Origin of the sequence: Rhodococcus qingshengii JCM 15477 (assembly GCF_023221595.1) — a bacterium.
GTDB lineage: Bacteria > Actinomycetota > Actinomycetes > Mycobacteriales > Mycobacteriaceae > Rhodococcus_F > Rhodococcus_F qingshengii.
Genome location: NZ_CP096563.1, coordinates 1809310 through 1924652, shown reverse-complemented (window position 1 = coordinate 1924652; position 115343 = coordinate 1809310). Strand labels below are relative to the sequence as shown.

At 62.8% G+C, this 115343-nt stretch carries 113 protein-coding genes and 4 tRNA genes (2 of these 117 only partly in view); 25 read left to right on the top strand and 92 right to left on the bottom strand.

Annotated elements, in window-relative coordinates:
- The 21 genes from M0639_RS09015 to mftA form a co-directional block, all read right to left on the bottom strand.
- On the bottom strand, positions 1–700 hold the start of the coding sequence (locus tag M0639_RS09015; protein ID WP_003941942.1) for an AMP-binding protein. 938 nt of this gene lie to the left of the window's left edge; the window shows 700 of its 1638 coding nt (coding positions 1–700); its start codon is at positions 698–700; its stop codon lies beyond the left edge, outside the window.
- A gap of 207 nt (positions 701–907) precedes the next feature.
- Positions 908–2185 carry an MFS transporter gene (locus M0639_RS09010; RefSeq protein WP_085998903.1) on the bottom strand — a complete coding sequence of 426 codons (1278 nt, stop codon included), beginning with the start codon at positions 2183–2185 and terminating at the stop codon, positions 908–910.
- Between the two features lie 331 nt (positions 2186–2516).
- Positions 2517–3056: a hypothetical protein gene (locus M0639_RS09005; RefSeq protein WP_007730168.1), complete on the bottom strand. Its 540-nt coding sequence runs from the start codon at positions 3054–3056 to the stop codon at positions 2517–2519.
- 142 nt (positions 3057–3198) lie between these two features.
- Positions 3199–4497: an HAD family hydrolase gene (locus M0639_RS09000; RefSeq protein WP_064074170.1), complete on the bottom strand. Its 1299-nt coding sequence runs from the start codon at positions 4495–4497 to the stop codon at positions 3199–3201.
- Positions 4498–4577: 80 nt separating this feature from the next.
- On the bottom strand, positions 4578–5351 hold the full coding sequence (gene eutC / locus M0639_RS08995; protein ID WP_054827682.1) for an ethanolamine ammonia-lyase subunit EutC: 774 nt from the start codon (positions 5349–5351) through the stop codon (positions 4578–4580).
- Positions 5348–6772 carry an ethanolamine ammonia-lyase subunit EutB gene (locus M0639_RS08990; protein WP_156525023.1) on the bottom strand — a complete coding sequence of 475 codons (1425 nt, stop codon included), beginning with the start codon at positions 6770–6772 and terminating at the stop codon, positions 5348–5350. Before M0639_RS08990 ends, eutC begins: the two co-directional genes overlap by 4 nt.
- Positions 6769–8241 carry an ethanolamine permease gene (gene eat, locus M0639_RS08985; protein ID WP_003941913.1) on the bottom strand — a complete coding sequence of 491 codons (1473 nt, stop codon included), beginning with the start codon at positions 8239–8241 and terminating at the stop codon, positions 6769–6771. The genes M0639_RS08990 and eat overlap by 4 nt, the downstream gene beginning before the upstream one ends.
- A 165-nt stretch (positions 8242–8406) precedes the next feature.
- Positions 8407–8967, bottom strand: coding sequence for a DUF779 domain-containing protein (locus M0639_RS08980; protein ID WP_003942021.1), 561 nt, complete (start codon positions 8965–8967; stop codon positions 8407–8409).
- Between the two features lie 91 nt (positions 8968–9058).
- On the bottom strand, positions 9059–10582 hold the full coding sequence (adh, locus tag M0639_RS08975) for an aldehyde dehydrogenase (RefSeq protein ID WP_007730158.1): 1524 nt from the start codon (positions 10580–10582) through the stop codon (positions 9059–9061).
- 143 nt (positions 10583–10725) lie between these two features.
- On the bottom strand, positions 10726–12039 hold the full coding sequence (locus M0639_RS08970; RefSeq protein WP_003941954.1) for a sigma-54-dependent transcriptional regulator family protein: 1314 nt from the start codon (positions 12037–12039) through the stop codon (positions 10726–10728).
- A 105-nt stretch (positions 12040–12144) separates the two neighbouring features.
- The gene (gene mftG / locus M0639_RS08965) at positions 12145–13626 is read right to left on the bottom strand and encodes a mycofactocin dehydrogenase MftG (protein ID WP_064074172.1); all 1482 of its coding nucleotides are present in this window, start codon (positions 13624–13626) and stop codon (positions 12145–12147) included.
- Positions 13623–15020, bottom strand: coding sequence for a mycofactocin biosynthesis glycosyltransferase MftF (gene mftF / locus M0639_RS08960; protein WP_064074225.1), 1398 nt, complete (start codon positions 15018–15020; stop codon positions 13623–13625). Before mftF ends, mftG begins: the two co-directional genes overlap by 4 nt.
- Before the next feature lie 97 nt (positions 15021–15117).
- Entirely contained in the window at positions 15118–15810 is a 693-nt protein-coding gene (gene mftE, locus M0639_RS08955) for a mycofactocin biosynthesis peptidyl-dipeptidase MftE (RefSeq protein WP_054186896.1), read from the bottom strand.
- A 100-nt stretch (positions 15811–15910) separates the two neighbouring features.
- Positions 15911–17149, bottom strand: a complete 1239-nt coding sequence (locus tag M0639_RS08950) for an HNH endonuclease signature motif containing protein (RefSeq protein WP_064074173.1) — start codon at positions 17147–17149, stop codon at positions 15911–15913.
- 41 nt (positions 17150–17190) lie between these two features.
- The gene (locus M0639_RS08945) at positions 17191–19140 is read right to left on the bottom strand and encodes a mycofactocin system FadH/OYE family oxidoreductase 2 (protein WP_064074174.1); all 1950 of its coding nucleotides are present in this window, start codon (positions 19138–19140) and stop codon (positions 17191–17193) included.
- Positions 19140–19967, bottom strand: a complete 828-nt coding sequence (locus M0639_RS08940) for a mycofactocin-coupled SDR family oxidoreductase (protein ID WP_003941966.1) — start codon at positions 19965–19967, stop codon at positions 19140–19142. Before M0639_RS08940 ends, M0639_RS08945 begins: the two co-directional genes overlap by 1 nt.
- Complete coding sequence (locus tag M0639_RS08935; RefSeq protein WP_064074175.1) at positions 19964–21895, bottom strand: mycofactocin system FadH/OYE family oxidoreductase 1; 1932 nt, start codon at positions 21893–21895, stop codon at positions 19964–19966. The genes M0639_RS08940 and M0639_RS08935 overlap by 4 nt, the downstream gene beginning before the upstream one ends.
- A gap of 26 nt (positions 21896–21921) precedes the next feature.
- A complete protein-coding gene (mftD, locus tag M0639_RS08930) occupies positions 21922–23100 on the bottom strand; it encodes a pre-mycofactocin synthase MftD (protein WP_003942047.1) in 1179 nt (392 codons plus the stop codon).
- A 55-nt stretch (positions 23101–23155) separates the two neighbouring features.
- A complete protein-coding gene (gene mftC / locus M0639_RS08925; RefSeq protein WP_003942089.1) occupies positions 23156–24373 on the bottom strand; it encodes a mycofactocin radical SAM maturase in 1218 nt (405 codons plus the stop codon).
- Between the two features lie 76 nt (positions 24374–24449).
- Positions 24450–24737, bottom strand: a complete 288-nt coding sequence (gene mftB, locus M0639_RS08920; RefSeq protein WP_007728309.1) for a mycofactocin biosynthesis chaperone MftB — start codon at positions 24735–24737, stop codon at positions 24450–24452.
- Entirely contained in the window at positions 24722–24817 is a 96-nt protein-coding gene (gene mftA, locus M0639_RS08915) for a mycofactocin precursor MftA (RefSeq protein ID WP_063836238.1), read from the bottom strand. The genes mftB and mftA overlap by 16 nt, the downstream gene beginning before the upstream one ends.
- Positions 24818–24967: 150 nt before the next feature.
- On the opposite strand from mftA, the gene mftR reads away from it, so the two are divergent.
- Complete coding sequence (gene mftR, locus M0639_RS08910; RefSeq protein WP_007728311.1) at positions 24968–25567, top strand: mycofactocin system transcriptional regulator; 600 nt, start codon at positions 24968–24970, stop codon at positions 25565–25567.
- A gap of 29 nt (positions 25568–25596) precedes the next feature.
- Entirely contained in the window at positions 25597–26430 is an 834-nt protein-coding gene (mftM, locus tag M0639_RS08905) for a mycofactocin oligosaccharide methyltransferase MftM (protein WP_042453167.1), read from the top strand.
- Positions 26431–26436: 6 nt separating this feature from the next.
- On the opposite strand, the gene M0639_RS08900 is transcribed toward mftM, so the two are convergent.
- Positions 26437–26640 carry a DUF4287 domain-containing protein gene (locus tag M0639_RS08900; protein WP_007728313.1) on the bottom strand — a complete coding sequence of 68 codons (204 nt, stop codon included), beginning with the start codon at positions 26638–26640 and terminating at the stop codon, positions 26437–26439.
- Between the two features lie 141 nt (positions 26641–26781).
- Here M0639_RS08900 and M0639_RS08895 point away from each other — a divergent pair, with 141 nt between their 5' ends.
- Complete coding sequence (locus M0639_RS08895) at positions 26782–26994, top strand: TOBE domain-containing protein (RefSeq protein ID WP_003942061.1); 213 nt, start codon at positions 26782–26784, stop codon at positions 26992–26994.
- Positions 26995–27010: 16 nt separating this feature from the next.
- On the opposite strand, the gene M0639_RS08890 is transcribed toward M0639_RS08895, so the two are convergent.
- Complete coding sequence (locus M0639_RS08890) at positions 27011–27436, bottom strand: DUF6314 family protein (RefSeq protein WP_064074176.1); 426 nt, start codon at positions 27434–27436, stop codon at positions 27011–27013.
- 110 nt (positions 27437–27546) lie between these two features.
- On the opposite strand from M0639_RS08890, the gene M0639_RS08885 reads away from it, so the two are divergent.
- Positions 27547–28023, top strand: a complete 477-nt coding sequence (locus tag M0639_RS08885) for a MaoC/PaaZ C-terminal domain-containing protein (protein WP_007728315.1) — start codon at positions 27547–27549, stop codon at positions 28021–28023.
- Between the two features lie 233 nt (positions 28024–28256).
- Positions 28257–29045 carry a thioesterase family protein gene (locus M0639_RS08880; protein ID WP_042920993.1) on the top strand — a complete coding sequence of 263 codons (789 nt, stop codon included), beginning with the start codon at positions 28257–28259 and terminating at the stop codon, positions 29043–29045.
- A gap of 11 nt (positions 29046–29056) precedes the next feature.
- Here the strand turns inward: M0639_RS08880 and M0639_RS08875 are convergent, their stop codons facing one another.
- Together M0639_RS08875 and M0639_RS08870 are read right to left on the bottom strand one after the other, a co-directional pair.
- Positions 29057–30727 carry an ABC transporter permease gene (locus tag M0639_RS08875; RefSeq protein ID WP_064074177.1) on the bottom strand — a complete coding sequence of 557 codons (1671 nt, stop codon included), beginning with the start codon at positions 30725–30727 and terminating at the stop codon, positions 29057–29059.
- Complete coding sequence (locus M0639_RS08870) at positions 30724–31659, bottom strand: ABC transporter ATP-binding protein (protein WP_003942009.1); 936 nt, start codon at positions 31657–31659, stop codon at positions 30724–30726. The genes M0639_RS08875 and M0639_RS08870 overlap by 4 nt, the downstream gene beginning before the upstream one ends.
- A gap of 68 nt (positions 31660–31727) precedes the next feature.
- On the opposite strand from M0639_RS08870, the gene M0639_RS08865 reads away from it, so the two are divergent.
- Positions 31728–32222 (top strand): GbsR/MarR family transcriptional regulator, encoded by a 495-nt coding sequence (locus M0639_RS08865; RefSeq protein ID WP_007728322.1) that lies wholly within the window; start codon positions 31728–31730, stop codon positions 32220–32222.
- 83 nt (positions 32223–32305) lie between these two features.
- Complete coding sequence (locus tag M0639_RS08860) at positions 32306–32845, top strand: RNA polymerase subunit sigma (protein WP_042921062.1); 540 nt, start codon at positions 32306–32308, stop codon at positions 32843–32845.
- On the opposite strand, the gene M0639_RS08855 is transcribed toward M0639_RS08860, so the two are convergent.
- From M0639_RS08855 to M0639_RS08845, 3 genes are read right to left on the bottom strand one after another with little or no spacing between them, the layout of a single operon-like run.
- Positions 32842–33525, bottom strand: a complete 684-nt coding sequence (locus M0639_RS08855; RefSeq protein ID WP_003942005.1) for a MadR family response regulator transcription factor — start codon at positions 33523–33525, stop codon at positions 32842–32844. The genes M0639_RS08860 and M0639_RS08855 overlap by 4 nt on opposite strands.
- Complete coding sequence (locus M0639_RS08850; protein WP_003941844.1) at positions 33522–34895, bottom strand: MadS family sensor histidine kinase; 1374 nt, start codon at positions 34893–34895, stop codon at positions 33522–33524. The genes M0639_RS08855 and M0639_RS08850 overlap by 4 nt, the downstream gene beginning before the upstream one ends.
- Before the next feature lie 58 nt (positions 34896–34953).
- A complete protein-coding gene (locus tag M0639_RS08845) occupies positions 34954–36159 on the bottom strand; it encodes an iron-containing alcohol dehydrogenase (RefSeq protein WP_003942060.1) in 1206 nt (401 codons plus the stop codon).
- 435 nt (positions 36160–36594) lie between these two features.
- On the opposite strand from M0639_RS08845, the gene M0639_RS08840 reads away from it, so the two are divergent.
- Both M0639_RS08840 and M0639_RS08835 read left to right on the top strand, forming a co-directional pair.
- The gene (locus tag M0639_RS08840) at positions 36595–36957 is read left to right on the top strand and encodes an RNHCP domain-containing protein (RefSeq protein WP_003941922.1); all 363 of its coding nucleotides are present in this window, start codon (positions 36595–36597) and stop codon (positions 36955–36957) included.
- 11 nt (positions 36958–36968) lie between these two features.
- On the top strand, positions 36969–37388 hold the full coding sequence (locus tag M0639_RS08835) for an RNHCP domain-containing protein (protein WP_054187804.1): 420 nt from the start codon (positions 36969–36971) through the stop codon (positions 37386–37388).
- Here M0639_RS08835 and M0639_RS08830 read toward each other — a convergent pair.
- From M0639_RS08830 to mdo, 4 genes are all read right to left on the bottom strand, one after another.
- On the bottom strand, positions 37377–37724 hold the full coding sequence (locus M0639_RS08830) for a hypothetical protein (RefSeq protein ID WP_054187805.1): 348 nt from the start codon (positions 37722–37724) through the stop codon (positions 37377–37379). The two genes, M0639_RS08835 and M0639_RS08830, sit on opposite strands and share 12 nt — an antisense overlap.
- Positions 37725–37780: 56 nt before the next feature.
- A complete protein-coding gene (madC, locus tag M0639_RS08825; RefSeq protein ID WP_064074178.1) occupies positions 37781–39304 on the bottom strand; it encodes a MadC family VWA domain-containing protein in 1524 nt (507 codons plus the stop codon).
- On the bottom strand, positions 39301–40383 hold the full coding sequence (locus M0639_RS08820) for a MadB family AAA-type ATPase (RefSeq protein WP_042453145.1): 1083 nt from the start codon (positions 40381–40383) through the stop codon (positions 39301–39303). The genes madC and M0639_RS08820 overlap by 4 nt, the downstream gene beginning before the upstream one ends.
- Positions 40384–40468: 85 nt before the next feature.
- Positions 40469–41743, bottom strand: a complete 1275-nt coding sequence (gene mdo / locus M0639_RS08815; RefSeq protein WP_003942095.1) for an NDMA-dependent methanol dehydrogenase — start codon at positions 41741–41743, stop codon at positions 40469–40471.
- Between the two features lie 361 nt (positions 41744–42104).
- On the opposite strand from mdo, the gene M0639_RS08810 reads away from it, so the two are divergent.
- A complete protein-coding gene (locus M0639_RS08810; protein ID WP_054827751.1) occupies positions 42105–43160 on the top strand; it encodes a ferredoxin--NADP reductase in 1056 nt (351 codons plus the stop codon).
- Here the strand turns inward: M0639_RS08810 and M0639_RS08805 are convergent.
- On the bottom strand, positions 43132–44460 hold the full coding sequence (locus M0639_RS08805; RefSeq protein ID WP_064074179.1) for a glycosyltransferase 87 family protein: 1329 nt from the start codon (positions 44458–44460) through the stop codon (positions 43132–43134). The genes M0639_RS08810 and M0639_RS08805 overlap by 29 nt on opposite strands.
- 38 nt (positions 44461–44498) lie before the next feature.
- Positions 44499–45236, bottom strand: coding sequence for a DNA alkylation repair protein (locus M0639_RS08800; protein ID WP_064074180.1), 738 nt, complete (start codon positions 45234–45236; stop codon positions 44499–44501).
- A gap of 361 nt (positions 45237–45597) precedes the next feature.
- Between M0639_RS08800 and M0639_RS08795 the strand changes: the two genes are divergently transcribed.
- Positions 45598–45966: an SPW repeat domain-containing protein gene (locus M0639_RS08795; protein ID WP_003941901.1), complete on the top strand. Its 369-nt coding sequence runs from the start codon at positions 45598–45600 to the stop codon at positions 45964–45966.
- Between the two features lie 71 nt (positions 45967–46037).
- Here the strand turns inward: M0639_RS08795 and M0639_RS08790 are convergent, their stop codons facing one another.
- The gene (locus M0639_RS08790) at positions 46038–46802 is read right to left on the bottom strand and encodes a glutamate racemase (RefSeq protein WP_042921015.1); all 765 of its coding nucleotides are present in this window, start codon (positions 46800–46802) and stop codon (positions 46038–46040) included.
- 42 nt (positions 46803–46844) lie between these two features.
- The gene (locus tag M0639_RS08785) at positions 46845–48080 is read right to left on the bottom strand and encodes an NAD(P)/FAD-dependent oxidoreductase (RefSeq protein WP_231783095.1); all 1236 of its coding nucleotides are present in this window, start codon (positions 48078–48080) and stop codon (positions 46845–46847) included.
- Between the two features lie 127 nt (positions 48081–48207).
- On the opposite strand from M0639_RS08785, the gene M0639_RS08780 reads away from it, so the two are divergent.
- From M0639_RS08780 to M0639_RS08760, 5 genes are read left to right on the top strand one after another with little or no spacing between them, the layout of a single operon-like run.
- The gene (locus M0639_RS08780; RefSeq protein ID WP_003941912.1) at positions 48208–48675 is read left to right on the top strand and encodes an Asp23/Gls24 family envelope stress response protein; all 468 of its coding nucleotides are present in this window, start codon (positions 48208–48210) and stop codon (positions 48673–48675) included.
- On the top strand, positions 48672–49049 hold the full coding sequence (locus tag M0639_RS08775) for a hypothetical protein (protein ID WP_042453130.1): 378 nt from the start codon (positions 48672–48674) through the stop codon (positions 49047–49049). The genes M0639_RS08780 and M0639_RS08775 overlap by 4 nt, the downstream gene beginning before the upstream one ends.
- A 1-nt stretch (position 49050) precedes the next feature.
- Positions 49051–49230: a hypothetical protein gene (locus tag M0639_RS08770; protein ID WP_003942043.1), complete on the top strand. Its 180-nt coding sequence runs from the start codon at positions 49051–49053 to the stop codon at positions 49228–49230.
- The gene (locus M0639_RS08765; RefSeq protein ID WP_007728390.1) at positions 49217–50191 is read left to right on the top strand and encodes an Asp23/Gls24 family envelope stress response protein; all 975 of its coding nucleotides are present in this window, start codon (positions 49217–49219) and stop codon (positions 50189–50191) included. Before M0639_RS08770 ends, M0639_RS08765 begins: the two co-directional genes overlap by 14 nt.
- On the top strand, positions 50188–50751 hold the full coding sequence (locus M0639_RS08760) for a hypothetical protein (protein WP_054187810.1): 564 nt from the start codon (positions 50188–50190) through the stop codon (positions 50749–50751). Before M0639_RS08765 ends, M0639_RS08760 begins: the two co-directional genes overlap by 4 nt.
- 137 nt (positions 50752–50888) lie before the next feature.
- Here M0639_RS08760 and tuf read toward each other — a convergent pair whose 3' ends face one another.
- The 14 genes from tuf to M0639_RS08690 form a co-directional block, all read right to left on the bottom strand.
- Positions 50889–52079 carry an elongation factor Tu gene (gene tuf, locus M0639_RS08755; protein WP_003941926.1) on the bottom strand — a complete coding sequence of 397 codons (1191 nt, stop codon included), beginning with the start codon at positions 52077–52079 and terminating at the stop codon, positions 50889–50891.
- 125 nt (positions 52080–52204) lie between these two features.
- Positions 52205–54307, bottom strand: coding sequence for an elongation factor G (fusA, locus tag M0639_RS08750; RefSeq protein ID WP_007728394.1), 2103 nt, complete (start codon positions 54305–54307; stop codon positions 52205–52207).
- Positions 54308–54507: 200 nt separating this feature from the next.
- Positions 54508–54978, bottom strand: coding sequence for a 30S ribosomal protein S7 (rpsG, locus tag M0639_RS08745; RefSeq protein WP_003941856.1), 471 nt, complete (start codon positions 54976–54978; stop codon positions 54508–54510).
- Positions 54978–55352 (bottom strand): 30S ribosomal protein S12, encoded by a 375-nt coding sequence (gene rpsL / locus M0639_RS08740; RefSeq protein WP_003941908.1) that lies wholly within the window; start codon positions 55350–55352, stop codon positions 54978–54980. Before rpsL ends, rpsG begins: the two co-directional genes overlap by 1 nt.
- A 409-nt stretch (positions 55353–55761) precedes the next feature.
- Entirely contained in the window at positions 55762–56307 is a 546-nt protein-coding gene (locus M0639_RS08735) for a DUF3558 domain-containing protein (protein ID WP_064074181.1), read from the bottom strand.
- On the bottom strand, positions 56304–56852 hold the full coding sequence (locus M0639_RS08730; protein ID WP_047268916.1) for a DUF3558 domain-containing protein: 549 nt from the start codon (positions 56850–56852) through the stop codon (positions 56304–56306). Before M0639_RS08730 ends, M0639_RS08735 begins: the two co-directional genes overlap by 4 nt.
- 83 nt (positions 56853–56935) lie before the next feature.
- Complete coding sequence (locus tag M0639_RS08725; RefSeq protein ID WP_003942008.1) at positions 56936–57547, bottom strand: TetR/AcrR family transcriptional regulator; 612 nt, start codon at positions 57545–57547, stop codon at positions 56936–56938.
- Between the two features lie 60 nt (positions 57548–57607).
- Entirely contained in the window at positions 57608–58393 is a 786-nt protein-coding gene (locus tag M0639_RS08720) for an enoyl-CoA hydratase family protein (RefSeq protein ID WP_007728400.1), read from the bottom strand.
- A 13-nt stretch (positions 58394–58406) separates the two neighbouring features.
- Positions 58407–59567, bottom strand: coding sequence for an acyl-CoA dehydrogenase family protein (locus tag M0639_RS08715; RefSeq protein WP_003942033.1), 1161 nt, complete (start codon positions 59565–59567; stop codon positions 58407–58409).
- A complete protein-coding gene (locus M0639_RS08710) occupies positions 59567–61552 on the bottom strand; it encodes an acetyl/propionyl/methylcrotonyl-CoA carboxylase subunit alpha (RefSeq protein ID WP_050656406.1) in 1986 nt (661 codons plus the stop codon). Before M0639_RS08710 ends, M0639_RS08715 begins: the two co-directional genes overlap by 1 nt.
- An 8-nt stretch (positions 61553–61560) precedes the next feature.
- A complete protein-coding gene (locus M0639_RS08705) occupies positions 61561–63159 on the bottom strand; it encodes an acyl-CoA carboxylase subunit beta (RefSeq protein WP_064074182.1) in 1599 nt (532 codons plus the stop codon).
- Positions 63156–64304, bottom strand: coding sequence for an acyl-CoA dehydrogenase family protein (locus M0639_RS08700; RefSeq protein WP_007728404.1), 1149 nt, complete (start codon positions 64302–64304; stop codon positions 63156–63158). The genes M0639_RS08705 and M0639_RS08700 overlap by 4 nt, the downstream gene beginning before the upstream one ends.
- Entirely contained in the window at positions 64301–66022 is a 1722-nt protein-coding gene (locus tag M0639_RS08695; protein ID WP_064074183.1) for an acyclic terpene utilization AtuA family protein, read from the bottom strand. Before M0639_RS08695 ends, M0639_RS08700 begins: the two co-directional genes overlap by 4 nt.
- A complete protein-coding gene (locus M0639_RS08690) occupies positions 66019–66840 on the bottom strand; it encodes a TIGR03084 family metal-binding protein (RefSeq protein WP_003941918.1) in 822 nt (273 codons plus the stop codon). The genes M0639_RS08695 and M0639_RS08690 overlap by 4 nt, the downstream gene beginning before the upstream one ends.
- Before the next feature lie 109 nt (positions 66841–66949).
- Here M0639_RS08690 and M0639_RS08685 point away from each other — a divergent pair, with 109 nt between their 5' ends.
- From M0639_RS08685 to M0639_RS08675, 3 genes are read left to right on the top strand one after another with little or no spacing between them, the layout of a single operon-like run.
- Positions 66950–67750: a crotonase/enoyl-CoA hydratase family protein gene (locus M0639_RS08685; RefSeq protein ID WP_047268912.1), complete on the top strand. Its 801-nt coding sequence runs from the start codon at positions 66950–66952 to the stop codon at positions 67748–67750.
- Positions 67747–68607: an EamA family transporter gene (locus tag M0639_RS08680; protein WP_042453112.1), complete on the top strand. Its 861-nt coding sequence runs from the start codon at positions 67747–67749 to the stop codon at positions 68605–68607. The genes M0639_RS08685 and M0639_RS08680 overlap by 4 nt, the downstream gene beginning before the upstream one ends.
- A 44-nt stretch (positions 68608–68651) precedes the next feature.
- The gene (locus M0639_RS08675; protein ID WP_003941993.1) at positions 68652–69179 is read left to right on the top strand and encodes a gamma carbonic anhydrase family protein; all 528 of its coding nucleotides are present in this window, start codon (positions 68652–68654) and stop codon (positions 69177–69179) included.
- A gap of 40 nt (positions 69180–69219) precedes the next feature.
- Here the strand turns inward: M0639_RS08675 and M0639_RS08670 are convergent, their stop codons facing one another.
- From M0639_RS08670 to M0639_RS08640, 7 genes are all read right to left on the bottom strand, one after another.
- On the bottom strand, positions 69220–70206 hold the full coding sequence (locus M0639_RS08670; protein ID WP_058038176.1) for a pirin family protein: 987 nt from the start codon (positions 70204–70206) through the stop codon (positions 69220–69222).
- Between the two features lie 20 nt (positions 70207–70226).
- Positions 70227–70700: a MarR family winged helix-turn-helix transcriptional regulator gene (locus tag M0639_RS08665; protein ID WP_007728410.1), complete on the bottom strand. Its 474-nt coding sequence runs from the start codon at positions 70698–70700 to the stop codon at positions 70227–70229.
- Positions 70687–71781: an LLM class flavin-dependent oxidoreductase gene (locus M0639_RS08660; protein ID WP_007728412.1), complete on the bottom strand. Its 1095-nt coding sequence runs from the start codon at positions 71779–71781 to the stop codon at positions 70687–70689. Before M0639_RS08660 ends, M0639_RS08665 begins: the two co-directional genes overlap by 14 nt.
- 147 nt (positions 71782–71928) lie before the next feature.
- Positions 71929–73461, bottom strand: a complete 1533-nt coding sequence (locus M0639_RS08655; RefSeq protein WP_003942006.1) for a DHA2 family efflux MFS transporter permease subunit — start codon at positions 73459–73461, stop codon at positions 71929–71931.
- Positions 73458–73928, bottom strand: a complete 471-nt coding sequence (locus M0639_RS08650) for a MarR family winged helix-turn-helix transcriptional regulator (RefSeq protein WP_003941890.1) — start codon at positions 73926–73928, stop codon at positions 73458–73460. Before M0639_RS08650 ends, M0639_RS08655 begins: the two co-directional genes overlap by 4 nt.
- 89 nt (positions 73929–74017) lie before the next feature.
- The gene (locus M0639_RS08645; RefSeq protein ID WP_064074184.1) at positions 74018–74983 is read right to left on the bottom strand and encodes an NADPH:quinone oxidoreductase family protein; all 966 of its coding nucleotides are present in this window, start codon (positions 74981–74983) and stop codon (positions 74018–74020) included.
- Positions 74984–75062: 79 nt separating this feature from the next.
- Complete coding sequence (locus tag M0639_RS08640; RefSeq protein WP_003941871.1) at positions 75063–75719, bottom strand: TetR/AcrR family transcriptional regulator; 657 nt, start codon at positions 75717–75719, stop codon at positions 75063–75065.
- Positions 75720–75784: 65 nt separating this feature from the next.
- Here M0639_RS08640 and M0639_RS08635 point away from each other — a divergent pair, with 65 nt between their 5' ends.
- The gene (locus M0639_RS08635; protein WP_007728421.1) at positions 75785–76774 is read left to right on the top strand and encodes an NAD(P)-dependent alcohol dehydrogenase; all 990 of its coding nucleotides are present in this window, start codon (positions 75785–75787) and stop codon (positions 76772–76774) included.
- A 44-nt stretch (positions 76775–76818) separates the two neighbouring features.
- Positions 76819–77577: an acyl-[acyl-carrier-protein] thioesterase gene (locus M0639_RS08630; RefSeq protein ID WP_007728423.1), complete on the top strand. Its 759-nt coding sequence runs from the start codon at positions 76819–76821 to the stop codon at positions 77575–77577.
- Here M0639_RS08630 and M0639_RS08625 read toward each other — a convergent pair.
- Positions 77574–77774 carry a hypothetical protein gene (locus tag M0639_RS08625; protein WP_003941897.1) on the bottom strand — a complete coding sequence of 67 codons (201 nt, stop codon included), beginning with the start codon at positions 77772–77774 and terminating at the stop codon, positions 77574–77576. The two genes, M0639_RS08630 and M0639_RS08625, sit on opposite strands and share 4 nt — an antisense overlap.
- Before the next feature lie 73 nt (positions 77775–77847).
- Between M0639_RS08625 and M0639_RS08620 the strand changes: the two genes are divergently transcribed.
- Positions 77848–78345 carry a SixA phosphatase family protein gene (locus M0639_RS08620; protein WP_064074185.1) on the top strand — a complete coding sequence of 166 codons (498 nt, stop codon included), beginning with the start codon at positions 77848–77850 and terminating at the stop codon, positions 78343–78345.
- Between the two features lie 13 nt (positions 78346–78358).
- Here M0639_RS08620 and M0639_RS08615 read toward each other — a convergent pair whose 3' ends face one another.
- The gene (locus M0639_RS08615) at positions 78359–79366 is read right to left on the bottom strand and encodes an LLM class flavin-dependent oxidoreductase (protein ID WP_054827492.1); all 1008 of its coding nucleotides are present in this window, start codon (positions 79364–79366) and stop codon (positions 78359–78361) included.
- A gap of 88 nt (positions 79367–79454) precedes the next feature.
- On the opposite strand from M0639_RS08615, the gene M0639_RS08610 reads away from it, so the two are divergent.
- Positions 79455–79841 (top strand): glyoxalase superfamily protein, encoded by a 387-nt coding sequence (locus M0639_RS08610; RefSeq protein ID WP_003942070.1) that lies wholly within the window; start codon positions 79455–79457, stop codon positions 79839–79841.
- Between the two features lie 71 nt (positions 79842–79912).
- On the opposite strand, the gene M0639_RS08605 is transcribed toward M0639_RS08610, so the two are convergent.
- The 27 genes from M0639_RS08605 to M0639_RS08475 form a co-directional block, all read right to left on the bottom strand.
- A complete protein-coding gene (locus M0639_RS08605; protein ID WP_003941914.1) occupies positions 79913–83869 on the bottom strand; it encodes a DNA-directed RNA polymerase subunit beta' in 3957 nt (1318 codons plus the stop codon).
- Between the two features lie 117 nt (positions 83870–83986).
- On the bottom strand, positions 83987–87493 hold the full coding sequence (rpoB, locus tag M0639_RS08600; RefSeq protein ID WP_003942068.1) for a DNA-directed RNA polymerase subunit beta: 3507 nt from the start codon (positions 87491–87493) through the stop codon (positions 83987–83989).
- Between the two features lie 461 nt (positions 87494–87954).
- A complete protein-coding gene (locus M0639_RS08595; RefSeq protein ID WP_003941846.1) occupies positions 87955–88803 on the bottom strand; it encodes a superantigen-like protein SSL4 in 849 nt (282 codons plus the stop codon).
- A 45-nt stretch (positions 88804–88848) separates the two neighbouring features.
- The gene (locus tag M0639_RS08590; protein ID WP_007728440.1) at positions 88849–89577 is read right to left on the bottom strand and encodes a hypothetical protein; all 729 of its coding nucleotides are present in this window, start codon (positions 89575–89577) and stop codon (positions 88849–88851) included.
- Positions 89578–89676: 99 nt separating this feature from the next.
- Positions 89677–90924: an MCE family protein gene (locus M0639_RS08585; protein ID WP_003942085.1), complete on the bottom strand. Its 1248-nt coding sequence runs from the start codon at positions 90922–90924 to the stop codon at positions 89677–89679.
- Positions 90921–92198 (bottom strand): MCE family protein, encoded by a 1278-nt coding sequence (locus tag M0639_RS08580; RefSeq protein ID WP_003941859.1) that lies wholly within the window; start codon positions 92196–92198, stop codon positions 90921–90923. The genes M0639_RS08585 and M0639_RS08580 overlap by 4 nt, the downstream gene beginning before the upstream one ends.
- On the bottom strand, positions 92195–93448 hold the full coding sequence (locus M0639_RS08575; RefSeq protein WP_003941941.1) for an MCE family protein: 1254 nt from the start codon (positions 93446–93448) through the stop codon (positions 92195–92197). Before M0639_RS08575 ends, M0639_RS08580 begins: the two co-directional genes overlap by 4 nt.
- Positions 93448–94443 carry an MCE family protein gene (locus tag M0639_RS08570; RefSeq protein ID WP_003942053.1) on the bottom strand — a complete coding sequence of 332 codons (996 nt, stop codon included), beginning with the start codon at positions 94441–94443 and terminating at the stop codon, positions 93448–93450. Before M0639_RS08570 ends, M0639_RS08575 begins: the two co-directional genes overlap by 1 nt.
- Entirely contained in the window at positions 94440–95519 is a 1080-nt protein-coding gene (locus tag M0639_RS08565; protein ID WP_003941932.1) for an MCE family protein, read from the bottom strand. The genes M0639_RS08570 and M0639_RS08565 overlap by 4 nt, the downstream gene beginning before the upstream one ends.
- Entirely contained in the window at positions 95516–96877 is a 1362-nt protein-coding gene (locus M0639_RS08560; RefSeq protein ID WP_003942007.1) for an MCE family protein, read from the bottom strand. Before M0639_RS08560 ends, M0639_RS08565 begins: the two co-directional genes overlap by 4 nt.
- Complete coding sequence (locus M0639_RS08555) at positions 96874–97734, bottom strand: MlaE family ABC transporter permease (protein ID WP_047268907.1); 861 nt, start codon at positions 97732–97734, stop codon at positions 96874–96876. Before M0639_RS08555 ends, M0639_RS08560 begins: the two co-directional genes overlap by 4 nt.
- A gap of 5 nt (positions 97735–97739) precedes the next feature.
- The gene (locus tag M0639_RS08550) at positions 97740–98534 is read right to left on the bottom strand and encodes an MlaE family ABC transporter permease (RefSeq protein ID WP_003942038.1); all 795 of its coding nucleotides are present in this window, start codon (positions 98532–98534) and stop codon (positions 97740–97742) included.
- 9 nt (positions 98535–98543) lie between these two features.
- Complete coding sequence (locus M0639_RS08545) at positions 98544–99665, bottom strand: ABC transporter ATP-binding protein (RefSeq protein ID WP_007728450.1); 1122 nt, start codon at positions 99663–99665, stop codon at positions 98544–98546.
- 259 nt (positions 99666–99924) lie between these two features.
- Positions 99925–100311: a 50S ribosomal protein L7/L12 gene (rplL, locus tag M0639_RS08540; RefSeq protein WP_003941857.1), complete on the bottom strand. Its 387-nt coding sequence runs from the start codon at positions 100309–100311 to the stop codon at positions 99925–99927.
- A 78-nt stretch (positions 100312–100389) separates the two neighbouring features.
- On the bottom strand, positions 100390–100974 hold the full coding sequence (rplJ, locus tag M0639_RS08535) for a 50S ribosomal protein L10 (RefSeq protein WP_003942074.1): 585 nt from the start codon (positions 100972–100974) through the stop codon (positions 100390–100392).
- 419 nt (positions 100975–101393) lie between these two features.
- Positions 101394–102086, bottom strand: coding sequence for a hypothetical protein (locus M0639_RS08530; protein WP_042453090.1), 693 nt, complete (start codon positions 102084–102086; stop codon positions 101394–101396).
- Between the two features lie 151 nt (positions 102087–102237).
- Positions 102238–102957, bottom strand: a complete 720-nt coding sequence (rplA, locus tag M0639_RS08525; RefSeq protein WP_003941982.1) for a 50S ribosomal protein L1 — start codon at positions 102955–102957, stop codon at positions 102238–102240.
- A 109-nt stretch (positions 102958–103066) separates the two neighbouring features.
- Positions 103067–103501 (bottom strand): 50S ribosomal protein L11, encoded by a 435-nt coding sequence (gene rplK / locus M0639_RS08520; protein WP_003941896.1) that lies wholly within the window; start codon positions 103499–103501, stop codon positions 103067–103069.
- Between the two features lie 66 nt (positions 103502–103567).
- Entirely contained in the window at positions 103568–104404 is an 837-nt protein-coding gene (nusG, locus tag M0639_RS08515) for a transcription termination/antitermination protein NusG (RefSeq protein ID WP_003942049.1), read from the bottom strand.
- A gap of 84 nt (positions 104405–104488) precedes the next feature.
- A complete protein-coding gene (gene secE / locus M0639_RS08510; protein ID WP_003942030.1) occupies positions 104489–104992 on the bottom strand; it encodes a preprotein translocase subunit SecE in 504 nt (167 codons plus the stop codon).
- Positions 104993–105023: 31 nt separating this feature from the next.
- Positions 105024–105096 (bottom strand) — tRNA-Trp (locus M0639_RS08505).
- A gap of 173 nt (positions 105097–105269) precedes the next feature.
- Positions 105270–105695: a (3R)-hydroxyacyl-ACP dehydratase subunit HadB gene (hadB, locus tag M0639_RS08500; RefSeq protein ID WP_047268906.1), complete on the bottom strand. Its 426-nt coding sequence runs from the start codon at positions 105693–105695 to the stop codon at positions 105270–105272.
- Positions 105682–106236: a (3R)-hydroxyacyl-ACP dehydratase subunit HadA gene (gene hadA, locus M0639_RS08495; protein ID WP_019744315.1), complete on the bottom strand. Its 555-nt coding sequence runs from the start codon at positions 106234–106236 to the stop codon at positions 105682–105684. The genes hadB and hadA overlap by 14 nt, the downstream gene beginning before the upstream one ends.
- 86 nt (positions 106237–106322) lie before the next feature.
- Positions 106323–106490: a 50S ribosomal protein L33 gene (gene rpmG, locus M0639_RS08490; protein WP_003941903.1), complete on the bottom strand. Its 168-nt coding sequence runs from the start codon at positions 106488–106490 to the stop codon at positions 106323–106325.
- A 61-nt stretch (positions 106491–106551) separates the two neighbouring features.
- Positions 106552–106624, bottom strand: a tRNA-Met gene (locus M0639_RS08485).
- A gap of 45 nt (positions 106625–106669) precedes the next feature.
- Positions 106670–106742 (bottom strand) — tRNA-Thr (locus M0639_RS08480).
- Between the two features lie 311 nt (positions 106743–107053).
- A tRNA-Tyr gene (locus tag M0639_RS08475) sits at positions 107054–107136 on the bottom strand.
- A gap of 224 nt (positions 107137–107360) precedes the next feature.
- Here M0639_RS08475 and M0639_RS08470 point away from each other — a divergent pair.
- A complete protein-coding gene (locus M0639_RS08470) occupies positions 107361–107852 on the top strand; it encodes a YajQ family cyclic di-GMP-binding protein (protein WP_003941854.1) in 492 nt (163 codons plus the stop codon).
- Between the two features lie 71 nt (positions 107853–107923).
- On the opposite strand, the gene htpX is transcribed toward M0639_RS08470, so the two are convergent.
- Positions 107924–108787 carry a zinc metalloprotease HtpX gene (htpX, locus tag M0639_RS08465; RefSeq protein ID WP_029254860.1) on the bottom strand — a complete coding sequence of 288 codons (864 nt, stop codon included), beginning with the start codon at positions 108785–108787 and terminating at the stop codon, positions 107924–107926.
- A 153-nt stretch (positions 108788–108940) separates the two neighbouring features.
- A complete protein-coding gene (locus tag M0639_RS08460) occupies positions 108941–109990 on the bottom strand; it encodes a polyprenyl synthetase family protein (RefSeq protein WP_037129929.1) in 1050 nt (349 codons plus the stop codon).
- A gap of 104 nt (positions 109991–110094) precedes the next feature.
- Between M0639_RS08460 and M0639_RS08455 the strand changes: the two genes are divergently transcribed.
- On the top strand, positions 110095–111357 hold the full coding sequence (locus tag M0639_RS08455; RefSeq protein WP_371714619.1) for a geranylgeranyl reductase family protein: 1263 nt from the start codon (positions 110095–110097) through the stop codon (positions 111355–111357).
- 55 nt (positions 111358–111412) lie between these two features.
- On the opposite strand, the gene M0639_RS08450 is transcribed toward M0639_RS08455, so the two are convergent.
- The 4 genes from M0639_RS08450 to menD form a co-directional block, all read right to left on the bottom strand.
- Positions 111413–112111 (bottom strand): demethylmenaquinone methyltransferase, encoded by a 699-nt coding sequence (locus tag M0639_RS08450; protein WP_003941879.1) that lies wholly within the window; start codon positions 112109–112111, stop codon positions 111413–111415.
- Between the two features lie 37 nt (positions 112112–112148).
- The gene (locus tag M0639_RS08445) at positions 112149–113294 is read right to left on the bottom strand and encodes a glycosyltransferase family 4 protein (RefSeq protein WP_197486158.1); all 1146 of its coding nucleotides are present in this window, start codon (positions 113292–113294) and stop codon (positions 112149–112151) included.
- Between the two features lie 68 nt (positions 113295–113362).
- A complete protein-coding gene (locus M0639_RS08440) occupies positions 113363–113806 on the bottom strand; it encodes a DUF3592 domain-containing protein (protein WP_007728471.1) in 444 nt (147 codons plus the stop codon).
- On the bottom strand, positions 113803–115343 hold the 3' portion of the coding sequence (gene menD, locus M0639_RS08435) for a 2-succinyl-5-enolpyruvyl-6-hydroxy-3-cyclohexene-1-carboxylic-acid synthase (protein ID WP_058038142.1). It continues 73 nt past the right edge of the window; the window shows 1541 of its 1614 coding nt (coding positions 74–1614); its start codon lies off the right edge, out of view — the gene reads right to left on this strand; it ends in the stop codon at positions 113803–113805. Before menD ends, M0639_RS08440 begins: the two co-directional genes overlap by 4 nt.

The window sequence follows — 115343 nt, the reverse complement described above, 5'->3', positions numbered from 1 at the left end:
GGATGCACACCCGATCGACCTCGCTGTAGTGGCACAACTCGCCGACGAAATAGCCGTTGTTGAGGATGTTGTGGTGACTGAGCGTCGCGCCCTTCGGGAAACCGGTAGTACCCGAGGTGTATTGGATGTTGATCGCGTCGTCGGCCGACAACGCGGCCTGGGCTGCGGCGAGCGGAGCCGGATCGCTTGCCTGCGCCGCCAAGCCGTCTGCAAGCACCGCGTCCCACTCGGGTGAACCGAGCAGGAGCACCGACGTCAGATCCGGGCACTGCGGCCGCACCGTCTCGATCATCGACGCGTAGTCCGAGGTCTTGAAGCTGGCCGCAGACACCAGCGTCGAGATCCCGGCCTGCTCGAGTACGTACTGCAACTCGTGCGAGCGGTACGCCGGATTGATGTTGACCAGGATCGCGCCGATCTTTGCCGTCGCGTATTGAGTGAACGTCCATTCCGGACAGTTGGGAGCCCAGATTCCTACCCGATCACCCTTCCCCACACCACGGGAAAGTAGTCCGGCAGCGAGCCCGTTCACCTGCTCGGCGAACTCCCGGTACGTCCATCGTCGACCGCTGGCGTGGTCGATCAACGCATCGCGGTCGCCGTGTGCGGCAACCGTGCGATCGAGGTTGTCTCCGATGGTGTCGCCCAGCATCGGACCGTCCCATACTCCGGACGTATAGCTGGGCAGCGGCGTACTCATGTGTTCTGTCCTCTCCGGTTACCTGTTCAGGCACCTATGAGAGGGGCCGCCGCAGCGGACCCTCTCATCTACGAATTTACTCGATTCGGTGTGATGCACGACATACTTCCCGGTGCGGGGTGGCCGTAACTGTTCAGAGTCCGGACACCCCACCCGCCTGCTGTGCGCCTTTATTAACCGCCGGCGGTTAATAAAGGCGCACAGTGGTTACAGCGCGTGGTCCTTGGTCTCGACGAGTGCCCAGGTGCAGATCAGGCTCAACACACCCAGGATCGCCAGCATGACTCCGATGGCCATACTCCCGTAGGCCGAGGCCAGCGGTGCGGCGATCAGCGGCGGCACTGCCCCACCGAGCACTCCGGCGAGGTTGTAGCCGAGGCCGGCACCGGTGTAGCGGTAGCGGGTCTGGAACATTTCCGGAAGCAGCGCACCGCAGGGGCCGTAGGCGATTCCGAAGATCATGAGCGTGCCGAACATCCCGATGATGAACGCGATCGGCGATCCCGTGTCGAGGAGCGGGAACAGCACCAGCGCCCAGACGACGGCCAGACCACACGAGATCATGATGACCTTGCGGCGCCCGATGCGGTCCGAGTACAGAGCGGAAACGACGATCGCCGCACCGAAGACAACCGCGGAAGCGATACCGACCGACAGGACGAACGGACGGGAGAAGCCGAGGGTCTTTGTTCCGTAGCTCGTCAGGAAAGCCGTGCCCATGTAGAAAAACGCGAACAGGCAAGCCAGGGCGCCTGCCGAGAGCAGGATCTCCTTGGTCTGGAACCGCCAAGCATCCAGGAACGGAAGGGTGCGCGGTGCTTCGTTCTTCTGCTCCGCGACGCGCTCTGCCTGCTCCGCCTTGAAGACGGGAGTCTCCTCGATAGCGAGTCGCATGTAGAGGCCGATGCCGACCAACACGATGGAGAACAGGAACGGGATACGCCAGCCGTAATCGAGGAAAGCCTGGTTGGTGTCGCCGAGAACTGCGCCGGTGATGAGGAAGGTACTACTCGAGAGAACGAAGGCGATTGCAGGGCCGAGCTGCGGGAACATCGCATACAGACCACGTTTGCCCGGTGGAGCGTATTCCGCGGTGAGCAAGGTTGCGCCTGCCCACTCACCACCGACCGCGAAACCTTGGCCGAATCGCAAGAGCACCAAGATGATCGGGGCCGCGACACCGATGGTTGCAGCACCCGGCAGCAAGCCGATCAGGAGCGTCGAGATACCCATGAGCAGGAGCGTCGAGATCAGCGTCTTCTTGCGACCGATGCGATCACCGAAGTGTCCGAACAACATTGCGCCGACGGGCCGGGCGATGAATGCGACTGCGAAAGTCGCAAACGATGCGACAGTTCCCGCAGTGGCACCGAGCGCGGGGAAGAACACCGTCGGAAAGACAAGTGCCGCAGCGGTTCCGTAGATAAAGAAGTCGTAGAACTCGATAGTCGTGCCGATACAACTCGCGATTGCAACGCGCCGCACACTGGTGGTGTTCTGCGGGGGCTGCGTCGCACCTGCGGCACTCGCACCCCCGGCGCCGGCGGCACTGGTGCCGCCTGTGGGAGAGACTGTGGTCACTCGATTCCTCCGTGGTCCCGTGGTGTCGCCCTGTGGGCATCACCGTCGATAGGAAGAAAGGTAGTGATGTGGCTCACCCCCGCACTACCCCCGAAAGGGGGTAGGAGTGATCTCGGTCACCACTTGTATGCAATGGTAACGAGTTTCACGACCCTCGACATGCCGCAGGCCGTCCGATTCGTTCTCACGAATCGGACGGCCCTCGAGAAACGGCGTCACGGTGCAACGCTACGGATCAAGCCTTACCGGCAGCCCCGAACAGTTCCTGACGGATCTCGCCCCACACCGTGGCGTAGGAGTCGATGATCGGTTCGGAAATCCACTTGGACTCCCCCGCTTGCACTTTCGCGAGAGCATCCGAGAAGAGATCCTGGTAACGAGACAACCGCGGAACGAATGCCGACAGATCGTCGAACAGGTTTGCAGCCCGGCGATCCAACTCTGCAAGGGAATCCGCATCTGCGTCGTCGATGAGCGCGGCGAACTCCTCGTCCAAGGGAAGGAACGCCTCGTACACCTCACCGATGGAGTCCTCGTCGATCGAGACGCGCTCGGCGTCCAACTGATCTTCGAGTTCTGCCAAACCTTTCTCGGTCAGGCTGATGGCGTTTTCCGCTTCGACCGCTTTGCCCTGCGCGACAAGTGCGTCGTACGCAGCTTGACCGGAAGCCGAGCTGACGCCCAGGTGCTCGGCCAGGACGACCGCTCCGACCCGCTCCTTGAGACGTACTGCCTGGAGCAGTGCCAACTCGTCCACATTGCCAGCGAAGGCCATCGATTTCTCCTACTCACGTGCCGCCTCTGCGGCTCCAGCATCACAGCGGACACCCGTGGGTTTCCGCAGCCCGACAAAGGGCTCGACAGAATCAGATCACACCCCGATCGATCGTTGTGAAGTCACCGCGACAAGTCGACCGTCACGCGACGGTATCGGCCTGATCGGGGATCACGCTGCCGTCTGCGCGAGTCACGGCACCTTTTGCCCCGGCCGCGTCGGTGTAAGCATCGGTCGAGCAGCGATAGGGAGCGTCCGCCCGGGACTTCGGTTCGATGAACATGGGGTTGACCAGCCATTTCCCGTCACTGTTGTCGTAGGCATTGCACATCAGTTCGGGATTGTTGCGGTTGATCACCAGGCGCGCGCCGGTCGCATCTCCGAGGAACGTCACGTCGGTGACAGAATCACCGGCAGCAAATACCTGACGTCGATCGGCGGCCAACTGCTCGAACGCCGTAGGCCCTTGAACCCCGTAGACAACCTCGTTGACCTGGCACCGTTTGCCGTCGATGTACGGAATGACAGAGTCGTCGCCGTCCGCAACGCCACCACACCCACGCAGGCGCCCGGTGAGAACCCCGCCCTCGACGATGGGCCGAACTCCCATCACGTGATCGGCGTCCAATCCCAGCTGTTCCGCCCAGACTCGAACGACCGGTTCGGCCGACGCGGAGATGATCCGCACGTCGAATCCATGAGCGCCGAGGGATTTCACCAAATCTTCGATTTGCGCGTAGTACCGCACCGAGCCGTCGACTTCCGTCGTACCGACGGTCTGATCGGATCCTTCTGCAGCAGCGAGATTCTCGGCACGGGCTGCGCGAGCGTACTCGGTGATCTCGTCCTCGGTGTGCCCTGCCATCAACTGCACGGCCCACGCGTATGCGGCTTTTGTCCGGCGGTGATCGTAACCGTCGAATGCGGCCTGCCCGTCGCGAGTCTTCTCTTCGAGTACCGCAACGATCTCGTCCGCGCAGTCCAAGTCGGTGCTGGTTGCCAACGGTTGCCCCGGCGCGGTCTCGGAGCCGCACGCGGCGGAAAGTGCGGCAGCGCCGGCTGGCGTCATGAAGCGGCTGGTGGTTGCCCAGTCCCCTCCGGCAGGCTGTAACACCTTGTTGTTCTTGATCATCCAGAATGCGGTGGCGCTTCCGATGTCGTTCTTGACAACTGTGTTGTCCCAGTCGAAGAGCGCCAACGGAGCTCCGTCATCGACATCACCTGCAGCTCCACACGTTCCGAACTCCGTCATCATGGCATCCAACGTCACACGGTTGTCGCCGTACCACGCAAGACTGGGATCCAACGCAGCACAGGATGAACCCCTTTGCGCCACATCTTCTTTCGGGGCACTCTCGGCCGAACTACATGCAGTTGCACTCAACAGGACACTACCTACCGCCAACGCGCACAGGGCGCGGGAATGCAGCGAACGGAACATCGATTCCCTCGTTTTCGTCGTGATTCGGGTACGACGGCATACCCGGGTCGATCGACCCGGGTATGCCGTGCAGTTGTCAATTAATCGAGCGTCAGCACTTCTCCCGACGCAACGGCGTCGGCGCGAGAGGTGTCCTTGAGGTCGACGCCGGAGCGGCCCAACTGGCGCGCTCCCGTCACCAATCCCAGGACGACACGAGCAGCCTGCTCGTATCCGAGTCCCTCGGGTGGGTGGACATTGGAAATGCAGTTTCGATCCGCGTCGGTACGACCGACGCGGGGAAGGTGAGTCAGATAGATCCCGACACTGTCCGCAACGGAGAGCCCTGGACGTTCGCCGATCAGGACGATCGCCGTCTGCACTCCCATCGCGGCAGCGATGTGATCACCCAGTGCCACACGGGCATTCGTGGCGATCACGGGCGGCGCGATCGAGTACCGCTCCCCCAACACCGTGACCAACGCGGACAGTAATTGCTCGCCGTGGTCCATCAGTGCTCGCGGCGAGAGTCCGTCGGCGAGGATGAACCCGATTTCCTTGTCGGAACTCGCGATCGCACCCAGGTCAGCCGGTTGGCGCCCCAGGTCGGGTCTCCGGAGATACTCACTGCGGGTGGAGACGCTGCTCGCGACCACCACCGGCGCCCCGATGCCAACCCCTTCGACCCGACTGGCAAGCGTCTCGGAGTCGAGTGGCTCGTGGACCGCGTCGCGGGCTGCGGCGTGAGCTGCCTTGAATTCGAGAACCCGCTTGGTGGGCAACGAATCTCCGGCACGCCCCAGCCCGATACGCGATTGTGTGGTCTTGCGCAGTGGACCCCAGAAATCGAGGATCGGTGCCTGATCTTCGGTCATGAGTTCACCGTCAAAGCCCGCAACGGCGACATTTCGGCATCGATCGGAAGAACCCGACCGTTTGCGTCGGTCATCCCCAAGTTGTGGAGCCAGGTCTCGAACTCCGGGGCGGGCTGCAAACCGAGAACCTTACGCACATACAGCGCGTCGTGGAACGCCAGACTTTGATAGCCGAGCATCACGTCGTCGGCGCCGGGCACCGCGATCACGAACGCCGCGCCGGCGACGCCCAGCAAGGTGAGCAGGTTGTCCATGTCGTCTTGATCGGCTTCGGCGTGGTTGGTGTAGCAGACGTCCACTCCCATCGGCAGCCCGAGGAGTTTTCCGCAGAAGTGATCCTCCAAGCCCGCGCGAATGATCTGCTTGCCGTCGTAGAGATACTCGGGACCGATGAAGCCGACCACGGTGTTGACCAGCAGCGGTTCGAGATCACGTGCCACTGCGTATGCCCTGGTCTCGAGTGTCTGCTGATCGACCGGGGCTCCGCCGGTGCCGTAGTGGGCACCTGAGCTGAGGGCGGACCCCTGCCCCGTCTCCAGGTACATGACGTTGTTGCCGACCGTTCCGCGGTTCAAGGAGCGCCCGGCCTCGTTGCCCTCACGCAGGAGCGGAATGTTCACTCCGAAACCGGAATTGGCGCCTTCGGTACCGGCAATCGACTGGAAGACGAGATCGACCGGCACCCCCGATTCGATCAGTCCGATCGTGGTGGTCACGTGCGAGAGCACGCACGACTGAGTCGGGATCTCGAATCGCTGACGGATGTCGTCGAGCAGGTGGAGCAGATCCGAGGTGGCCTGGGGTGAATCCGTCGCGGGGTTGATACCGATGACGGCGTCGCCACATCCCATCAGGAGACCGTCCAATGTGGCCGCCGCGATGCCGCGTGGATCGTCTGTCGGGTGGTTTGGCTGGAGTCGGGTGCTCAGCCGGCCGGGCAGTCCGATGGTCGTACGGAACCCCGCGGTCACGGTGATGGCCTTCGCGACGGCGATCAGGTCCTGATTGCGCATGATCTTGCTGACCGCCGCAACCATCTCGGGGGTGAGCCCGGGACTTACGGCGGACAACCGTGCGGAAGCTTCCGGCGCCGACGCGGTCTCGAGCAACCAGTCTCGTAGTCCGCCGACAGTCAGGTGTGCCACCGGCGCAAAGGCCAGGCGATCGTGGCTGTCGATGATGAGCCTGGTTACCTCGTCGTCCTCGTACTGAACCACCAGATCTTCGAGGAACACCGTCAACGGAAGATCAGCCAGAACCCATTGAGCAGCAGCACGTTCGGCGTCGGAGCTTGCCGCACAACCGGCTAGTTCATCACCCGACCGCAGTGGTGTCGCTTTTGCCATCAGATCGACGAGACCGTCGAACGAGTAGTTGGTTCCGGATACCTGCTGGTGATACTTGGCCATCCCGCGACTCATCCCAATTCTTCTTCCGCCTGTGCAAGTACAGCAAACTCCTCGTCCGGCGAGTTGGCAACAAGGTGGTGGCGACTGTAGAGACCGAAGTACGCCATGAGAACTCCGAAGGCAACCAACGTCAGCAATGCCGCAACGGGATCGACCAGGAAGGTGGCCACCACCGACACTGCCGCGATCACGAGCGCAAACGAGGTGGTGGCGATACCGCCGGGCGTGCGGTACGGGCGCGGCATGTTCGGCTCACGCTTACGAAGAACGATGTGACTCACCATCATCAGGACGTAGCTTACTGCCGCGCCGAACACCGCCATGTTGAGCAACATTGCACCTTCACCGGTGAGTGAGAGCGCGAAGCCGATGATTCCGGGTACGACGAGCGCGAGAGTGGGGGCCTTGCGCTTGTTGGTCACCGACAGGTTCTTCGGCAGGTAGCCGGCGCGGGAGAGCGCAAACGTCTGGCGTGAGTAGGCGTACATGATCGAGAAGAAGCTCGCGACCAGACCGGCAAGTCCGATGTAGTTGACGGCCTTTGCCGCTCCGCTGTCCCCCAGAGCCTCGACGAGCGGATTTCCGGAGGTGGACAGGGCGTCTGCGCCGAGCGCACCGGTGGCGAGGAAGAGAACCGTTGCGCCTGTGACGATCAGGATCAACATGCTGATGATGATGCCGCGGGGGACGTTCTTCTCCGGCTCACGTGCTTCCTCGGCGGCCAGCGGTACACCTTCGACCGCAAGGAAGAACCAGATCGCGAAGGGCACGGCGGCCCAGATTCCGAGCAGACCGAATGGCAGGAACGACGACGATCCGACTGCGCTGGTGTCGACGGCGATATCGGTGAGGTTGGACGAATCGAAAAGGCCGACAGCCGAAACCGCGAACACGACCAGGCCGACGAGTGCAATGGCGGTGATGATGAACATCGCCTTGAGTGCCTCACCGGCGCCGGTGAGGTGAATGCCGATGAAGATCGCGTACACCGCGAGGTACACCCACCAGCCGTCGGTGATCCCGAACAGGTTCAGGGACTCGACGTACGCACCGATGAAGGTCGCGATCGCTGCGGGTGCTATCGAGTACTCGATGAGAATTGCTGTGCCGGTGGCAAATCCGCCCCAGGGCCCCATGGCCCGTCTGGCAAACGTGTATCCACCACCAGCGGCAGGAAGTGCCGACGACATCTCGGCCATACCGAGCACCATCGCCAGGTACATACCCGCGATGACGACGGCCGCGATGAGAAGGCCACCGAAACCACCTTCGGCCAGACCGTTGTTCCAGCCGGCGTAGTCACCGGAAATCACATAGCTGACACCCAACCCCGCAAGCAGCACCCACCCTGCTGTTCCCTTTCGGAGTGTTCGTTTCTCCAGATACGAATTGTCTTCCGCATGGAAGTCTGCGCCGTCGTGGTGTGCACCCGCGGCACCGGCGTTTTTGCCGGTTGCGTGGTCGGAAAGAGACATGTCCATCCTCTGAATCGGTCAAGAATGAGACGACGCACGGTGGATGCGTCGCGTGAAATGAACGGTATGTGGGCGATGTACGGAGAAGGTCGCCTGGAGATGACCGTGCTGTTAACTGGCTGTCATGTGAGCGGCCCCGAGTCTGTTCAGATCTTCTTCAGGCTGCCGTTCTCAGGATCGGGCGGCCGCGCCCGGCACCGGGCAGGCGTCGACGGCCTCGGCGACCACCTGGGGAACCGTCGGGGGCAAAGGACGCACGCCCGCTTCCCAATCAGCGCCCACGAGAATGCTCGACGCGCCGAGTGCTTCGTTTTCGTCCGGTGTGAATGCCCTTGCTCGACTGAGGAATCTGAATCCTTCAGGAGACTCCAGGCTGAATCCACTGCCGCGGCCGGGCACGACGTCCAGTACCAACTGGGTGTGCTTCCAGGCTTCGAACTGTGATCCGGAAATCCAGACCTGTACAGCGTCGGTTCCGGTGGGAAGATCTTCGGGAGTCTCTCCGACAGCAAGTCGGAGATCGACGATTCCGAGTAGTACGTCACGGTCCCCGACGATGAATTCGCCTGAGGGATAACACATCGGGGCCGAGCCGTCGCAGCATCCGCCGGATTGATGCATCATCAGTTCGCCGTGAGTCCCGCTGAGGCGGCGCAGGAGGTCAGCCGCCCCAGCGGTGGTCACCAACCGGGGTGGAACGGCGCCGGTATCGGGTGTGTCCGTGGCGCTCATTCCAACCTCCGTGTGTTTGTGCAGGTTTCGCGTGTTGCAGTCTTGCTCACCGGCACCCGCAGCGAGGGGCTCACGGGTGCCGGTGGGTAGATCAGAAGAAGCCCTGAGCCTTCTGGGCGTAGCTGACCAGGAGGTTCTTGGTCTGCTGGTAGTGCGAGAGCATCATCAGGTGGTTCTCGCGGCCGATGCCGGACTGCTTATATCCACCGAAAGCGGCGTGTGCCGGGTACTGGTGGTACGTGTTGGTCCAGACGCGACCGGCTTGGATGTCGCGGCCTGCGCGGTAAGCAACTCCGCCGTCGCGGGACCAGACACCGGCGCCCAAACCGTAGAGCGTGTCGTTGGCGATTTCGATGGCCTCGTCGTAGTCCTTGAACGAGGTGACCGAGACGACGGGTCCGAAGATCTCTTCCTGGAAGATGCGCATCTTGTTGTTGCCGGTGAACACCGTCGGCTGGACGTAGTAACCGCCGGACAGGTCTCCGCCGAGTTCGGCTCGCTCACCACCGGTGATGACCTTGGCGCCTTCGGCCTTGCCGATCTCGATGTACGAGAGGATCTTCTCGAGCTGATCGTTGCTGGCCTGGGCACCGATCATGGTGTCGGTGTCGAGCGGATCCCCTTGGCGCACAGCCTTGGTGCGGATGGCTGCCATCGCCAGGAACTCGTCGAAGATGTCTTCCTGGATCAGCGAACGTGACGGGCAGGTGCAGACCTCGCCCTGATTGAGGGCGAACATCGTGAAGCCCTCGAGTGCCTTGTCCTGGTAGTCGTCGTTGGAGGCAAGGACGTCGGAGAAGAAGATGTTGGGGCTCTTGCCACCGAGTTCGAGGGTGACGGGGATAAGGTTCTGCGACGCGTACTGCATGATCAGGCGACCGGTGGTGGTCTCACCGGTGAACGCGATCTTCTTGATACGCGGGCTGGACGCGAGCGGCTTTCCGGCCTCGACGCCGAAGCCGTTGACGATGTTGAGAACACCGGCAGGCAGCAGGTCACCGATGATGCCGATGAGGTGCAGGATCGAGACTGGCGTCTGCTCGGCAGGCTTGAGCACGATGGCATTACCGGCAGCGAGGGCGGGGGCAAGCTTCCACACGGCCATGAGGATCGGGAAGTTCCACGGAATGATCTGGCCGACTACGCCGAGCGGCTCGTGAAAGTGGTACGCCACGGTGTCGGAGTTGATCTCCGAGAGCGAACCTTCCTGTGCGCGAATAGCTCCCGCGAAGTATCGGAAGTGATCGATGGCGAGCGGAATGTCGGCGTTGAGGGTCTCGCGGATCGGCTTGCCGTTGTCCCACGACTCGGCGAGTGCGATGGATTCGAGGTTCTCCTCCATACGATCAGCGATCTTGTTCAAGATGATCGCGCGCTCGGCGACCGAGGTCTTGCCCCAGGCCGGAGCTGCTGCGTGCGCTGCGTCGAGAGCGAGTTCGATGTCTTCTGCGGTGGAACGAGCCACATCACAGAAATTCTGTCCGGTCACCGGTGTCGGGTTCTCGAAGTACTGACCCTTGACCGGAGCAACCCATTCGTTGCCGATCCAGTTGTCGTATCGAGACTGGAAGGACATGATCGCGTCGGCGGTACCTGGGCGGGCGTACACGGTCATTGCAAGCTCCTATGTAAACGTGTTCTTCCTGGGCGCACCCACCAAATCGGTGACTGCAATCCCACCCCCCGGTGGGGTGTGATTCACAACACTAGGAGTTGCAACGTTGCAAGTACGTTGCGTGCGAGAAACGCGGATGATTCTCAGATGCCCAATTGGCGGTCGAGGAGATCAATTCTTGCCTGGACCTGCGAATACAACGGAGATTGAGGATCCAACGTGGACAGGTAGGCCTCCCACACGACTGAGTCTTCGCGGCCGTGCACCGACGTGGTCCACCGGGCCAGAAGGTTGGCGTCACCTCCACGCAGCAGAGCTGCCTGGACCCTGGTGCGTAGTTCTTCCCGCACCTCTTCGATTCCCGGGGAGGCAGAGCCCGCCAGCACCGGGCCCGAATACAGTTTCATCGCCGTCGCTGCGTCGCCTCGGTCCAACGCTGCCCGCACATCGCCGACATCTGTCGTGAACTCCGTGATGATCCGATAGGGGCGCGAAGCCAGCCGGTCGGCACCGAAAACCTTACGAAGCCGCGACATTTCCGCGCGAATGGTCACTGCGTCGAGCTCCCCCTCGTCGAGCAGGACCGCAAGGTGGTCGGAGCTGAGACCCTCCGGGTGTTCGGAAAGCAGAAGGAGAATCTCGGCGTGACGCTGCGAAATCGGGATGCGGTCACCGCCGCGAACCAGCATCGGCCGGCCGGCACCGAATGTTTCGAGGCGCGGAGCCGTGGCACTGAGCGGGATGGGCGAGTTCAAGAGATGGAATCGCAATTCCGATTCGGCGGCCGCGACAGTTGCACGGATCAGTGACAGCACTTCGGGAACCGCAACCCTGGGACCACCGGTGATGTCGATGGCACCAAGGATTTGACCAGTGGTGGGATCGTGGACGGGTGCGGCCGAACAACTCCAGTCGTGCACGGTTCGGTTGAAATGCTCGGATCCGAAAATCTGTACGGAGTGATCGAGAGCAAGCGCCGTTCCCGGCGCATTGGTGCCGACACGATCTTCGCTCCAATCGGCGCCTTCGACGAAGTTCATGGACAACGCCTTGTCCTTGGCCGAGTTGTCACCCTCCACCCAGAGCAATCGACCGTGTGCGTCACTGATCGCGATCAGTAGTCCGGTCTCGGCAGCATCTTCCACCAGGAGTTTCCGAATCACCGGACGGATCAGTGACATGGGATGCGCGGAGCGATATTTTTCGAGCTCCAACCCTTCGAGCATCTCAGGGTTGCCGACCACATCGGGATTTACCCCCTTGTTGCGGCTACGCATCCAGGACTCGAGTACGACCGAGCGGACATGGGAGTCGTCGGTCAGCCCCTGGCCGGGCACGCCGCGAGCATCGATGAACGACTGATGGGCAGACGAAAGTCGCCGCGCGAGTAACGCGACGTCATCGCCTGGCCTGACCGCCACCCACGGGTTGCCGGGCACAGCCTGTTCACGTGCCATATTTTGCGTTCCTCCGCTCCGTGGACCACTGTAACGCCGATCACAGCCCATAGGCGAGAACGACCATTCGGTATGACTGCCGACCCAGCCTGCTGCCCCTCGCGGTCACTCGTCACCGAGCAGAATGGCGCTTGCTCGTTCCGCAACCATCACCGCGGTCGCATGCGGGCCGCGGGTCGGGATCGTCGGCAGGATTGACGTGTCAACAATACTGAGTCCTTGCGCGCCGATCACACGGCACCGACCGTCGACGACTGCGAACGGGTCCGCCTCGGCACCCATCACGCAACTACCGGACATATGCAGCGACGTTCCCAGGCGGGATTCGACCCACTCATCGGTGTACTCCACGACGGGGCGATCGATCAACCCCGTCTCGGCGATCGACTCGAGAAGATTCTCGGCGATCCGCATCCCTTCCCGAATGGCAGCTCGATCGTGCGCCGACGCGACGTAGTTGTACCGAATACGCGGCGCCCCAGCGGGATCCCGCGATGCCAGTTCGATGCTTCCCCGGCTGTGCGGCGCCATGAGGACCACTCCGACGCCGTGGTCCATGCGAGGCACACCGGGAACCAGTTCGGTGAAAGATGCGGTGTACGGACGAATTTCGATCTCAGCGAGGTTGAGGGCTGTCTCCAGCACCGGAGTCTGCGATCGAATCGTGCGGGGCTTCGAAAAATGGTACGGCAGCAGCACTTCCGGGTGGTCGACGAAGTTCTGTCCGACGCCCGGTCGATCGAGAACGACGGAAACTCCTTGCTCTACAAGTTGTTCCGCTGGACCAACACCGGAATTGAGGAGAATGTGCGGTGTCGCCACCGCGCCCGAACACACGACCACATGGTCGGCACGAATGCGTCGGACATTGCCGTCGTCGAGAACGTCGACGCCGATCGCACGGGTACCCGAGAACGCGATGCGAATGACGTTCACTCCGGATTCCACCCGCAAATTCGGCCGGTGCAACGCCGGCATCAGATAGCCGATCGACGTACTGATCCGACGATGATCCGAGACGTTCAGTGGCACTCGGCCCACCCCGAACGAGTCCGGCGCATTCTTGTCGACGTCGTCGGGAAAGCCTGCTCCGAGCGCTGCCGCATGAAACTCGCCGCTCAGTGGATGTAGTTGGTCCCACGCTCGACGCTCGACCGGGATCGGTCCGGCGGTCCCGTGGAACTCGCCCTCGAAATCACGATCCGTTTCGGACTTCTTGAAGTACGGCAAGACGTCGTCGTATCGCCATGAACTCGGCCAATTCTCGAAATCAGCACGGGTCGCGCGGGTGAAGTACGCACCGTTGACGGCTCCGGATCCACCGAGTGTCCGCCCCCGCGCAATTGTGGACGCCCGACGCGGCGTCAGTTCGACCGGATAGGTCCACGTGTATTCGCTCGCAGGTCCGACCGGCAGTCGGTACGGATCACCCAGGACGTCCGGGAGTTCGAGCGCCGATCGATATCCGCTTCCCGATTCGAGGAGCATCACCGTGGCGGATGGATCTTCACTGAGCCTGGCTGCGACCACGCAACCACACGTGCCACCACCGACAACCAGGAAATCTGCGTAGTCGGCTTCTGTCACTTGGTGATTCGAGGTTTCAGCGCCGCCCAGTCGCGGGCGTCGAATGCGCCACGCCAGAGTCCGGCTCCATACGCGATGTCGTCGGCTCGTTTGAAGAAGACGTACCGAACCGGTCCCAGCCCGCCTGGCTCACGGTGGCGATACCAGTCCACCAAACCTTCGGTGACTGCTGCAGCGACGGCCAGCCGCCGAATTCGCCTGGAGGCGATCACCGCCAGGAGCGTCACGGGCCAGTAGTGACGACACATTGCCGAGGCGAGTTGCCAGAATCCGCCGACAACTCCCTGCGCGGTGAGGATCGCCGCGATCCGGGTGGGTTGACTCAGGCCGGTGAACATCTTTCGCAGCCGGTAAACGGTAAACAGCAAAGCGCCGAGTGCGCCGGCAAGACCGGAACGGGTCAGTGTTGCGGCGACGATGCACGCGAAGAGCGTCGAGAACGACATCGCCATCGGCGGAACCGAACCCTCGTGTCTTGCAGCCAACGGCGCCGCACCCGTGCCGTAGAACGCTCTCCTGGCGAACCACTTGTCGAACTGAACTCGATGATCGTGGGCGACATGCGCAACCGGTTCGTACCTCAGTCGCCAACCCGCAGCCTGCAGTCGCCAGCAGAAATCGACGTCCTCGGCTACTTCGAGACTCTCGTCGAAACCGTTGCATTCGAGTGCCACGTCGCGCCGGACGATCACGGCGGCGCTGGGGACATAGGCGACCGGACTGCCCGACTTCACCGCAGCTTCCTTGCGTCCGAGGTCGAGAGACGATCGCATGTTCTCGTACCGCGCCAGCGCCGTCCCGTACGGATCGAGGGCGACGATGCGGGGTGCAACAAGGGCAACCCCCGGATCGCTGAAGTGGCCCAACATCAACTCGAGCCAACCGGCACGCGGTATGACGTCGGAGTCCAGGAAAGCTACGAAACGTGTTTGGGCCGAACGCAATCCCGAGTTTCTCGCTGCCGAGGGTCCGCGGGCACTCTCGTGCCGGACCACTGTGATGGTGCCGGTGCCCGGGCAGGCGCGACGGGGCTCCACCGGCACTTCCGAACCGTCGTCGACAACGATGACGGTCAGATCCTTGAGGACGGGCAATAGGCGTTCGACGCCGGCCTGGTTGTCCTTGACCGGAATCACGACCGTGACATCGGCAGCGGACGGCGTCGACATCGGACGAGGATTCGCGACACCTGAATCGAGAAGGTGTCGCGCAACCGCAGCGCTCTGCTGATCGACCACCTCGAGGAAGCCGTCACCGATCATCGCCGCAGCCGTCGGCGCCAGCTTGAGCATCCGCGTCGGAGATCCGCCGATGAGTACCCGGCCACCCGAGTACGTGCGCACCTTGGGGTCCAACCGAATGCCGAAGCCGTCGGGGAGTCTTGCTGGTCGCATCAGATGATCGTAAGGGACGTAGCCCGTCGTGCTGCAACTCGTCGCAGCCTCGAAAGCCGTCGCAGGTGGACCGTCCGCCCCCACTCGGTCGTGGTCGTCACCGAAGCCTCCCATCTGGACCAGGCTCCCACCGGGCCAGTCCATCCGTCACGCGTCCTACCAACTCACCGAAGATGTATGCGCCGTCTTCGGCGGTAGCCCCGACTGGATTGCCGAGAACGCCGTTTTGCGACACAGCGACCATACCGCCCGAACGCATTCCTGGCATCAGGTCCGCGATAGGAGACAAATTTCCTGTCTCAGCAAGGCTCATGTGCACCAAATCGGGCGAAAGGTGCAGCAATAGGCTCGTTTCAGTGTGTCCGGCATGCGCGTCGGCACCCGGAACAGCGCACGGCGCCCAAGCAGCATCACGCCCCTCATACCGCAGAAGTGCCACCGCTTTGGCCAATGCGGGACCATTTCCGCCGTGGCCGTTGACGAACAGCACCCGCTTCGTCCATCTGAACGCCGACCTTCCGTATTCGACGACGACGGTTTCCATAGCCTCGGCACCGATCGAAATCGTGCCGGCAAACCCTTCGTGTTCGCCGCTCGCCCCGTATTCGATGGCCGGGGCCACGACGACGTCGGGCAGAGCCTGTGCGACTGCTCTCGCGATCCGAGTGTCGGTATCGAGAGGCAGGTGCGGTCCGTGTTGTTCGAAAGAACCGACCGGGACCACGACGGTGAGCGCAGTGCCCTCGAGCGCAGGACTCGGGATGGCAGCAAGGTCACGCGGAGAACTCATCCCCCGATCGTATTGGTGCGGGCCCCTCCCACCGCAACACTGCATGCGGATACACCGGGGCATTTTGTTGTGCCCCGGCGTATTCGTCAGTTGTCGCGGTTCACGCCGCTGTGGGTGGGCTGTTCCCGCCGATCGGCTGCTGATGCGGATCAACAGACATCGGTGGGTAGAACACCGACCTCCGATCCGGCCCGATCTCCACCCGCCACTCCGTGTGGTGCATCGTCCGGTGGTGATGACCGCACAACAAGATCAGATTGTCGAGACCCGTTGGGCCGCCATCGTTCCAGTGAACAATATGATGGGCATCGCACCACCCCGGCGGTGTCCCACATCCCGGAAACGCGCACCCACCATCACGAACCGCAAGAGCCCGCCGCTGCGGCACCGTTGCTGTTCTCGCTTCCTTACCGCAGTCGAGCGGAACACCATTCTCGTCCAACAAGATCCGCGTCACGGTGCAGTCGCACGCCAACATCCGCGCAGTGTCGATACTGATCGGGCCCACCCAATCGGTCCACGCAAATCCGAGTTCTTCGGTGGACGGCAGGAGGTCTTTCAACGCCTTGAGGTCGGTCATGTCTTTCGCGGACGCGGTAACGGTGATGTGCGGTTTCACTCCGCCTTCGATCGGACCCAACCCCGCCCGCTCGTACCGGCGCAACAGTTCGCAGAACCCGTCCGCACGTCGTAATGCCGGGGTGCGGGTGTCTTTGGCGCCGTCCTTCTCCGGTGTCGGAGCCGACAGGCTCGACAACAATGTGATCAACCGGGCCCCGTTCACAGCATCTAGGTCGCCCTTCACAGTTACTCTGCCGTACAGGCCTTTCGACGCGTAGAACTCGTTCCGCTCCGAATCTTCCCCGACCGGAACCCCGTCCTCGCGTTTGCCGTACTGCTTCTCGATCCGCCGGATCGCCGCCCGCACCGCATCACAATCCGCAATGTTCTTCGACGCCAGGCCCAACAAGATCCCGCGGGCCTTGTCCACATCCGCCGGCGTCATGTTCTTCGGCGGATGCTGACAAAACGACGCCACCTGCCGCGCCTTCAACGCATCCACGTCACCGCGATGAAACGCATCGCCCACCACGGGTTCGAGCATCAACAACCGCGCCAACCCGACCAGCAGACTGCACTCACCGATCTCCAGATTCGTCGACCCATGCAACCACTGCGCGATCGCCCGAAAACCCTTCCCGCCAAGAACCTCACGGGAAAACATCTCCACGATCAGCAACACCATCCGCGACTGCAACTCGTGCCGGGCGCGCACCAGATCCAGAACCTCACTCTTGAGGCCCACGCCATCCAGTTGCCACGCTTCCCGACTGTCCATGCTCAAAACATACTTTCGAGAACCAGGGACAAAACGGACGACTATATCGCCAACGCGGCCCGATGCCCCTCGATGACGGCCGCGTGCGAACGCCTCGGAGACAAGGCGTCACCGATGCGAAATTTCTCGAAACAGCTTCCCTGCAAGGTGTTCCACAACTCGTCGACAGGTTCCTGCTGTGTCGCGAAGACCACCCAGTCGACTGCAACTTCCTCGGTCACACCCGTCGGAAGGTGAACCAAGCTCACGAGCGGCGAGGCCCCAGCGCTCACCGAAGTCACCATCAGATCTGTCCGTTGACCGATCGACTTCTCGAACGCCCGGCGGTTCCACCCCTCGAAATCCAGGGTGATGCTCAGGTCCTGCGCGACCACCATGCCGTTGGTCGCGATCGTGACGGCACAGCCTCGATCAGCGAGGAACTCCGCCACCGACGTACCTTGATGGAATCCCAGTTCGTCGTAGACGAGCACCGTTCCACTCGGCAGAATCTTGCCGTCGAGAACGTCTCGAACACCCACCACACGCTCTGATCCACCCGCCCACGCCGGTCGCACAGGCCGCGCTCCGGTTGCAATCACGACCACCTCGGGCGCGCGCTCCTCCACGATCGCGAGATCAGCTCCAGCATCCAACTCGATCGTCACACCGCTTCGGCGACACTCAGATTCGAGATTCCGGACGAGGTCGGCGAGCTCACGGCGAGCCGGTACCACCGAGGCGGTAAGAATCTGTCCCCCAAGTCTTCGTTCACGCTCGAACAGCGTCACCGCATGACCTCGCTGGGCCGCTGTAGCCGCAGCTTGCAGGCCGGCCGGGCCACCACCGACCACCACCACCGTGCGGCCCCGTCGCCGCGGCATCGGCAGCGGTACCGATTCCCGACCGGCGCGCGGATTTTCGGTGCACCCCAACCAACGTCCCAGACCCATCCGCCCGACGCATTCCTGGTTGCAGGACAGGCAGGTTCGCACCTGTACCGATTGACCAGCACGCGCCTTGTTCACAAAATCCGGATCGGCGATCTGCCCGCGAACTACTCCCACCAGATCGCATACACCGTCCTCGAGTGCGGCTTCGGCTTGCTCCGGCGTCTTGAAACGGCCGACTCCGACGACTGGAAGATCGACGACCTCCCTGATCGCAGACGGGACGAAGTTGGCGTAGCCGGTGGGTACAGCCATCGATGCTTCGACCAGATGCAGTGTTTCCGTGGCCATTCCGACGGTGGTGTTGATGTAGTCGACGTAACCGTCAGCTTCGATGAGTTGAGCGGTGGCTACTGCGTCGGACAGTTCGATGCCACCCCGCGTTCCTTCGTATCCACTCAGGCGCACACCGAGGGCACGATCCGGGCCGATGGCCTTACGCAGTACCCCGAGCACTTCGAGAAGGAACCGTGCACGATGTGCCACGCCCCCGCCGTAGCGATCAGTGCGCAGGTTGGTCGAGGGTGCGAGAAACGCGCGCACGATGGACGACTGCGACGCCTGCAATTCCACCCCGTCGAAGCCACCGGCAACGCAGTTGCGCGCAACAAGGGCGAACCCTGCGAGAATCTCGGCGATGTCCGCGTCGTCGACAGCCTTGGGCACCTCGCGGAACAACGGATCCGCAACGGCGCTCGGCGCCAACAGCGGCGATCGCGAATAGGTTCCAGCGCCCTGACCCCCATTGTGGTTGATCTGCGCGAGAATCGACGAACCATGCGCATGAACGGCGTCGGTGATCCGCCGGTATCCCTCGATCGCTTCGGGCCGATAGCCCGCAATCATCTTCTCGTACGGTCGATCCGAAGGATGCGTCGAGTGTTCCTCGGTGATGATCAGACCCGCACCGCCGCGTGCCCGCGCCTCGTAATAGCTCGCGTGCTGCTCCGTCGGCAACCCGTTCTCCGCGTAATTGGTCAGGTGTGCGGAGAACACCACCCGATTGCGGAGTGTCAGGTTGCCCAGGCGCAGTGGCGCGAAGAGGCGCGGGTACGGCGTCATCAGACCTTGGAGTTTCCTTGATCGAGCGCGATATGACTTGCCGTGACGGTGCGGGAACCGTCACCGGCGAGCCACAGGACGGTATCGGCGATCTCGTCAGGTTCGGCGAAAGCGATGTCGGAGAGGATCGGAGTGAAGTTGGGAAGGTACTGCGGAAACTTTGCAAATACCTCGAGCGCGCCCTGGTCGACCCCCATCGGCGTATTCACTCCGTAAGGATGGATCGAGTTGACCCTGATCTTGTACTCCCCCAGTTCCTTTGCCGCGGCCTGCGTCAGACCGACGAGACCGAACTTGGCGCTCGCGTAGTGCGCCTGTCCGGGCAGCGCCTTGAGCCCGGCCACCGAACTGACCACGATGATCGATCCACCGCGCCCACCCTCGATGATCGCCGGCACCGAGGCCTTGAGGGTTTTCCAGACTCCGGTCAGGTTGATGTCGATCAGAGTTTCCCACTGCTCGTCCGACATTTCCCAGAATCGATTCCAGTTGCAGACCCCGGCGTTGGCGACCACGATGTCGAGACGTCCGAACTGTTCGACGCCGTCCTTGACCACCGCGGTGAGCGCTGCGCCGTCACGGACATCGACCTCGCGGGCGAGGATCTTCCCGCCCTCCGCTTCCACCAGACGTATCGTCTCGGCAAAGTCCTCGGAAGTTGCTGCGTCGTAGGAATTGTCCGACGCCACCGACGCGCATACGTCGACCGCGATGATCGCTGCTCCCTCGCGCGCCATCTTGACCGCGTGCGCACGTCCTTGACCGCGCGCTGCGCCGGTGATGAAAGCAACGCGACCTTCGAGCGAACGAACTGAACCCTGTGTCATGAGATAGCCCTCTCTGCAGAATTGAAACTCGTTCTAGTAGTAAACCCTGCAAAGCGCCCTTCGCGGATGGATTCGAGAACAGTTCTCGGGGCAACCGAGTCGCCCACCTGAATGTCGGCCTCTTCCTTCAGCGTTTCGTTCGGCAGACGAGGCGAGCAGTCGATCACCACTTCGCACTCGAGCTGCGACCGCTCGCCGGTATGGACGTGTTCGACGCAGACGGCCCCTCGAGCGATTTCGGTGACACGTGACGCGAGCACCCTGGTGACCCCGGCCTGCTGGATGCGCGTGTTGGCACCGACCAGATCCCCACTCGCACCGAGCCTCGAACCGACGATGCTGTCGGGAGTCACAATCGAGACGGAGATGCCATGGGCCGCGAGTGCTTCTGCGAGCGCCACCGCGATCGGTCCACCGAGGGGATCGATCAGCGCGACCGGACCCGGCCCCACGGTGCTCAACTTCTCGAAGGCTTCCGACGCATCCAACCACCGAACCGAATCGTCGACCGGATACGTCGGCGGCCTCGCAGCACTACCGGTGGCAACGACAACAAACTCGCCCCGGCTGCGTGCGTCACCCAGGTCTTGGGCGTCGAGCGCCGCCCCGGTCCGCATCGTCACGCCGCTACGACGGCATTCGTCCTCCAACCACTGCGCGAGGAGTGCGAACCGGCTACGGCCGTCACCTCGCGCAAAAGTTCGGATCATGCCGCCGAACTGCGATGAACTCTCGACGAGTGTGACCGAGTGCCCCGCCACCGCCGAGATCCGTGCGGCTTCCATCCCAGCGGGGCCACCCCCCACGACCAGCACGGCTCCCGGTGTCGAAATCTGCTCTCGCTCATCGGGGTCCACCGTCTCGAAACCCGCGCTCGGATTCCCGACGCACGTCACGACAGGATTGCGAGGATCACGCACGAGGCACGTCTGATTGCAGAGCACACACGGCCGGGGACGATCGCCGCGCGCGGCTTTCACGACCAGGTCCGGGTCTGCGATCTGGGCCCGGGTCATCTCGACGAACTCACCTACTTCCAGCGCCGCGTGAGCGTCGGCGATGTCCACGACGCTCCCCTGCACGACAACAGGAATCGACAGAGCGGCCTTGATCACACGGCACAGATCGAGGTTGAAGTTCGGCGGGCAGTGAAAATCGGGGCGGTACCGGTCAGACGAATAGAGTCCGCCACGAACGACGACAAGGAGATCGAGGAACGGAGACACTTCACGCGCGATACCGAAGGCAAGATCGGGCGTCAGGCCCGCCCATGGAGCTTCCTCGTCACAGGACAACCGCAGGGAGACAACGTGATCCGACCCGACTTCCTCGCGCACTGCCGAGATGACCTCGCGAACAAGAGCAACGCGATCGCTACCGTATCGGTCTTGCCGAGTGTTGGTCAGACCCGAAAGGAATTGTCGCAGAATGCTTCGAGGACCGGCATCGAGTTCCACTCCGTCCATTCCCGAAGCGACGGCCAGCGCCGACGCCTCACGGAAGCCGGCTATCAACTGGTCGATTTGCGCCTGCCCCATTGCCATCGGCAACTCACGCGTCGCCGGGTCGGCCACTCTGGACGGTCCCCACAGCACCGACTGGGAGTATGCGCTCGATCCCTGCATCCCGGTATGACCGAGCCCGGCCAGAACCAGCGTTCCGTACGGAGCACATGCAGCCGCGATCGACTGCCACCCCGGGCCACATTGCGACGCCAACGGCGCCCGCTCGTACGGCCAGTCGTTCTCCGATACCGAGGCCACTTCGGTGACGACGATCCCGGTTCCGCCCTCGGCGCGGCGCTGGTAGTACGCACGGTGCCGATCGGAAAGCGAGCGTCCCACAGCAAGATTGGTCTCGTGCGGACCGAAAACAACCCTGGACCGGACGAGGCGTCCGGCCAGGGTCGTGTGTTCGTCGAGTGTCAACTCACAGCTCTATCGGAGCCGTAATCTCAGCTGGCACCCAATGTGCGTGTGAAGCCTTCCGGTATCACCAGGTCCGCCGGGCTCAGTTCGGTGATGGACGAGTGGCCGAGGCCCATCAGCCCCGAGTCGATGCCCATCCGCATGAGGTCGAGCACGTTCTCGACACCGGCCTGGCCGTTGGCCGAGAGGCCCCACAGGTAGGCGCGCCCGAGCATGACGGCCTTGGCTCCGAGTGCGAGCGCCTTGACGACGTCGCCGCCGCGTCGAATGCCGCCGTCGAGAACAACTTCCACCTGATCGCCCACGGCCTCGGCAATGCCCGGGAGCACACGGATCGGCGCCGGGGTGCCGTCGAGGTTGTTACCACCGTGGTTGGAGACCGAGATAGCGGAGACACCGGCGTCGACAGCTCGCTTGGCGTCGTCGATGCGCATGATGCCCTTGAGCATGAACGGTCCACCCCACTGCTCACGAAGCCAGGCGATGTCTTCCCACGTCGGAAGCGGAGTCTGCATCCACTCGCCGTATGCGCCGAAGAACGTCGGTGCAGGCTGGCCGGGAGCCGCGAGGTTGGGGGTGGTCAGGTCCGGGATCTTGCCGGTCTTGGCGAACTCGAGCAACCACTTCGGGCGCATGATTCCCTCGGGTGCGAACTGGAACATCGCCTTGAGGTCCATCTTTTCGGGGATGGACGGGCTGCCCCAGTCGCGACCGTACGAGAAGGACCAGTCGGTGGTGATGATCAGGCCCTTGGCACCGGCAGCGCGAGCGCGCTCCATACGCTGCAGGAGCACGTCGCGGCTGCCGACCCAATACATCTGGAAGAAGACCTGCGGGTTGGCCGCGGCAACTTCTTCGATGGACTTGCTGGCAAAAGAACTCAGTCCGATGGCTGTTCCCCGTGCTGCAGCCGCACGGGCTACCGCTACTTCACCGTCGGGGTGCACTGCCTGCACACCGGTCGGTGAAATCATGACGGGCAACGAAATGTCCTGGCCCATAATGGTGGTGGACATCTCGCGCTTGTCCGACAGCCCGGCAGCGTGGGGAGCGAAACCCAATTCGCTGAATGCCGCGACGTTGTCGTCGACCGTCAGCCCTTTCTCGGATCCCGCCACCAACGCCGCGTACACGGACTTGGGCAACCTCTTCTTCGCACGGCGCTGTGCTTCTGCCACCGTCTCGAAGAAAGCATTCTTAGCCATTGAACTGACCTCTCTGGGGTGCAGCTTTCGCCGCACTGTCGGTATCGCGCAGTAGTTACTGCATTCCCGCAAGCGGGTTTTCGTCACAAATCTTGGCGGGCGGACGCATCATCAGTGTCAGTGGCACCGATGCGCGTGGGGTCTTACGTTGACCGGAACGGGAGTGGTCGACACTGGACTTCGGGACCTCGCCCGCCGACGCCAGTGCCATTTCACCGTTACCGATGACGCACTCGGGGTCAGGTCCGTCCATCGGCAGTCCGGTGAAGAACTTGGCCGCCATGCAGCCGCCGCGGCAGGAGTCGTAGTGGTTGCACTTGCTGCAGGCGCCACCGGTTTGGGGCGAGCGCAGCTCCTCGAACAGGTCCGAGTGCTGCCAGACTTCCTGGAATCCACCGTCTTTCACGATGTTTCCGGCGAGGAACTGCTCGTGAATCGCGAAGGGGCATGCGTACACGTCACCGACCGGGTCGATCAGGCACACGACGCGGCCCGCGCCACAGAGATTGAGACCGGGCAGTGCATCGCCGAAGGCGGAGAGGTGGAAGAACGAGTCGCCGGTCAGGACGCCTTCGCCATTGGCGACCAGCCAGTTGTAGAGCTCACGCTGCTGCTCCGGACGCGGGTGCAGGTCGTCCCACACGTCGGCGCCGCGGCCCGAAGGACGCAGTCGAGTGATGCGCAGGGTCGCGTCGTACTTGTCCGCGAGAGCCTTGAACTCGTCGAGCTGACTGACGTTGTGCCGCGTGACGACCACCGAAATCTTGGCGTCCTTGAAGCCGGCTTCCTTCAGGTTCGCGAGAGCGCGCTCGGCCATCGCGAACGAACCAGGCCCGCGCACAGCGTCATTGACCTCAGCGGTGGCACCGTCGATGGAAATCTGCACGTCGACGTAGTCACTGGCTGCGAGGCGCGCCGCGACCTTCTTGTCGATCTTCACGCCGTTGGTGGAGAACTTCACACCAACCTGGTGGTCGGTCGCGTAGTCGACGAGCTCCCAGAAGTCGGAGCGTACCGTCGGCTCGCCGCCACCGATGTTGACGTAGAAAACCTGCATACGCTGCAGCTCGTCGATGATGGACTTGCACTGTTCGGTGCTCAGCTCGTTGGGGTCACGACGACCCGACGACGAAAGGCAGTGCACGCAGGACAGGTTGCAGGCGTAGGTGAGTTCCCACGTCAGGCAGATGGGGGCGTCGAGTCCGAGTTCGAACTGATCGACGAGGCGACCCACCTTGGCGGGCGGGGAGGGCTGTTCAAGAACTGAGGTCATGGCTGTGTCCTCGCGAAGAAATGAAGCGGGCGAACGTGCGGAAGGGCTGTTCCGCACGTGGGGGCGAGCGTCTGGCTCAGACAGGCACGATCATGTGCGAGTCGGCGAGAGTGCTCAGCGCGCGGGCATATTGGGGAGCCGCGTCATCTTCGATGCCTTGCGCACGTAGTGCGGACCGGACATCAGGATGGTCTGGCAACGCCTTGACCACCGCAACGATGGTCGTGTTCTTCAGGAACGACAGCTTGCGTGTTCCGAAGTGGTAGAGCAACGCCCCGAAAGGTTCGGGGCGAAGCGCTACCTGCGGGTGGAGTTTCCACCCCGCATCGAGATCCAAAGCAGACACGGTCAGTACACGCCGCACATGCCGTCGATGGAAACTTCCTCCACGAGGGACTCCTCGACGAGGTCGTTCTCGAGCGCCTTGTTGTCACGATCTGACATGGATTCCTCCTGCGGTCGCACTCCGTCTGGAAGTCTGTAGATCAGACTTCCAACCTGGGAGTTGGTGGTCACTAGTGGGACTTCACTGTGACTCGGTTCACCACTGTAATGGCATCGAGTGCAGAATGACACACATGGAGCGAAAAAAGTATGCGTAGCCGCAAGAAACCGTCCGCTCGGATAGGTCGTCGCCCCTCCACAACGAAGGAGGGAATCAGCACGATCGGGATCGAACTGTTCTCGACAGTCGGCTTCAACGAGGTGAGCGTCGACCAGATAGCCGATGCCGCCGGAATCGCGCGTCGGACCTTCTTTCGCTACTTCCCGTCCAAGAACGCCGTCCCCTGGGGAGACTTCGACGGACATCTCGACGAGATGCGCGAGCACCTGGATTCACTGCCCGCTGATATTCCGTTGGTCGACGCACTCGAATCCGCATTGTTGACGTTCAACACCTTCCCACCGGAAGAGACTGCGGTACATCGCAAACGGATGGAATTGATCCTCGAAGTTCCGACGCTTCAGGCATACTCTGTGGTGATGTACGAAGGTTGGCGGCAGGTGGTCGCCGACTACGTCGCACGCCGAATGAATCTCGAGCCGACCGATCACGGCCCGCGCACGGTCGGCTATCTTCTGCTCGGGGTCGCGATGTCGGCGTACGAGCAGTGGCTCACCGACGATTCACTCGAGCTACCGGAACTCTTGAAAACAGGTACGCAGTCCCTGCGGACCGGTATCAGCACCTGAGAAAGCATCACCACCTGAGAAAGGCGATCATGTCCACCATCACGAACGAACCCGTCCTGGATTCCCTGGCGCCGTCGACGCCGGGCTTGTGGTCGTTCGGGCATGTCACCGTCGAACGCGTCGAGTCCGGTCCGATCTCGCTCGATCGCCGAGGCGGTCGCCTCCACGTCAAGCACTCCCTCACTCCCGCCGATCTGAGTGAGCGACTCGTCGCCGGAGTCACCTCGTCGATCCAGGACGCGGAGTTCGGTCAGGACGAATTCGAGTTGACGATGGTCGGCCTGGTTCGCTCCACCGTGGACGGCGCTCTCGAATCCTGGACCACCTACTACCGGAACTCCCTTGCCGAACTACTGGACGGCACTGCAGATTTCGCGCCGATTCACGACAAAGCCGAAGAGCTGGTCCGCGGTTCCGTGCTCGATCTGGGTTCCTGCTTCGGTTTCCTGCCCCTGCGGCTCGCGCGCGCCGGAATGGACGTGACCGCCACGGACATCCTGCCCGGAACGATGATCCTGCTCGACGCGGTTGCCCCCGAACTCGGCATCACGATCGACACGGTGATCTGCGACGCGGGTGAAGTACCGGCACCGGACAACAGCGCCGACACCGTCACCGCGATTCATCTCCTCGAACACGTCGACGACGCAGTCGGCGAGGCCGTGATCGCGCAAGCACTCCGGATCGCGCGTCAACGGGTCGTCATTGCAGTCCCCTTCGAAGACGAAGCCACCGCGTGCCACGGCCACATCCGCACTTTCGATCTCGAGTCACTGCGTGCGGTCGGCCGGCAGAGCCGTGTGCCGTTCGAGGTATTCGAGCATCACGGCGGCTGGTTGGTGCTGGACGCATCGGCCGCCTGAAAAGAACTAGCCTTCTTTCAGTGTATGGGCGACAAGCGCATTCGCGTGCCCATGACCCATACCGTGCTCCGACTTCAACCAGTTGACCAATTCCATGTGCTTCGTGAGGTCTGAGCTTCTGATCAGCTCTTGCCATTCACCGATCGGCCGACCGTACTTCTTCTCGATCGACGGAAAATACGACGCCGGGCCTTTCACGGGTTCAGTCATGACCGGAATCTACCTCCACCGCCCGACAATATTCGCGCACCGGCGGCGCCCGCATGTCCGCACCTGCGGAATCGCTGGGTAGACACGCGACCATCGCATTATGGTCGAAGAACACCCACCCGAGAGCACAGGAGTTCAGCGATGCGACTGTCCACACGAAATCAACTCACCGGCACCATCACCGAGGTCAACCTCGGCACCGTCATGGCGACGGTCAAGGTGAAGTTGGACGGCGGGAATCAGATTGTGACCTCGTCGATCACCCGCGATGCCGCACTGGATCTCGATCTTGAACCAGGCCAAGCCGCAACGGTATTCGTGAAGTCCACCGAGGTGACGATCGGCGTCGAGTAACTGGCGAGCGATGTGATCAGGGCCGGGTGAGATGCGTGGTCATCGTGTAGTCCTTGCTCGGCCCCGTCACGGTCCAGACGACAGTCCAGGTCGATCGATCTCCGGCAGTGACGTCGATTCGCCCGCGGTAGGTATCCGCACCGCACAGGTGCTCGACTTCCTCCCCCGGCGCCCAGTCGTGGAACTCTCTGCCGTCTTCGAATGTCACGGCCCACTCGAGGCCGCGCTCGGCAACGAACAGAGTTCGGAACACGGGTAATTCCAGGTCGCCGTCACGCAGCGTGCCGCTCTCGTACCAGCGCATCCGACCGTCACCGGCGTCGGAGATAGTGGTCTCGCCGAATACATGCTTGGTGGAACCGGAAAGGCGGTCGACGATGTCCCGCTCGAAGTGCCACTTTCCTACCAGCGCCCTCGGCTCGATTTTCGCGTCGTAGACCATGTGGCGATTCTAGTGACCCTGCATTGCCCGACGACACCGGAGACCGACTCGAACACACTGCGAGAGTATGTTCCGAGTACACCCGGAACACGCAGGAGATTTTCACAACCATGAACGATTCGGCCGCCCTTCACAAACGCGCAGTGTTCGCCGAGGATCTCGAGATCGGCCAAGTGATCCCATTGGGTTCGTATTCGGTGACCGAAGAGGAAATCGTCGAGTTCGCAACTCAGTGGGATCCCCAGTGGTTTCACGTCGACAAGGAAGCCGCCGAGTCCGGCGTCTTCGGCGGGTTGATCGCCAGCGGGCTGCACACCCTGTCGATCTGCCAGAAGTTGGTGGTCGCCAGTCTCTACGACCAGTGGAACGTGATCGCCGGGAAAACCATGCGCGACGTGAGCTTCCTCCGTCCGCTTCGCCCCGGTGACACCCTGAGCGGAAAGGTCACCGTCGACAACGTCGTGTTCGACAATCGCGCGCGAGGATTGGTGACCATCACAGCGAAATTGGTCGATGCACACGGCAATCGCGTTCTCGACGTGGTCACTGACGCCTACCTGCACTGCCGCTCGACTCGCGGACAGTGAATTATCGGTAAATTTCGCACCACACTGTTCGAATTGCCGTACTTTCAGTGACGTTGCGACGCAACAATACCCATCCCTGCAATCAGGAGTTCCTCACACATGAGCAGCCTCGGCGAGATCAATCCTCTCGGCATTCTTCAGATCCTCATCTACATGCTCTTCGGTGGGTCGTCCAGCACTCCCGAATAGACCCTAGCTTGCCATAGCCATAGTCAGCATCTAGGGTGCTGACTATGGCAATTACTAGTCAGGCATCAGTGGCGGCCGCGCCGTCGACCGACGCAGCGCGTCATCACACCGAATTCGACTCCAGTTGGCGGAGTTTCGACGGCATCCAGGGCGGACTCGCAATTGCACGGATGCTGCGGGTGGCGGCCGACGCGTCCGGAGCCGAACCGCTGGCAGTCACGGCGCATCTGGACCGCCCCGTTCCTCCTGGGCCGGCCGAGTTGACTGTCGGCGAGATGCGGGGCGGGCGGACCGTCAGTTGCCACGTCACGCTGACCGGTTCGGGATCCGCTCTCGTTCGGTTGGCCCGCGACATAGGAGCTACAACAATGTCCGCCCCTGTCGCCGAACCGGCTCCGGCCGACCCGTCAACCCTGCCGCCGCTGGAGATCCCGGTGGATTTTGTGCCGTTCGCCCAGCACCTCGACATCCGGCCGATCAATTCCGCGAGGCCGTTCGCCGGTGGCGACTCCCCTGAATTCGACGTCTGGATCCGCCTGCTCACAGACCTCGATTTCACGGCCCAAGAGCGTGCCGCGGTCCTTCTCGACGCGCTTCCGCCCGGACTGTTCGCGACACTGACGATGCCCGTGGCCATACCGACCATCGAGTTCACCGCGCATTTCACACCGGAGCACCTCACGGCAGATCCCCGAACGCTGTCACCGTGGTATCGCCTACGCCACGGGACTGCCTGGGCGACGGACACTCTCTGTGTTGACGAATCCGAACTATTCGACTCGACCGGACGACTTGCTGCTCGGGCTCGCCAGCTTCGTCGAATTCTTAGTTGAGTTCAGCTCTCCTACACCTGGAGGTCGCGAGCACGGAACGCAACAAGTGATGCTGTCGAAAGTGCTACTGCCACAACGATCATTGCCAGCAGTGGCAGAACTGTCACCGGCTCGGCAGGGGCACCCGGCACGTGAGTGTAGGGCGACAGATCCAGCACTACCTGCGGAAGCTTCAGCAACGTGCCGAGTTGCCCGAGCACGATGCATGCCGCCAAGATTCCCCAGGAGAGCGCCGACGCGTACGTCGGAAACAGTCCGAAAGCCAACGACACCAACCCCACGACTACGAGCACCGCAGGCAGATAGGCCAACGCGGCGCCAGTCATGCGAAGTGTGTTGCCGCCGATGTCGTCCGTGACGAGCCCGAAGGCAAAACCGGTGAAGGCACCCATCAAGACGTGCGCGAGGATCACGCCGCCCACAACCACACCCAGGTGGGAAAGCATCCACCTCCACCGCGACAAAGACGTTGCCAGCAACGGTTCGAGCCGTCCCGAAGTTTCCTCGCCCCGCATCCGGAGAAGACTCTGGACCGAATACGCCGCGATGACTATCGACGTGAGCCCCAGAGCAGTGGCCAAGTAGGAATCCACCAGATCCGATCCGCCGCCGCCAAGTTTCGCGAACATCTCCGCGGTCTGCTGCGACGATCCCACCATCGCGTCGATCTCGTTGCCCACAGCGCCGTACGCGAACCCGAGTATGACAACGGCAAAGATCCACCAGAACATCGTCATTCGCTGCATGCGCCACGCCAGGCCCCAAGCCGACGGTAGCCACGATGCCGCGACTGGCGGGCCGGGTCGGGGCTGAACGAGTCCCGCTCCCTGATCGCGATGGCCGATGAGAACAAAAGCCACCACCACGTGCACAGCCGCGAATCCGATCAGCAACAACAGGATCCACCAGGCGTCGTCGTCGAAAGGTCTGATCTGTTGTGCCCATCCGATCGGCGAGAGCCACGACAACCAGCCACTGACCACGCGAGTTCCGTCGTCGACGACCGTACTGTTCACGTCGCCGATCGCGCGCAGCATGAACGCAACGCCGATCGCGGCACCCGCCAGGCCGTTGGCCGTACGAGCACCGTCGGTGATCTGCGCCGTCACGGCTGCCACTCCGGCAAACGCGATTCCGGTCCCACCTATCGAGGCGCCCAACGCGAACGAACCGACGACAGGCAAACCGACGGCGATCGATCCCAGTGCAATTCCCAGTGCAAGAACGACGTTCGCACCGACGGTTACGATCAATGCGGAGGTCAGGAGCGCTCGTCGACCTACCACCGCTGCACCGATCATCTCGGCTCGGCCGGTCTCCTCGTTCTGTCGCGTATGGCGAACCACCGCAAGGGTGCTCATCAATGCGGCCACCAACGCGAACACGAGCACCGACTGACTGGCGACTATCGCGCCCTGCGAATCACCGGACACGATCCCGTTGGTCGCCAGCGCGACCGGCGATACCGCGGAACTGACTGCGATGTTTCGTAATTCCTCGGGTGTCGAGTACAGCCCGGTCACACTGGCGACAACCAGCAGCATGAACAAGACGATGGAGATAACCCACACGGAGAGCTGAATTCGGTCCCGCCGCAAAGCCAGCCGAACCAGTCGGCGTGTGCCGGTGAATTGACTTGCCGAGGCCGGTACCGGTGGAGCGGCCTCGACAACAACGGTCACGGCCGTACTCCGGTCTCGGCTCGCAGGTGTACCGAAGTCTCCCTGGCCCGTTCGTCACCGTAATGCCGCAAGAAAAGTTCTTCGAGAGTCGGCGGAGTGGAAGTGAGCGCCACGATTCCGAATCCGACCAAGTACGTCATGAGTGGTCCGAGTTGCGCGCTGTCGACTTCGCAGGTGACGTGGTTACCGTCGATCACCGCGTCGTGGACACCGCCGAGTCCGTCGAGTCCACCGATCGGACGCTGCGTCTCCGCCGCGACGGACGTGCGCGTGAGATGCCTGAGTTCGGACAGTGTTCCCTCTTCCACCGTCCGCCCGTCGCGGATGATGCTCACGCGATCGCACAGCGCTTCGACCTCGGCGAGGATATGGCTCGACAGCAGTACCGTCTTTCCGGCGTGAGCCACCTCCTCGACGCAGTCCTGGAATACCGCCTCCATCAACGGGTCGAGCCCCGATGTGGGTTCGTCGAGGACGTAAAGGTCGACGTCGGACGAGAACGCGGCCACGAGTGCAACCTTCTGCCGGTTACCTTTCGAGTACGTACGCGCCTTCTTGGTCGGGTCCAATTCGAAGCGATCGAGCAACTCGCTGCGGCGTTTTCGGTCCAGGCCACCGCGCAGGCCCGCCAACAGATCGATAGCCTCACCGCCGGTGAGGTTGGGCCACAGATTCACGTCGCCAGGCACATAGGCGAGACGTCGATGCAAAGTAACAGCGTCTCGCCACGGATCGCCGCCGAGAACGGTTGCGTCTCCGGAGTCCGAGCGGAGCAGGCCGAGGAGCACCCGAATAGTGGTGGACTTTCCGGAACCGTTCGGCCCCAGGAATCCGTGCACTTCACCCGTCGAGACGTCGAGGTCGAGGCCGTCCAGCGCGCGGGTGGTACCGAAGGTCTTGACGAGGCTTTTCACTGAAATTGCCGCACCCATGAATTTGACCGTACGCCGATTTCACAAATGTGTGAAGATAGAAAAGACGGAAAGATCGAAAGGTTCCGATGACCGACACCAGCCACACCGTTGCACCGGACGAGAGCCGACACTATGTCGAGCGACTCTCACTCGTACTGAGCGACATGGGTTTTCCGCCGATGCCCGCCCGCGTCTGGGCCGCGTTGATGACCAGCGAGACACCCTCGTCCACGCCAGGAGATCTCGGATCTCGGTTGGGAGTGAGCCCCGCCGCCATTTCCGGAGCCGTCAGATACCTCCAGCAAGTCGGATTGATCGAGCGTGTGGCCGTCCCCGGATCGCGGCGTCAGCACTACTGCGTCAGCGTCGACATGTGGGCCGACGCGTTTGTCACGAAACAGTCCTCGCTCTACCAGGTCTCGGCAGTTGCGGACGAGGGCATACGAGTCCTCGGTGAAGGAACCACAGCCGGCGATCGAATGGCAGATCTGCGCGACTTCTTCGACTTCATGGCCGCGGAAATGCCGCGAATGCTCGCGGACTGGCGCTCCCGGCGAAAAGACCGGACACCTGGCAGGTAACTTCAGGTTTACCCGCAATTTCGGCGGGGTACCTCAATTCTCGTTCCAGCACGGTCAGGTGCGGTGTAATCGAGGAGTTGCTGATGAAGCTGTCGATCAGGGGCGCGAACACTTCACCGACTCCACCCTTCGCGCGTACCGCTTCACCCGAAACCTGTGAACGATCGATTTCCCTGAATCGCACCGCCGCCGAGGCATTCGCCGGTGATCACCATGCACTGTCGAAACTACTGGCCCGGTTGCACCCTCGCGTCGTTCTCTACTATCGCGCCAGACTCCTCGGGACGCCCGTCGCGACATTCGCCGACGATCTCGCCCACCAATGCACCCTGGACGTCGTCACACGAATGTCCGACACGATCTCGGCCGACACACGCATCGAGACCTTCGCGTACGAGTTGGCCTCTCGACGAATTGCGTCAATTCCCCAGTCACGCAACATCGACGGACAATTCAAACGCCCGCGTCGCCTGACCGACGACCAACGTGAGGTTCTGGTACTACGAATCGCAGTGGGTCTGACTGCCGAGATGACCGCGTCGACTCTGCGCACAACTCGTTCGAGCGTGCTCCTCGTACAGCATCAAGCGCTGCGCGCCTGGACGGTCTCCGAGCGGAGCTAGATCAGACCTTGCTTACTCGCGGCGTAGACGGCCTCTGCTCGACGGCTCACCTCGAGTTTGCGCATGATGTTGCTGACGTGAAATTTGACGGTGGTCGGTGAGATGAACAATCTCTCACCGATCTTGATGTTGGACAAGCCGTTTGCGAGGAGTCTGAGCACTTCGAGTTCGCGATCGGTCAATCGTTCTTTCGACGACGACTGCCCGTTGAGCGATCGCACGACAGCTGACGCGCTGCGCGAATCGAACGCACTCTCACCCCGCGAGACCGCCCTGATCGCACGCACCAATTCGGTGGTGTCGACGTCTTTGACGACATAGCCGCGAGCACCCGCGTGCACCGCTCGCACCACCAGTTGATCGTCGAGAAACGTGGTGAGAACCAACAGTCCGAGGCCGGGATGCGCCGAGGACAGCTGGCCACACAGGGTCAGTCCCTCGTAGTCGGAACTGGCGGAGAGTTTGAGATCCATCAGGACGATGTCCGGGCCGACCTTGTCGACCACGGCGAGGGCCTCGGCGAGGGACGACGCCTCCCCCACGATCTCGAGATCGCTTTCGCGCTCGAGAACCGAGCGGAGCCCTTGCCGCAGAATTGCATGGTCGTCGACCAGGACGATTCGAACCAATCCCTGAACCGGCGATGCTCCGCGGGTGATGACGGGACGCGCAGTGGTCATGATTCCTCGCTCTCGATTTCAGTGGTGGAGCAAAGGTTTTCCATGCCCGAGTCGAACGGCAGTGGTAGTCGCACGAGAATCTGAATCCCACCGATCCGCGCGCGCCGTACTTCGAGCGCACCACCCAACTCGAGTGTTCGCGCCTGCATGTTCGCGAGACCGCGATGGCGGCCGTCGACGTCGTTGGTGGCTGCGAGTTTGAGGATCAGACGCATTCGCGCAGGGTCGCCGTCACCGTCGTCGGAGACCGACAGCAACACGGAGTCCGCCCGATAGGTCAGACGTAGCACCGCCCGATTCGCGTGAGCATGGACCGCTGCATTGAAGAGAGCTTCCCCAGCGATCCGGAGAAGAGCGTGTTCGGCATCGCCCGGAAGTTCGGTCGGGGTACCGCCGACGCGAACGCTCACCGCCAACTCGTCCGGCATGTGAACCACGCCGAGTTGCTCGAGCATCTCGGGCAACGACGTCCGGTCCGCGTCCGACGAATGATTGAGCGCATAGATCGCCGAACGAAGCTGCTCGACCGCCCTCCTGGTCAAATCCTTTGCCAAGTCCAGTCTTTCACTGCGTTCAGCCTCCGGGATGTCGCTCCGGCAGACCTCGATCTGCATGCCCGCCGACAACACCGCCTGTGTCACACTGTCGTGCAGTTCGCGGGCGATCCGGTGACGTTCGTCGTCGACCACTTGGTGCCGGTGCGCCACTCCGAGTTGACGCTGAGTGGACTCCAATTCGCTGTTGCGCACCGCAAGGTCGGCTGCAGTACGATTGGCCTCCGCATACGCATCTTCGGCACGCTCGAGCAGTAGTTGTCCGCGCTGATAGAGCGCCGAATTCTGCAGAGCCACAGCAGTCTGGCTGGCCAGAATGCTGAGCACGGCTCCGTCCGTCGTGTCGAGGGTTCGGTTGGCCGGCGTCCAGGCTGCAAAGGCACCTACCACGCCGCCACCGAGCACGATCGGCACAAACGCGTAGTGCGCGTCGATCACCGAGTTGGATTCGATTCTTCCGTACCGGATGTCGTCGAGGCATTCGACGACATCCTCCGGAAGTGGCGGCCCCTCGACGTTGTCGACCAGAAAAGGGGTGGCGTCCGGGCCGAGAACCAGTCGCCGTGGTCCGGCGTCGGGCAAAGTTCCGTCAGCCAAGGCGAAGACAATCCAGTTGGCACTCAGATGCGCACGGGCAGCTTCCGCGACCGCGCAGACGAGGGTTTCCGGCCCCTCGACGGTGCGCACCAAAGCCCGCGAGATCAACTCCAAGGCATGCACGACGCGTTCGAGGCGCTCGGCCGCACCGCGATACTGCGGGTAGAACGAACTCTTACCCGATCGTAATCCGGTGAGCCGGGACAGGTCCGCGGTCATCGCCTGCACCAATTCACAGCGGCCCTCTTCACAGCGTCCATCTTCACAGCGTCCATCTTCACAAGGCACCTCGGAACAACGCCACCATCTGTTCCTGCGTCGCTTCCCTGGGATTGGTGGACATGCAGGCGTCGAGCAACGCGAAGCTGGCGAGCCTACTCAGGTCTTCCTCGCGAACACCCAACTCCCCCAGCCCCTTCGGCACACCGACCTCCCGTGCGAGACGTTCGACACGGTCGGCCACTGCCAGCGCTGCTTCCTCCGGGGTGCCGCGTTGCTCGGGAAGACTCAGTGCCGCAGCGATGGCGACAAAGGGGGCGGCGTCCGTGGTGGAATTGAACCGGATGACGTGGGGCAAGAGAATTCCGTTGATGACGCCGTGCGGAAGGTCGAGCATGCCGCCCACCTGATGACTCATGGCGTGCGCGGCTCCGAGTATCGCGTTGGTGAACGCCAACCCGGCCTCGAGGCTCGCCTGCGCCATCACCGATCGAGCTTCCATCTCCATCGGGTCCTGGATCGTGTGCACCAGATTCTCGGTCACTAGGCCGACAGCGCGGAGCGCGTGATGATCGGTCAACGGATTGTGCGCCAGTGAGACGAAGGCTTCGATTCCGTGCGTCAGTGCGTCCAATCCTGTTGCCGCATTGAGCCACTCGGGCATCGTCGTGAGCAACCGCGGATCGATGACCGTCACATCTGGCACCAGCGCCCGGCCGATGATGGTGATCTTGGTGCCGCGGGTCGTGTCCGTGACGATGCAGAACTGCGACACGTCCGCGCCCGTGCCGGACGTGGTGGGAACCATCACCAACGGCGGGATCGGTTTGGTCGCCTGATCTACCCCCTCGTAGTCGAGTATGTTGCCACCGTTGGCAGCGAGGACGGCTACACCCTTAGCCGCGTCGATGACGGAACCGCCGCCGAGCGCGATGATGACGTCACACTCACCTTCCTGGTACACCTCGAAACCGGCCGCGATCTCGAAGTCCTTGGGATTGGGCGTCAGCCCTGACCACACCGTCGCCGTCAATCCCTGCTCCGTGAGATGGTCTTCGAGTTCGCTGACCCATCCCGCGTCGATCAGACCGGGATCGGTGACCAGGAATGGTCGGAACCCGCCGAACCTCAGAGTCGCGTGTGCTGCCTCGACCAGGGAACCGATACCGAAGACGATCTCGGGGGCGTGAAATTTGACCAGTCGAGCAGCAGTGCCGCGGCGATGAACACCGTGGTTCACAGCATCCGGGTATGCCACGGACACGACCCCACTCTCCTCTCGCTGCTCTGAGATCTCCGGTCGGGATTTCGCATCCGTCGCTCTCAGCGCATCAACTCCCACGTGCACAAACTGGTGTGATCCACCTTACAATCGCTGGCCCCGAGCCTACGCGGACAGCAGTCGGGGCACACCCACCGAAGGAGAGGCGCTTACCTACCCGTTCGGGCAGGTAAGGCGTCTCGGGAAAATGAATGGCGCGGCGAGAAGGTCCCGCTGTACTTTCGGTTGCGGCCAGAGTGGCCCGTAGAACCGATTCAGAAGGTGTTTATGACCCAGCCCGCGCCGAGCGCGCCTCCCGCCCCTGCACTGCCGGCAACCTCGAGGGTCACATGCTGATCCTCGAAACGTCGGACTGACAGCCGCGAGGCCCCCTCGGCCTGCTCCTACTGCTTTGTTCACTCAGCTAGGAGTTCTCCAGTGCCTCAATCACACAATTCCATCTCGAAAACCGACACCTTCTCGTGCATTCAGTGCGGACTCACAGTCATGACGTACGGCCCCGATGGTGATCGCCGAAACCACTGCCCCAGTTGCCTGCATTCCCGACACCTGTTCGACCAGGTGGAAGGTGGACCGTCGGACTGCGGAATGCGGATGGCTCCCATTTCGATCGCAGTACTGCGCAGTGGCGATTGGATGATCATCCACCGCTGCGCACAGTGCCTCGAGCTCACCTCCAACCCCGTCAGCCGAGACGACAACCAGTTGTTGTTGATGAGAATGGCAGTGCGACCGCTCGCGCAACCGCCCTTCCCGCTCGAAGCCTTCGGCGACTTGTGAGGGGGAATCAGATGCCACGTAGGAATCCCAGCACCCGCGCGCGGCGGGCACCGCAACGGGCCAAGCACGTACTGCACGGAATCGGCGGAGAACAAGGATCGAGCTTCCGTTGTCTCACATGCCGTTTGGACATCTCCACTGCGGCGCCGGGTACCGCTCATCGGAACCACTGCCCGAACTGTCTGGCCAGCCGCCACGTGGACGGTCGCGTTCCGGGCGACCGAGCACAACAGTGCCGAGGTGCCATGGCGGCGCTGTGCCTGTCGGTCCGTCAAGACGGTGAATGGATGCTCGTTCACCAGTGTGTCGAGTGCAATACGTTGAAAGTCAACAGGATTGCCGGCGACGACAACGTCTTGGTCCTGCTGCGCTTGGCGCTACGTCCGTTGGCAGACCCCCGCCTGCGCTCGCGCGCGTTGCTAGCGCTCTGATGATTCGTCCGGTGTACTCGCGCGGTTCTGCGCACGATTACACCGGACGAAGACCACGAACACGATCCCGGCGAGCAAGCCGACCACAGTCGGTCCGAGGACCAGTCCCGAGTACAACCACGGGGCAGGTTCTGCCGGAAAGAGGTCCATGAATATGGGTCCGGTGTATGTCGGTTCGGAAAACGGCTCCCGATAGGATCCTCCGGTGAGAATGTGCGGTGACGCCAACGACTTCCACCACCACTGAAACACGCCGAGCGCCACAACCCCACACACGGCGCCGAGCACTGTCAGCGCCGCGATCGGTCGCCAGATCGATCCCCTGATTTCGGACATGAGATCAAACTAGTTCACGACAGATCGCGCAGTGACATCGGTGAAGTGCACTGACATCAGCGAAGTGCGTGCCCCAGCTCGGCGGCCTTTGCCATCAGTTGCGCGGCATCTCGGGCAACAACAACCTCGTCGCAGATCTCCGAATACTCCGGCATCGCGCACGATGCCTGGTTCCAGTAACGCTGTGGTTCAGGCGTGATCCAGGCCAGACGGTGGACCTTTCGGCGGAGTTCCTCGAGCTTGTCCGCCTGCGGGGGCAACCCGTTGCACCGACCGTCGCCCACGATGATGACAGACGTCCGTGAGTTCAAGGTGTTTCCGTGCTCGTCCAACAATTCTGTGAGCACCCGCCCGTAATCGCTGCTGGCTTCCAGATCCAGAACCGGGTGCGCGAGTACCGCGGCCAGTGCGCCGTCACCACTACTGGCGAGAAGGGTGTCGGTCACGTCGACCGGACGATCGACGAAGGCGAGGACTTCACAACGATCTGCTCGGCGATGCATTGCCTGAGCCAAGCGCAGAGTGAACGCGGTGATGGGGCGCACGGACAGCGACACGTCGGCGATGAGAAGTAGTCGAACACGATCGGGGCGAGGAGCTTTCACGACCAGATGGAAGGGAATTCCGTCGGTGCGCAGACTCGAACGCACCGTGCGTCGCATGTCGAGATGCCCACGAGAGCGCTCACGGGGCCGAGGTCTGGACGGTCCTCTCATCCGCCGAAGCACTTCGTGGCACGCGAGTTCGATGTCGTTGTGCGTTGCGCCCGCTGCAGATTCACTGTCGGGCGCATCGGGAGCGGTTTCGGCGAGTGCAGCTGCCGAGAGTGCTTGCACGAACGCTTCGACCGCCTCGACGAGCCGGTTCAATTGTGCTTGCGTCAACGGCCCGTCGTCGGAGACATCTGCATACGCTTTGCTCGGGTCGTAGGCATCCAACCAGGCGAGGATCGACGTCGGATCGTCCCAGGACAGCGAGCCGACCACTGCTGCAGCAACACTGGTGCTCAGGTCACCGACCACCGCCGATGCTGCACGGTCCACGTCGACCGTGTAACTGACTCCGCGTCGACCGGTCTCCGAACCGGTATCTACCGACAGTTCGGCATCGCTCGACGTCATCGACACATCGTCGTCGTCCTTGTGCGGGTTGAAGCCCTTCTCCGCTTCCGGAGTGTCGAAGTAGTCGCCGACCTCGGCCGCACGCTCGTTGTACTCGGCGTACCGACCAACTTCTTGATCCTCGTCGATCCCCAGCGCGGTGGGCAGACCGTCCGCCACCTCGGCGCGCGAACCCATCCGCTCGCCGTGCGCTTTGCCTGCGGCCGGCCGGAACAGCGCGTCGAACGCCCGATCGAAACCGGCCTGCTCGTGAGAGTACTTGGCGCACACTGCCCGAAGACATGCTCGCAACGTCTCACGATCCGAAGCGCCGACCATCGCGAGAACACGCCGAACCTCGATGACCTCGGCCGGTGACGCGGAAACTCCGGCCGCCCTCAGCAATCGGCCGAAACTCGCGGACACCACGTCGAGAACAAAGGACGGTTGCCACACGGCAAGGCCACCGAGCGTCGTCATCGCGTCGAACGGATTCCGCTGCCGCCGCGGATTCCCTGTTGATGAGGGTCACGTCCACCCGTGCCCCGGAACACGGCCGTCGTCGTGTTGGCGGGTTTGCTTGCCACCGTGGCCCGCTCGATCGGCTCGCCACCGTCACGCGACGATGATTCGAAACGCTTTCCGTCGAATCGTTCCTTGGCCAGCGTCACATCGGACGAGTACTTGAGCAACGCCGTGAGCAGGATGTCGCGCACCTTGGCGTCGGAAGCGGTGTCGAATCCGCCGGCCGCGAGCACTGTTGCCGCTCTGGCCGCGTCGATGACCTCCGAGATGGACGGACTCTTGCGCAGCGGGAGGTCACGCAGGATGCGAGCCAATTCGACGACCTCGGTGGCCGTAGCCGAATCCACCTCCGGCGCTCGGGCCGTGACGATCTCGCGTTCACGCTCCGACGTCGGATAGCCGAGATGGTAATGCAGACAACGACGCTTGAGTGCGGGTGAGAGCTCGCGGGTGTCGTTGGACGTCAGGATGACCCAGGGCTGCGAGCGGGCAACGAACGTACCGACCTCGGGAATGGTGATCTGCTGTTCGGCGAGAATCTCGAGGAGCAGTGCTTCCATCGACTCCTCGGTGCGGTCTACCTCGTCGACCAGAAGCACTACCGGATCGGGTGAGAGGATTGCTTCGAGCAGCGGTCGTACGGACAGGAAGTTCTCGGAGTACAAACCGAAATCCTGATCGGCCAGAAACTTGGACGCTTCGGCGACGCTGTCGAATTCGGAAACCTGATCGCTGATCCGGTCGCGGAGCATCTGCACGTGCAGGAGTTGCTTCGCGTAGTCCCATTCGTACAGCGCGCGATTGTCGTCCAGCCCTTCGTAGCACTGCAATCGCACCAGTTTGCGGCCCCCGATCGCAGCCAGAGACTTCGCCAGTTCCGTCTTGCCGACACCGGCCGGCCCTTCGAGCAGGAGCGGACGCCCCAGCGCCGTCGCCAGATGAACGACTACCGCGAACTCGTCATCGGCAATGTAGTCCTGCTCTCGCAGAGCATCTTTCACTTCGATTCCGCTGGAGAAACTGCGACCGGACATGGAACACCTTTCATGGGGGGCAAGCCCCTGTGCGCCTTTTTGGTAGTGCGGGCTACCAAAAAGGCGCACGGGGCCGAAGGCCCTGCTAGAAGTACGACTTGTTGATCGCGTGATCGACAACCGGGATCATCGACTCCACGGTGACCTCACGGGGATTGCCCGGGGTGCACCAGTCGTCCTGAATGTGCTCGGAGATGGCGCGCACAGTCTTCTCGTCACCCTTGATGACATCACCACGGCCCTCGTACTTCTTGGTGTTCATCTGGTTCTTCGCGTACGAGTCGGTGCGAACTTGACCGAAGTTGTCGGGGATACCGACGTCCTTGGCCAGACGGATGGCAGCCTCGACGGCAGCATCCGCGGCCTGAACTGTGGTGAGGTTGCGAGTGTCGACACCGAGTGCGCCGGCCAACTGGGCGTAGCGCTCGTAGCGCGAAGGCAGGTTGTACTCCCACACACGCGGCAACGCGATGGCGTTGTTCAGACCGTGGTGGCTGTCGAAGAAGGCACTGACCGCGTGCGAGATCGAGTGAACGATGCCGAGGCCACCGGAGTTGAAGGCCTGCCCGGCAATGTACTGCGCGTTCATCATTCCCTCGCGGGCCTTGAGGTTGCGCGGCTCGAAGACGGCCTCGCGCAGGTTCTTCGCGACCAACTCGACCGAGTAGATCGCGTTACCGAGCGAAGGCGCGAAATCGAGACGAGACACGAAAGGCTCACTGCCGTGCGCGAGTACGTCGAAGCCGCAGTACGCGGTGAAATGCTGAGGGCAGGTGTAGTAGAGCAGCGGATCGTCGATCGCCAGGGTGACGATGGTCGCCTCGTCGAAGCCCACCCACTTGTGCGGGTTGTTCATGTCCGACGTGTCGGTGATGACGTACGCCCACGACGTCTCGGAACCCGTTCCGGCCGTGGTGGATACGGCGATATGGGGCGGGTTCTCCTTGTTGGTGGACTTGGCGAAGCCCTCGAACTCGTTGATGTTGCGACCGTCGTGTGCGATCACGACGCGAGCGCCCTTGGCGGCGTCGTGGCTCGAACCACCGCCGATCGAGATGATCGAGTCGCACTTCTCCTTCTGGTAGAGAGCCGCGGCCTCCATGACGTTGTAGTCCTTGGGATTCGACTCGACCTTGTCGTAGAGCACGACCTCGACACCCTGGTACTCGATCTTGCCGACGAGTTCCTCGATGATGCCCGAACCGCGCAGACCGGTCGTCATCAGAAGGGTGCGCTTGAAGCCGAGGTTCTTGGCCTCCACCCCGATGATGTCGTGAGCGCCCACACCCATCAGGGCGCGAGGGAAGGGGTGGAACTCCTTGATGGGAAAGTCCCAGATCTGGTTGAGCTCGATAGCCATCGGTATCTCCTCAGGGATGTGCACGAATGTGACTGCGGGAGGGATTCGAGCCGAATCTTTGTGACCGGCGTCTCACCTGGTTCCCACTGTGTACCGACAAACAGCCCGTGCACAGACTTCGGCAGCTCAACCGCCCGGACGCCGCTCACGAACCGCCCGTTCGGGCAGGTCGACGCCACCCCGGACTGCCAGGACGGCTGGATCAGACCGCCATGGTTCCCGCTGATCGGGAACGTGTTGCTCGGCGACTACGATCCCCAGTAGCTTTTCATCACTGCTAACATTGAACTAGAACACGTTCTAGATGTTGCACTTCACTGACCTGCGCTTTACCCAGCTTCACGAGAGGACTAGCTTCGCGATGACGACAGTCGAGGTACCGCACAGCTCGCGATCGGCGGTACTCACCGTGTCCGGAGTCATCGAAGAGACTTCCGACGCCCGGTCGCTGGTGTTCGAGATTCCCGCAGAACTGAAGGACAAGTTCGACTACAAGCCAGGTCAATTCCTGACCCTGCGCATCCCGAGTGATCAGACCGGCTCGGTCGCACGCTGCTACTCGCTGGCCAGTTCACCCTTCACCGACGACGCCCCCAAGGTGACCGTCAAGCGAACCGTCGACGGCTACGGCTCCAACTGGTTGTGCGACAAGCTCCAGGTCGGCGACACCATCGAGGTGCTGCCGCCGTCAGGTGTCTTCACGCCCAAGTCGCTCGATCACGACTTCCTGCTCTTCGGTGCAGGCAGCGGTATCACTCCGGTGATCTCGATCCTCAAGTCCGCCCTCACGCAGGGCAGCGGCAACGTCGTGCTGATCTACGCGAATCGCGACGAGAAGTCCGTCATCTTCGGCGCCGAACTTCGCGAATTGGCAGCGCAACACCCCGGCCGCCTCACCGTTGTCCACTGGATCGAAACCGTGCAGGGACTCCCCGCCGTCTCACAGTTGGCGACACTGTCCAAGCCATTTGTCGCGTACGAGGCCTTCATGTGCGGTCCGGGCCCCTTCATGGACGCCGTCCACAAGGCACTGGCAGAGGCCGGCATGCCCCGCACGCAGGTTCACGCCGAGGTCTTCAATTCACTCGCGGGTGACCCGTTCCGTGACGTCGAGGTAGCCGAGGTCTCCGACGAGGAAGCAGCCGACGCCGCAACCGTCGAGGTCGAACTGGACGGTGAAACCCACACCCTCGTCTGGCCGCGCAAGCAGACGCTCGTCGACATCATGCTCGCCAAGGGCCTCGACGTGCCGTACTCCTGCCAGGAAGGCGAGTGCGGGTCGTGTGCCTGCACCGTCACCGAAGGCGAAGTTCAGATGGACAACTCCGAGATCCTCGACGCCGAGGACGTGGCGAACGGCTACATCCTCGGTTGCCAGGCGAAGCCGATCACCGATCACCTGAAGATCGAGTTCTGAACCCTGCTTCGATGCATGACGGCCCCTGATTCCCTGCGGAATCGGGGGCTTTGTCATGTTCGGAGTCTCCCGAGTCATCTCCCGAGTCATCTTCCGAGTCCCGCCGCGAAACCCACGCAGGCGCCGTTGTGGGCAACCGCCACAGCGCAAGAATCAGCACCAGGGTCACGATCAGGAAGCCCTCACGAAGGAGCAACCCGAACGGCAGCAGGAGCGGCGACGTCTCGATGAACTGCTGTCCCATACTCGGCCCGCAGTAGACGATGGCCAACCCCAGAGCGGCCGCACCGAACTGCAGCGGCGATCGAAGCCGAAAGAGAACCGTGACGGCAGCAGGCACGAGATACACCCAGTGGTGAATCCAGCTGATCGGCGAAAGAATCGGCGCGCTCAAGCCGATCACCAACGCCGCATCGACCGCTCGCCCGACGCGATAGACATCTCGGGCGATCCATAGCGCTACCCCCGCGCACAGCACGGTCGACGGCATCGCCAGAGACGCTGTCCATGGGCCCAGCGCGGCAAGTCCGCCCTGCAGCGAACTGTTACCGGCACTCGCGATCGCCTGCCCGCTCAAATCCACCCGGTCGCTGAGGTTCCAGACGACGTCCGACCAGAAGGTCCAGCTGACGGCCGGGTCCACCACTGCTGCGACGGCGGTCGCCGCGGCAAATCCGATCGAACTCCAGATCGCGAGTCGCCACTGCTTCGTGACGACGAAGTAGACGATGAAGAGAGCCGGAGTCAGCTTGATCGCGGCCGCGACGCCGATCAGCAGTCCTCGCGGAAACCACCGGCCGAATCTCGAATCCTCTCGGCGAGTCACGTCGAGCAGTACGAGCACCATCAGCACCAAGTTCACCTGGCCGAATGAGATGTGCGCACTGACGATGGGGGTCACCGACACGGCCAGGACCAATGCCGCCATGACGAGCGGCCGCTTGGGGACGCGAGCGGGAGTGAACCTCGCAACCGTCCACACCAACGCCGCGATGCACAATCCCGACCACAGCAGATAGGCAGTCCACCAGTCGAAGAGGACAGTCGGCCAGAGGAAGATCACCGCGAATGGGGTGTAGGTGAACGGCATACCCTCGTCGACGATCAACGGGCCGGTCAGATTGCCCTCGTAGATGTTCGATCCCGCTGCGAACGCCTGGGCAGCGTAGCGGTAGACGAGAAAATCAACGGGTTCGACGGCTCGAACGGAGTACACGAGATAACACAGAGCTGCGACGCCGGCAGCGATCAGTGAACCGATCGTCACAATTCGAGACGCCTCGACACGGGTGGCGGGCATACCGAGAATCGTCCCACAACCTACCGAGCGGTACTTCGCTAGCGGGCCGCCCGGAAGTGCGCTCGCTCGTCTGCGGTCAGGTGTTCGCACGCGTAGCTCAGTGCCGTGCGTCCCATGTCTGCTGCATTCTTCGCGAGGAAACCGGTCAACAAATCCCGGTCCACCCGCTTGCCCACCTCGCGGAGCATCCAGCCCATCGCTTTCTGGGTCAAGTCTCGTCGATCACCCAGCACCTGCGCGGCAAGCTCGAGCGTGGTCGACCCGTCGCCGCGAGTGATGAATCCGTACGTCGTCAGCAGCGCCACCCGTCGTCGCCACAGGTCACCCGAATCGGAAAGCTCGAAGATCAGCCGGCGATCTCGGTCGTACAGCCAGCCGCCGAGGATCTGTCCGGCGGACGAATCCACGAGATCCCAATTGTTCACCCGCCCGTCCTCGACAGCGCTGAGATAGAAGTCGGCGATGCGGGCGCGACTCTCGTCGTCGAAAAAACTTGGGCGACTGACCTTTTCGAATCGAGCAACCAGGATCAACAGACCGGCCAAGCGATGCTCGTGGACGTCGCTGTCGAGAAGGAGGCGTACCTGAGGCAACTCGAGACCGACATGCTTCTTCACCACCGAACGCGTCTTCGGTACTCGCACGCCGATGAAGACGTCACCCTCGCCGTACTCCCCCGGCGCTGTCTTGAAGAACTTCTGTAGCTGGACGGCATCCGCGGGATCCGCGAGGTCGGCCAACTGTTCGATCACGTCCTGAGCACTCGATTGCGTCACCCCAGAACCTTCTCACGGGTCGTCTGTGCGGACTCTTCGATTCTCTCAGCGTCCTCACACCGTGTGCCCTGCTCGGCCACAGGTCGGCAGACGACACTCGAGGACAGTCAGTGAAAGGACCACCCATGATCACCGCCGCTATCGCATTCACCACTCTCACCCTCATGGCACTCTCGGGACATATCGCGGCCAGCGCTCCGCGCGGGCTCGTGGCAATCCGGACGAATAGTCACAAATCTTGATATTCGAGCCTCCACATCGCCTCTAACTGCAACGCGAATGCAATTGGCGGAGAGTTGATCTCGATCTGCCGCGGGCGTGTACTACAGGTGGACACACTCTCGTCTTTGGAGGTCTCGTCATGAAGTCGTGGAATCGAATGCAAGATGCCGTCGCGGTGGTTCTCGGCGTCTTTGCGGCTCTCTCGCCGATGTGGCTCGACACCACCGATCGGGCAATGTGGTCACTCGTCGTCCTGGGTGTCCTGGTTGCACTGTCGGGTCTGGCGCACATGGCACGTCCGGACATGGCCATGGCGGATTACGCGATGGGCGTTTTCGGCGTCTTGATGTTCATTTCACCCTGGGTCATGAGCTTCGACGCTCTACGCGGTGCGTCGTGGACGGCCTGGGTGGTCGGGGTCCTGACCGTTGTGGTCGCGGTGAGTGCGATGCCGGTGATGAGTGCGCGGATGCATCACGGGGGTCACGGCGGCGTAGCCGCACATTGACGGAGCGGCGTAGCCGCCCATTGACAGAGCGGAGTAGCTGCCCGTTGATGAATGGCTGAATACAGGTTGGATCAGGCTTTGATCGCGCCCAACAACCGCCCGGCGTCGAAGGCTTCGGCGCTGGGCGGTAGCGCGCCCGGACGACCACTCACGAAAACCTCGACGGTTCCCGATCCTTCACCCGCGTCACCGAGCCCGTCGATCCGCCGCAGGGTCTGTCGTGCAACGGCTTCGGCACTGTCGAAGAGTGTGACACCGGCGGGTAGCCGCGCTGCGATTTCGTCCGCGAGCAGTGGGTAGTGCGTGCAGCCGAGGACAACGCCGTTGACGTCGTCCGGCGTCCGGGCCACTGCGGATTCGATGGCTGCAAGTGCGGCTGCACGATCACCGAGGTCTATCGAATCGGCCAGGCCGTGGCACGGCACCCCGACGACCTTGGCGCCGTTGCCGAACTGTTCGATCAGATCGGCTTGGTACCGGCTGGCAGTCGTCGCGGCGGTAGCCCAGATCGCCACTGAATCGCACGCGGCGGCCGCGGGCTTGATCGCGGGCACCGTTCCGATGACCGGCACACCCGGTCCGACCAGTTCGCGGACGTGTGGGAGAGCGGTGACGCTCGCGGTATTGCATGGAAGAACGATGACCTGAGCCCCACGATCGAGGCTCCGCCGCACCGCACCGAGTACCCGGTCGACGACCCACTCCTCGGGCTTGGGCCCCCAGGGGGCGCCGTCCGGATCGAGGGACAGCACAAGATCGAGATCCGGGCGCAGGCGTCTGAGCCACGCAGAGGTAGGGAGCAGGCCCAGTCCCGAGTCGATGAGTGCAACGATCACCGCACAAATCTATCGTCTCGGAACCGGTCCTGCCTCATCCGTTCAGGCCGGTGTGGACTCCAACACGTCCGAGATGGGCGTGCCGGCTGCGATCTTCGCGCGCATCTTCATCACAGCTCCCGCGCTACCGCCGCCGACGACAGCTGCCAGCACACCGTCGCGCTCGTAGTAGGCGACGAACTTTCGGCCGTCGTCCTTCACGATGTGAACGGTGTCCGTGGGTGCGACGGTCCCCAATGCCTGGATCTTGACGTCGTACTGATCGCTCCAGAAGTACGGAACCTGCGCCGGCGCGTCCGGATCACCCGTTCCGGTGATCGCTCCCGCCAGGATCTTGGCCTGGTCCCCAGCATTGGTCCAGTGTTCGACACGCTTGCGTCGATCTCCGATCTGCCAGGACGCGACGTCGCCGACCGCCCAGACGTGTTCGGTGCTGGTGCGGCCGACGCCGTCGCAGAGCACTCCGTTGTCGAGTTCGATCCCCGAACCGTCGAGCCATTCCGTGACCGGCACCGAACCGACTCCGATCGCGACCACGTCGACCGGGATTTCCGAACCGTCACTCAAGGTCGCAGCGGCAACCGCTCCGTCGCCGGACAACGAGGTCAAGCCCGTACCGACTCGGACGTCGATGCCCTCGTTCCGATGCAGACGTTCGACGAGGGCGCCGACGGTGGGGCCGAGCACCGACGCCAGCGGCGTCGGCTGGGGTTCGAGCAACACGACGTCGACGCCGTGAGACTTCATGCTCGCGGCCAGTTCGCAGCCGATGAAGCCGGCCCCGACGATCAGCGCACGCTTACCGGGAGCAAGGTCGGCGCGGAGGGCCAACGCTTCCTCGATGGAGCGCAGAACGTGCACTCCGGACAACTCCGGAAGGCCGGCGATGCGACGCGGAGTCAGTCCGGTCGCGATGACCAACTCGTCGTAGTCCAGGGTGGATCCGTCGGCGAACGCCACCGACTTGGCGACCGTGTCCACCGAGGTTGCCGGCGAACCGAGCTTGAGATCGACCTTGTTCTCGACGTAGAACTCGGCCGGACGCAAGGTCGTCTCGTCCTTGTCGCCGCGGATCACTTCCTTCGACAACGGAGGCCTGTCGTAGGGCAGATGCGTTTCCCCACCCGCGAGCGTCAATTCACCTTCGAAACCCGCTCGTCGCAGTTCCTCGACGGTCCGCAGTCCCGACAAACCCGCACCCACGATCACTATCCGTGCCACCACGTACCACCCTGTCCGACCCACGTCACTTGCAGCGCTCACTATGAACGCCGTCACTATTTGCCTCCGACTCTGCCATACCAAATGCCGGAGTAGGTGTGGTGCATCCCGCATGGTCACCTACCAGTCACTACAGTTGGAGGTACTTCAGACGCACGCACTGACACATGAGCAGGGAGCCCCCATGACCAGCGATTCCAGTGAAAAGAACAGCGTCCGATTCGGCGCCGACGGTGGCGCGGAACTAGTCAGCACCCAGGGTAAGACGATCATCGCCGACGCCGTGGTCGCCAAGATCGCCGGTATCGCGACCCGCGAGATCAACGGCGTGTACGACGTCGGCGGGGGCACAGCGCGTGCGGTGGGGGCACTTCGCGACCGCATACCGGGCGCCCGCGTCAACCATGCCCAGGGCGTGGCGGTGGAGGTAGGCGAGAAACAAGCCGCCATCGACATCGGCATTGTCGCCGAGTACGGCGTCGCACTCCACGAACTGGCGGTAGGTATCCGCCGCAACGTCATTGCCGCAGTGGAAAGCATGACGGGTCTCGAGGTCACCGAGGTCAACATCACCGTCTTCGACGTCATGCTCTTCGAGGATGCAGAGAGCGGCGGCAGTACCGATCCGGAAGCCAAGCCGAGGGTTCAGTGAGTACCGCCGACGCCGGCCGCGAGATCGACGCGGCCGAGGTAGTCGCCGACGCGGTTCTTGCCATCCCGGAAGTGGCAGATCTGCACGGAGGACAGTTCGGCGAAGTCGGAACCTACCTCCCCGGACGCCGCATCACCGGCGTCGTCGTCGACGAAAACTCCTGTGCTGTACACATTTCCGTTCACTATCCGGCCGACGTTCGCAGCGTCGCCGAGCGCGTACGAGCGGTGGTGGCGAGATTGGTCGACGTACCGGTGAACGTGACCGTCGGCGACCTGTCGACAGCGGGATATCTACCCGTTGATGCCGAAAACGCAGTCACCGAGCCTGCCACCGTCACAGACATTGCACCGAACATTCGAGAAGGGAACTGACATGAACAGCACCACCGTCGGACTGCTGGTCGGTCTGCTCCTCGCACTCGCCGGAATCATGGGTGGGTTCAGCGGTTTCGTCTTCGCAGTCCTGCTCGGCGCCGCCGGTATGGCGATCGGAGCACACCGCGACGGACATCTCGACCTCGGCGCGATCCTCCGAAGCCGTGGCCGTGGCTGAGCCGTCCGATCCCAGCGCAGCGGACGATCCTGGCCTACGCGGCTCCTTGGTCATCAAGGACCGTGCGATGGCCAAGATCGCCACGGCCGCAGCGGTGAACGTCCCGGGGGTGGTCCGCCAGTCCGGTGGCTTGACCCGCCTGACCGGACGCGATCTTCCGCGAGCCGACATCTCGATGGGTAGCGACGCCGTCGCGATCAATCTCTTCCTCGCCGTGTCCTGGCCGTGTTCGGTCACCGAGTTGACCGGCCGGGTGCGAACGGAAGTCGGTCGCAGCGTCGAATCGCTGACCGGGCTTCCACTCCACGACATGAACGTGATGATCGCGGCAACCGAGGGTTCTGACGACTCCTGTGTTTCCGGCGTCGAGATCGCGGAGGGCCCGGCACAGCAGGCACTCTCGGATCCGATTCCGCCGCGGGTCCCCTCTGCGAACCCGGCGGCCGCGGTTTCGGCCGTCGTCATCGCGTGTGGTCTACTCGCACTCGCCTTCGTCGTCTCGCGCGAATGGTTCATCAACCGTGGAACTTTCGAATCGGCACCCTGGATCCGAAACTCCGTGGAGTGGACGTCTCGTCTGCACTGGCAACCGTGGCTACTTCCGGTGGCAATCGCTGCCGTTGTCGCGGGTGTTGTCCTGATAATGTCGGCGATCAAACGCCGTGCGAAAACCCATGTCCCACTCGGGAACCCGAGCGCATCGACGGTGTGGATGCGGCCGACTGACATTGCACGTCTGTGCAGTAGCCACGCAGCGGTCGTTCCCGGCGTCGGCTCGGCTCACACCAGCGTCGACCGTAAACACGTCAAGGTCCACATCGAATCGACCGGTGGCGATCGAGCTGAACTTGCCGCAGCCGTCGACGCGGCGGTTCGGCCCCACCTCGCGATACTGCAGCGGCCACTGCAACTTTCGGTTGTCGTGCGAGAAACTGTAGTACGACGAAAGGACGCCTCGTGAACCGTTGGATCTCCGCGGTCGATCGGATCATCGTCCTCATCGTCGGAATCGCACTCCTCGCGGCGGGCGCATACGCCATCGCGTGGGACGCGGGCGCGTCGCTGATTCGAACCTGGGTGTCACGCTTCGATCGGGAGGTCCTCTTCGGCCTTCCGGAGGAGCCGTGGTGGCACTGGGTACTGTCGGGCACCTTCGTCCTCTGTGTCTTCGCCGGTTTCGGGCTGTTGTACCTGAACCTTCGCCGGCGCCGCACAAGCGCAGTCACATTGCGGCACAACGAATCCGGTACCGACGTCAGCGTGGATCTCGGACCCGTCGCAGACGGCGTAGCGGCCGAGCTCGCTCAGCTGACCGGCGTGCGGAGCACCAAGAGCAAAGCGACGGTCGATCGCGGACTGCCGACGCTGTCGATTGTCGTCACTGCAGATCCGTCGATCGACGTCGCCGGATTCACCGCTTCGGCCGAACGTATCGCCGGCGCAACCAGGCGCAGCCTGGACGGCTCGACCGTCGCAGTACAGGTTCTGCTGCACCTCGACCGGGTGGAAGCCAACAAGTAAGTAAGAACCACGCAGGCACCCGATCACCGAACACTCGATCACAGGCCAACCGATGGAAGACACAGAAAAGGCGCTCACTCCCCGAAGGGAATGAGCGCCTTTTTCAGTGCTGTGAATCAGCTAGCGAGACAAGAGTCTCACTTGATGATCTTGGCAACCTTGCCGGCGCCGACCGTACGGCCGCCTTCGCGAATTGCGAAGCGCAGGCCCTCGTCCATGGCGACAGGCTGGATCAGCTTGACGGACATCTCGGTGTTGTCACCGGGCATGACCATCTCGGTGCCCTCAGGCAGCGTCACGACGCCCGTAACGTCCGTGGTACGGAAGTAGAACTGCGGGCGGTAGTTGTTGAAGAACGGGGTGTGGCGGCCGCCCTCGTCCTTCGACAGGATGTATGCCTGGCCCTCGAACTCCGTGTGGGGAGTCGTGGTGCCCGGCTTGACGACAACCTGTCCACGCTCGACATCTTCGCGCTTGATGCCACGAACGAGCAGTCCGACGTTGTCGCCGGCCTGGCCCGAGTCGAGCAGCTTGCGGAACATCTCGATACCCGTGACCGTGGTCTTGGTCGAGGTTTCCTTGATGCCGACGATCTCGACCTCTTCGTTGACGTTGACAACGCCACGCTCGATACGACCGGTGACAACGGTGCCACGGCCGGTGATCGTGAAGACGTCCTCGACGGGCATGAGGAAGGGCTTCTCGGTCTCACGAATCGGGTCCGGGATGGACTCGTCGACAGCAGCCATCAGGTCGAGGATGGACTGCGTCCACTTCGGGTCACCCTCGAGTGCCTTGAGTGCCGAGATCGGAATGACGGGGGCTTCCTCGTCGAATTCCTGAGCGGCCAGCAGTTCGCGGACCTCCATCTCGACGAGCTCGAGGATCTCGTCGTCGTCAACCATGTCGGCCTTGTTCAGGGCGACGAGGATGTAAGGAACGCCAACCTGGCGAGCGAGCAGGACATGCTCGCGCGTCTGGGGCATCGGGCCGTCGGTAGCTGCGACGACGAGGATAGCGCCGTCCATCTGAGCTGCGCCGGTGATCATGTTCTTGATGTAGTCGGCGTGACCCGGTGCATCGACGTGCGCGTAGTGGCGCTTTTCCGTCTGGTACTCAACATGCGAGATGTTGATCGTGATGCCACGAGCCTTTTCCTCGGGAGCCTTGTCGATCTGATCGAAGGCCGAAGCCTCGTTCAGGTCGGGGAATGCATCCGCGAGAACCTTGGTGATGGCCGCCGTCGTCGTGGTCTTGCCGTGGTCGACGTGACCAATGGTGCCGATGTTCACGTGCGGCTTCGTCCGCTCGAACTTCGCCTTCGCCACTTTGTGTCCTCCTGGACTGTTGTTGCTTGCCGTATGCAGCAGTGCGGTTGGTTGTTACTAGGTCGTGCTTCGTGCCGGAAGAAACCGAGGTTACTTGCCGGCGCGGGCTGGGGAGCTCGCTGTGCTTACTCGCCCGTCGCCTTGGCGATGATTTCCTTCGAGACGTTCGCGGGAACCTCTGCGTAGGAATCGAACACCATGGAGAAGTTCGCTCGGCCCTGGGTCTTCGACCGCAGGTCACCGATGTAACCGAACATCTCCGAGAGCGGAACCAGCGCCTTCACGACACGGGCACCACTGCGTTCCTCCATGGCCTGGATCTGGCCACGGCGGGAGTTGAGGTCGCCGATCACGTCGCCCATGTACTCCTCGGGCGTTGTGACCTCGACAGCCATGAGCGGCTCGAGAATGACGGGGCCGGCCTTGCGGGCGGCTTCCTTCAGTGCCTGCGAACCGGCAACCTTGAACGCCATTTCCGAGGAGTCGACGTCGTGGTAAGCACCATCGAGCAGCGACAGCTTCAGGTTCACGAGCGGGTAGCCGGCGAGAACACCGTACTGCATCGCGTCCTGCGCACCGGCATCCACGGAGGGGATGTACTCGCGCGGGATACGTCCACCGGAGACCTTGTTCTCGAACTCGTAGGTAGCACCGTCTTCGCCCACGAAAGGCTCCAGAGCGATGATGACCTTTGCGAACTGGCCCGAGCCACCCGTCTGCTTCTTGTGGGTGTAGTCGTGCTTCTCGACCTTCTTGGTGATGGTCTCGCGGTACGCAACCTGCGGCTTACCGACGTTCGCCTCGACCTTGAACTCGCGACGCATGCGGTCGACGAGGATATCGAGGTGGAGCTCGCCCATACCGCCGATGACGGTCTGACCGGTCTCTTCGTCGAGCTCGACCGAGAAGGTCGGGTCCTCTTCGGCGAGCTTCTGGATCGCGACGCCCAGCTTTTCCTGGTCGGACTTGGTCTTGGGCTCGATGGAGACCTGGATGACCGGCGCGGGGAACGACATCGACTCGAGGACGATGGGGCTCGCCTGATCGCACAAGGTGTCACCGGTGGTGGTGTCCTTGAGGCCGATCATTGCGTAGATGTGGCCGGCTACGGCCTCGTCTACCGGGTTCTCCTTGTTGGCGTGCATCTGGAAGAGCTTTCCGATGCGCTCCTTCTTGCCCTTGGTTGCGTTGAGCACCTGAGCACCCGGATCGATACGACCCGAGTACACGCGGACGAAGGTCAGCTTGCCGAAGAACGGGTGAGCAGCGATCTTGAAGGCGAGAGCCGAGAACGGCTCGTCCTTGCTCGGCTTGCGAGTGATCTCTACTTCTTCGTCACCGAGCTTGTGGCCGATGACCTCGCCGATGTCCAGCGGGTTCGGAAGGTAGTCGATGACCGCGTCGAGCATGGGCTGAACGCCCTTGTTCTTGAACGCGGAGCCACAGAGAACCGGGTACAGCTCGGAGGCGACCGTCATCTTGCGGATGGCGCCCTTGATCTCCTCGATGGTGAGCTCTTCGCCGCCGAAGTACTTCTCCATGAGAGCTTCGTCGGACTCTGCAACCGTCTCGAGCAGCTTCTCGCGGTACTCGGCAGCCTTCTCGACGAGATCCGCGGGGATCTCCTCGATGGTCGGAGCGGTTCCCGTCGGGACCACGCCGCGCCAGGTGATGGCCTTCATCTCGACCAGGTCGACGACGCCGTCGAAGTCGTCCTCAGCGCCGATGGGCAGCTGGAGAACGAGCGGCTTCGCGCCCAAGCGGTCGATGATGGTCTGGACTGTGAAGTAGAAGTCCGCGCCCATCTTGTCCATCTTGTTGACGAAGCAGATGCGCGGAACGTCGTACTTGGCAGCCTGACGCCAAACCTGCTCGGACTGCGGCTCGACACCCTCTTTACCGTCGAAGACAGCAACTGCGCCGTCGAGCACGCGCAGCGACCGCTCCACCTCGACCGTGAAGTCGACGTGGCCGGGGGTGTCGATGATGTTGATCTGGTTGTTGTTCCAGAAGCAAGTCACGGCGGCAGACGTGATCGTGATGCCGCGTTCCTTCTCCTGCTCCATCCAGTCCGTCGTCGACGCACCGTCGTGCGTCTCACCGATCTTGTAATTGACACCGGTGTAGAACAGGATGCGCTCGGTGGTGGTGGTCTTGCCGGCATCGATGTGCGCCATGATGCCGATGTTGCGGACCTTGTTCAGGTCAGTCAGCACTTCCTGTGCCACAGGTTTCTTCCCCGCTCGTTGCTTGGTTTTCGGGTGTCGGCCTTATCGGTGTGTTCCACCGTCAGGGCCATGGTCTTTCAATTATGTCTCTGCCGAGGCGAACCTGGCCACCTGCGTCCGGAATCGGTCGCGATGATCAGGCCGCCAACGGCGACAAGCGTCGGAGCCCCACCCGATGGCAGTTGCTCCGACGCTTTACATCACCAGCGGTAGTGGGCGAATGCCTTGTTGGCTTCGGCCATCTTGTGAGTGTCTTCGCGACGCTTCACAGCTGCACCGAGGCCATTGCTGGCATCGAGGAGCTCGTTGGCGAGACGCTCGACCATGGTCTTCTCACGACGTGCACGCGAGAAGGTGACCAGCCAGCGCAGTGCCAGCGTGGTGGAACGACCGGGGCGAACCTCGACCGGCACCTGGTAGGTAGCGCCACCGACGCGGCGGCTACGAACCTCGAGTGCAGGCTTGACGTTGTCCAGGGCGCGCTTGAGGGTGACGACCGGATCGGTGCCGGTCTTCTCGCGTGCCTGCTCGAGAGCCTGGTACACGATTCGCTCTGCGGTGGACTTCTTGCCGTCCAGCAGGATCTTGTTGACGAGCTGCGTCACCAACGGGGAACCGTAAACCGGGTCGTTGATGAGCGGGCGCTTCGGAGCGGGGCCCTTACGTGGCATTAGCTCTTCTCCTTCTTGGCGCCGTAGCGGCTGCGTGCCTGCTTGCGACCCTTGACACCCTGGGTGTCGAGGGAGCCGCGGATGATCTTGTAACGGACACCCGGGAGGTCCTTCACACGACCGCCACGGACGAGCACCATGGAGTGCTCCTGAAGGTTGTGACCTTCACCGGGGATGTACGCGGTGACCTCGACCGAAGTCGTGAGGCGAACACGTGCGACCTTACGGAGCGCGGAGTTCGGCTTCTTGGGGGTGGTGGTGTACACGCGAGTGCACACGCCACGACGCTGCGGGCTGCCCTTGAGGGCTGCCGTCTTGACCTTGGCGGTCTTGTCGCGGCGACCCTTGCGGACCAGCTGGTTGATGGTTGGCATTTACCGGCTTTCTTGTGACGAACAGACTGCTCGAGCGAACTCGGGCCGTTCGAAAACGTGGCTGTTCTGAAATTAGGGATCTAGCAGTTGGAGCAAGAGAGCTGCTGCTCCTCACCCACCTCAGAGTCTGTACTCAGCACTTTCATGCCGCGCACTGCCCCCGAGGTCGGGCGTGTCGCATACCCCCACACAGGCAGCCGGATGCTCGTTCATCAGCAGTTTCTGCTCGAACGCGCGCACGGCAATACCTAGCTAGGCACACAGATCGGCCCGGGCATGCCGGACACGACCCATAACGATACCTGTCGGCGCGCCACGAGGTCAAAGCGAGGCCACGGTGATAGTGACCTCACGCTCTGACCAGACACTCTGGCTGCACACTCAGACCACGCAGCCGGACCGGTCGCGATCAGATGCTGCGGTTCAACGTCAACGCGCCGAGCTTTGCCGCAGCCTCGCACGGATCCGCGCCGCCTTGCGGCTCGGTGACCCACCAACCGAACACTCCCCCGGCCGGTGCGCTCGCGCTCACCCCGCAGCTCTGCGGATCGGCCGGCTGGCGAACCTGGTACCCGCCACTGCCGTTGATGTCGATTTTCGCCACCACGTATCCCAGGTGCTCGAATGCAGCGCGCTCGTGATCGAGGGTGCCCGTCTCGAACCAGTTGAAGGTGATCTTGATCGGACCCGCGGTCCCGATGCCGTCCCAACGGCAGATAGCGCCGAAGAACCCACGCCCGACGGCGTCGGCACCCACGGCACCGGCGATCTGCTCGTCGGTGACGGCTTCGCATTCTTGGAGGACGTTCGCGAATTCCTGGCTGTCACTACCGCCGTAGCTGCCCTCCGCACGGGGAGTCCCGGTGACCACCGAGCCGCAGCCTGTCAGCAGAACCAGCGACCCCGCCAAGGCGAGTCCGATCCTTATGCGCTTCACGGCGCCCTCGAACTTCACTGTGCCCTCGAAACTGTTTTTTCCATCAGATCCCGCGCCACCGTGCATGGATCCGCGGTCGGTGGCAGCAAACCGTAGGTGATCGACCAGTGCACGAAGTCTCCGCCGAACGCGATACCCAACTCGCACAACGAACCTGCCGTGGACGCGATGAAGCCCTGGTGTCCACCGATCGTGATGTCGTCGGCAGGACGTCCGAGCAGGTCGGACCCGGCCCGTTCGCGGCCGATCGGGCTACCGCGGTACCAGGAGAAACTGACGCTCGGACCGTTCGAACCGGCGACTTCCCACTGGCAACCGACGCCGTTGCGCGTCGTCGTCGCAAAAGTGCCGAGATTGAAGGCGTTGACAACTTCCTCGTCGGTCACCGAGCCGCATTCGGCGAACATCGGGCCCGGATCCGTAGGTGCGAGTGCCTGCGAACCCGCACCGTCGCCCGGCTGATCGACGGACCCGTCGCCGGAGCTGCAGCCGACCACGGCCGAGAGCACGGCAGCCGAGACCAATACCGAAGTCCCGATCGAAGTGAGAGTGCGTGCGGCCATGGAGCCGACTGTACTTCTCGGTGGCCCCCGACACACGCCACGTGCGCGTCGAGAGCACCGGCGCCGGCCCCGCCGCTACCGATTCAGGGAGTTGCCACCGGTACCCGAACAAGTGTGGAATCCAATTGCGCCGCCCACTGTTTGACCACCTCGGTGCGTCGGCGCGAGTCGTCTGTCAAGACATCAGCCAGCCCCAGCCCGCGGGCCAGGTCCAGGGTCGCCTGTACCAAGCGGTGCGTCACCGGGTCGGAGTCGTCGACACCCAGACTCTCGACGGCCATGCGGTGCGCGATGCGCCCGAATCGTTCCTCGAGGGGCAGTACGCGGGCACGCAGGTCGGGGTCGGAGGCAGCGGCCGTCCACACCTGCAGTGCTGCTTTGAACAGAGTCCCGGTGTAGTACTCCACCAACCGCGAAATGATCGCCTCGGTTCGTCCGGCACCCACCGGAAGGTCGGTCGATTCCTTTCGTGCCTGATCCATCCGGGCGTCGAACATCACCTCGAGCGCCGCGGTGATGAGGTCCTCGCGGGTCGGGAAGTGATGCTGCATGGCGCCTCTGGACACCCCGGCACGCTGCGCGACGACGCTCATCGTCGTTGCGCTCCACCCGAGTTCGGCGAGACACTCCACAGTCACTTCGAGCAGGTGGGAGCGCGTGACTCGACTTCGGTCCTGCTTGGGCTCTCGAGTCATCGCGCCGCCATCCCTTCTACTTCTGTGTTCCAGCGCTTCTGTGTCCCAGCTGCGCAGTTTCTACTGCGCCCAGGCCGCTGGACGCTTCTGCAAGAAAGACATCATGCCCTCACGAGCCTCGTCAGAGGAAAACAGCCGAGCCGACTGCGCGATCATCTCCTCGCCGTCCCGGTCGAATCCAGCCAGGACCGAACGCGTCGTGATCCACTTCGATTCGGCAAGTCCCTGCGGTGAACATTGGCGCAAGGTGCCGAGCAGTTCGGTGATCGACTCCTCCGTGTCCTGCGACGCGGAGGTGACGAGTCCGATGGATTCGGCCTCGTGCTGGCCGAACTTCTCGCCGGTGAGCAGATAGCGGCTCGCAGATCGCTGGTCGAGCCTCGGTAGGACCGTGAGCGAAATGATGGACGCTGCCAAACCCAACCGTGATTCCGTCACCGCGAAGGTGCTCGCCGGTCCGGCGACGACGATGTCGCACGCCCCGACAAGACCCATGCCTCCGGCCCGGACGTGACCGTCGATCCGCCCGATCACCGGCTTGGGAAGCTCGAGAATGCTGCGCAAGAGTGTCAGCATCCCCCGTCCTCGCTCCTTGACGGCGTCCTCCGGTGATGCGGACGAACCGGAGGCCTCACTGAGATCGGCTCCCGCACAGAATGTTCCACCGGTGTGGGTGAGTACCACCGCTCGAACTGCCGGATCGGCGGCAGCCGACGTCAACCCAGCCTGCAACTCCGTGACCAACCGCGTCGAAATCGCGTTGCGGTTGTGGGGTGAGTCGAGAGTGATCGTGGCAGCACCGCCCGATACTTCGTACCGTACGTATGGCTTGTCCTGATCCGTCATGAGTCGCCTCTTCCTAGTAGGACCGTGGCAGACCGAGGGAATGCTGTGAGACGAAGTTGAGGATCATCTCGCGGCTCACCGGCGCGACACGGGCGATACGAGCCGCACCGAGCATGGCGGCCAGTCCGTATTCCTTCGTCAGTCCTGCGCCGCCATGCGTCTGGATCGCCTGATCGAGCGCCTTGATGCTGGCTTCGGCGGCGGCGTACTTGGCCATGTTCGCGGCTTCGGCAGCACCGAAATCGTCACCGCTGTCGTAGAGCACCGCGGCCTTCTGCATCATCAGCTTGGCGAGCTCGAGTTCGATCTTCACCTGCGCGAGTGGATGCGAAATGCCTTGGTGCGCACCGATCGGCGTCTTCCACACCGTGCGCTCGTTGGCGAACTTCACTGCGGCGTTCAGGGCGTAACGGCCCATGCCGATGGCCATCGACGCACCCAGGATGCGCTCGGGGTTGAGGCCGGCGAACAACTGCATCAGGGCGGCATCGGCTTCGCCGACCAGAGCGTCGGCCGGCAGACGGACGTCGTCGAGGAAGAGGATGAACTGGTGGTCCGGTTCGATGATGTCCATCTCCATCTGCGTCTTCACGAATCCGGGAGAATCCGTGGGGACGATGAACAGAGCGGGCTTGAGCTTGCCCGTCTTGGAGTCCTCGGTCCGCGCAACGACGAGGACCGCGTCAGCCTGATCGACACCCGAGATGTAGATCTTGTTGCCGCTCAGGATCCAGTCGTCGCCATCCCTGCGTGCCGTCGTGGTGATCTGATGAGAGTTGGAACCAGCGTCGGCCTCGGTGATTCCGAACGCCATGATCTTGGAGCCGTCGGCGAGGCTGGGTAGCCACTGCTGCTTCTGCTCCGCCGTGCCGTACTTGCCGATGATGGTGCCGCAGATGGCCGGGGATACGACAACCAGGAGCAGACCGGCACCCTGCGCCGCCAATTCCTCCTGCACCAGCGCGAGTTCGTAGATGCCTGCACCGCCGCCGCCGTATTCCTCCGGCAGGTTGACGCCCAGGAATCCGAGTTTGCCCGCCTCGTTCCACAATTCGGTGAGCGGCTCCCCCTTTCGCGCCTTGGGCAGCACGTAGTCGACGTAGTTGAAGCGCTCACCCAGTTTGGAAACGGATGCCCGCAGTTCCTTCTGCTCTTCGGTTTCGATGAAACTCATCATGCTTCCTCTTCTGTAGCGGGTTCTTCCACACGTGCGAGTACCGATCCGACCTCGACCTGCTGGCCGACGGCGACCGGAAGTTCCACCAGGACACCGGCAGTCGGCGCGGTGACGGTGTGTTCCATCTTCATGGCCTCCAGCCACAGAATCGGCTGGCCGGCGGTGACGGTGTCACCGAGTGCGGCACCGAGGCGGATGACCGATCCCGGCATCGGAGCGAGCAACGAACCGGCGGCGACTTCTGCCGACGGATCCACGAAGCGCGGTGCTGCCGTCAACGCGACGGGTCCGAGCGAGGAGTCGACAAAAATCTCACTCCCGTAGGCCGCAACGTCGAACGAGCGCTGTACTCCGCTCTGCTCGAGCACTACCCGGGTCGCAGTTGCCGATACCAGGCGCACGTCGTCGAAGCCTTCTGCACTCAGCACGCCGCTTCGGCTCAGGGAGTAGCGGACGTCGTAGTCGCCCGACGCAGTGGAATAGCTCTTGCTCTGCGGCTGCGACGGGAGGTTGCGCCACCCGCTGGGCAAGCGGCCGATGACGCGGGCCGACGCCCGGTTGTGCGCGGCATCGGCAAGTGCCGCCGCCAGCGCCGAGAGTCTTTCGGCGTCGGTATCGGCCAAGGGCGTAGACAGCTTCTCGAGGTCGTGAGTCTCGAAGAAGGCAGTGTCGGTGTCTCCGGCAATGAAGGCGGGGTGGGCCAGGACGTTGACGAGCAGGTCGCGGTTGGTGCGCAGCCCGTGAATCCTGGTGCGCGCCAGCGTCGATGCGAGCAGCCGGGCAGCTGCGGTCCGCGTCGGCGCGTACGAGATGACCTTGGCCAACATCGGGTCGTAGTGGACGCCGACAACACTGCCGTCGACGACGCCGGAGTCGAGGCGAACGCCCTGCTCACGCAGAACACTGAATTCTTGCGGGTCACCGGGCAACTCGATGTGGTGGACGGTTCCGCTCTGCGGCTGCCAGTTCTTGGCGGGGTCCTCGGCGTACAGGCGCACTTCGATCGAATGCCCACGGATCTCCGGCTGATCGTCCGGAAGTGCTTCACCTGAAGCGACCTGCAATTGCAGTTCCACCAGATCGAGTCCAGTGGTGCACTCGGTGACCGGATGCTCCACCTGCAAACGCGTGTTCATTTCCAGGAAGAAGAAGTCGCCTTTTTCGTCAGCCAGGAATTCAACGGTTCCTGCCCCCTCGTAACCGATGGCGTTGGCTGCGAGCCGCGAGGCGTCGAACAGCTTGTCGCGCATGGCGGGGATGCGTTGCACGAGCGGCGACGGGGCCTCTTCGACCACCTTCTGATGCCGACGCTGGATCGAGCACTCGCGCTCCCCCACCGCCCACACCGCACCGTGGCGGTCGGCCATGACCTGAACCTCGATGTGCCGACCGGTCTCGAGGTAACGCTCACAGAAGACTGTCGGGTCGCCGAAAGCGGACTGCGCCTCACGCCGCGCCGCTTCCAGTTCGCCGTCCAGCGCCGACAATTCACGAACGACACGCATTCCGCGTCCGCCGCCGCCCGCCGACGCCTTGATCAGCACCGGCAGATGAGCCTCGGTCACCGCGGCGGGATCGAGTTCGGAGAGCACCGGCACTCCGGCGGCGTCCATGATCTTCTTGGACTCGACCTTCGACCCCATGAGCTCGATGGATTCGACGGGCGGGCCGATCCACGTCAGTCCCGCGTCGATGACGCTGCGCGCGAACTCCGCGTTCTCGGAGAGGAATCCGTATCCGGGGTGAATCGCGTCGGCGCCCGAAGCCTTGGCGGCGGCGATGACGAGCTCACCCCGCAAGTAGGTCTCGGCAGGCGTGTTACCCGGTAGGCGAACCGAAGCATCGGCTTCGGCGACGTGCGGGCTGTCGGCATCTGCGTCGGAAAATACCGCGACCGTGCCGATTCCGTTCTTGCGGCAGGTTGCAAAGACACGGCGGGCGATTTCGCCACGATTGGCGACCAGTACTGAAGTGATTGTCACGGCGTGCCTCACATACGGAAGACGCCGAAGTTCTCGGTGCCTTCGATCGGGGCGGTGGCGATGGCCGACAGGCACATTCCCACCACGGTGCGGGTGTCTCGGGGATCGATGACGCCGTCGTCGTACAGACGACCCGACAGGAACATCGGAAGTGACTCGGCCTCGATCTGGTTCTCGATCATCGCGCGCATGCCGGCGTCGGCCTGCTCGTCGAAGACCTGGCCGCGCGCCTCGGCAGCAGCGCGTCCCACGATGGAGATGACGCCGGCGAGCTGCGCACCGCCCATGACGGCGGACTTGGAACTGGGCCAGGCAAAGAGGAATCGCGGATCGAACGCCCGTCCGCACATGCCGTAGTGACCGGCGCCGTACGACGCTCCGAGCAGGATCGAGATGTGCGGAACTTTGGAGTTGGCAACCGCATTGATCATCATCGATCCGTGCTTGATCATGCCGCCCTCCTCGTATTCCTTACCCACCATGTAGCCGGTGGTGTTGTGCAGGAACAGCAACGGCGTGTTGGAACGATTGGCGAGCTGGATGAACTGCGTGGCCTTCTGTGATTCCTCACTGAAGAGCACTCCACGTGCGTTCGCCAGGATGCCGATCGGGTAGCCGTTGAGCTCTGCCCACCCGGTCACGAGGGAGGAACCGTAGAGCGGCTTGAACTCGTCGAAGTCGGAACCGTCGACGATACGGGCGATGACCTCACGCGGATCGAACGGGATCTTCAGGTCGGCCGGAACGATGCCGAGCAACTCTTCCGGATCCTCGAGCGGTTCGATGATCTCCGCGCGCGGCGCCGGCCCCTTCTTGGTCCAGTTGAGCCGCTTGACGATCGAGCGCCCGATGCGGATCGCGTCCTGCTCGTCGGCGGCGAAGTAGTCGGCCAACCCGGACTTGCGAGCGTGCATTTCGGCGCCGCCGAGTGCCTCGTCGTCGGATTCCTCACCGGTGGCCATCTTGACCAGCGGCGGGCCTGCGAGGAACACCTTGGAGCGTTCCTTGATCATCACGACGTGGTCGGACATGCCCGGGATGTACGCACCGCCGGCCGTCGAGTTACCGAAGACCAGTGCAATGGTGGGGATTCCGGCTGCGGACAGCTGAGTGAGGTCACGGAACATACGCCCGCCCGGGATGAACACCTCTTTCTGCGTCGGCAAGTCTGCGCCGCCGGACTCTACGAGGGAGATCACCGGGAGTCGGTTCTGCATGGCGATGTCGTTGGCGCGGAAACCCTTACGCAGCGTCCACGGGTTGCTGGCGCCGCCGCGCACGGTGGGATCGTTGGCGACGATCAGGCATTCGACACCTTCGACGACGCCGATACCGACCACGGTGCTGGCGCCGACCGGGAAGTCACTCCCCCACGCAGCGAGGGGACACAGTTCGAGGAACGGTGAATCCTGATCGAGCAGGAGTTCGATCCGCTCGCGTGCCAGGAGCTTTCCCCGCTTGTGGTGCCGCTCGGTGTACTTCTCGCCGCCACCCGCCAACGCCTTGGCGTGCTCGACCTCGATCTCGGCGAGCTTGGTGTTCATGGTCGATGTTGCGGTCTTGTACACCTCGGAATTGGTGTCCAGTGTTGACCGGATGACACTCATGACTGATACCCCAATCGCTTGGCCGCGAGGCCGGTGAGGATTTCGGTGGTTCCGCCACCGATTCCCAGAATTCGCATGTCCCGGTACTGCCTCTCCACTTCGCTTTCCTGCATGTATCCGAGGCCGCCGAACAGCTGAACAGCTTGGTTCGCAACCCATTCGCCCGTCTCGACTGCCGTGTTCTTCGCAAAGCACACCTCGGCGATCAGATCGCCGTCACCGGCCATGTACCGCTCGATCACCGAGTGCGTGTACACCTTGGCGACGTCGATCTTGCGGGCCATCTCGGTGACGGTGTTCTGGACGGCCTGCCGACTGATCAGGGGGCGACCGAAAGTCTCACGGGCGCGGCACCATTCGAGCGTCAGCTCCAGGCAACGTTCTGCACTGGCATACGCCTGCGCGGCGAGCGCTACCCGCTCGGAGACAAATGCCTGGGCGATCTGCGCGAAGCCGCTGTTCTCTGCACCGACCAGATTCTCCACCGGAACCCGGGCGTCGACAAAGGAGAGTTCCGCGGTATCGGATGCGCGCCAGCCCATCTTCTCGAGTTTGCGCGAGACGGTGAATCCCGGTGTGCCCTTCTCGATCACGAGCAGTGATACACCACCCGCGCCGGGACCACCGGTGCGCACCGCTGTAACGACGAAGTCCGCTCGAACGCCGGAGGTGATGAACGTCTTGGCGCCGTTCACGACGTAATGATCGCCGTCGCGCTTGGCTGTAGTTGTCAGGTGCCCGACGTCGCTGCCTCCGCCGGGCTCGGTGATGGCGAGCGAGCCGATCTTGTCGCCGCGCAGGGTCGGCTTGACCCACTTCTCGATCTGCGCCTCGTCGCCGGCCGCGATCAGGTGCGGCACCGCGATGCCGCAGGTGAAGAGCGATGCGAACAGCCCGCCCGACGCACCTGCCTGATGCATCTCCTCACAGATCACGATGGAGTCGACGGCGTCGCCGCCCTCACCACCGGCCGATTCGGGTGCGCTGGCCCCGAGGAGTCCGAGAGCGCCTGCCTTGCGGTGCAATTCGCGCGGAATCTCGCCGTCTCGCTCCCACTGCGTCAGATGCGGCAGAATCTCCTGGTTCACGAATCCGCGTACGGTCTCGCGAAGCGCAAGCCTTTCCGGTGTGGTCCACACGGTCACCGTGAATCCTCTTTCTCGTCAGTTACGGGGAGTAGCGAAATCGGGATGTCGATGTGGCGCGAACGCAGCCATTCACCAATTCCCTTGGCCTGCGGATCGAACCGCGCCTGCGAGGCGACACCCTGACCGAGAATTCCCTCGATCACGAAGTTGACGGCACGAAGGTGCGGAAGCTGGTAGCGAGTGACGTTCAGGTCTGCTGCTTCCGGTAGCAGTTCCTTGAGCATCTCGACGGTCAGTGTGTGCGCCAACCACTTCCACTGATCGTCCGTGCGAACCCAGACGCCGACGTTGGCATTTCCGCCCTTGTCGCCGCTACGGGCACCGGCGATCGTGCCGAGTGGTACTGAAAGCGACGTCTGTGGCGGCAACGGCTCCGGACGCTCCGGTTCGCCGACGGGTTCGAGGTCCTGCGTCAACGTGGACGGAGCGATGTCCACGCGCGTGCCGTCCGGCAGTACGGCCACGTGCGGCACCGATCCCGCGTCGACGTAGCCGGGGGTGAACACTCCGTACGGTTGGCCGTTGCTCGGCGGAGCCGTCAGCGAGAAGCCGGGGTAGCTGGCAAGTGCCATTTCCACCGCAACCGCGGAGAAAGGGCGACCGATCACCTTGGGGTCGGAATCGCGAACCACGCAGCGCAGCAACGCACTCGCGGTTTCCTCGGTGTCGGAATCCGGATGATCCGTGCGAGCGAGAGTCCAGACCAGTTCGGCGGGCTTCTTCGTCAGCCAGGATTCGAGCTGAGTCTTCGCCAGATCGGCCTTGGCCTCGATGTCGAGACCCGTGAGGATGAAGGTGGCCTCGTTACGGAACCCGGCCAGCGTGTTCAGGGAGACCTTGTACTGCGGCGGCGGAGCCTCGCCCGTGACGCCGCTGATCAACACCCGGTCCGGGCCTTCCTGGGTGAGCACTGCGTTGTCGATGCGGGTCGTCACGTCCGGGCCTGCATAGCGTCCACCGGTGATCTCGTACAGCAGCTGCGCCGTCACCGTGCCGACGCTCACCTCGCCGTCCGTTCCGGCGTGCTTGGTGATGACCGAGGTTCCGTCCGCGTTGATCTCGGCGATCGGGAAGCCAGGCCGGCCCAGATTGGGAATCTCTGTGAAGAACGCGTAGTTGCCGCCGGTGGCCTGGGTTCCGCACTCGATGACGTGGCCCGCCGCGACAGCACCGGCAAGCTGATCGAAATCATCTCGCTTCCAACCGAAATGGTGAGCGGCCGGACCGACGATCACCGACGCATCGGTGACCCGTCCGGTGACCACGACATCGGCGTCGGCCGACAATGCTTCGACGATGCCCCAGGCGCCGAGGTACGCATTGGCCGTCAGTGGGGAGCCGAGTCCGAGTTCGTCTGCCCGAGAGATCAAATCGTCGCCCTCGACGTGGGCGATCTTCGCGTTCAACCCCAGCTTGGTGTTGACCTCGCGCAACGCGTCGGCCAGTCCGGCGGGATTGAGACCGCCTGCATTCGCGACGATCTTCACCCCCTTGTCGAGCGCAAGGCCGAGCGTGTCCTCCACCTGCCGCAGGAACGTCTTCGCGTAGCCGAGCGACGGGTCCTTCATCCGATCCCGCCCGAGGATCAACATCGTCAGTTCGGCCAGGTAGTCGCCGGTCAGGTAGTCGAGTTCGCCGCCCTCGAGCATCTCGCGCATCGCCGAGACGCGGTCGCCGTAGAACCCGGAGCAGGTACCAATCCGTACCGAACTCATTTGCCCACCTTCGATGCTCGTCCCTCACCGCTGGATCCGACGGCGGCTCGTCCCTCACCGCTGGGTCCGGCAAAGGCCTGCGCGAACCCGAGCCACTCGTCCGCATCGGCACCCACGGCGACCAGATCGAGATCGGCGCGATTGGCACGCTGGGTGACCAGCAAGCAGAAGTCCAACGCCGGCCCGGTGACCTTCTGCGGCGCATCTTCCGGCCCCCAGGTCCAGAGCGACCCGTCCGGCGCGGTCAACTCAACCCGGAAATCGTCGGCGGGCGGCGTCTTCTCGTTGACCGAGTACGCGAAGTTTCGCGTCCGCACACCCAGGTGAGCGATGTTCTTGATGCGCGCCGTCGGAGCGCGTTCGACGCCGAGTGCGTCGGCAACGTCCTGCCCGTGCGCCCACGTCTCCATCAGTCGCGCGGTAGCCATGGAGACACCGCCCATGGGCGGGCCGTACCAGGGGAACTTGGTTCCGGCCGGGGCGGCGGTGAGCGCCTCGACGAGAGCGGTGCGCCCCGCTCGCCAATCGGCGAGCAACTCCGCCGGCTGGCGGGCCGCCTGTTCGGCAGCACCGTCGTCGACAAACCCTGCCGGGTTCACGAACGCCGCCTTCAACTGCTCCGCGAACCCGTCCGGGTCGGTGATCGCCAGGATCGCTGCACTGTCCGTCCAGTGCAGGTGCCCGATCTGATGTGCGATGGTCCACCCTTCCGCAGGCGTCATTGTCGCCCATTTCTCCTCGGGCAGATCCGCAACCAGGGCGTCGAGGCTCTCGCCTTCGGCCCGCAAGTCATCGATGAACGTCTGAAGTTCGGCCATGCGACCAGCATCACACTCACATCCATAAAAATCAAGCACGAATGATTGTTATTGCGAAATCCTGTGGTGAGAGACTGAGCTCAACTGCCATCGACAACCAGGAGCACCCATGAGCGACGCCGTACTGATCTCGCGAACCGGCGATGTGGTCACGTGGACCCTCAATCGCCCGGACACCCGCAATGCGATCTCCGAGATCGACATGATCGAGGCCCTCGAAGACGCAGTCACCGCGGTCAACCGAGATCAGAGTGTGCGCACGGTCATTCTGACGGGGGCCGGATCGGCCTTCTCCTCCGGCGGCAACGTCAAGCACATGCGAGACAAGGAGGGCATGTTCGGTGGCGCACCCGGCGAGATCCGCCAGGGCTACCGGCACGGCATCCAACGCATCCCGCTCGCGCTGTACACGTGTGAGGTGCCGACCATCGCGGCGGTCAACGGCCCGGCCATCGGAGCGGGCTGCGACCTCTCACTCATGTGCGACCTCCGCATCGCCTCGACCGCCGCAGTCTTCGCCGAGAGTTTCGTCAAGGTAGGACTCATTCCCGGCGACGGCGGAGCGTGGCTGCTCCCCCGCGCGATCGGCAACGCCCGCGCGGCCGAGATGGCGTTCACCGGTGAACCGATCGATGCTGCGAAGGCACTCGACTGGGGTCTGGTCTCGCAGGTGACCGAGCCCGAGGAATTGCTTTCCGCTGCGCACGCTTTGGCAGCTCGAGTAGCCGCCAATCCCCCGCAGGTACTCCGCATGACCAAAAAGCTCCTCCGCGAGGGCCAGCACCAGAGCCTCGAGAGCTTGCTCGAACTCTCGGCCGCCATGCAGTCGATCGCCCACCACACCCGAGATCACCACGAAGCCGTCGCCGCGATGCTCGAGCGTCGAAGTCCCGAGTTCACCGGAGAATGAAGGCCGGCAGTCAGCTACTGCCGGTCGGAGCAGTCCTCACGTCGATACTGTCGCTCCAGTTCGGAGCGGCATTCGCGACGACACTGTTCTCGCAGATCGGGCCGGCCGGAGCCACGACGCTGCGGCTGACGATCGCCGCGATCATCCTCGGCGTAATCGTCCGCCCGCGATGGAGCAGATGGTCGAACCGGCAGCGCAAAGGCATCTTCGCGCTGGGCATCGCCCTCGCCGTGATGAACGGCGCCTTCTACCTCGCCCTCGACACGGTGCCCATCGGAACGGCCGTCACCATCGAGTTCCTCGGACCGCTCACCCTGGCCGCAGTTCTGTCTCGTCGGTGGGCCGACGGAGCATGGGTGCTGCTCGCCTTCGGCGGAGTGTTGCTGCTCGGGTTGGGCGATCACGGCGAATCCGGCTTGGACCCGATCGGGGTGATGTTCGCGTTGATCGCCGCTACTGCGTGGGCCGGATACATCGTGGCCGGTTCCCACCTGGCCGCGACGCTCCCGAGCGCCGACGGGTTGGCAGGCGCAAGCATCGTCGCGGCCGTATTGACGCTGCCCTTCGGCGTCGTCTCGGGAGGAAGTGAACTGCTGGATCCGACGATGCTCGCCGCAGGCGCAGCCGTCGCCGTCCTCTCGTCCGTCATCCCGTACAGCTTGGAAATGTGGGCGCTGCGCTCTCTAGCCAAGAAAGTCTTTGCCGTCCTCATCGCCCTCGAACCCGCAGCGGCCGCACTGGCCGGAGTCCTCGTGATCGGGCAAACGCTCGACGCGTTCACACTCGTGGCCATCGCACTGGTGGTGACCGCGGGCGTCGGCACAGTCGTCATGAATCGAAAACCCACAGCGAAGTAGTCCAGGTACCGTCAGAGCACGTCATTCCAACGCACAGGAGAACCATGACCAACCCGATCATCGCCACCGTTCTCGGTAACACCCCGCAGATCGACGAAAGTGCGTTCATCGCACCCAACGCCACCGTTGTCGGCGCGGTGACCATCGCTGCGGGAGCCAGCATCTGGTACGGCGCGGTTATCCGCGGCGACGCAGAATCGATCTCCATCGGCGCTGACACCAACATTCAGGACAACTGCACCGTGCACGCCGACCCGACGTTCCCCGCAGTGCTGGGCGAACGAATCTCGGTCGGCCACAACGCAGTGCTGCACGGGTGCACCGTCGAAGACGACGTTCTCGTCGGCATGGGTGCCGTGGTGCTCAACGGCGCACACATCGGCTCGGGGTCACTGATTGCAGCCGGCGCCGTCGTGTCTCAGGGGATGCAAATCCCACCTGGATCACTGGTCGCCGGCGTGCCCGCCAAGGTCAAACGTGAACTCTCCGAAGGCGAAAAGGCCGGTATCACCGCCAACGGCGCCGGCTACATCATGCTCGCGAAGGCTCACCAGGACATCGAACAAGCCTGATCGAAACGACGCTCGCGGCCGGTAGCAGCAAGAGCAACGACTAGCCTCGGGGCCGCAACGTACTGTTCGGCAACTCGGGTGCCGGGAGCGCCGGACCGTCGTATCCCGGCACGACGCCGAAACGCCGGTCCGGGACGCTGCCGTCGAATCCGGAGGCAAGCTCGGCCTGCCACTTGCGTCGATACTCGACGATCTCTGCGTGTGTACGGCCCATGAAGTTCCACCACATGATGACCTGCTCGCCCAACGGTTTCCCGCCGAGAAGTAGCAGTCGAGCCGGTTCGGATCCCGGATTGCGCAAAGTCAGTTTTCCGAAACCCGGTGCTTGATAACCCAACTCGGCCCAGCCGACAGTGGTACCACGCAGAACAACCGATCCTTGATCGACGATCACGCCGTGCTCATGTGAACGATCGACATCGAGGGCGATCTCGGCCCCAGGATCGAGAATCACCTCGGCACCGAGTAATTCGGTGAAGGTAGACACCGGAGACGTTTCACCGGCGAGCGAACCGAGGAACACACTGAGCGTGACACCATCGGTGGTCACCGGCTCCGGTCGATAGTGAACGAACGCGGGTGCGGTATCGCGCGCCGCATCCGGCAGGGCCACCCACAACTGCATCCCGTGCAGAACCTTCGTATTCGGCGTCGACACCTCGGAGTGCGCGATCCCACTCCCGGCCGTCATCAGATTCAGTTCACCCGGCCGCACCATCGCATGGGAACCGATGCTGTCACGGTGCTCGATCTCTCCGGTGAACAGCCAACTCACCGTCTGCAAACCGGTATGCGGATGCGGCGGCACATGCATGCCCGGTCCTGAGCCGACGTCATCCGGACCGTAATGATCTGCAAAACACCATCCCCCGATCAGCGAACGCTCGCGTTGCGGGAGGGTGCGTCGCACTCGCATGGCCCGCGGGCCACCGAGCGGTACGTCGCGCGGGGTGAGGATCTGAATCTCGCTCTCCGCCGGATGGCCTTCGCATTCCTGCTCGACGGGCTGCGCTTCGAGGTTGCTCATATCGTCCATCCTGCCTCCAGTCATGACTGCGCGAGACGCAGACGCGTGCACAATTCGGCCAACAGTCGAAGTTCATCCGCGTCCAGGGCCGGTCCGACGTGGCGGCGGATGCTCGCGGCATGACGGCGACCCACTGATTTCTGCAGCGCTGCACCCGTTTCGGTGAGTTGCACGATCGTCCCGCGGCGATCCTGTGGATCAACACTTCTCGTTACCAGACCTTCGCCCTCCAACCGTTCCACCAGGCGACTGAGCGAAGGCTGGCTCAGCAATATCTCCCGATTCAGGTCATGCAAGCGAAGGGAACTACTCGGCGCAAGACTCAGCGTGAACAGCACGTCGTACTCGCGCATCGACACCTGATCCCAGACGTCATCGGCAGAGAGCCGCCGCATCACCGACACCTGGGCGCGAAACAAGGCTTCCCAGGCGTCGGTGGCGAGTTCGGTGGTGCTGACCGGAACCTCAGGCGGTTGCTCGTCAGGCAGTGACACTGCTTGCCTCACGAGCCGCCTTCATCGACGCGTGAGTGGGCGGGTTGTCCGGCACATGTGCTGGCCGCCTGGCCGCGAACTCACGGCGCAGAACCGGAACAACTTCCTCACCGAGCAGATCGAGCTGCTCGAGCACCGTCTTGAGCGGCAGCCCGGCGTGATCCATCAGGAACAGCTGGCGCTGGTAGTCGCCGAAGAAATCGGCAAACGCCAACGTCTTCTCGATGACCTGTTCAGGGGAACCGACGGTCAGCGGCGTCTGCTCGGTGAACTCTTCGAGTGAGGGCCCGTGGCCGTACACCGGAGCATTGTCGAAATACGGACGGAATTCCTTGACCGCGTCCTGACTGTTCTTGCGCATGAAGACCTGACCACCGAGACCGACGATCGCCTGATCCGCGGACCCGTGGCCGTAATGCTCGTAACGCCGGCGGTAAAGATTGATCAGCTCGATGTAGTGCTCTTTCGGCCAGAAGATGTTGTTCGCGAAGAATCCGTCGCCGTGATACGCCGCGATCTCCGCGATCTCGGGGCTGCGAATCGAGCCGTGCCACACGAACGGCGCGACGCCGTCCAGCGGGCGCGGTGTGGACGTGAATCCCTGGAGTGGAGTGCGGTACTCCCCTTGCCAGTTCACGACCTCCTCGTCCCAGAGCCGGCGAAGAAGTTGATAGTTCTCGAGCGCCAACGGGATACCGGCGCGAATGTCCTTGCCGAACCACGGGTACACAGGCGCGGTGTTTCCGCGACCCATCATCAGATCGACGCGCCCCTCGGCGAGGTGTTGAAGCATCGCGTAATCCTCGGCGATCTTCACCGGGTCATTGGTGGTGATCAGCGTCGTGGACGTGGAGAGCGTGATCTTCTCGGTCTGGGCCGCGATGTATCCGAGCATCGTGGTCGGAGATGACGGCACGAACGGCTTGTTGTGATGCTCGCCGGTCGCGAAGACGTCGAGACCGACTTCCTCGGCGTGCTTGGCGATGGTCGTCATGGCCTTGATGCGCTCGTGCTCTGTCGGGGTCGCCCCCGTCGTGGGATCAGTGGTGACGTCACCGACCGTGAAGATTCCGAACTGCATGGTTGCTCCTCCGCGAACTAGATCCATGCGTTTGCATGTAACTGATCAAACATTCAACCATCCAGCTGTATTCCACGGCAAAAAGGTGAGGGCGGCACACAAGATGTGTGCCGCCCTCACCTGGACGAACGATCTACCGAAAAGCGGTCAGTGCATAACGATCGGCGTTGCCGTCTCGCCCTCGGCCACCGGCCTGGTGGTCTTGCTCCGCGGCAGGAAGAACGCCGGGATGAGGGTCAGGACGATCAGCACAGTGGCAACGAGGAAGGTGTTGCCGAAAGCGTCCGACGCCGCACTGAGAATCGAATTCGCAGCAGACTCCTGCGGACTTCCCGGCTCGGTCGGAATGTGCGAGGCCGCACCGACCATCGTCGTATCGAGGCCACGATCGAGAAGCTGGTTGGTCAAGACCACCGACATCACGGCGGTACCGATCGAACCTGCGGTCTGCTGAACGATGTTCATCAGAGTGGAGCCGCGAGCGATCTGCTCGTTGGAGAGCGTCACGATAGCTGCGGTCATCAGCGGCATCATGGTGCAACCCATACCGAGGCCCATGACGAACAAGGCGCCCATCAGCAGCCACGTCGGGGAATCCGAGGCAACCTGTGTGAACACACCCAAACCGATGAGAATCAGCGGCAAACCGGTCAGGACGATCTTGCCCGGGCCGATCTTGTCGACCAGTCGACCAGCGATCGGCATGGTGACCATAGCGCCCAGACCCTGCGGAGCCATCAACAATCCGGCCGCGAGCGTGGTGTGACCGCCGACCTGGATGAAGTAGCTCGGGAACAGCAACCCGGCGCCCATGAACGCGACGATGAACAGCGACGTCGTGATGACGGCGGTGGTCAACTGACGGTTCTTGAACAGGTGCAGGTCGATCAGCGGGTGATCCTTGTTGAGCGCGTGGAACACGAAGGCGATGATCAGCGCCAGACCGATACCGGCCGACACCAGAACCCGAGCCGACGCGACGGTTCCCACCTCAGGGATGGACGACACACCGAACAGGAACAGCGCCAGGCCGGGCGACAGCAGGATCATGCCGAGGAAGTCGAAGGACTCCGAAGGCTTCGCCTTGTCGGACGGCAGAATGATGAACGCAGCAGCCAGAGCGATGATGCCGATCGGCAAGTTGATCAGGAAGATCCAGTGCCAGCTCGCGGCCTCGATCAGCCAACCACCGAGAATCGGGCCGCCGATAGGACCGAGCAGCATCGGGATACCGAGAACTGCCATGACACGACCGACACGGTCCGGACCGGCGGCCCGGGTCATGATCGTCATACCGAGCGGCATCAACATGCCGCCGCCGAGACCCTGGAGCACGCGGAAGCCGATGAGCGAGGTGATGTCCCACGCCATCGCACAAGCGACCGAACCGAGCACGAAGAGCACCAGGGCCGTCATGTAGAGGCGCTTGGTGCCGAAACGGTCGGCAGCCCAACCGGTAACCGGAATGACCGTCGCCAAAGCGAGGGTGTAGGCCGTCATCGTCCACGCGACGGTGGCGTACGAAGTTTCGAAGTCCTCGGCAAAGGTGGTGAGCGCGACGCTCACCACGGTTACGTCGAGAATCGACATGATGGCGCCGAGCACCACCACGGAAGCGATCTTGAGGACCGCCCCGTCAAGTTTGTCGGACGCCGGTGCCGGCGCGTTCGGCGATGTCATCGCGAAGTCTCCTGGTTAAGTGCTCGCAGATAGTCACCCGCGAGAATGGGCTTGAGAGCCTCGAACAAACGAATCCGCTCTGGCTCAGGAACACGCGACGCGAATTCGCGAAGCTGGCCGCGCTTGCACTCGATGTGGTTGGTCGTCACCTTACGACCGGCCTCCGACAAGGAAACCCGCTTGACGCGTCGGTCCCGCTCGTCTTCACGGCGATCGACCAGACCCATGTTCACGAGCTGATCGATGTTACGCCCCGTAGCTGCCACCGAGAGCCGAAGCTCGTCGGCAACCTCGTTGATCGGGATCGCCGCATCACGTTGTGCAAGTACGAACAGCACACGCACCTGAGAGAACGAGAGATCCAGTTCGATCAACGCATCGATCGACTCCGAATCACCGGCGCTCATCAGGCGAGTGAACAACTCGTCGAGTGCTCCATACAGGTCATCAGAATCGGAAGCGATCACCTGGCAAATGGTAGTGCGGTTGCAACTATTGCCCAAATGAAAACATGTTGCAACTTATTATTTGGTGACCACCATCACGTTGCGAAGAATCATTCCTGCAGCAAGATGGCCTTTCCGAGAACTTTGCCGCTTTCGAGATCAGCCAGGGCAACTGCTGCGTCGGCAAGCGGATACCGTGCCTTGACCAGCGGACGCAAGCCGTTTCGGACGTGTTCTACCAGCGATGCGTGTATCTCGGCTACCGCCTCGGGATTGGTACGCGTGAACTCACCCCATGCCGCGCCGACAATGCTGATATTGCGAAACAGCACCCGGTTCACCTTTATCTCGGGAATACCGCCGCCGGCGAATCCGATCACCACGAGTCGTCCTTCGGGTGCCAGAACCCGGACCGCGTCGTCGAACGCATCGCCGCCCACCGGATCCACCACGATCTGAGCGCCGACGCCGTCGGTCAGTTCCCGAATCCGCTCTCCCCATCCCGGAGCCAGCGCGACCACCTCGTCGGCACCGAGCTCACGCAAGAAGTCATCGACGCCCTCGCGTCGTACCACGGCGATCACCCGGGCACCGTGCGCCTTGGCCAGCTGGATGGTTGCCGTTCCGACTCCGCCTGCAGCGCCGAGCACGACGACTGTCTCCCCCGCGACGATCTTCGCGCGACGAGCGAGCGCGAACTCCATCGTCTGATAGTTGATGATCAGCGAAGCCGCCTCGTCGAAGGCGAGTCCGTCCGGAATTCGGAGTACCTGCGCCGGGTTGACGGCAATCCGCTCTGCATACCCACCCAGATACGCGGCCGCGAGAACACGATCGCCCGGAGCGAAACCCGACCCTTCCGGCGCGGAGACCACGACGCCCGAGATCTCCGCGCCGGGAATGAACGGCGGTTCCGGGCGGATCTGATACTTGCCGTAGGTGATGAGCAGGTCCGGAAAGCAGACGCCACTTGCCTTCACATCGATGAGAACAAGACCTTCGGCTGCGGGCTCGGGAACCTCCTGCGCGACAATTCCTTCGGGACCGGACAGTTCCGTAACCACCATGGCGCGCACAGAAAGCTCCTCTTCGGGACATCTGAAGTCTGGACCGGTAACCCGGTTTTCTCGACTTTAACCCGGTACTCACGTCAGATCATCGTTCGCTCCCGATGTGCAGACGTTCGAGTCCGTCGAGAATCAGATCGAGACCGAAAGCGAATTCGGCGGCGTAGCTGTATCCCGGAGCAAGGACGTGCTCGGTGGTCAACTCGGCCAGGTGCGGATACTGACCGCTCTCGAACGAGCCCATGATCGCCTTCGCCAGTTCCGTCGTTTCCTGCGCTGTTTCGAACGGCAAGCTCACTTCTTGCAGCACGAAGCCGTAGATGTACGCATCCATGATCGAAAAGGCATGCGCAGCAAGGGCGACGGGAAAGTCGGCGGCGCGTAGCGTTCCGATGACGGCATCGTGGTGGCGCAGGGTCGCGGGACCAGGCGTCGTTCGGGACTCCATCAACGGAGTTGCCCACGGGTGCCTCCCCAACACTTCCCTTGTCGATACCGCTCGCACGTGAAGTTCCGTGCGCCACGGGCGTCCCGGCGTCGGCAGATCGATCTCCGCGAAGACCGCATCGACCATTCCGTCGAGCAGATCCCCCTTGTCCGAAACATGGTTGTACAGAGACATCGCTTCGACGCCCAGTTCGGTGCCCAGCTTCCGCATGGTCATCGAATCGATTCCGACGGAATCGGCAAGCGCGACAGCAGCGTGTACGACGTCGTCTCGGGTCAATCTTGCGCGCTTCTCCACGTTGACAGAACTTACACCGTAAGTGCAATACTTACGCTGTAAGCATTCGATGAACGGAGACTCGCATGCCGAAGGAACTGATGACCGCCGTCGTACAGGATCGCTACGGCGAGGCCGACGTTCTCTACGTCGACCACATTCCGCGCCCCACTGTCGCCGACAACGAAGTGCTGATACGCGTCGAGGCCGCGTCCGTCGACCGCGGGGCATGGCATCTCATGGCCGGACTGCCATATCCGTTGCGCCTCGCGGGTTTCGGGCTGCGCAGACCTAGGAACCGAGTTCGCGGACTGGACGTGTCCGGCCGAGTCGAGGCCGTCGGCAGTTCGGTGACCCGCGTGGCAGTCGGCCAGGAGGTGTACGGGATCGCGGTCGGTTCGTTCGCGGAGTACGCACGCGCACTCGAGACGAAGATTGCCGCAAAACCTGCCCGGTTGTCGTTCGCACAGGCAGCAGCGGTGCCGGTCTCCGCCCTCACAGCGTTGCAAGCCGTGCGCGACCACGGCCGCGTGCAGGCGGGCCAATCCGTCCTCGTACTCGGCGCATCCGGTGGCGTCGGTATCTACGCGGTGCAGGTGGCAAAAGCCATGGGCGCTCACGTCACCGGCGTGTGCAGCACCTCGAAAACCGATACCGTCCGCTCCATCGGTGCCGACGAGGTTCTCGACTACCGCGTCGACGACGCCACCGACGGATCGCATCGGTACGACGTCATCATCGACACCGGCGGCAACCGCCGACTGCGAGATCTTCGACGGGCGCTCACACGCACCGGAACGCTGGTGATCGTCGGCGGCGAGAACGGCGGACGGTGGCTCGGCGGAACCGATCGCCAAATACGCGCACAGTGCTTGTCTCCGTTCATATCTCAGAAAATGGGCACCTTCATCGCTTCGGAGAACGCCGACGATCTGGAGGTCCTGACGCAGATGATCGACGCAGGTGACATCACCCCGGTGATCGACTCCGTTCACCCCCTTGCCGACACCGCCGTCGCCGTGGCACGAATGGTCGACGGCTCCGGCTGCGGAAAGCAGATAATCGCCACTCGCTGAAAAGCCTGACAGAATCGGCTCACTCCAGCGAACAGGAATCTCACGTGAACCCAGATCTCACGCTCGCGCAACAGCCGGACCGAGGACCGATCTTCGTCAAGTCCCGCCCGGTCCGCACCGGCGACATCGACGTCGCCAAGCAGGTCAGGCTCGACGCCGTCGCCCGCTACCTGCAGGACATCGGCAACGACAACATCGAGGCCGCGGGAGCCATCGACACCCATCCGCTCTGGATAGTGCGTCGTACGGTCGTCGACGTCGTACGCCCGGCGATCTGGCCGGAAGAGTTGACGATGACTCGCTGGTGCTCCGGCTTCTCCACGAGATGGGCGAACATGCGTGTGCGCTTCGACGGCAGCAACGGCGCGCTGATGGAAACCGAAGGCTTCTGGATCAACATCAGCGCCGAGTCGGGCATGCCCACGCGGATGAGTGACGACTTCATGCGGCCACTGGAGGAATCCACCGACGAGCATCGCCTGAAGTGGAAGCGTGTCCTCGCCGAGAACGCACCGGAGGCGGACGACGCCGGTGTTCTGGACACGCCGTTCGCTCTGCGCGCCACGGATATCGACCCGTTCGACCACGTCAACAACGCCGTCTACTGGCAGGCAGTCGAAGAGGTCCTCAGCGCTCGCACCGAACTACGGACAGTTCCGCATCGAGCACTGATCGAGTACCTCTCCCCCATCGTCTCCAGCGACGACGTCGTCCTGCGCAGCCGCGTCGACGACAAGACCGTCACGGTCTGGTTCCTGGTCGGCGAAGCGCTCCGCGCAGTTGCGCAGGTGAGCGCCCTCTAACGCAGTTTCTGGGTCGCGACAGCCGCGACACCGAACACCAACGCAAGAAGAATCGCGGCCCAGAAACCGAAGAGCCACCACACCACGCCGAACACGACCACTGCCGGGGCAACGGTGATGAAAGCGATGGTGGGGCTTTCGCGTACCACCTCGAGTGCAGTTCGGGCATTAGTTCGATCGAGCTTCTTACCGGCCATCGAAAACCTCCTTCAAGGTCCTGACCATCCAGAGTAACCGGACTGACGGGCACAAAGCGGATACCGTGAACGCATGGCCGACCACCGCACCCTCGTCCTCATGCGACACGGCAAGTCCAGTTACCCCGAGGGCATCCGTGATCACGAGCGTCAGCTCGCCGAACGGGGCCTGCGCGAGGCCCGCATCGGCGGCGAATGGATCCGCGAAAACGTCCCGCCCGTCGACGCCGTTCTGTGCTCCACCTCCCGGCGGACCGTCGAAACCCTTGCCTCGACGGGAATCGAAGCTCCCGCCGGGTTCGAGAAGTCCATCTACGGCGGCTCACCCGCAGACGTCATTGCAGCTGCGCGAACCACGTCCGACCACGTCAAGACGCTCCTGATCGTCGGACACGAACCCGGAATTCCCTGGACTGCACTCGATCTCGCATCGAACGAAAACTCCGAAGCGGCCCAACGTATCCGCGACAAGTTCCCGACTTCGGCGATCGCCGTCCTCTCCGTACCGGTGCCGTGGACCGAACTCGACGACTCCGTCGCCACTCTGCTCGAGTTTCACGTGCCTCGTTAGATCAACCACACCGCTAAACCACCTCACGTAGCAGGCGGTCCGAAAGTGCAAGCGCGTCACGGTCGTACGTCGATGTCGACGCCAACACTTCGTCGGCACCGGTCCGTTCGGCGAGAGAGTGAAGTTGCTGTTTCACCTCGACGGGTGTGCCGTGCAGCGCCGAAGCCGTGAACGACTCGATGCGCCTGGCGTTTCGATCACTGCGCGGGGCGCGCCTGATCTCGTCCGGCGACACGAGCGGCGGAAACTCCCCTGTCCGTGACGATTCTGCGAGCGCGTACGCCTCCGGGATCAGCAACTCACGGGCCGCCTCGGTGGTATCGGCAACCGCCACCTCGAGGGAAACCACCACATAGGGTTCGGGGTGTGTGTCGGTGGGCTGGAAAGCTCGGCGGTACTCGTCCAACGCATCCACCCGATCGGTGCTACCGATTCCCAGTATCGGCCCACCCACGACCACCGGAAGCCCCAGCTGCGCTGCCACTTTCAGACCTGTGCGCGTCGCCAGCACGAAGATCGGCACCCCAGTCTGCGACGCCGGCCGTGCCGTCACTGCGGCGGATCCGTCCAGGTAACGCCTCACCTCGTCCAGGTCCGACACAAACGTGTCCGGAGCGTCCTTGCTGCGTCGTAGTGCCTGACGTACGGGCTCCGTGAATCCCAGCGATCGGCCGAGGCCGAGATCGATTCGCCCCGGGTAGAGAGCCTCCAGCATCAGGAACTGCTCGGCGACGATCAGCGGTTGGTGATTCGGCAGCATGACTCCACCGCTGCCGAGTCTGATATCGCGCGTATGCGCGCCGATCGCGGCAAGCAGTACTGCCGGCGACCCGCTCCCGATCCCGGGCACCGCGTGATGCTCGGCGACCCAGAACCGGTGGTAGCCGAGAGCGTCGGCGTGCGCGGCACGTTCGACGGAATGCGTCAGAGCTGCGGAGTCGGGGTATCCGCTCCTGGTTCGGGATCGGTCGAGCAGTGAGAGAAGCACCCTCGGAGCAACAAGGAATTCGGAAAGTTTCATCCGGACGCCGAACGAGGACCGTTTCTGACCGCAATACCCGCAACACTGGACCTGTCGCCGGAATTCACCATCACATGAAGGGCACGTCATGGACATCAAGCTCGAACTGGTCGCCATTCCCGTCACCGACATCGACCGCGCCAAGGACTTCTACGTCCGCCTCGGATTCAATGCCGACCACGATCACACGGTCAGCGAAGACCTGCGATTCGTCCAGCTGACCCCTCCCGGTTCGGCCTGCTCGATCTGCATCGGCAAGGGAATCACCGACGCCGAGCCCGGCTCGGTCGTCGGCATGCAGGTAGTGGTCAAGGACATCGAAGAGGCCGAGCGCGAGTTCAAGAGCCGCGGCATCGACATCAGCCCGATCGACGACCAGGCCTGGGGGCGGTTCATCTACTTCGCCGACCCCGACGGGAACAAGTGGGCCGTCCAGGAGATCGTCATCCCGGACCTCAGCGGCAGCAACTCCTGAAAACGTCCCACTCCTGACATGAAAAATCCCCCCACCTCTTTCGAAGTGGGGGGATTTCTACGAACTAACGCTTAGCGGTAGTCGTTGCTGAAGCCGTAGTCGTCCAGCGGAACTGCAGCACCGGTGTTCTGGCCGAAGCCGTCCGGGCTGTAGTACTGGTCGTCGTACGACGGCACTGCGTAAGCAGCGGCGCGTGCCTCTTCGGTGGGCTGAACCTGGATGTTGCGGTAACGGTTGATACCGGTACCGGCAGGGATCAGCTTGCCGATGATGACATTTTCCTTCAGACCGATCAGCTTGTCCGAGCGGCAGTTGATAGCCGCGTCGGTCAAGACACGAGTGGTCTCCTGGAACGATGCCGCGGACAGCCACGAATCCGTCGCGAGCGACGCCTTCGTGATACCCATGAGCACCGGACGGCCGGCTGCGGGCTCGCCACCCTCGGCGACAACGCGGCGGTTTGCCGACTCGAACTCGGCGCGCTCGGTGAGCGAACCGGGCAGGAACTCGGTGGCACCGGAATCGATGATCGTCACGCGACGAAGCATCTGGCGCACGATGACCTCGATGTGCTTGTCGTGGATCGACACACCCTGGCTCCGGTACACCTCCTGGACCTCGTTGACCAAGTGGATCTGAACCTGACGCGGACCCATGACTCGCAGGACCTCGTGGGGATCGGCAGCACCTTCCATGAGCTGCTGTCCGACCTCGACGTGGTCACCGTCAGCCAAGAGGCTTTCGCGACCGTCGGCGTGCTTGAAGACACGCAGACGCTGACGCTTGCTGAGCTTGTCGTAGACAACCTCTTCGCCGCCGTCGTCCGGAACGATGGTGATCTTGTAGAAACGATCGCCGTCTTCGAGCTGTACCCGACCGGTGACGTCCGCGATAGGAGCCTTGCCCTTGGGCACACGTGCCTCGAACAGCTCCTGGACACGCGGCAGACCGCCGGTGATGTCATCTCCTGCGACACCACCCTGGTGGAAGGTACGCATGGTCAGCTGGGTACCGGGCTCACCGATCGACTGTGCGGCGACGATACCGACAGCCTCACCGATGTCGACCAGCTTGCCGGTGGCCATCGAGCGGCCGTAGCAAGTGGCGCAAACGCCGGTGCCGGTGGTGCAGGTCAGGACCGAGCGGACCTTGACCGTCGTGATGCCGGCTTCGAGCAGAGCATCGATCGCGGGGTCACCGAGATCGTGGCCACGCTCGACGATGACGGTGCCGTTCGCGTCGACTGCATCGGCCGCCAAGGTACGGGCGTACGTGCTGGTCTCCACGTGAGCATCGCGGATCATCGTGCCGTCGGCCTGCTTCTCGGCGATCGTGGTGACGATGCCGCGCTCTGTTCCACAGTCGACCTCGCGGACGATGACGTCCTGCGAAACGTCCACCAGACGACGGGTCAGGTAACCCGAGTCGGCGGTGCGGAGTGCGGTATCGGCCAGACCCTTACGAGCACCGTGCGTGTTGATGAAGTACTCGAGAACGGTCAGGCCTTCCTTGAAGGAAGACTTGATCGGACGCGGGATGAACTCACCCTTCGGGTTTGTCACCAGGCCCTTCATACCGGCGAGCGAGCGAACCTGAGTCATGTTGCCGGCTGCGCCGGACTTCACGATCATCGGGATCGGGTTGCTGTCGGGGAAGTGAGCCTCCATGGCCTTGCCGACCTTGTCGGTCGCTTCCTGCCAAATGGTGACCAGAGCGCTGTTGCGCTCCTTCTTGTCCAGAGCACCACGCTGGTACTGCTTCTCGATCTTGTCGGCCTGAGCCTCGAAGTCCTCGATGATGGCAGGCTTCTCCGGCGGCACGAGCACGTCGGAGATCGAGACCGTGACACCCGAACGGGTGGCCCAGTAGAACCCGACGTCCTTGAGCTTGTCGACGGTCTGAGCAACCACGATCATCGGGTACCGCTCGGCGAGATCGTTGATGATCGTCGCCTGGCGCTTCTTCGGCATCTGCTCGTTGACGAACGGGTAGTCCGCCGGAAGCAGCTCGTTGAAGAGCACACGGCCGAGTGTCGTGGTGGCGGTCCAGCCGTCACCGTAGTTCCAGCCCTCGGGGAACAGTTCGTTCTCGAGGTCGCGCGGCGGACGCTGCTGCGTCAGACGCACCTTGATCTGAGCCTGAACCGAGAGCGCGCCGCGGTCGACTGCCATCTGAGCCTCGGCGGGCGAGGAGTACACGCCCTGCTCTGCCTCGTCGTTGGTCGGAGCAACGAGCTCACCGGTGACACCCTCGTCGAGACGGGTCAGGTGGAACAGACCCGTGACCATGTCCAGACGCGGCATGGCGAGCGGGCGACCCGAAGCAGGCGAGAGGATGTTGTTCGAGGACAGCATCAGGATGCGTGCCTCGGCCTGTGCCTCTGCCGACAGCGGGAGGTGAACAGCCATCTGGTCACCGTCGAAGTCGGCGTTGAAGGCCTCACACACCAGCGGGTGGAGCTGAATGGCCTTGCCCTCGACGAGCTGCGGCTCGAATGCCTGGATACCCAGACGGTGCAGCGTAGGTGCACGGTTGAGCAGCACGGGGTGCTCGGCGATGACCTCTTCGAGGACGTCCCACACCTGGACGCGCTTGCGCTCGACCATGCGCTTCGCCGACTTGATGTTCTGCGCGTGGTTCAGATCGACCAGACGCTTCATTACGAACGGCTTGAACAGCTCGAGAGCCATCAGCTTGGGCAGACCACACTGGTGCAGCTTGAGCTGAGGACCGACGACGATGACGGAACGACCCGAGTAGTCGACGCGCTTACCGAGCAGGTTCTGACGGAAGCGACCCTGCTTGCCCTTGAGCAGATCGCTCAGGGACTTCAGCGGGCGGTTACCCGGTCCGGTGACCGGACGTCCACGACGACCGTTGTCGAACAGGGCGTCGACCGACTCCTGCAGCATCCGCTTCTCGTTGTTGACGATGATCTCGGGAGCACCGAGGTCGATCAGTCGCTTGAGGCGGTTGTTGCGGTTGATGACGCGGCGGTACAGGTCGTTGAGGTCGGACGTCGCGAAACGTCCACCGTCGAGCTGAACCATCGGGCGAAGCTCCGGCGGGATCACCGGAACAGCGTTGAGGACCATGCCCATCGGCGAGTTGCCGTTGGTCTGGAATGCCGCAACCACCTTGAGGCGCTTGAGTGCACGCAGCTTCTTCTGGCCCTTGCCGCTGCGGATGGTCTCGCGGAGAGACTCTGCCTCGGCGTCGAGGTCGAAGTTCTGCATCAGGATCTGGATGGACTCTGCGCCCATCGCACCCGTGAAGTACTCGCCGTAACGGTCGACCAGCTCGCGGTACAGGAGCTCGTCGATGATGAGCTGCTTGACGCTCAGCTTGGTGAAGGTGGTCCAGATCTCGTCGAGACGATCCAGCTCACGCTGCGCGCGGTCACGGAGCTGACGCATTTCGCGCTCGCCGCCGTCCTTGACCTTGCGGCGGACATCGGACTTCGCGCCCTCTGCCTCGAGCTCGGCGATGTCGGCTTCGAGCTTCTGCGCACGTGCCTCGAGATCGGCGTCGCGCTGATCTGCGACGGTCTTCTTCTCGACCTGCATCTCGGCTTCGAGGGTGGACAGCTCGTTGTGACGGAGCTCCTCGTCGACACCGACGATGACGTAGGCAGCGAAGTAGATGATCTTTTCGAGATCCTTCGGAGCCAGGTCGAGCAGGTAACCGAGACGGCTCGGAACACCCTTGAAGTACCAGATGTGCGTGACCGGTGCGGCCAGTTCGATGTGACCCATGCGCTCACGACGAACCTTGGCGCGAGTGACCTCGACGCCACAGCGCTCACAGATGATGCCCTTGAAGCGGACACGCTTGTACTTACCGCAGTAGCACTCCCAGTCCCGAGTGGGGCCGAAGATCTTCTCGCAGAAGAGGCCGTCCTTCTCGGGCTTGAGCGTGCGGTAGTTGATGGTCTCCGGCTTCTTGACCTCGCCGTAGGACCAATTGCGGATGTCCTCTGCACTGGCCAAGCCAATGCGGAGTTCATCGAAGAAGTTGACGTCGAGCACGTAACTTCCTTTCCCCGTTGGGGTTACGGTTGCCGGTCACCCGGCAACCTGACTGCCAATTCAAATGTGAACTACGCCCCCGGGCCGCTCTTTCAAGAGCAACCCGGGGACCGAAACCTAGTTCGCGAGGTCGTCGACCGTCGCAGCTTCGTTCCTGGACAGGTTGATGCCCAGGTTCGCTGCGGCCCGCTCCAAGTCCTCGTCGTCGCCGTCCGCCATCGTGATGGCCGCGCCGTCCGAGGACAGCACCTCCACGTTGAGGCAGAGCGACTGGAGCTCCTTGAGGAGCACCTTGAACGACTCGGGGATGCCGGGTTCGGGGATGTTCTCGCCCTTGACGATGGCTTCGTACACCTTGACTCGACCGACCACGTCGTCAGACTTGATGGTCAGCAGTTCCTGCAGCGTGTAAGCCGCCCCGTAGGCCTGCATCGCCCAGCACTCCATCTCACCGAAGCGCTGGCCACCGAACTGGGCCTTACCACCGAGAGGCTGCTGCGTGATCATCGAGTACGGACCGGTCGAACGAGCGTGGATCTTGTCGTCGACCAAGTGGTGCAGCTTGATGATGTACATGTAACCGACCGAGACCGGGTACGGGAACGGCTCGCCGGAGCGGCCGTCGAACAAGGTGGCCTTTCCGTCGGGTCCGACCATCTGCTCGCCGTCACGGTTCGGCAGCGTCGCGCCGAGGAGACCGGTGAGCTCGTCTTCCTTCGCACCGTCGAACACCGGGGTGGCGATGTTCGAGTCGGCCGGAGCGGACAGCATCTCTTCCGGCAGGGTCGCAGCCCAGTCGGGACGAGAGCCGTCGGACGCGATCTGAACGTTCCAGCCGGTCTTGCCGATCCACCCGAGGTGGGTCTCCAAGACCTGACCGATGTTCATACGACGCGGGACGCCGTGCGTGTTCAAGATGATGTCGACAGGCGTGCCGTCCGAGAGGAACGGCATGTCTTCCTGCGGCAGGATCTTGCCGATGACGCCCTTGTTACCGTGGCGGCCGGCGAGCTTGTCGCCGTCCTGGATCTTGCGCTTCTGTGCCACGTAGACGCGGACCAGCTCGTTGACACCGGGAGGCAGATCGTCGTCTTCGTCACGTGAGAACACGCGGATTCCGATGACCTTGCCGGTCTCACCGTGAGGAACCTTGAGGGACGTGTCACGAACCTCGCGAGCCTTCTCACCGAAGATGGCGCGAAGGAGGCGCTCTTCGGGGGTCAGCTCGGTCTCGCCCTTCGGCGTGACCTTTCCGACCAGCACGTCGCCGTCACGAACCTCGGCACCGATACGGATGATGCCGCGCTCGTCGAGGTCGGCGAGGACCTCGTCGGAGACGTTCGGGATGTCGCGAGTGATTTCCTCGGCACCGAGCTTGGTGTCGCGGGCATCGATCTCGTGCTCCTCGATGTGAATCGAGGTCAGGACGTCCTCTTCCACGAGACGCTGCGACAGAATGATCGCGTCCTCGTAGTTGTGGCCTTCCCACGGCATGATCGCGACGAGCAAGTTCTTGCCCAGCGCCATCTCACCGTTCTCGGTGCAAGGGCCGTCGGCCAGAACCTGGCCGGCCTCGACACGCTGTCCCTCGTCCACGATCGGACGCTGGTTGGCGCACGTGCCCTGGTTGGAACGCGCGAACTTGCGCATCCGGTACGTCTTGCGGCTTCCGTCGTCAGCCATCACCGTGACGTAGTCCGCGGAGATCTCCTCCACGACACCGGTCTTCTCGGTGATGATGACGTCGCCGGCATCCACAGCTGCACGCAGCTCCATGCCGGTACCGACGAGAGGTGCCTCGCTGCGAACCAGCGGGACAGCCTGACGCTGCATGTTCGCGCCCATCAGGGCACGGTTTGCATCGTCGTGCTCGAGGAACGGAATCATCGCGGTCGCGACGGACACCATCTGACGCGGCGAAACGTCCATGTAGTCGATGTCGGAGGACGCGACGAACTCGACCTCGCCACCCTTACGGCGGACGAGAATCTTCGAGTCGGTGAAGCGACCCTCGCGGTCGATGGCCGAGTTGGCCTGCGCGACCACGTGGCGGTCTTCTTCGTCAGCGGTCAGGTAGTCGACCTCGTCGGTCACCTGTCCGTCGACGACGCGACGGTACGGGGTCTCGATGAAACCGAACGGGTTGACGCGGGCGTAGACCGACAGCGAACCGATCAGGCCGATGTTCGGGCCTTCCGGGGTCTCGATCGGGCACATGCGGCCGTAGTGCGACGGGTGAACGTCGCGAACCTCGAGGCCGGCGCGCTCACGGGACAGACCACCCGGGCCGAGGGCGGACAGACGACGCTTGTGCGTCAGCCCCGACAGCGGGTTGTTCTGGTCCATGAACTGCGACAGCTGGGAGGTTCCGAAGAACTCCCTGATCGCAGCGACGACGGGACGGATGTTGATCAGCGTCTGAGGCGTGATTGCCTCGACGTCCTGCGTGGTCATGCGCTCACGAACCACACGCTCCATGCGGGACAGGCCCACGCGGATCTGGTTCTGGATGAGCTCGCCGACCGTACGCAGACGACGGTTGCCGAAGTGGTCGATGTCGTCGACCTCGACGGGAACCTCGACGCCGCCCGGAGCCGTCATCGAGGTGTCACCTGCGTGCAGACGCACGAGGTACTCGACGGTGGCGACGATGTCTTCTTCGGTGAGCGTGGATGCAACGATCGGCTGACCCGCGTTCAGGCCGAGCTTCTTGTTGATCTTGTAACGACCCACGCGAGCGAGGTCGTAGCGCTTGTCCTTGAAGAACAGGTTCTCCAGCAGGGTCTGCGCGCTCTCCTTGGTGGGGGGCTCGCCCGGACGCAGCTTGCGGTAGATGTCGAGCAACGCCTCATCGGTGCCGGCGGTGTTGTCCTTCTCCAGCGTGGCCATGAGGATCTCGGAGAAGCCGAAGCGCTCCGTGATCTGCTCGGTGGTCCAGCCGAGTGCCTTGAGCAGGACGGTGACAGGCTGACGACGCTTGCGGTCGATACGGACACCAACGGTGTCGCGCTTGTCGACGTCGAACTCGAGCCATGCGCCGCGACCCGGGATCACCTTGACGCTGTGCAGATCCTTCTCGGTGCTCTTGTCGACGCTCATGTCGAAGTACACACCGGGGGAACGCACGAGCTGCGAGACGACCACACGCTCGGTGCCGTTGATGATGAAGGTGCCCTTGTCGGTCATCATCGGGAAATCTCCCATGAAGACCGTCTGGCTCTTGATCTCACCAGTGTTGTTGTTGATGAACTCCGCGGTGACGAACAACGGCGCCGCGTAGGTCATGTCCTTGTCTTTGCACTCGTCCGTCGAGGCCTTGACCTCGTCGAATCGAGGGTCGGAGAAGGACAGCGACATAGTGCCGTTGAAATCCTCGATCGGAGAAAGCTCCGCGAGGATGTCCTCGAGACCACCGGACACTGCATTGTCGCCGAGTGCAGCTGCTCGTTCACGCCAACTCTGCGCGCCGATCAGCCACTCGAACGAATCTGTCTGTACGTCAAGAAGCCCGGGAACTTCGAGGGGTTCGCGAACTTTCGCGAACGAAACCCTCTTCGGGGCTCCGGGGATTCCGGAAACTGCCTTGGTCTGGCTAGAGACTGCCAAGATGCGTCCTTCCAGCACCTCACGCGGGCCGCTCCGTGCTGTTGCGACCGCCGCTGTATCTGCTTCGAATTTCGCTGGTTACAACCCGAACGAAACCCGTCGCAGAAAGCAAGAAGTACTTGACTTCGCAGCGGTTGAGACGAGGGGTGGACAGGAGGCAGCCAGCGCAACGTCCAAAAGTACACCCTTACTCTGGAAATGTCGAGTCGGGTGTAACTGAGGGTCGAATTCAGATACTGACGTGAGACTGCCGATCACTCGTCCGTGCATGTTCACCGATCAGAGTGGACCTTGCGGACCGCTCCGTCAAGGGCGAGAGCGCGTGTCGCAGCATTCGAACATTCGTGACGCGCATTCGAACACTGCCACCGGGAGTGTAGCCAGCAACGGCGTCACATACGAAAAATCTGGACCGACATCGTGCGTCGATCCAGATCTTCGCGCTGGTGCGCAGGTGCTACTGGTCGCGAATCTCCGAGCTACTGGTCGCGAATCTCCGAGATCAGCCAGTTTCCATCCTGCTTCTCCAGACTCACGATGACCATTCCGGAGCGAGAGTCTGCCGCCACGCCGTTCTGCGTCGAGCTGACGTTCAGTTGGGCGAGCAACTGCGCCCGGTCCTTCTCGAGCCGTGTGATCCCGATCAGCGGGACATCAGCGGTCGTTGCCGTCTGGGTTTGTTCGACGCCGGCCTTCTGCGTGTCCTTGTACTGCGTCAGCTGATCGCGCATCGACTGGTTCAGGCCCTGGACACCCTTGTCGAAATCGGCGTCGAACGTGTCGGGAGAAAACGTGAAGACTGCAGCCAACGCCGACGGCGTCACACGAAGAACTTCAGCCGTGGCGCCTTCGTCCACCCAGGCGATGTCGTCCGTCTTCGCGCCGACTTTGAAGAAGGCGATGCCGGCGAGGATCGCGACGATGACCGCTGCGGCCCCCAGGATCGCGACCAGGCGCCAACCGGCCTTGGATTGTGTAGGTGTTGTCGCCGACTCCCCCGCGCCCGTCTCCGGGGTAGCAGGGGCCTTGGGCTCGTCTGCGACGGTTTTCGCCGGTTTGGTCAGATCGGGGCCCGGTGTGGATTCCGGAGCGTCGGTTTCCGTCTTCGGCGGCTCGATGTCTCCGGACTCGGCCTTCGTGAGCGTCGGCTTCGCAACCTCCGGCTTCACAGCCTCCTGTGTTTCTTCTTCCGGCTGTTCGATCGTGGGCTCGACCGGATCCGAATCGGACGTCCCCGCGGGGACGTTGAGCGAGCGAGCGCTTCCCGCGATCTTCGGCCGACGGTTCTGCGGGGAGGACGGTCCGCCGGTACGACGTTTGGGTGGCATTACGCGCTTCTCCTTCGAGGGATGTCGGTGTGCAGGTTCGACGAACTACTGGCCACCGGAATCACCACCCTCGGTTGTCGGTGCGGGAGCACCGGAGGCAGGTGCCTCGGTCCCCGAACCGGGTGCGGGCGTTGCGTCAGGAGCAGGCGTGGAGCCGTCGGTGGCCGGCAGGGTGCCGGAGCCGAGATCGAGCCGAGAGCCGATCGGATCAGCCGACTGAGCCTTCCAGACCCCGTCGACCTCGACCATGCCCAGCCGCATGCCGAGCTGATTCTTGACGAACTGGTTGCCCTGGGTCGTGGTGACTCGAACGACGACCAGTGCCGTGGCGGTCCGGTCATCGGTATTAAGCTCAGTCAGCGCGGACTGAACGACTTCGGTGTCAGCCTTCGAGCCCGAGTTACGCAACTCGTCTGTGATGGAATCCTGAACGGTCTGCAGATACGTCGTCATCTCGTCACCGGTCACCGAAGAACGCATGTTCTCGATCGACTGGTCGAGATTGGCCGAATCCGCGTTGTTGAGGTTGATCGCGACTTGCTGCGCACCGATAAGCGCGTCGTCACGCATCTCGGCGGTGGTGCGGTCGGTGGTGAGCGCCCGAACGTACGGGACGCCGAACACACCGAGCGCAACCACTGCCGCCAGAAGCAAGACACCGACCGCAATCAGAGACGCTGTCAGCCCCTTCGGTCTACCGGTTGTCGGCGCTCCCGATTCGACTTGCTCGGGCCCGCCGGACTGCGGGGAACTGTTTCTCTGAATCACACTCACTACCCTACTTACCTGTTTTGCCCAGCCTCTGGCCGCGAATCGTCAACTGCCACAACTCAGTAGCCTGAACTGCACAAACTCGACCACATTCGGATCGGTCTACTTCGGTGTCACTCCGAGCAACGGCGCCAACTGCGTCGCGATCGGGTTGAGGTTCAACTTGTCCGGATCGACCTTCGGCTTGAAGTCCCAAGGCTGGATCGTGTCGGGATCGGCGTACACCACGCGGTTGGCACTGCGGACGCCCGTCTCGCTGCCCAGCGGCGTCTCACACGACGCGGCGGTGTTGAGCGGGAAGTCCTGCTGGGTGTCGTCGAAATTGGGATTCTGACGCTTCATCTCGTCCAGGATCGCCATGGTGCCTTCGTAACCCACCGTGCACGAGAGCGGATTGTTGGTCTCCAGCACCAAGCCCTGATGGACCGTTCCGTCGCCGGGAGCAACCGTCGGTGCAGCAGCGGCCAGACCGGGAAGGAAGATCAGGAACGGCTGCAGCGCGATCGTTCGCGGCGCAAGCGTCTTGGTGGTCGCGGCAAGATTGGTCAGGTCAGTCGTCAGGCTCGGGCCCGCCTCGTTGATGAGGGCACCGATCTGATCGCTGGCCGGGATGCCGTTGTCGATCAAGCGACGGATGTCCGGATCACTGGTCCGCAACTGCGCCGTGACAGCATCGAGATCGGTACTGAACTGCTTGATCGCGGAGGACTGATCCGACTGCGTCGTCAGTACCGTCTCACTGTTCCGAATCAGCGCGAGCGTCTGAGGCAGAGTGTCGAGCCCGGACTGCGAGAGACCGGACAGCGAATCGGCCAGGACCTGAATGTCCTCGCCCTTCCCGTTGAACGCTGCACCGAGTTCGACGGCGACGGTGTGGAGCGCGTCGACGGGCACGGACTTGACCAAGCCGTTGGCACTGGTCAGCACATCCTCGATCGGGATCGGAGTTGTGGTGTCCCCCACCGCGATCACCGAGCCGTCCTCGAGAAACGGTCCCTGGTCGGTATCGGGCTGAAGGTCGACGTACTGCTCACCGATGGCGGAGCGGTTGGCCACGACGGCACGGGCCGACGCGGGAATCTCCGGAGCACTGTTGTCGATCTTCAGGTCGACCTGAATTCCGTCCTCGGTCAACGACATGTCGCCCACTCGCCCGACCGGCACGCCGCGATACGTCACCTCGGCGTTGGTGAAAATTCCACCGGACGTGGCCAATTCGGTCTTGACCGTGTACTGACCGAACCCCATGAGGTTGTCCAGGCGCACGTACTTGGCGCCGACGTAGATGAGACCCAGGAGCGCAACCACGACAAAGCCGACGAGCTGCCATCTGACCAGAGCTGATCTCACTGTCCATCACCGCCGATTCCGAACTGTTCCAGCATTCCCTGGATGGGGTTGAGTGGGTTCGCCGCGGGCGCCGGCGTTGCCGGGTCACCCGCTGTTGTGGCGGGAAGGCCGGCGACAACGGGAACCTGCGGCAGGATCGGAGCGATCGGCAGCAGTGACACTGTCGGCCACCCCGGTCGCGGCCCGTTGCCGTTGTAGTACGGGTTCGAGGGGTCGACCACCGGCTTGGGATTGCCGAACTTGGGCTGGCGGTATTCCGGTTCTCCCTGCCCGACACCGAGACCCGAGAGTGTATTGCCGATCTGCAGGTCGACACTCAGGAAGAGGTTGACGGAACCACCCTGTGCAATCTTCTCGACACCGTCCGGGAACGGGAACGTCGGAAGGAACGGAAGTGCCCCCACGAAGTCGTCACCGGAGTCTGCGAGCGCCTGCAGCGTCGGACGCAGAGCCTGAAGATCAGCGATCAGATCGTCCTTGGACTGTGTGAGGACGTCGGTTCCCACTGTTCCGAGTCGATCCACCTGAGCGAGCATCTGCGTCAGCTGCGGACGCTGCTCGTTGAGAACCTGTGTCGCAACGGGGAGTTCCTCGAGAATCTTCCCGATCTTCTCGTTCTGATCGTTGACGCGAGTCGAGAGCACATCCAGGCCGTCGAGGGCGCGTGTGATGTCGTCACGCTGCTCGTTGAGTCCACCGATGAGTGTGTTCGCCTGCTCCAGAAGACTTCTCGTCTTGCCTTCGCGACCGTCGAACGCGGCACCGAGTTCTTCGACGATGGGCTGCAACTGGCCCACACCGCCGCCGTTCAGCAGCAGCGACAATGCGCCGAGAACCTGCTCGATCTCCGTGGCGTGGCGAGTGCGATCCAGCGGAATGAGGTCACCGTCGGCCAGCTTCGCAGAGTCCGGTCCGGACGGCGGGGCCGACAGCTGGATGAACTTCTCGCCGAGCAGGTTGGTCTGCTCGACCGCGGCAATTGCGTTGGCGGGCAGATCAACCGACGAGTCGAGGATGATTCCGACGTCCGCGGTCCATCCGTCCGGTCCGACCGACACGTCGTCGACTCGACCGACGGGAACGCCGTCGACCTTCACAGCGGACTGCGGAACCAAGTCGAGCACGTCGTCGAACTGAATGGTCAAGTGCATCGGATCGGAACCCACATCAGGACCGCCGGGAAGCGGGACAGCGTAGATCCCCTCGGACGAGCAGGCGGTTGCCGAGATCAGGACGGCGCACAATCCGGCGCCGACTATCAATGAACGCTTCACTCGCCCTCCCCGTTTCCACTGGTCAGTCGCGGTGACACGACGCCGGGCACAGTGCCCGGAACTACCTGCATCTGTCGTTCGGAACCGGCAAGGATGCCGAAGGGAAGGTTCAGGCCTGCAGCCTGATTGGCTGCGTCGGTCATCGCAGCGACGTTTGCGCACTGGTCGATAGCCGGTTGCATCTGCCTTCCCAATGCCTCGAACCGCGGATCACCGGGCAACAGCTTGCCGAGGTCCATCAACTTGCAGAGCACGCCGGCCGGGTTCTGAAGATCAGGGAACGCCAGACGTGAAGCCAGCACACCTGATTCGGCGTCGTACGAGTTGACCAAGTTGGAGATCGCCAGCGGAAGCATGGTGAGCGTGTTGGCCAGTGCTTCCTTGTTGTTCGCCAATGTCTGTGTCGGTTCGACGAGACCTTCGGTTGTCTGGACCAGTTGATCGCGGTTGTCGGCCACGAACTTCGCGACGTCGCCGAGCGCAATCGAGAGCTGGTTCAGAGCGGCACCGAGATCGTCGCGCTCACCTGCCAGGAATCCGGTCAGGTCCGACAACTGCGTGTTGAACTGGCGCACCTGCTGATCGTTGGCCGCGAGAGCGCCCACAAAAGTATCCAGGTTCTTGATGGTGAGCGAGATGTTGTCACGCGAATCGTTGAGCGTCCGTGCGGCATCCGAGAGGTTGGTGATGCTGTCTCCCAACGCTTCACCGTTGCCCTCGAGGTTGGCCGCACCTGTCTCGACGAAATCGGACAGTGCTCCGTTCTTGTTGGCACCTTCAGGACCGAGAGCCGACGCGAGTTCGTCGATGCTGGAGTACAACTGGTCGACCTCGACGGGCGTCGCCGTCTTCTCGATCGGAATGACTGCACCGCTGGCCATCTTGTCGCCGCCGGTGAAGACCGGTGTCAGCTGGATGTAGCGGTCGGCAACCACCGACGGCGTGATCTGAGCGGCACTGGCACCCGCGGGAATGTCGATCCCACGATCGACACGCAGCTCGACCTTGACCTGATCTCCCTGGGGTTCGACGGATTCGACGGTGCCGACCTTGACACCGAGAACACGAACGTCGGAGCCGTCGTAGATACCCACCGACTTGTCGAAGTAGGCGGTGATCTTGGTGGTACCGGCGCGAGTGAACACCCACCACAGCGCGCCACCGATTACGAGTAACCCGATCAGAACAGCGGCGATGATCGCGACCGAGCGCTTCTTGGAGCCGCTTCCGGCTTCGGCAGTATCAGCCATCAGTTGCCTCCCAACGTACGAACGGGGTCACGGTAGCCCGGAATGTCCGGCAGACCCGGCGGAAGGAGGTTCACGACGACCTGGTCGAACCAACGGCCGTTGCCGACCACGTTGGCGTACAAGCGAATGAAGGGTTCGTAGAGCTTCAGTGCCTTGTCCAAGTTCTCGTTGTTGGCCTTCAAGATGTCGATGACGCCGTTGAGCTGCGTCAGCGCCGGCCCGATTGCCGCCTCGTTGTCACGAACGAGACCGGTGAGCTGCTGAGAGACGCGCTGAGTTCCGGTGAGCAGCTGCGAAATCGCTTGCTGGCGATTGTTGAGTTCCTGCACCAAAAGTCCGCCGTCACGGATCAGCTGGGTGAATTCCTTGTTGCGGTCAGCAAGAATCTGCGACGTCTTCCCGGTGGCGGCGAAGAGCTTCTGCAAGTCCTGATCGCGGCTCGCGATCGTCTGCGACAGCCGACTGACGCCGTCGAGCGAAGCGCGGACATCGCCAGGTGTCTCGGAGAATGCCTGGGACAACGTCTCCATGCTCTTCGCCAACTGGTCGGTGTCGATGTCGCCGACGGTGTCCGCCGCGGCCGAGAAGGCCTGAACGACGTCGTACGGAGAGGTGGTGCGCTCGAGCGGAATCCGATCCTTGGGATCGAGGTTGTCGGTTCCGCGCGGATCTAGGGCGAGGTACTTCTGTCCCAGAATGGTCTTGATCTGAATGGACGCAGAGGTTTGATCTCCCACCCACGCGTCACTGACCTTGAAGTCGACGAGAACACGGTCACCGTCGAGATCGACGGAAGTGACCTTGCCGACCTTCACGCCGGCGATACGAACCTCGTTACCAGGCTTGAGACCCGCGGCTTCGGAGAATTCGGCGGAGTAGGACGAGCCTGCTCCCACGAACGGAAGCGAATCGAGGAAGAACGCGGACAAAGTGGCCAGCAGCACCACGAAGATACCGATGGCTCCGGCCATTGCCGGACTGCGACGTTTACTCATCGACCTTGCAACTCCCTCATACCGTCTTGAGTGCATCGCGTGGCCGCGTTGGTGTAAATCGGCTGATTGACCGTCGGCAGGCCGGTGGGCAGATTCAGCGAGGCAGACTGTCCCGGACCGGCAACGATGTCGATTCCGCACAGATAGAACTGGAACCAGGAACCGTAGCTCGCTACGCGTGCGAGCTTCTCGAGCTTGACCGGCAAGGTCTCGAGCACCGCGTTGACGTCGTCACTCCGACGATTGAGTGTGGTCGCCAGCGTGTTGAGTGCCGTGATCGAGCCCTGAATCGACGGCCGCGTCGGCTCGAGCAGGTCTGCCGTCGCGTCGGTCAGGCCGGCGAGTGAGGTGACGGCCGAACCGACCACCCCACGCTCGTTGGCCAACCCGGTGACGAGTTGCTGGGTGTTGACGATCAGTGAATCGAGGTTCTTGTCGTTCGCGTTGACGGTGTCGAGAACGTCGTTGAGGTTCTTGATCACCGCGCCGATGACCGCGTCCTTGTCCGCGACGGTGTTGGTCAGGCTCGCGGTGTTGCGCACGAGCTCACTGATGGTGCCCGATTCGCCTTGGAAGACCTGGATGATCTGGTACGACAGCTTGTTGACGTCGTCCGCGCTCAGGGTGGTGAACAGCGGCTTGAAGCCGTTGAAGAGTGTCGTGAGGTTGACTGCCGGGCGCGTCTGAGACAGCGGCAGGGTATCGCCGCCGGTGATCTTCTTGCCTTGGCTGCCTTCACCCTGCGAGAGCGAGATGTACCGCTGCCCCACCAGGTTGCGGAACCGGATGGTGGCGATGGAACTGGCCGGCAACCAATCACGGTCGGATACCGAGAACTGGACCTCGGCCTGGTTGTCGTTGACGATGGCAATCTTCTCGACCTGGCCGACACGAACACCGGCAATGCGAACCTCGTCGCCCTCGTTCAACGAAGTGACGTCGGAGAAGACGGCGTTGAACTTGGTGCCGCCACCGCCGCCGAGATTGGCGATACTGGCTGCCAGCAGTCCTGTCGCCAGGACCGTCACCACAACGAAGATGATGAGCTTTGTCAGCGGAGCTGCGAGTCCTCTCATTGGACGCTCACCTCCGCACCTGCGAATGCCGGAGCGCTGACCATCGTGGTCCACGCCGGAACATCGTCCGGCGCAACACCGTTGGCCTGTCCGTAGATCACCTTCAACGTATCCTCTTCGAGTTTCGAGCCCGCGTAGCCGGCCTGCTGAGCCGGACCGCTGTTGTTGGTCGAGAACAACTGAGGTCCGGAGCCCTCAGGTGCAGGCAGGAATTCCATGGTGGCGGGACCTGGATTGCGGGAAGGAACCTGGTAGGAACCGTCACCGTACGAACCGCCGGGGTACTGCGGGAACGGACGACCGGGCTCGGTGACGTTGTCGTAGCAAACCGGGCCGCGGTTGTCGACGAGCCGTGGCTCGTCCTGGTTGGGCAGGTAGCGACCCTTGGGGTTCACGATCTGAATACTCGCACGCACACCAGGATTGGGCGCGTCGGTGGACAGGATCTTGGCAGCTTCCGGAGCGGTGTCCGAGAAGCCCTTGAACGTGCACCCGAAGGTCGGAGAGTACTGGGCCAGAAGCTGGAGAGCTTCCTTCGAATCCGCAGCGAGCGTGATGATCGAGGACGAGTTCGCTTCGAGGAAGGCTGCGGTGTCCGACGATGTCACGGTGAGCGACGCCAGCAGTGTCCGCAACTGGTCCTGCTTCTGCACCACCGTGTTACCCGTGGTCCGCAGATTGTCGAGAGCATTGATCAGATCGGGCGCAGCGTCCGAGTACGTCTGGGAGAAGTCCGCGAACTTGCGCAGATCCTCTTGCACCGCGGGCAGTTCGGTATTGACGCCGCGGAAGATCTCCTCGAGACGATCGACCGTCAGACCGAGCTCGGCGCCGCGTCCCGTCAGACCCTGCGCGAGAGAACCGAGCGTGTTCGCCAGATCCTGCGGCGGAATCGCCTGCAGAAGTGGGAGCAGTCCGTCCAGAACGTCGCCGACCTCGACAGCATTGCCGCTCTTGTCCTGGTGGATCACCGTTCCCGCGGAAATCGGGGTCGCGGTGGTTCCCTCCGGAATGATCAGGGAGACGTAGCGCTCACCGAAAAGCGTCTTCGGGAGCAGACGCGCCGTGACGTTGGACGGAATCAGATCAGCCTTGTCCGGCTCGATCGCGAGGACCGAGGTGACCTGGCCGTCTTTCGTCGACGCGGATCGCACCTCGCCGACCAGCAGCCCACGGACCTTGACGTCCGCGTTGGGTGGCAACGCATTTCCGACTGTGTCGGTCACGAGGTCGATCTTCACGACGTCCTTGAACGTCTTGTTGAAGGTTCCGATGGTGAAGGCCAGGAACAATGCCAACACCACGAAGAACACGAGTCCGAGCACACGGCGGCGCAGGACTGACGGAGCCTCGATCATCCGGCCACCCTCACTGTCGTCGTGGTGCCCCAGATTGCGAGGCTGAGGAAGAAGTCGAGAACGGCGATCGTGACGATTGCGGCGCGAACAGCGCGGCCGACGGCCACGCCGACGCCTGCGGGACCACCCGAGGCATGGAACCCGTAGTAGCAGTGGATCAGAATCAGCACGAAGGCGAAGACCAGGACTTTCGCAAACGAATACAGCACGTCCTGCGGTGGCAGGAACAGATTGAAGTAGTGGTCGTACGAGCCCGTCGACTGCCCGTTGAACACGGTACTGATCACTCGCGACGCGAGGTACGCCGCAAGCAGACCCACGATGTACAGCGGGATGACGGCGACGAAGCCGGCGATCATGCGGGTCGTGACCAGGAACGGCACTGATGGAACTGCCATGACCTCCAGTGCGTCGATCTCTTCGGAGATTCGCATGGCACCGAGTTGAGCGGTGAAACCACAACCCACCGTCGCCGAGAGCGCAAGAGCCGCAACGATCGGAGCGATCTCACGGGTGTTGACGTATGCGGACAGGAAGCCGGTCAGGACCGAGCTACCCAACTGCTCCAGAGCGGCGAAGCCCTGCAGACCGACGACGACACCGGTGAATCCCGACATCATCGCGATGACACCGATCGTTCCGCCGATGACTGCGAGCGCACCGCTACCGAAGGTCACTTCGGCGAGTAGTCGAAGCGTCTCCTTCCGGTACCGATGCAGGGTGCGCGGGGTCCATGCGATGGCGCGCGCGTAGAACGACATCTGCTCGCCCGCGCGGTCCAACGCGTTCACTGGAATTCTGGCAATTTTGCGGCTCTTCAGCAGGAACTGATCGCCGCGGCCTCGTGCGATGGTCATTTAGGTCAAGATCCCTTCGCCGGCACGATCTGGAGGTACACCATCGTCAGAATCAGATTGGCGAAGAACAACAGCAGGAACGTTATGACGACGGCCTGGTTCACCGCCTCACCGACGCCCTTCGGGCCACCGGATGGGTGGAGTCCCTTGTACGCGGAGATCACACCGGCGATGACACCGAACACCGCGGCTTTGATCTCACCGCTCCAAATGTCCGGTAGCTGCGCAAAAGCTGAGAACGACGAGATGTAGGCACCGGGGTTACCGCCCTGCAGGATCACGTTGAAGAAGTAACCACCCGCGATACCGACGACGGACACCAGTCCGTTGAGCAGAACAGCGATCAGCACCATCGCGAGTACACGCGGAACCACCAGGCGCTGAATCGGATTGATTCCGAGGACTTCCATCGCGTCGATCTCTTCACGAATGGTTCGAGAACCGAGATCGGCCGTCACGGCCGATCCGGCCGCACCGGCGACCAGCAACGCTGTCACCAGGGGGCTACCCTGCTGGATCACCGCCAGAACGCTGGCAGCGCCGGTGAACGATTCTGCACCCAACTGCTTGATCAGCGAACCGGTCTGCAGTGAGACGACGGCGCCGAAAGGGATGGCTACCAATGCCGTCGGCAAAATTGTCACGCTGGCGATGAACCAGGCCTGCTCGATGAACTCACGGAACTGAAATGGACGCCGGAACGTATTCCTGACGACGTCGACAAACAGTTCGACGATGTTTCCGGCCTGAGTTAATGCTCCGTTGACCGGACTCAGAACCGAGTTGCGGGTAACCCCCATCCGATATGCCTACCCTTGCCCGTGTGTCGTGTTTCCGTAGGGATCGCCCTCGTATGCAGGAATGACCTGCGTGTCTTGCGAGTTGTCGTTCCACTCCCCCTGATAGCCGCTCGCTTCGGCGTACTGGGGATCGTACTGCCCAGTTCCGTCAACCTCGTCGAGGCTGTCCTGAATCGCCGCCTGTGCGTTAGCTGGGAGGGTGTGCATGATCTGACGGACGCGCTCCTGGCGACGACGAACAGCCTGACGCTCCGGGTTTCCGGGGGTGGCCTTCATCTGCGGCACGATGCCCTCGACGTCGTCGACACCACCGGCGTGGTGACCGGCGTCGACGAGCGCCTGCTCGTGCGCCATCTGAGCCTCGTCCTTTTCCTCCGACATACCGATCGGACCGATCATCGTTCCGTTGAGGAACTGCTTGACGACGGGTTCGTCCGACGTGAGCAGAACCTCCCGAGGACCGAACATCACCAACTGGCGACGGAAGAGCATGCCGATGTTGTCCGGCACCGTGCGCGCGAGGTTGATGTTGTGCGAGACGATCAGAATCGTCGCGTCGGACTGCGCGTTGATGTCGATCAGGGTCTGGCTGATGTACGTCGTACGCACCGGGTCCAGACCGGAGTCCGGCTCGTCGACGAGGATGATCTCGGGATCGAGAACGAGTGCACGCGCCAGACCGGCACGCTTGCGCATACCGCCGGAGATCTCACCGGGAAGCTTGTCCTCGGCGCCGACCAGACCCGTGAGGTCCAACTTCTCCATCACGATCTTGCGGATATCGGATTCCGACTTCTTGGTGTGCTCACGAAGCGGGAAGGCGATGTTGTCGTACAAGTTCATCGAGCCGAACAGTGCGCCGTCCTGGAAGAGAACGCCGAACAGCTTGCGGATCTCGTAGAGCTCCTTGGAGGAGCACTGCAGGATGTCCGTGCCGTCGATGACGATGGAGCCTTGTTCAGGGCGGAGCAGTCCGATCAGGGACTTCAGGAACACCGACTTACCGGTACCCGAAGGCCCGAGCAGTGCGCTGACCTCACCCGCGGGAAGTGTCAACGACACGTCCTGCCAAATCCTCTGCGACCCGAAAGACTTTGTCAGTCCTTGTACCGCTACCTCGACTCCCACCATTACCTCCGCGACGTCCGTTGCATGCATGCACCCGTGTGGGTTGGGTCACTCTATCGCATGGGAGTGGTACCCGTGACTGCGAATACTACTAACGAGTAGGGAAGAAGCATAATTCAGATCACAGCCTAGTTCGGACACCCCTCCCACCTGCATGAATTCCGGCATATCACCCGCGAAAAAAGTTCAAAAAAAGAGGGCCACTCCCCGTGGGGAGTGGCCCTCTTCGTTACTACTCGCGAAGAGCAGCGGGAAAACCGTCTTACTTGATGACGATCTTTGCGCCGGCAGCTTCGAGCTTTTCCTTGGCAGCCTCTGCGGCGTCCTTGGCAACCTTCTCGAGGATGGCCTTCGGAGCGCTCTCGACGAGGTCCTTGGCTTCCTTCAGGCCGAGGCCGGAAACGACCTCACGGACGACCTTGATGACCTGGATCTTCTTGTCGCCAGCCGACTCGAGGACGACGTCGAACTCGTCCTGCTCTTCAGCAGCTTCTGCGCCGGCAGCCGGTGCGCCTGCAGCGGCGACGGCGACGGGAGCAGCAGCGGTGACCTCGAAGGTCTCCTCGAATGCCTTAACGAACTCCGAGAGCTCGAGAAGGGTGAGCTCCTTGAACTGGTCCAACAACTCTTCGGTGCTGAGCTTCGCCATTGTGGCGGTCCTTCCTGTAAGTCCCATGTCGCTGATCCGCGACCGGGCGGGGTTATAGCAGTGATGCGCGGGTGCGGATCAGCTTTCGGCTTCGGCCTCGGCCGGAGCCTCGGTGGCAGCCTCTGCGGGGGCCTCTGCGGCTCCGCCTTCTGCAGCCTTCTTCTCCTGCAGGGCAGCGGCCAGACGGGCCATCTGCGAAGCGGGAGCATTGAACAGGCCTGCGGCCTTTGCCAAGTTGCCCTTCATCGCGCCAGCAAGCTTTGCCAACAGGATTTCGCGGGATTCGAGATCCGCGATCTTGTTGACCTCTTCCACGGACAGCGCAGCGCCGTCCATGTAGCCGCCCTTGATGATGAGCGCCTTGTTGTCCTTAGCGAAGTTCTTCAGAGCCTTCGCAGCGTCGACCGGTTCGCCCTTGATGAATGCAATGGCGGTCGGACCAACGAACAGGTCATCAAGGCCCTCGATGCCAGCCTCTGCGGCGGCACGCTTGACCAGGGTGTTCTTGGCGACGGAGTAGGTGGCACCTTCTCCGAGAGCGCGTCGCAGTGTCGTGATGTTGCCAACCGAAAGGCCACGGTATTCCGTGACCACAGCGGCGGTCGAACCCTTGAACTGCTCGGTGATTTCCGCAACTGCGGAAACCTTCTCAGGCTTTGCCATACTTCGCCTCCTCTCGTGACAGTCGTTGTCCCACTCAGGAACCGCTGCACCTCATCGGGGTGAACCCGAGAAGACACAGTCCGCGACATGCAAAACGCCCCGGCGCAAGCGCACGGGGCGTACAGAGGAAACATGAAGAAGAGGCTTACGAATCAGCGTAACGATGCAAAGCGAGGCAGTGCATAACCAGGCAAACTGTAGAACCACTACATCAAGCTATCCCCCTACCTCGTTCACCTACGTGGGCCGCCGGGCACTCCCGGACTTTCAACCACACCCATCACTGAGTGCAATCACCAACGGTCTTGGGTAGAACATGATTTTGGGGTGAAGTTCATATCCAGCACTGAACTCCGCCTCGAAGACTACCTGACTGCTCGCTGCACAACCAAATCGGGTTCGTCACGCACCCGATTCCTTCAAGCACCGATAGCCCTGGCGATCTTGTGTTCGATTGCTGCCCGAGCTCGGTCCGGCAACACCAGCAATCCATCGAGTTCCTTGTGGGCCTTCCGGTACGCACTCTGACGTTCCTGTGGCGTCGCGCCCTCGTCCATGGCCAGTCGCAGCAGACGTTGCGCCCTTACCAGGCGTTCTTGTTCGTCGAGGGTGAATCCGCTCCGTCGGCGGCGCTTCGCCTCAGCTTCCGCGATTTCGAAGGCGATCGAGTAAGCGTGCACCGCCTCGCGGTACTCGGTTTGTGCCTGCTGGTTGCCGATCATCGTCTCCGGATTGCCTGGGCGAAGCAGATCGGCACGATATTTGGCTCGATGAAAATCGGCGGTCAAAGGCTCGCGCATGTCCGTCATCATCGGGGTGTCGAGCAGTGTGACCGGATCGAGCTCGTACGAGAACCATCGGGCGTCGACCGCATCGTGCTGCTCGATTGCCTTGGCCAGCTCTCGGCGCTGTGTTTCTTCGTCGGCGTGATGTTGTGCGTTGGCTTGCGCGATGGCGACCTTGGTCTGCTGCTTGAGCCGGAAGCGCTCTTGCCGGCGCTCGATCCGCCTTTCGTTGGCAACCGCGACACCTTTCAGCGCCCCACCGATGGTGCCGCCGAAAACGAAGATCAGCCACCAAAAGTTTCCGAGGAACTGGAACGCTTCGTGCATACCCCGATGATGCCACCGTTAGATCGATACCACCGATGGACCGATACCACCGATGGACCGATACCACCGGCGGGGATCACCCTCTCCCGAAACGGCAAGAAGGCCGGCAGGGAGTGATCCCTGCCGGCCTTCTTGTTCGTATGCGGACTGCTTACGCGTCTGCAGCATCCTCGAGGAGGTTGCGAGTACGGTTCGGATCCACCGGGATGCCCGGACCGGTGGTGGTCGAGACCGTGATCTTCTTCACGTAGCGGCCCTTGGCCGACGAGGGCTTCGCACGCAGGATCTCGTCCAGGGCTGCGCCGTAGTTCTCCACCAGCTTCTCATCGTCGAACGATGCCTTGCCGATGACGAAGTGCAGGTTGGCCTGCTTGTCGACGCGGAAGTTGATCTTTCCGCCCTTGATGTCGTTGACAGCCTTGGTGACATCCGCCGTGACGGTGCCCGTCTTCGGGTTCGGCATCAGGCCACGCGGTCCGAGGACACGGGCGATGCGGCCGACCTTGGCCATCTGATCAGGAGTCGCGATTGCGGCGTCGAAATCGACCCATCCACCCTGGATGCGCTCGATCAGGTCTTCTGCACCGACTACGTCAGCGCCTGCAGCCTCGGCTTCTGCTGCCTTCTCGCCAACAGCGAACACGATGACGCGAGCGGTCTTACCGGTGCCGTGGGGCAGGTTGACCGTTCCGCGGACCATCTGGTCAGCCTTACGGGGGTCGACGCCCAGACGAACTGCAACCTCAACGGTTGCATCCATCTTGGTGGACGACGTCTCCTTGGCGAGCTTTGCAGCCTGAAGCGGGCTGTAGAGCTTGTCTGCGTCGATCTTCTCAGCGGCGGCGAGGTACGCCTTGCTGCGCTTTGCCATTTGTTCTGTCCTTACTTGTCACTGCAGCGAATTACCTGTGCAGTGGTGAATGGTTCAGTTGTGGTCGGGGCCTGGCCGGCCCTCCCACGTAATGCTGTGGAGCGGACTATCAGCCCTGGACCGTGATGCCCATGGAACGAGCGGTGCCGGCGATGATCTTCGCGGCCTGCTCGATGTCATTGGCATTGAGGTCTTCAGCCTTGGTCTTCGCGATTTCGCGCACCTGATCCATGGTCACCGAGGCAACCTTGGTCTTGTGCGGTTCGCCGGAGCCCTTGGCGACGCCGGCTGCCTTGAGGAGCAGCTTGGCGGCGGGAGGGGTCTTCAGCTTGAAATCGAAGGTCCGGTCTTCGTAGACCGAGATCTCGACCGGCACAACGTTGCCGCGCTGGGACTCAGTCGCCGCGTTGTAGGCCTTGCAGAACTCCATGATGTTCACGCCGTGCTGACCGAGCGCGGGACCCACGGGAGGTGCAGGGTTAGCCTGACCTGCCTGGATCTGCAGCTTGATGAGCCCGGCGAGCTTCTTCTTCTTTGGGGGCATCTCTAGTTCCTAGTTTCTAGCTTGGGTGTGTGTCTTGCGTCGAACAAATTGCAAGTTTTGGGGTGGTCAGATCTTCGCGACCTGGTTGAAGTTGAGCTCAACCGGGGTTTCACGACCGAAGATCGACACGAGAACCTTGAGCTTCTGCTGCTCGCCGTTGACCTCGCTGATGCTGGCCGGAAGGGTTGCGAACGGGCCGTCCATGACGGTGACCGACTCGCCGACCTCGAAGTCGACCTCGATGAGGGGCTTGCCGAAGGACTCGGACGGTGCCTCGCCTGCTGCGACGGCGGCCGCTGCAGCCTGCTGCTTCTTCTGCTCCTGCTGCGGGAGCAGGAACTTGACGACCTCGTTGAGGGTCAGCGGCGAGGGACGCGACGTGGCACCGACAAAACCGGTGACACCAGGCGTGTTGCGCACGGCGCCCCACGACTCGTCGTTGAGCTCCATGCGAACGAGGATGTATCCGGGCAGAACCTTGCGGTTGACCTGCTTGCGCTGGCCGTTCTTGATCTCGGTGACCTCTTCGGTGGGAACTTCCACCTGGAAGATGTAGTCGCCGACATCGAGGTTCTGAACGCGAGTCTCGAGGTTGGTCTTGACCTTGTTCTCGTAACCGGCGTACGAGTGGATGACGTACCAGTCACCCGGGGCGCGGCGCAGCGCAGCCTTGAGTTCGGCAACGGGATCCTCGACCTCGAGCTCGGCGGCGGGAGCGGCCTCGTCGGAGTTCTCGGCATCGTCGGAGATGACGTCCTCGGTCGCTGCAGCGTCTGCATCAGTGCCTTCGGCAACGTCTGCATCGGTGCCTTCGGCAACCACGACGTCTACTTCGGCTGCCGCCTCGGCAGAAACACGCTCTTCGGCCAAAGCCTCATTCGTGTCGTTCTCGGGGGTGCTCACTGGGGCACTCGCTTCCTCTCGTTACTCGGACCCGGGTCGGGTCTTGTCGCGCTCGCAGGCAAAGACGCCCGACTGCTACGGCGATCAGCCGAACAGCCAGGTGACACCCTTGATCACAGCGATATCGACGCCGCTGATGAAAGCGACCATGAAGACCACGAACGTCAGCACGACGCTGGTGTAGGTGATCATCTGCTTGCGGTTCGGCCAGATGACCTTACGGAGTTCTGCGATGACCTCGCGGAAGAATTTGCGCAGGCGCTTGAAGATGTTGTCCTTCTTCGCCTTGGGCTTCTTACCGGGGTTCGTTGCAGTCGGCTTGGCCGAAGATGTCCGGGATGCCGTCCGGGCCGGAGTCTTCACGGTGGACGCGCTGACCGAGGCGCCGCGTGCAGCGCGCTTGCCGGTCGGCTTGTTGGAAACCCCACTGGATGCGGAGGGAGCCTTCTCGGCACCGTCCTTGTCCAACGAAAGATCGGAACGCGTAGTCGCGTCAGCTGCAGTGTCGTCGACACCGGTCGAATCGGCAGACGGTGAAGTCTCCGCATCCGAAGTGTCGGCGTCGCGCTTGGCGCGCTCCTCGCTCACGTCGTTCCTCTCAGTCGCTGGCATCCGGGGGCAGGGGCGACAGGACTTGAACCTGCAACCTGCGGTTTTGGAGACCGCTGCTCTGCCAGTTGAGCTACGCCCCTTTGGTTGACCTCGACAGGTAGACCCTGCCTGAATCAACCGTTCTGCGATCACACAACATACGCGCTACCCGAGGTGAATGTCTTGCAACATTCAGGGCAGCGCGCAGCGCTGAGGAATCCCAGAAATCTCAGTGTACTTCAAAGCCCCGGAACAAACACAATCCGCCCTGCGATCAGGCTAGACGGACCGTGGCAGTGGCACGACCGAAGATCTTCTTACCTTCGGACTTGGCCACAATTGCCAGTACTGCGGTCTTGCTTTCTTCGTCGACCGACTTCACCTTGGCGGTGAACTCGATCTCGGCAGCCTTGTCGGCTGCCACGATCACCGGGCTCGTGAACCGTACGTTGTACTCGGTCACTGCGCCCGGATCTCCCAGCCATTCGGTGACGTAGCCGGCACCGATGCCCATGGAGAGCATGCCGTGCGCGACGACGTCCGGCAAGCCGGCAAGTCGTGCGACCTCGTCACTGAAGTGAATCGGATTGGGATCTCCCGAAACACCCGCGTAGTTGGCGAGGTTTCCACGCGTCAGGGTGACGGACTTCTCGGGGAGAAGTTCGCCGACACTCACGTCGGAAAATTTACGAAGCGACATGCATCATCACGTCCTTGACTGCGTGGGCGATGTTCTCGTCCACTTCCCCACCCGTTCGAGCAACAAGCGTCGTCCACGTGGTGACGACTGCTTCGTCGTTCTGATCGGTGATGATGTTCTTGGTCACGATGATGTCGCTACCTGCGGCCTGCCTGAACGAATCCAGGAAGACGTCGCAGAAGAGTCGGTCACCGACCTGCATGGGCTTGTGCAGCACCAAGCGCTGATCGGTCTGAAGAATCTGACTCAAGTCGTAGCCTGTGACGATCTCTTCGAACAGACGTCGCTGAGCAATGGCACCCACGATGGCGACGAACGTGATGGGAGCGATCAGGCCGTCGTATCCGAGGCCCTTGGCTGCCGACTCGTCGTAGTGCGCGGGATGGGCGTCCTGGACGGCGCGAGCGAACTCGCGCACCTTCTCGCGTCCGACCTCGTAGAAGTCTTCGACACGATAGTGGTGACCGACCATCTGGACGGCATGAGCGGCCGGGTCCGTAGGGACCTCGGCCGCTGCCTGGTTCTCTTGCAAATCTGTCACGCGGTGAGACTCTCTTCTAGCTAGGACCCGAAGACGCAGGCCCAGAGAGGGTCTTCCGCGAAAATCGTCGTCCTGTTAAGGACTTACTACTTCGACTCGCGATGCGACTGGTGGGTTCCGCAGTTGGGGCAGAACTTCTTGAGCTCCAGGCGATCGGGGTCGTTGCGCCGATTCTTCTTGGTGATGTAGTTGCGGTGCTTGCATACCTCGCAGGCCAAGGTGATCTTGGGCCGAACGTCGGTCGAGGAGGCCACGGGATGCCTTCTTTCGGGTGTATCTGATTACGAGCAATCAGGGTGGATCATGCATATTGTGTAGCGGTGACCGGACTTGAACCGGCGACGCAACGATTATGAGTCGTTTGCTCTACCAACTGAGCTACACCGCCTCGGTGTCGAGTGTCGCGCGGAAAGCACGGCACCACAATCCAGCGAGCCCCCTAACGGAATCGAACCGTTGACCTTTTCCTTACCATGGAAACGCTCTACCGACTGAGCTAAGGGGGCGTGGCTCAGGAGCGCGTTGCCGCTCTCTTGAAGCCTCCGAAAGATTACACACGAACGAGCGCCAGCACCAAATCCGCTGGTCATCGGGGCAAAAATGGTGCCGGAGCCCATTGTTGCACCGATCGGGGCCGCTGGCGAGGGCTTTGCGGGAACCAACTTGACCCCGCACTCCCCCGAAGGCATCCCCAGAAGCACTCCCGAGGCCCCTGAGCCGCAGCCGACGCCGGCGTCACCAACGCCCACCCGACCTCGGAACAAGCACAAAAAAGTCAGCCCCGACTCTCGTAAAGAGAATCGGGGCTGACTTGGTGTGGCAGATGTAGGATTCGAACCTACGTAGGCATAAGCCGACGGATTTACAGTCCGCTCCCATTGGCCGCTCGGGCAATCTGCCGTGCTTGCACCAGGCTTCGATCCGGCGCATTCGCAAGTATATCGCGACGTGCGGCGGCCGAAAACGGCTTCCTCGGTGCGGTGAGAAGAATACAACGAACACACCCCCATTTTGCAAACCGGGTGGTAACGGGCGGTGCCGACCCGATAACGTCGAGGTGTCCACCGGTATGGAAGGTGGGCGGAACTCGATGTTCGTGAACTACCGGAAAGCGGGAGTGTGAAGTGGCTGATTCGTCCTTCGACGTGGTGAGCAAGGTTGACCGTCAAGAGGTGGACAACGCCCTGCATCAGGCTGCCAAGGAGTTGACCACGCGTTTCGACTTCCGAAACACGGGAGCGTCGATCGAGTGGTCTGGTGAAGAGACGATCACGTTGAACGCCGACACCGAGGAGCGACTGCTGGCCGCCCTCGACGTGTTCAAGGAGAAGTTGATCCGTCGCGACATCTCGCTGAAGGCATTCGATGCCGGCGAGCCGGCGCAGTCCGGAAAGATCTACAAGCTGTCCGGAACCTTGGTCCAGGGCATCAGCAGCGAGAACGCGAAGAAGATCACCAAGAAGATTCGCGACGAGGGCCCCAAGGGCGTCAAGGCGCAGATCCAGGGTGAGGAACTTCGTGTGAGCAGCAAGAAGCGCGACGACCTCCAGGGCGTCATCTCCCTGCTCAAGGGTGAGGACTTCGGGATCGCCCTGCAGTTCGTGAACTACCGGTAGTAGGGGCTGCGCCCCTGTGCGCCTTTTTGGTAGTTCCGACGACCAGAAAGGCTCACAGGGGCCGAAGGCCCCTACATCCCCGCCATCTTCTCCAAACGCTCGATCCGGTCCGCCATGGGCGGATGCGTCGAGAACAGCTTGCTGACCTTGTCCCCCGCTCTGAAGGGGTTGGCGATCATCAGGTGGGACTGCGCCGCGAGCTTGGGCTCAGGCGGCAACGGCGCGGCTGCGACGCCAGACTCGAGCTTGCGCAGCGCCGACGCCAACGCCAGCGGGTCACCGGTGAGCTCGGCTCCTGATTGATCCGCCTGGTACTCGCGAGAGCGCGAGACGGCCAGCTTGACCACGGTTGCCGCGATCGGTCCCAGCAGGGAGACGAGCAGCAGCGCGATCGGATTGCTTCCCTGCCCGTTCCCTCGGCCGCCGAAGATGCTCGCGTACATCGCGAAGTTGGCCAGGCCAGAGATGACGCTGGCCATCGCGCCGGCCACGGACGAGATCAAAATGTCCCGGTTGTAGACGTGGGAGAGTTCGTGCCCGAGCACGGCACGCAGTTCGCGTTCGTTCAGGATCTGCATGATGCCGCTGGTCACGCACACCGCGGCGTGCCGAGGGCTACGACCGGTGGCAAACGCGTTCGGGGCGTTCGTGGGGCTGATGTACAGCCTGGGCATCGGTTGGTGCGCCGTCGTGGCGAGTTCGCGCACGATCCGGTAGATCGCCGGTGCCTCGACCTCGGTGATGGGCTGGGCGCGCATCGATCGAAGCGCCAGCTTGTCGCTGTTGAAGTACACGTAGGCATTCATGCCGACGGCAAACAGAACGGATCCCCACAGAAGGAACGGGCTGTTGAACAGCGAGCCGATGAAGACGATCAGCGCCGACATCCCCACCAACAAGCCGAATGTCTTCGCACCGTTCGCGTAGCCGTGCAAACCGCTCACCTCTTGCCTCGCTGGAGCCGAAGGCTCACCCGAACTCCCCGGTGTATGCACCGGTTCTGTTCAGTCAACGAAGGACAGGGTCATCAGGGTTCCCACCCAGTGACTGTCGGGGTTTCCACCCGGTAGCCCCGATTCGCCGAGGTGTCAGCCGACTCGTTCGATCGTGTAATCGACGAGACGCACGAGCGCTTCGTTGGCCGGTCCCTGCGGGAGCTCAGCCAACTGAGCTTTCGCCGCGACGGCATACTCGCCCAGCTTTGCCTTCGCCTTGACCATGCCCGGCGAACGCTCGAGCAGTTCGAGAGCTTCTTCTACCAGGGCATCTTCGGTAACCGGGCCCGCGAGCAGCTCCCGCAGGCGATCTGCGTCGGCCCCTTCTTCGCGGAACGCGTACAGGACGGGCAGGGTGTGGACACCCTCGCGCAGGTCGGTGCCCGGAGTCTTGCCGGACTGCGCCGAGACGGACGAGATGTCGATGATGTCGTCGGAGATCTGGAACGCGGTGCCGACGGCGTCACCCAGGCGCTCGAGGCGCTCGATGTGAGCTGCGTCGGCGCCGGAGAAGGTGCCGCCGAAGCGTCCCGAAGCAGCGATCAGCGAACCGGTCTTCTCCCACACGACCTTGAGGTAGTGCTCGACCGGATCCTGCTCCTTCTTGACACCGATCGTCTCGCGCATCTGGCCGGTGACCAGTTCGGCGAATGTTTCGGCGATGATCCGAACGGCCTCGGGTCCGAGCGTCGACACCAGTCGTGATGCGTGCGCGAACAGATAGTCGCCGGCCAGGATCGCCACACTGTTTCCCCAGCGGGCGTTGGCGCTGGGTGCTCCGCGCCGCATGGACGCCTCGTCCATGACGTCGTCGTGATAGAGCGTCGCCAGGTGAACGAGTTCGGTGACAGTCGCTGCGGTGATGATCGACGGATCGTTCGGCACCGGTCCGAGTTGCGCGGTCAGGATCGTGAACAACGGACGGAAGCGCTTTCCACCAGCTCGCGCGAGATGCAGCGCGGCCTCGGTGAGGAAGTCTTCTCCGTCGGACAGCTCGCTGACCAACAACTCCTCGACATCGGAGAGTCCACCACGCACTACTGCGGCGAGCTGTTCGTCGCCCAGGTCGATGCCTGCAACGACGGTGCTCGATGCGGTTGCGTCGGCAGCAGTCTTTTCGGTGCTCACGATGTCAGTACCCATTCCTGTCGTCAGTGACGGCTCGGTTCCCACGGTAGTGAACCTAGCGGTTCGCACTCGGGACGGCCTCGCCACGGTGGCGATCGCGAGCCTGGGAAGATGTGAGTGTGTCCGTAGAAGAGCAGTCCCCCGTCGTCGATTCGCTTCCGAACGAAACCGACATTGTGGTCATCGGCGCAGGTCCCGCGGGTTCTTCGGCCGCGGCGTGGGCCGCCCGCAGCGGCCGAGACGTCGTGCTGGTGGACGCTGCCGTCTTCCCGCGAGACAAGACTTGTGGTGATGGACTCACTCCGCGCGCCGTGGCCGAACTGGATCTCCTCGGCCTCGGCGAGTGGGTTCGGTCACACACGACGAACAAGGGACTACGGTTGTCCGGCTTCGGACAAGAACTCGAACTCGAGTGGCCGGGGACGTCGTTCCCGCCGATCGGCAGCGCCATCCCCCGGACCGAACTCGACGACGCCATTCGCCGGTGCGCCGTCGAATCGGGCGCGGTCATGGTCGAGGGCACCAAGGCCGTCGACGTCGAACTCGACGGTGATCGAGTAGCCGCCGTCGTACTCGCCGGCCCCTCGGGACGCAGCACTCTTCGTTGCCGGACGCTGATCATCGCCGACGGCGTTCGCTCGACGCTCGGCAAGAAGCTGGGACGGCAGTGGCACCGGGACACCGCGTACGGCGTCGCGGCACGCGCGTATGTCGCGACGCCGCGCAGCGCCGACCCGTGGATCACCTCGCATCTGGAACTGCGGGACACCGAGGGCACGTTGCAGGCGGGGTACGGCTGGATCTTCCCGCTCGGCACCGGCGAGGTGAACATCGGCGTCGGGACACTGGCGACGTCCAAGCGCCCGGCTCCAGGTGCCCTGCGACCCTTGCTCGACCTCTACACCGATCAGCGCCGAAGCGAGTGGCAGTGGAGCAGCGAAATACATTCCGTCGCTTCGGCTTTGCTACCCATGGGTGGAGCAGTTTCCAACATCGCCGGACGCAACTGGGCCGTGATCGGCGACGCCGCAGCGTGCGTGAACCCGCTCAACGGTGAGGGCATCGACTACGGCCTCGAAGGCGGACGTCTGGTGGTCGAACAGCTCGGCGCCGACGACCTCACGGAGCTGTGGCCGACCGTGCTTCGGGAGCATTACGGGCAGGCATTCTCGGTCGCGCGCCGGCTCGCAGGCCTGCTGACGGTTCCGCAATTCCTGCCCGCCTCGGGCCCGATTGCGATGCGCTCACGGGCACTGATGACGGTCGCCGTTCGGGTGATGGGGAACCTCGTCACCGACGCCGACGCCGATCTGACGGCGAGGGCATGGCGTGCGTCGGGGGCCGCGTCGAGAAAGATCGACTCCCGACCGCTGTTCGGTTGAGCAAGTGCTGTGCGCCTTTATTAACCGCCGGGGGTTGATAAAGGCGCACAGCAGTTCAGGCAGTGGCGTAATGCAGCGCCACGATGCCGCCGGTGAGGTTGCGCCACTTGACGTTCTTCCACCCGGCAGCCTCGATCTTGCGGGCCAGCTCTTCCTGGGTCGGCCAGGCACGGATCGATTCGGCGAGGTAGACGTAGGCGTCGGGGTTGCTGCTGACGGTGCGTGCGACCTGCGGGAGCGCCTTCATCAGGTACTCCATGTAGACCGTGCGGAAGGGCCCGAAAACGGGCGTCGAGAACTCGCTGACGACGAGACGTCCGCCCGGCTTGGTGACGCGGGCGATCTCACGCAGTCCGGCTTCGAAGTCGGAGACGTTGCGCAGGCCGAAGGAAATCGTCGCGGCGTCGAACACGTTGTCGGCATAGGGCAGGTACATCGCGTCACCTGCGACCATCGGAACTTTGCGCGAGATTCCGGCCTTGAGCATGCCCTTGGAGAAGTCGGTGGCGACGCACCAGGCACCGGAGCGCCCCAGTTCGACGGTCGAGACTCCGGTTCCGGCGGCGAGGTCGAGTACCTTCTCGCCCGGCTTGAGGTCGAGGGCTTCGCGGGTGGCCTTGCGCCAACCCTTGTCCTGGCCGAAGGACAGCACGGTGTTGGTGAGGTCGTATCGCTCCGCGACGTCGTCGAACATCGACGCGACTTCGTGCGGTTGCTTCTCGAGAGTTGCTCGGGTTCCGTGTGTAGTGGCCACACCCGAAACGCTACCAACCCTCGAGCAGGGAGGGCGTTCAGGCTGCTCTGGCACCCGTTCGCCGCCCGAGGCCCTGCACGTCCTCGTAGTGACGGAGCAACTCTTCGCAGATTGCCGGCCAGGTCCGGTGCAGCACCGAGCGCCTCGCCGCGGAGCCGAACTGCACCCGCAGATCACGCTGACGAAGTGCGTCCACGGCGCTTGGCAGGAGTTCGGTGAACCTGTCCGTCGGCAGGAGGTAGCCGTTGCGGCAATGCGAGATCAGGTCACGCGGTCCGCCGGCGTCCGGTCCGACGACAGGCACACCGCTCGCGAGGGCTTCCTGGACCGCCTGGCAGAAGGTCTCGTGCTCGCCGGGGTGAACGAATACGTCCAGGCTCGCATAGGCGTCGGCCAGCGCGGTACCGCCGAGTTGTCCGGTGAAGATCGCGTCCGGCATCAGTCGTCGTAGGTTCTCGCGGTCCGGGCCGTCTCCGACGACGACGATCTGCACACTGGGATCGCCGGCCAGGGCCGCCAATCGTTCGACGTGCTTTTCGGGCGCGAGGCGACCGACGAAGCCGACCACCAACCGGTCGCTGTCACCGATCCAGGACTGCCGCAACGCCGAACTACGACGCGAAGGCGCGAATCGTTGTGCGTCGACGCCGCGGGCCCATCGGTGCACGCGCGGAATGCCGTGCTCTTCGAGGGCGTCGACTGCCGACGTGGAGGGCGCGAGTGTCCTGTTGCAGCTCTTGTGGATTCGACGGGTCCACGCCCATGCGGCGCGACTGGTGACGCCGAGACCGTAGCTTTCGGCAAATCCGGCGACGTCGGTCTGGTAGACCGCGACGGTCGGGATCCCGAGCCGCTTCGCGACGGCCACTCCCCCGGCGCCGAGCAGGAACGGTGACGCCAGATGGACGACGTCGGGCGCGAAGGTCCGCACGGCCGTGGTCAATCGTGGTTGCGGCAGGCCGACGGGAAGTGAACTGACTTTGGGCACCATGACGGCTGGCACCCGAACCACCTGAACGCCTTCGTGTTCGGTGGCGGCAGAGGTGTCGGATCCGACAGTGTCCGGCGCAATGACCATGGCGTCGTGGCCAGTGCGATCGAGGTGTTCGAGCACGCGTAGTACCGAGTTGGTGACGCCGTTCATGTTGGGCAGGAATGACTCCGCAACGATGGCTACTCTCACACCGAGAACGGTGACAGGGCCAGGAAAAGTCCACGTCATGTTCGTGTGAAGTTCGGGCGAAGCGCGAACTAACTCGAGGCGACCGGCGCCGAACTTGCCGCCTGCGCTTCCCGCTTACGCAGGTACCAGATCGACGGTCCAGCCAGGAGCCACGTCACGACGATCACCGATCCTGCCGGGATCAGCGCCACCGTCGCGTTGCGTCCCGCTACCCGGACCAAATCAGGGTCGGCTTTGGAGTACTCCACCTCGATGCGTTGTCCCACAGTCAGATTGGTGGGGTAGAGCACGCCGAGTTCAGGGTTGTGGTTGGCGCCGTCCGGTGTCACGAAGCTGATCGCCGAACGTAGCGAGCCTGCCGAGAGCACCTCGGCAGTTGCGGTCCCCATGTTCGATTCGATGGTCCGATCGTTGCGCCAGGCACCGAGAACCAGGATCACCGCGAGCACGGAAATGCCGACCGCAACCACCAGTACGCCGATGCGGAGACGACGCAGAACCGTTTGCGTCACAGCTGTGCCCGCACGGAAGCGTGGAGTTCGCGCAGCCCACTGCGATCCGTCGCGACCTCGAGCACACGAATGCCGTTGGCCGGTTGCGCCAGCGTCGTTGCCAGGGCGTCGACGGTGACCGCTGCGTGCGGCACGCGGTAGGCCGCGCACAGCGCAGCGAGGTCCATGCCGTGTGGTGTTCCGAACACTCGCTCGAAGACGCCGGCGTACTGCGGGTCGCCTTGTTCGAGGAGCTCGAAGATACCGCCGCCGTCGTCGTTGGCGACGACGATGGTGAGGTCGCTCGGCCTCGGCTCACCGGTCCCGATCAGCAGCCCGGAAGCGTCGTGCAGGAAGGTCAGGTCGCCCATGAGAGCGACGGTCCGGCCACCGTCGTACGCCAACGCAGCACCGACCGCCGCCGAGACGGTGCCGTCGATACCTGCGACGCCACGATTCGACAGCACCCGCACGGCGGGCTTGGGGTAGCTCACGAGTGCCGCGTCGCGAACAGGGTTGGATGCGCCGAGCAGAAGCTGGTCGCCGTCCGCGAGAGCATCCATCACAGCAGCGGCCACGTGCAGGCCGGTGGCCTTGGGGTGGGCGTCGAGTTGCTTGCGGACGGCAGTTTCGGCGTGTTCGGTCAGCGCGGCGCATCGAGCGATCCAGGCGGGATCGGGAGTCCCGGTGACCACTGCTCTGGTTCCGGTGGCGAGTACGTTGCCGGATACGTCCGGCCAGCGCGGCCCGGTAGTCAGCGCGTAGACGTCGACGCCCGGGTCGGCCAGCACCTTCGAGACCTGACGATGCAACGTCGGGCGGCCGGTGATGATCGCCTGCTTGGGCTTGAGTTGCGATAGCGCGAGTGGATGCAGTGCGATCCCGTGCATCGGAGCCGTCGGCTCGGCCACGGTCGGCAGGCCGGCCAGCTCAGGCCGAAGTGCGCTGCCGTGTCCGGAAATGACCACCGTATCTGCGGTGAGATCCAGATCGACGGGAACGTCGAGCGTCGCATTCTGGGTGGTGGTCCAGGCCGCACCGCCGGGACGGCCCTCCGGGACCGGTCCCTGCACGTGCACGTCCGGCACCAGCGGCTCACGAAGTGGAATGTCGAAATGCACCGGACCCGCATTTCCGGATCGGGTTCCGCGGGCAGCGGCGAGGACCCGGCATACCGCCGAGCGCCACTGGCTGTTCTGCGTCGAATCGTCCTCCGCCAGGCCCAGGCTGATGGTTGCGCGGACTTGACTGCCGAAGAGCCCGAGTTGCTCGACGGTCTGGTTGGCGCCGGTGCCGAGCATCTCGTACGGCCGGTTGGCGCTCAGGACCACCAGCGGCACTCGCGCGTAGTTGGCCTCGAGGACAGCAGGTCCGAGATTCGCGACGGCGGTCCCGGAAGTCATCACGATGGGGACCGGTCGTTTCCCGGCGATTGCCAGTCCGAGTGCCAGAAAGCCTGCTGTCCGCTCGTCGATCCGCATGTGCAGACGCAACCGGCCGTCGAGGTCGGCGGCCTGGAGGGCGAATGCGAGGGGCGCGTTGCGAGAGCCTGGACACA

Coding starts and splice junctions, on each gene's coding strand:
- M0639_RS09005 (WP_007730168.1), bottom strand. CDS start 3,056: ATGGCCTTCGCTGGCAATGTGGACGAGTTGGCACTGCTCCAGGCAGTA.
- M0639_RS09000 (WP_064074170.1), bottom strand. CDS start 4,497: ATGTTCCGTTCGCTGCATTCCCGCGCCCTGTGCGCGTTGGCGGTAGGT.
- eutC (WP_054827682.1), bottom strand. CDS start 5,351: ATGACCGAAGATCAGGCACCGATCCTCGATTTCTGGGGTCCACTGCGC.
- M0639_RS08990 (WP_156525023.1), bottom strand. CDS start 6,772: ATGAGTCGCGGGATGGCCAAGTATCACCAGCAGGTATCCGGAACCAAC.
- eat (WP_003941913.1), bottom strand. CDS start 8,241: ATGGACATGTCTCTTTCCGACCACGCAACCGGCAAAAACGCCGGTGCC.
- M0639_RS08980 (WP_003942021.1), bottom strand. CDS start 8,967: ATGAGCGCCACGGACACACCCGATACCGGCGCCGTTCCACCCCGGTTG.
- adh (WP_007730158.1), bottom strand. CDS start 10,582: ATGACCGTGTACGCCCGCCCAGGTACCGCCGACGCGATCATGTCCTTC.
- M0639_RS08970 (WP_003941954.1), bottom strand. CDS start 12,039: ATGGCACGTGAACAGGCTGTGCCCGGCAACCCGTGGGTGGCGGTCAGG.
- mftF (WP_064074225.1), bottom strand. CDS start 15,020: ATGCGACCAGCAAGACTCCCCGACGGCTTCGGCATTCGGTTGGACCCC.
- mftE (WP_054186896.1), bottom strand. CDS start 15,810: ATGAGTTCTCCGCGTGACCTTGCTGCCATCCCGAGTCCTGCGCTCGAG.
- M0639_RS08950 (WP_064074173.1), bottom strand. CDS start 17,149: ATGGACAGTCGGGAAGCGTGGCAACTGGATGGCGTGGGCCTCAAGAGT.
- M0639_RS08945 (WP_064074174.1), bottom strand. CDS start 19,140: ATGACGCCGTACCCGCGCCTCTTCGCGCCACTGCGCCTGGGCAACCTG.
- M0639_RS08940 (WP_003941966.1), bottom strand. CDS start 19,967: ATGACACAGGGTTCAGTTCGTTCGCTCGAAGGTCGCGTTGCTTTCATC.
- mftD (WP_003942047.1), bottom strand. CDS start 23,100: ATGGCTAAGAATGCTTTCTTCGAGACGGTGGCAGAAGCACAGCGCCGT.
- mftC (WP_003942089.1), bottom strand. CDS start 24,373: ATGACCTCAGTTCTTGAACAGCCCTCCCCGCCCGCCAAGGTGGGTCGC.
- mftA (WP_063836238.1), bottom strand. CDS start 24,817: ATGTCAGATCGTGACAACAAGGCGCTCGAGAACGACCTCGTCGAGGAG.
- mftR (WP_007728311.1), top strand. CDS start 24,968: ATGCGTAGCCGCAAGAAACCGTCCGCTCGGATAGGTCGTCGCCCCTCC.
- mftM (WP_042453167.1), top strand. CDS start 25,597: ATGTCCACCATCACGAACGAACCCGTCCTGGATTCCCTGGCGCCGTCG.
- M0639_RS08900 (WP_007728313.1), bottom strand. CDS start 26,640: ATGACTGAACCCGTGAAAGGCCCGGCGTCGTATTTTCCGTCGATCGAG.
- M0639_RS08895 (WP_003942061.1), top strand. CDS start 26,782: ATGCGACTGTCCACACGAAATCAACTCACCGGCACCATCACCGAGGTC.
- M0639_RS08890 (WP_064074176.1), bottom strand. CDS start 27,436: ATGGTCTACGACGCGAAAATCGAGCCGAGGGCGCTGGTAGGAAAGTGG.
- M0639_RS08885 (WP_007728315.1), top strand. CDS start 27,547: ATGAACGATTCGGCCGCCCTTCACAAACGCGCAGTGTTCGCCGAGGAT.
- M0639_RS08880 (WP_042920993.1), top strand. CDS start 28,257: ATGGCAATTACTAGTCAGGCATCAGTGGCGGCCGCGCCGTCGACCGAC.
- M0639_RS08870 (WP_003942009.1), bottom strand. CDS start 31,659: ATGGGTGCGGCAATTTCAGTGAAAAGCCTCGTCAAGACCTTCGGTACC.
- M0639_RS08865 (WP_007728322.1), top strand. CDS start 31,728: ATGACCGACACCAGCCACACCGTTGCACCGGACGAGAGCCGACACTAT.
- M0639_RS08860 (WP_042921062.1), top strand. CDS start 32,306: ATGAAGCTGTCGATCAGGGGCGCGAACACTTCACCGACTCCACCCTTC.
- M0639_RS08855 (WP_003942005.1), bottom strand. CDS start 33,525: ATGACCACTGCGCGTCCCGTCATCACCCGCGGAGCATCGCCGGTTCAG.
- M0639_RS08850 (WP_003941844.1), bottom strand. CDS start 34,895: ATGACCGCGGACCTGTCCCGGCTCACCGGATTACGATCGGGTAAGAGT.
- M0639_RS08835 (WP_054187804.1), top strand. CDS start 36,969: ATGCCACGTAGGAATCCCAGCACCCGCGCGCGGCGGGCACCGCAACGG.
- M0639_RS08830 (WP_054187805.1), bottom strand. CDS start 37,724: ATGTCCGAAATCAGGGGATCGATCTGGCGACCGATCGCGGCGCTGACA.
- madC (WP_064074178.1), bottom strand. CDS start 39,304: ATGACGACGCTCGGTGGCCTTGCCGTGTGGCAACCGTCCTTTGTTCTC.
- M0639_RS08820 (WP_042453145.1), bottom strand. CDS start 40,383: ATGTCCGGTCGCAGTTTCTCCAGCGGAATCGAAGTGAAAGATGCTCTG.
- mdo (WP_003942095.1), bottom strand. CDS start 41,743: ATGGCTATCGAGCTCAACCAGATCTGGGACTTTCCCATCAAGGAGTTC.
- M0639_RS08810 (WP_054827751.1), top strand. CDS start 42,105: ATGACGACAGTCGAGGTACCGCACAGCTCGCGATCGGCGGTACTCACC.
- M0639_RS08805 (WP_064074179.1), bottom strand. CDS start 44,460: ATGCCCGCCACCCGTGTCGAGGCGTCTCGAATTGTGACGATCGGTTCA.
- M0639_RS08795 (WP_003941901.1), top strand. CDS start 45,598: ATGAAGTCGTGGAATCGAATGCAAGATGCCGTCGCGGTGGTTCTCGGC.
- M0639_RS08780 (WP_003941912.1), top strand. CDS start 48,208: ATGACCAGCGATTCCAGTGAAAAGAACAGCGTCCGATTCGGCGCCGAC.
- M0639_RS08770 (WP_003942043.1), top strand. CDS start 49,051: ATGAACAGCACCACCGTCGGACTGCTGGTCGGTCTGCTCCTCGCACTC.
- rpsG (WP_003941856.1), bottom strand. CDS start 54,978: ATGCCACGTAAGGGCCCCGCTCCGAAGCGCCCGCTCATCAACGACCCG.
- rpsL (WP_003941908.1), bottom strand. CDS start 55,352: ATGCCAACCATCAACCAGCTGGTCCGCAAGGGTCGCCGCGACAAGACC.
- M0639_RS08730 (WP_047268916.1), bottom strand. CDS start 56,852: ATGGCCGCACGCACTCTCACTTCGATCGGGACTTCGGTATTGGTCTCG.
- M0639_RS08725 (WP_003942008.1), bottom strand. CDS start 57,547: ATGACTCGAGAGCCCAAGCAGGACCGAAGTCGAGTCACGCGCTCCCAC.
- M0639_RS08720 (WP_007728400.1), bottom strand. CDS start 58,393: ATGACGGATCAGGACAAGCCATACGTACGGTACGAAGTATCGGGCGGT.
- M0639_RS08715 (WP_003942033.1), bottom strand. CDS start 59,567: ATGAGTTTCATCGAAACCGAAGAGCAGAAGGAACTGCGGGCATCCGTT.
- M0639_RS08705 (WP_064074182.1), bottom strand. CDS start 63,159: ATGAGTGTCATCCGGTCAACACTGGACACCAATTCCGAGGTGTACAAG.
- M0639_RS08695 (WP_064074183.1), bottom strand. CDS start 66,022: ATGAGTTCGGTACGGATTGGTACCTGCTCCGGGTTCTACGGCGACCGC.
- M0639_RS08690 (WP_003941918.1), bottom strand. CDS start 66,840: ATGGCCGAACTTCAGACGTTCATCGATGACTTGCGGGCCGAAGGCGAG.
- M0639_RS08685 (WP_047268912.1), top strand. CDS start 66,950: ATGAGCGACGCCGTACTGATCTCGCGAACCGGCGATGTGGTCACGTGG.
- M0639_RS08680 (WP_042453112.1), top strand. CDS start 67,747: ATGAAGGCCGGCAGTCAGCTACTGCCGGTCGGAGCAGTCCTCACGTCG.
- M0639_RS08675 (WP_003941993.1), top strand. CDS start 68,652: ATGACCAACCCGATCATCGCCACCGTTCTCGGTAACACCCCGCAGATC.
- M0639_RS08670 (WP_058038176.1), bottom strand. CDS start 70,206: ATGAGCAACCTCGAAGCGCAGCCCGTCGAGCAGGAATGCGAAGGCCAT.
- M0639_RS08660 (WP_007728412.1), bottom strand. CDS start 71,781: ATGCAGTTCGGAATCTTCACGGTCGGTGACGTCACCACTGATCCCACG.
- M0639_RS08655 (WP_003942006.1), bottom strand. CDS start 73,461: ATGACATCGCCGAACGCGCCGGCACCGGCGTCCGACAAACTTGACGGG.
- M0639_RS08635 (WP_007728421.1), top strand. CDS start 75,785: ATGCCGAAGGAACTGATGACCGCCGTCGTACAGGATCGCTACGGCGAG.
- M0639_RS08625 (WP_003941897.1), bottom strand. CDS start 77,774: ATGGCCGGTAAGAAGCTCGATCGAACTAATGCCCGAACTGCACTCGAG.
- M0639_RS08620 (WP_064074185.1), top strand. CDS start 77,848: ATGGCCGACCACCGCACCCTCGTCCTCATGCGACACGGCAAGTCCAGT.
- M0639_RS08615 (WP_054827492.1), bottom strand. CDS start 79,366: ATGAAACTTTCCGAATTCCTTGTTGCTCCGAGGGTGCTTCTCTCACTG.
- M0639_RS08610 (WP_003942070.1), top strand. CDS start 79,455: ATGGACATCAAGCTCGAACTGGTCGCCATTCCCGTCACCGACATCGAC.
- M0639_RS08595 (WP_003941846.1), bottom strand. CDS start 88,803: ATGCCACCCAAACGTCGTACCGGCGGACCGTCCTCCCCGCAGAACCGT.
- M0639_RS08575 (WP_003941941.1), bottom strand. CDS start 93,448: ATGGCTGATACTGCCGAAGCCGGAAGCGGCTCCAAGAAGCGCTCGGTC.
- M0639_RS08570 (WP_003942053.1), bottom strand. CDS start 94,443: ATGAGTAAACGTCGCAGTCCGGCAATGGCCGGAGCCATCGGTATCTTC.
- M0639_RS08565 (WP_003941932.1), bottom strand. CDS start 95,519: ATGAGAGGACTCGCAGCTCCGCTGACAAAGCTCATCATCTTCGTTGTG.
- M0639_RS08560 (WP_003942007.1), bottom strand. CDS start 96,877: ATGATCGAGGCTCCGTCAGTCCTGCGCCGCCGTGTGCTCGGACTCGTG.
- M0639_RS08555 (WP_047268907.1), bottom strand. CDS start 97,734: ATGACCATCGCACGAGGCCGCGGCGATCAGTTCCTGCTGAAGAGCCGC.
- M0639_RS08550 (WP_003942038.1), bottom strand. CDS start 98,534: ATGGGGGTTACCCGCAACTCGGTTCTGAGTCCGGTCAACGGAGCATTA.
- M0639_RS08545 (WP_007728450.1), bottom strand. CDS start 99,665: ATGGTGGGAGTCGAGGTAGCGGTACAAGGACTGACAAAGTCTTTCGGG.
- rplL (WP_003941857.1), bottom strand. CDS start 100,311: ATGGCGAAGCTCAGCACCGAAGAGTTGTTGGACCAGTTCAAGGAGCTC.
- rplJ (WP_003942074.1), bottom strand. CDS start 100,974: ATGGCAAAGCCTGAGAAGGTTTCCGCAGTTGCGGAAATCACCGAGCAG.
- M0639_RS08530 (WP_042453090.1), bottom strand. CDS start 102,086: ATGCACGAAGCGTTCCAGTTCCTCGGAAACTTTTGGTGGCTGATCTTC.
- rplA (WP_003941982.1), bottom strand. CDS start 102,957: ATGGCAAAGCGCAGCAAGGCGTACCTCGCCGCCGCTGAGAAGATCGAC.
- rplK (WP_003941896.1), bottom strand. CDS start 103,501: ATGCCCCCAAAGAAGAAGAAGCTCGCCGGGCTCATCAAGCTGCAGATC.
- hadB (WP_047268906.1), bottom strand. CDS start 105,695: ATGTCGCTTCGTAAATTTTCCGACGTGAGTGTCGGCGAACTTCTCCCC.
- M0639_RS08460 (WP_037129929.1), bottom strand. CDS start 109,990: ATGGGTACTGACATCGTGAGCACCGAAAAGACTGCTGCCGACGCAACC.